Source organism: Streptomyces sp. NPDC094034, assembly GCF_040303865.1.
Lineage (GTDB): Bacteria > Actinomycetota > Actinomycetes > Streptomycetales > Streptomycetaceae > Streptomyces.
In genome coordinates this window covers 110,646-197,040 of the sequence record NZ_JBEOUD010000010.1, presented here as the reverse complement: position 1 = coordinate 197,040, position 86,395 = coordinate 110,646, and the positions used below count along the sequence as shown (strand labels likewise).

The window sequence follows — 86,395 nt, the reverse complement described above, 5'->3', positions numbered from 1 at the left end:
TTGCGGGTTGGGCGTCAAGGGCGCTCCTTCGTCGCGTCGGCTGCGCCGATTCCGCTTCGCTCCACCCTTGACACCCAACCCTCCACCGCAAGTGCTGCTTTGAGGGGGGCGGCCCGGGGGAGGGGTCCCCGGGGAAGCTCCCATGTTCCGGGGGCCGGATCCCGGCCTCGGGTCGGTGGGCCCTGCGGGGCTGCGCGGCAGTGGAGTGGGGCGGCCCGGCACCGGCTCAGCGAGTGGATGTGGGTGGGTTGTTGGGACTCATGCCCCGCTGGGGACAGTCCATTGACGGGTGCACCTGTAAGCAGGGGCGGACGAGCCTGCCACCTGCCCTCAATGTCCCATTTTGGAAGGGGCTTTGGGGGGTGCTCCGGCGGGTCATGCGTCCTGGCTTTATCGAGCAGTAGTGACGTCACTTGTCGATGAGTTTGGGAGGCGCCCCGGACCACGGTCGGGTGCTGTTGATGACTTTGGGAGGCATCGCGGTTCTTGTCAGGGCAGCATCGGGATGCTCTTGGTGAAAGCTGCTGGTCATGCCGCCTCGCCAGTACTCGCGCACGAGCCGAGGAGCCCGCCACGACCCGCGAACGTCGCTCAACGAATTCCAGCAACGGGGCAGGGGCAGGTTCCCCCTCCTCACCTTGCCTGAGGGGAAGGCCGAGTCCCGCCCGTGTTGCCGATAAGAGCAGCCACGTATTCGGGGTCTTCGTCAACCAGGAGATGGCCGTTGCCCGCGGCCACGTCAAGGTCGATACCGAGCCTCTTGCGCACGGCCGGACCGAGGCGCCGAGGCGGCAGGAAGGTGTCGTGCTCACCGCCGACGGCGCAGCGGCGTACAGTCGTTGGGGAGAGATCGGCGATCCCTGGGGATCCGCTTGAGCGGACGTGTCGCGCGATGAGCGTCATCCACTCAACGAGCTCAGCGCGAGGTTGGTGGCCGGGCGCGTGCATGGCTCGCAGGAGCCGGGCACTGCGTTTCGGTGTCGGACGCACGTACCAGGCGGCAGAGGCGGCCATCACGCTGGCGCTGACCCGCAGCCTCGCCAGCCCGCCTGGGCACACGAGGACTTGTCGCTCGATGCACGGCGAAGCGCACGAGACGGCGACAGCAGCGCCGAAAGAATGGCCCATGACGGTCACGGGCCCGGCCGACAATTCCTTCAGCGTCTCGCCCAGCCAAGCGCCATACCAGGACAGCCTGCCGCGAGAGGGCCCACGTTCTGCGGCACTGAGGCCAGGCTGCCCCGGGACGTCCACGAGTAAGACCCGATGGCCAGCGGTGACCAGAGCCGTCGCCAGCGGCAAGGAGGAAGCGGCATTGAAATTGGTGCCCGGGACGAACACCACCGTCGTCGGGCCGGAGCCCGCGGCCACTACGTGGGTGGGCACCTCCTTGACGGTCACCTTCATGCGTTCATGCGAAACCGTCCACCGATCAAGCTGATCAGTACACCAGCCTTGGATGGACTGCCGGCCCCTGGCACTGCGATAAATCGAACCCATCGAGTGAGTATGCCCCCTGTCAGAAGCAGCGCCACCGCTGCGCGCGGTGCCGTCATTTCTGCTCGACATCCGTGAGCCAGTTGATCACCAACTGCCTCCGGAACCTGTCGACAAACGCTGTTCCTAGAGATACACAAAGCCATGCGTCCTGAGTTCGGTTAACCGGGCCCCATGGCGCATCACCCCCTCCGACCGGCCCACTGGTCGCCTCACCGGTCACATCCGCCCCATTCCTCACGGTCCGGGGTGGGGGAGTGGCCGGGGTTGGTGCCCGGCTGTTGGGGTGTGTGGGTGGTGGGGTGGGTGTGACTCATGGGGCGATAGTGGGCCTGTCGGGGGTGGGGGTGTGCCGTGGAGACGACTTAGCCGAACCCAGGACGCATGACCCGCCCGGGGGCCCCGGAATGGCCCGCCAAACTGGGACATAGGGGGCGGGTGGCGAGTCCGTCCGCCTCAGGCAACAGGTGCACCCGTCAAGGGACTGTCACCAGCGGGGCATGAGTCCCGACCACTCCCCGACGGTCAGTCGCTTTGCCGGTGCCGGGCCGCCCCACTCCACTCCCGCGCAGCCCCGCAGGGTCCACCGGGCCGCAGGCCGGGAAAGAACCCGTCCCACGATCCCAGCCCCTCCGGGGACCCCTCCCCCCGGGCCGCCCCCCTCAAAGCTGCACTTGCGGTGGAGGGTTGGGGGTCAAGGGTGGGCGCAGCCCATCGGCTTGCCGACGCGACGAAGGAGCGCCCTTGATGCCCGGCCCGGAGCCGCGAAACTGAAACCTGAGGGGCGGCCCCCACCCGCCATCGAACGCACCGGGTGCCCCCGACTACCCCTCGGCACGTATTCACGAATCCAGCGCAGTTCGCTTACATCGCGCTGATCGACCGCGCGTAGCCGATCTGGCCCATCACCATCTGGAACGTGCCCGCGTTGTTGGCCGGGATCATCGTCGAGTGGTGCTTGCCGCCGCTGGTCACCGTGACCTGGATGAAGCCCGTCGTCGTCTTCTCCTTCATCAGGAGGAAGAGCAGCCCGAGCAGACAGAAGATGAAGAAGACGATGGCCAGGATGATGGCGTGCGTCGGGATCTTCTCCTCCGTGCGGGACATGTCCGTCGCGTTCCAGACCGCGCCCCTCAGGGGGAGCGTGCCCGACGGGGTGATGATCGAGTCGCCCACGACCGTGATGTCACCGATCGACACCAGCGGCGTTCCGGTGGCGCCCGCCGGCACCGGGGACGCCGCGCCGGACTGCGGATAGCCGTAGCCCGGGGCGGGGGTGGCGCCGGGATAGCCGTAGCCGGCGGTGGGGGCACCCGCCACTCCGTCGGCGAGCGTCGGGTTGGGGAAGTCGTACTCCGGTACGCCCGGCGCGCCGGTCGGCGGATTGCCCGGAGGAGTGCCCGGAGGAGTGCCCGGCGTCGGCCCCCACTTGTACTCGCCGTCCGCGTACGGATTGGGCTCAGTCATCTGTCATCTCCCCGTTCCCCTGGGCTTGTCGGCAGCCTCGATCCTGACACAGGAAGGGCTCGTTTCTGTATGACGTACCCACAGAAACGAGCCCCTCGGGCCCCAGCCGGGACCCAGCGCCGATCCGGCGCTCAGACCCGGCGCTCAGAAACGCCGCGTGATCAGCGCGCGCTTGACTTCCTGGATCGCCTTCGTGACCTCGATACCGCGCGGGCAGGCGTCCGTGCAGTTGAACGTCGTACGGCAACGCCACACGCCGTCCTTGTCGTTGAGGATCTCCAGGCGCTGCTCCCCGGCCTCGTCACGCGAGTCGAAGATGAAGCGGTGCGCGTTCACGATCGCGGCGGGGCCGAAGTACTGCCCGTCGTTCCAGAAGACCGGGCAGGACGATGTGCACGCCGCGCACAGGATGCACTTGGTGGTGTCGTCGAAGCGCTCGCGGTCCTCGGCGGACTGGAGCCGCTCACGCGTCGGCTCGTTGCCGCTGGTGACGAGGAAGGGCATCACATCGCGGTACGCCTGGAAGAACGGGTCCATGTCCACGATCAGGTCCTTGAGGACCGTGAGGCCCTTTATGGCCTCGATCGTGACCGGCTTGCTGACGGCCCCGGTCTTGTCCGTGGAGATGATGTCCTTGATCAGCGTCTTGCACGCCAGCCGGTTACGGCCGTTGATCCGCATCGCGTCGGAGCCGCAGATGCCGTGCGCGCAGGAGCGCCGGAAGGTGAGCGTGCCGTCGATGTCCCACTTGATCTTGTGGAGGGCGTCGAGTACCCGCTCCTTCGGATCGATGTCGATCCGGAAGTCTTCCCACTCGGCGTCGGCGGAGACCTCCGGGTTGAAGCGGCGGATCCGGAAGGTGACCGCGATGAGATGCGAGGAGGCGGAGTCCGCCTCCAGCGCCTCCAGCTTGTCCATGGTCGGGGTAGCCATCAGTACTTACGCTCCATCGGCTGGTAGCGGGTCTGGACGACCGGCTTGTAGTCGAGCCGGATCGACTCGGTGCCGTCGTCGCCCACCTCGCGGTACGCCATGGTGTGGCGCATGAAGTTGACGTCGTCGCGGTTCGGGTAGTCCTCGCGGTAGTGACCACCGCGCGATTCCTTGCGCGCCAGGGCCGAGGTCGCCATCACCTCGGCCAGGTCGAGCAGGTTGCCCAGCTCGATGGCCTCCAGCAGGTCCGTGTTGAACCGCTTGCCCTTGTCCTGGACGGACACGTTCAGATAGCGCTCGCGCAGCTCGGCGATCTTCGCGACCGCCGTCTTGATCGTCTGCTCGGTGCGGAACACCATTACATTGGCGTCCATGCACTCCTGGAGCTCCAGGCGCAGCGCGGCGACCCGCTCCTTGCCCGTGGAGTTCCGCAGCCGCTCGACCTGGGCCTCGACCAGCGACGCCGGGTTCTCGGGAAGCTCGACGTAGTCGTTCTTCGCCGCGTACTCGGCGGCGGCGATGCCCGAACGGCGTCCGAAGACATTGATGTCCAGCAGCGAGTTGGTGCCCAGCCGGTTGGCGCCGTGCACCGAGACGCAGGCGACCTCGCCGGCCGCGTACAGCCCGGGAACGACCGTCGTGTTGTCCGCGAGGACCTCGCCCTGGACGTTGGTGGGGATGCCGCCCATGGCGTAGTGCGCGGTCGGCTGGATCGGGATCGGGTCCGTGTACGGCTCGATGCCCAGGTACGTACGGGCGAACTCGGTGATGTCGGGCAGCTTGGCGTCCAGCTGCTCCGGCGGGAGGTGCGTCAGGTCCAGATAGACATGGTCGCCCTCGGGACCGCAGCCGCGGCCCTCGCGGATCTCCGTGTAGATGGAGCGCGAGACGACATCGCGCGAGGCGAGGTCCTTCATGACGGGCGCGTACTTCTCCATGAAGCGCTCGCCGTCCTTGTTGCGCAGGATGCCGCCCTCACCGCGGGCGCCCTCCGTGAGCAGGATGCCCATGCGCCAGATGCCCGTCGGGTGGAACTGGAAGAACTCCATGTCCTCCAGCGGCAGTCCGCGCCGGTAGCAGGCGGCCTGGCCGTCACCGGTCAGGGTGTGCGCGTTGGAGGTCACCTTGAAGAACTTGCCGGTGCCGCCGGACGCGTAGATGACCGACTTCGCCTGGAAGACATGGATCTCGCCGGTGGCCAGCTCGTACGCCACGACCCCGGCGGACACCTTGACGCCGTCGACCTCGGTCAGCAGCTGGTCCAGGACGTAGAACTCGTTGAAGAACTCCACGCCCTCCTTGACGCAGTTCTGGTACAGCGTCTGGAGGATCATGTGGCCCGTACGGTCCGCGGCGTAGCAGGACCGGCGGACCGGCGCCTCGCCGTGGTTACGGGAGTGACCGCCGAAGCGGCGCTGGTCGATGGTGCCGTCCGGGGTCCGGTTGAACGGCAGGCCCATCTTCTCCAGGTCGAGGACGGCGTCGATGGCCTCCTTCGCCAGGATCTCGGCGGCGTCCTGGTCGACCAGGTAGTCGCCGCCCTTGATCGTGTCGAAGGTGTGCCACTCCCAGTTGTCCTCCTCCACATTGGCGAGCGCGGCGGCCATGCCGCCCTGCGCGGCGCCCGTGTGGGACCGGGTCGGGTACAGCTTCGTCAGCACGGCGGTACGGCTGCGCTTGGTCGACTCGATGGCCGCGCGCATACCGGCGCCACCGGCGCCGACGATGACGGTGTCGTACTTATGGATCTTCATTGTCTCGTCAGCCCCGGCTTTAGCGGATGTTCGGGTCGAAGGTGAAGATCACCAGCGAGCCCAGAAGGATGGTGAACACCGTGGCGGTGTACAGCAGGCCCTTGAGCCACAGGCGCGTGTTGGCGCGCTCCGCGTAGTCGTTGATGATCGTACGGAGGCCATTCGCCCCGTGAAGCATCGCCAGCCACAGCATCAGCAGGTCCCAGGCCTGCCAGAACGGGGAGGCCCAGCGGCCGGCCACAAAGGCGAAGCCGATCTTGGACACGCCGCCGTCGAGCACCAGCTGGATCAGCAGATGACCGATGACCAGCACGACCAGCACGACGCCGGACAGCCGCATGAAGAGCCACGCGGCCATCTCGAAGTTGCCGCGGGTCGCCTTCGGGGTCTTGTTGGTCCGCTGGCGCGGCGCCTCGATGAGGGGCGCCGGGTGGTCGACGTCGTACGGGCTCTCGCTCTCGACGAAACCGATCGCGGAAGAGGTGTTGGTGACTGCGTTGTTGGAAGACATCGGCGGACTCTCAGCTCCCGAAGACTTCGCGCACGGCGTGGCCGAGCACGGGGTAGAGGGCGCCGACCATCAGGATGAACCAGATGCCCACGGCGGTCCACAGCATCTGCTTCTGGTAGCGCGGGCCCTTGGACCAGAAGTCCACGGCGATGACGCGCAGGCCGTTGAGTGCGTGGAAGAGGACGGCGGCCACAAGGCCGTACTCAAGCAGCGCCACGACCGGCGTCTTGTAGATGGCGACGGTGTCGTCGTACGCCTCGGGTGAGACACGGACGAGAGCGGTGTCCAGCACGTGTACGAACAGGAAGAAGAAGATGAGCACGCCGGTGACTCGATGAGCCACCCACGACCACATTCCTTCCCGGCCGCGGTACAGCGTTCCAGCCGGCACGGAAAAACCCTCCGGGAGCGGGGATCGGGGCCGGCCGCCATCTTCTACTCAATCAAGCACAGTGGTGTCGGTCGCGCCCGGCCGGGTACGGTCCACCGGCCCCGGCCATCGTAGCGACGACTTGTCGGTTCGTTCGCCCGGGGGCCCATAGGTGTGATCAAACAGGCAATCAAACAGCCACGGACGGGCTATCCATCAGCCAGAATGCCCGCTTCCGGCTATACAGTCCGCCGCGACCGGGGTAGTGGCGGCCGCTTCCGCTTCCGTGCGGAGGCCGGAAGCGAGCAGGCGGGTCAGCCGGCCGCGGGCGAGTCTGCGCAGCTCCTCGGCGGAGACGGATCTCTCGTGGTCCGGGTCGTGGGAGAGCCGGGCGCGGATCCCCGCCAGCACCTGGTCGAGGTACTCCTCCGGGCGGTGACCGTCGAGGCTGATCACGAAGGCGTGGCCGAAGCTGCTCTCGTACGCGGCGTGCGCGGCGCGCAGCGCGGTCCTGGCCGCGGCGGGCGCGCTGTGGGGCGGGCCCGAGGACGCCTCGGCGGCGAGCGCTTCGGCGAGGTCGGCGGGGGCGAGGTCGTAGCCGGCCTCGTCGGCGCCCGCGAGCAGTGAGTCGGCATCGTGGTACGGGCGGTGCGCGGCCATCCGCCGAGCCCAGCGGCGGCTGCCGCAGCAGGCGAGCAGCGCGGCCTCGGCGTCGCCCGGCGGGAGGGCGTTGAAACGGCGGAGGCCGAGGGCGAGGTCGGCGTCGGCGGGCCCGTTGGTGTGGTGGGTCGGGTGGCCGGTGTGGGACGCGCGGGACAGCGTGGGCTCCTCGAACGCGGCGGGACGGCTGCGGTGTGACAGAAGTAGTGCGGCATGCGCTGTGCGTGAGGTAACGCGAAGGGCGGACGCGGTGGGCGGACGCCCTGGGCGGATGAGAGGACATGCGTAAGGACATGCGTACGGAAAGACGAGATCGCGTGTGATCCGGTTGAGCTCGGAGTGGGAATTGCTTCGTAAACGTTATCGACGCCCCGCTGGAGACATCCGATGGATGCGCGATTTTCACCCGGATGGGAGAGTTTCGGCGCGCGGGATGGACGCCGCCGTGCGACCTTCGCCGTAATCGTGTCGCACTTTCGCTGGATAGCCGCATATAGGAGGTTTACGAGTGATATCGCCATCGAAGGGTGCCCGAGCCGCCGGGGCGGTCCTCGCGCTGGCCGCCGCTGTCTCGGTGTCGGCCTGTGGCTCCTCGGGCACGGGATCCGGTTCACCGGGGGACGCGCGGTCGCGGGAGGGGTCCACCTCCGGCCAGGGGGACCGTTCCGCCGTGACCCCCGCCACCTCGCCGTCACCCACACGGTCGTATCCGCTCTCGACGCCTCCGCGCGGCATACCCTCCGTACGGAAGCACGAGGCGGCTCGCGGTCCCGGCTGGAAACCCGCCTCGAACAGCGGTGTCGTCATAGCCAAGGGCAGTGACGGCCTCGCCGACGAGGGGAAGCTGCTCGCCAAGGAGTTGAAGATCGCCTACCGGGGCGCGGTCGCGGCCCGCGCCGGCGATGTCGAGCTGGCGCTGAAGAGCGGCAGCGGCTCCGCCGAGTCGTACACGCTCACCACGAGCGGCGGCCGGGTCCGGATCACCGGACCCGACCAGGCCGGGGTCTTCTACGGCACCCGCACGCTCAAGCAGTCCATACGCGCCGACGGTGTGCTGCCCGAGGGCGTCGTACAGGACAGTCCCGCACGCCCGCAGCGCGGGCTGAACCTCGACATCGCCCGCAAGTACTACACGCCGGGCTGGATCGAGGCCCGGATGCGCGAGATGGCCGACCTCAAGCTCAACCAGCTCGGTCTGCACTTCTCGGACGACCAGGGCTTCCGCATAGAGTCCACGACCCACCCGGAGATCGTCTCCCCGCAGCATCTCTCCAAGGCGGAGGTCAGGAAGATCCTGGCGCTCGCCGATCAGCTGCACATCACCGTCGTCCCGGAGATCGACTCCCCGGGACACCTGGGAGCGGTCCTGCGTGCCCACCCCTCGCTCCAGCTGCGCAATGTGAACGGGGTGGCCACGAAGGGTGCGATCGACATCTCGCAGCCCGCGGCGGCGAAGCTCATCGACGAACTGGACCGCGAGTTCGCCCAGCTGTTCAAGGGGCCGTACTGGAACCTGGGCGCCGACGAGTACCAGGCGCTGGTGGTGTCCGACCCCGAGGCGTCGTACCCGAAGCTGGCGAAGCTCGCGGTCCAGAAGTACGGGCCGAACGGCACGGTCCAGGATCTGACGACCGCCTGGACGAACGACCGCGCCGCGGCCCTCGCCCCGTACAAGAAGAAGTTCAAGGTCTGGAACGACGGCCTCTTCAGGGGCGGTGTCGTGAAGGCCGATCCGGACTTCGAGGTCCAGTACTGGACGGGCAGGGAGATCGGGGCCCGGCCCCCCGTGGAGTATCTGAACGAGGGGCGCAAGGTCGTGAACTTCAACGACGAGTACCTGTACTACGTGCTCGGCCAGCCCAACAACTTCATCTACCCGACCGGGAAGCGCATCTACGAGCAGTGGACCCCGCTGGTCCTGCGCGGTACGACACCGGTGCCCGAGCGGTACTCGAAGCAGATCCAGGGCGGTCTGTTCGCGATCTGGGGCGACTTCCCGAACGCGCAGACCCAGGACCAGGTGGCGAACGGGATCAGGCTGCCGCTGGCGGCCCTCTCCCAGAAGGTGTGGAACCCGGCCGAACCGACCCTGAGCTGGGGCGCGTTCCAGTCGCTGGCGGCGAAGGTGACCAGCGCCGGGTGACCGGTCGGTACGGGGCGGCGGGCGGGGTGGGCGCGGCGGGCGCCGGGGTGGCGGCGCCCGCCGCGCCCGCGCGGTTGTGGACGCGGGGTGACGGCCTTGTGGTGGATCCGTGCCGTCCGGGTCGTGGTCTTACGGGCCGGGTGAGGCTGTAGCCCACATATGCGTGGGTACGGGGGAGCGGGATATGGGTTTCTGGGGCTATTTCGTCGTGGGCAGGAGCGAGCGTCCGCTCGCCGAGCAGCCGGCGCTCGCGGCCGTACGCCACGATCTGACGCTCCATCAGAAACGGCCCGACGGCTGGCAGGTGTGGTGGCATCCGAGCGATCCCGACATCGGTGACATGGGCGCGCTGGCCAGGGCCATGGGATCGCCGGTGCTCTTCGGCTTCGTGATGGGCAGCGAATGCGTGGCGGTGGAGGCGGCGGCCCCGGAGAGCGGGTCCTGGTACGCCTGTCTGGCGCGGGAGCCGATGGCCCGCCATCTCGCCGCGAACGACATGGTGCTCGAAGAGCTCTTCCTGTCGGCGGAGGACGCGACACGACGGGCCGTCGCCTGGGCCACCGAGGCGGGCAGCGCGGTGAGCGCCGCCGTGGAGCCCGGGACGCTCCTCGAAGTGCTGCGCCTGAAGCGGCCGGAATCTTTCGGCGAGGAGTTGTTCTTCCGGCTTCTGGATGGACTCGGAATCCCGGGCGTATCGGAAAAACCCGGCGTATAGCCACGTTGAGCGAGTCGAGGGCGCGCTCCGGACGATCAATGAGTGACGTATTCCAGCCGTTCGACGCAGTAGGGGGAAAGGGGGCAGTACTGCGTCCGTGACGGGAGACGTCAATGAGCCTGGTGAAGCTGATCACAGAAGCGGATGAGCGCGGACTCGCCGCGAGCGGGCTCGCCTGCCTCGACCGCTGTCTGCCGCTGCTCGCCGAGGAGACCGAGGTCCTGCGACCGCTGTGGGCGGGGGTCGTGAGCGGCGAACGGGACTGGTCGGCGCGGTTGTCGGCGTCGAGGGACGCCCTGGACGCCATCGCCGGCCCCGCGCCCGATGTCACCACCGCGCTCGTCCGGACCATGCTCGGTGCCGCGCCCTCGGAATGGGCGGCCGACTCGCTGCGGACCTGGGCCGACACCTGCTCCGTCGTCGCGCTGGAGATCCACCAGCAGTTCGACGCCGCGGCCGAGGACGGACCCGCCGCCGCGGCGGAACGGCTCGCGCGGTGCCGGGAGGACAGCGGCGCGGTGGCGGACGCGGCGGACGGCGCGCAGAGCACGGACGGGATCGGGCCGCTGGCCGCCGGCGAACTGCGGCGCCAGATCGCGATCCTGGAGGTCCTCGCCGAGACGGCGGGGGCCGCCGGGGTGCGCCGGGCCCTGGACCTGTCGAGCGAGGGACAGCGGGTGCTGCGCGCGGTGGTCTCGCGTCGCGCGCGGGCGGGCGGCTGACCGGAGGGGAAGCGCCTGAGGGACGCTCGGCCGGGAAACCCCGGCCGAGCGTCTCGCTGAGCTCCTGGCCTCGGCCAGTTGATCCTCATCTGAAGCGACGACCCTTGGAATTCGCCATCGTGCGGAGCATCCGCATGCGTCGGGCTCCGCGCGGCCGTGCCCGACTCGGTCAGCCCGCGAGCTGCTTCCTCAGGGCCTCGGCGTCGTGGACGTTCGACATCTGCACGAACTTCCCGTCGCGGATCCGGTAGAGGGCGAACTCGTCGATCTCGATCGGAGCGCCCGTGGGAGCCACCCCGAGCCATTCCTTGGTGGGGGTGCCGTGGTTGACGGAGTGGCAGGCCAGAGTGTCACCGTGGATCGCCACCTCCTTGATCTCCCAGCGGATGTCGGGAACCGCGTCGGCGATGTTCTTGAGCGCCGCGACGACGTCCGCCCGCGTGGCCGGCGCGCCGTGCGAGAGGATGGACTCGTTGACGAACTCGTCCATGCGGTCGAACTCATGCGCGTTGAGCGCCTCGCAGTAGCGGTCGTAGAACTCGCGCGTGTCGAAGTCGGACATGACGGCCTTTCTCGCCCGGTGTCCGGGCTGTACTCGTGTGCTCTTGGTTCTCTTGCGGGACCGGTCACGATCTCGCTGGGGCGGCACCGTGTGGTGCCTGTTCAGATCTGGTTCTCGCCGCCGTCGACGTAGATGTTCGAGCCGACGACGTAGCTGCTCTGTTCCGAGGCCAGGAACGCCACGACCGCGGCGGCTTCCTCGGGCTGCCCCATGCGGCCCTTGGGCACGGTCGCGGCGACCTTCTCCTTGACGGCCCGGGCGGTCTCCTCGTCACCGAAGGCGGCGGTGCCCCCGGGAGTCTCGATCCAGGCCGGCGAGACCACGTTGACCCGGATACCCCGGTCCTTGAGTTCGGTGGACCACGTCCGCGCGAAGGACCGGACGGCCGCCTTCGACGCCGAGTACGCGCCGAACGCCTCCACCCCGCGGTCGCCGGCCGTCGAACCGACCAGGACGACCGAGGCTCCGTCGTTGAGCAGCGGCAACGCCTTCTTCACGGTGAACAGCGTGCCTCGGACGTTGACCGCGAAGGTCTGGTCGAAGTGCTCCTCGGTGGTCTGTTCCAGGGTCACGAACGCGCCGATCGCCGCGTTCGCCACGAGCACGTCCAAACCCTGGCCCCGCGCCCGGACCGCCTCGTAGAGCCGGTCCAGGTCCGCCGGCTTCGCGATGTCGCCGACGACCGCGGTGGCCCGGTCCGCTCCGATGGTCTTGACGGCGGCGTCCAGTTCGGACTGGCGTCGGCCGGTGACGAACACGTACGCGCCCTCGTCCGCCAGCCGTACGGCGCTGGCCAGACCGATACCGGTACTGCCCCCGGTGACCACCGCCGTCTTGCCTTCCAGCTGTCCCATGTGGGTGTCTCCATCACTCTCTCGCTGCCAATCCGTGCGACATCGATCCTGCGGGAGAGCTGGGATACTATCCATGATGCAGAGTCCGGCATTCTTTACGCATCGTCCAGGAGGTGTCGTCGGTGCTCGGATTCCGGGATCCAGTGGCGGACGCGATCGGCCTGCTCCGGCCCCGCACGGTGATCGGGCCCAGCCTCCTGGCCGCCGGGGAGTGGGCCCTGAGCTTCGAACCGTTCCCGCACGTGCGGATCGGTGGCCTCGTGCGCGGCACGTGCTGGTTGATCCTCGAAGGGCACGAGCCGGTGCTCCTGCGGGAGGGGGACACCTTCATGCTGGGCAACCCGCCGCCCTACGTGCTGGCCGGCACGCTCGACGCGAGCCCGCGCCCCGCGGAGCCCGTGTGGGCGAGTGCCGAGGACGGGTTCGTGCGGATCGGCCCGGAGTCCGAGGAGGACCTCTACCTCTGCGTCGGGCACATCGCGTTCGACGACCGGAACGCGCCCCTCCTGACGGATCTTCTGCCGCCGCTGGTGATCGTCCGCGCCGGTGATCCTCATGGCGGGCGGCTCGCGCAACTGATCGATCTCCTGGCCACCGAGGTCGGGATCGCCGCCGCCGGCGGACCGCTGGTGCAGAACCACCTCGCACAGATCCTGCTCGTGCACATGCTGCGTGCTCACGCCGGTCAGACAGACCGGCCCACCGGCTGGCTGGGCGCCCTGAACGAGGACGGCATCGGTGCCGCCCTGCGGGCCGTGCACGCGGATGTGGCCCACTCCTGGAGCCTCAAAGAGCTCGCCGAGATCAGCCACATGTCGCGTTCCGCCTTCGCCCAGGCCTTCAAGAGCCACGTCGGGGTCCCGCCGTTGGAGTACCTGATCCAATGGCGCATGAGCCTCGCGCGCGACGCCCTCGCCCGCGACACCTTGTCGATCTCCGAGCTCGCACGGGCCACGGGCTACCTGTCCGAGAGCGCGTTCAGCACCGCGTTCCGCCGCGTGGTCGGCTCATCGCCCGCACAGTTCCGAAGCCGGGCACGGCAGCCGTCGCGCTCGGCCGCGAACGAGAACTCGTCGTCGCGAGTACCCGGTTGACCGTTCGTGAGTCGGCGGCGTCATGCCCTCCGGCGCCTCTTCGCCGGGGCGTCGTTCGGGGACGCCGAGCGCGGACTCGGCGCGGTGGCGCCTGATTCGTTCCGGGCGATCCGTTCGCTCCGCCGCGGCTGGACGGCCCCGGCCTCGCCGGGCAGCTCCCACGCGTATGCCGGGTTGGCCGGGTTGGCCGGGTTGGCCGGGTTGACCGGGTTGACCGGGTTGGCAGGGTTGGGCTGGTCGGCCGGGTTGGCCTTTGCGGCGGGCGCGGCGCCGGCCGCGGTCGTCCCCAGCGTCTTCAGCTGTTCGTAGCCCACCTCCGTACCCAGGACCGTCGTGAAGACCGCGGCGGCCCGTTCCAGCCACTGCTTCACCTCGGCCTCCGGCAGGTCCGGCCGGACCTTTTCGCTCATGTACCGTCCCGACTTGTCGTTGATCACCCACTGCCTTTTTTCCGGGGAGAAGCGAAATTCACCGCTGAGCGAGGCCTTTCCGGGCCGGAGCGAACCGTCCTCGTTGAACTCGACCGCGATGGTGGGGTGTCCCAGGTGGTCCATGGCGCGGCGCACATCACGCTGCATGGTGATGTTGAGATCCATGAACTCCCCGCGGGAAACCACCGTTCCCATCTCTTCGCTGCCCATGAATATGCGCCCCTGCACCACGGAGTAGTGCCAGACGGCCGCGGGGTTCCTGGTGATCAGTTTCTTCGGGTCCTCCATCTCGTCGAGCGGCTGCCACAGCGGGTTGAGCCGCACCCGGTCGTCGCGGCCCAGGTCGGCCCGCCTGCCGGGGACTCCCTTCTCGTGCGCCTTCACCCTCTTGGCGTCGACCGGGGGTCCGTAGGGATGCTCGGGGCCGAAGGAACTCCCCTCCGGTTCACCTGTCGCTTTCTGCATGTCCACTCCTTCAGTAGGCACTTCCATCGCGTTCGCCCGGGGGGAAACCCGCCGGATCGGCACGGGCGTCCCGGAATCCGGAGGATGGCGACTCATGCCGGTTTTCCGTGTGCGACGGCCACCACGGGTCGGCGCCACCGGGAGTTCACGACTCGGGAGACATTCGCCGATATTCCGGCTGTGCTTCATTTCGGACCACCGGAAATTCACCGAGAGTTTCCGTGTGCGGCCGGCTGCCGCTCGAAGCCGCGCCCCGGCCCTCGGAGGCCGCGTACACGGCGGTGGGTACGACGGTCGCGGCATCCCCCCGGCGGGCGCGTCGGCCCCGCGAGGTTCGTCACTCCGGGTTCGGTTGACTAGTCAACAACACTGGTGGTTGTCTTGCCGCGGAAGCCGCCTCCTCGTGCGGAGGAACGACGGCGCAGCGACCATCCCGAGGAGGAGCGATGGAATCCCGCGTGGCGGACAACCCCGGCCGATCGCGTTTCGAGGTCTTCGACGGCGACGAACTCGCCGGCTTTGCCGAATACCACCGGTACCGGGACGAGATCGCCTTCATCCATACGGAAATCGATCGGCGGTTCGCGGGCCGGGGCCTCGGCGGCGTACTCGCCCAGGCGGCCCTCGACGCGGTCAGGGAGGAAGGGCTCGGAGTGCTTCCCTTCTGCCCCTTCATCCGGGGCTGGATCGGCAAGCACAAGGAGTACGCCGACCTGGTGCCGCAGGGGCAGCGGGACCGGTTCGGGCTGTGAGGCGGGACGTGTCGCGGCCGGAGCGGACCGAGACGGCCGATGGGGTCCAGCCCGAGTACGTACGAGCCGCAGCCGTGGTCGCCACCAGTTCCGGATCGGACTACCGGGTGGACATACGCGCGGGTCGCCACCCGCTGGCCGCCGATGAGCCGGAGTCGGTCGGCGGGGCCGACACGGCGCCCACGCCCGTCGGCCTGCTGTTGTCGGCGCTGGGGTCCTGTACGGCGATCACCCTGCGCATGTACGCCCAGCGCAAGCAGTGGCCCCTGCCCGAAGTCCGGGTGCACCTGGCATACGAGAAGGGGCCGGACAAGACGTTCCGCATCACCAGGCGCATCGAGTTGACGGGTGACCTCGACGACGAGCGGCGCGCCCGGCTCCTGGAGATCGCCGACCGGACCCCCGTCACGCGGGCGGTACGGGGTGACGTGCCCATCGTGCCCGCGCCCGAACGCCCGGGACGGCGCAACTCCGTACCGCGGCCCGCCGCGACAGAAGGGACCCAGTCGTCATGAGTGATCTCGACCTCCAGCCCGGTCTCCGTGAGTGCGGAGGCCGGGCCGACGTGCCGGGACGGCCCGTCAGGGAGCTGCTGAACCCGCGGGAGGCGAGCCTGGGCGCCACGGTCGTGCGCAGGCTGCTGCCGAATCTGGGACGGCGCATGGTGGGCGCCTGGTGCTTCGTCGACCACTACGGGCCCGACGACATCGCCGACGAGCCCGGCATGCAGGTGCCGCCCCACCCGCACATGGGCCTGCAGACGGTGAGCTGGCTGCACGAGGGTGAGGTCCTGCACCGCGACAGCGTCGGCAGCGTGCAGGTCCTGCGTCCTCGTCAGCTCGGTCTGATGACGTCGGGGCGGGCCATCGCGCACGCCGAGCAGAGCAACGTGCCACATCCCCGGCTGCTTCACGGCGCCCAGTTGTGGGTCGCGCTGCCCGACGCCCACCGGCACACCGCGCCCGCCTTCGAGCACCACGCCGACCTGCCGGCCGTCACGGGTCCGGGGCTGACGGCCACCGTCATCCTGGGCGCACTGGACGGCGCCGTCTCGCCGGGCACGACGTATTCGCCCCTGGTCGGCGCGGACCTCGCGCTCGCCGAAGGCGCGGACGTACGGCTGCCGGTGGAGCCGGACTTCGAGTACGCCGTGCTGACGATGTCCGGAGCCACCGAGGTCGACGGCGTGCGCCTCGATCCCGGCTCCATGCTCTATCTGGGGTCGGGACGTACCGAACTGCCGCTGCGCGCCCTCAGCGACTCGGGGCTGCTGCTGATCGGGGGAGAGCCGTTCGAGGAGAAGATCATCATGTGGTGGAACCTCATCGGGCGAACTCAGGAGGAGATCGCCGAGGGGCGTGCGGCCTGGATGACGGGTGACCGTTTCGGAACGGTCCATGGCTACGACGGCGCACCGTTGCCCGCCCCCGAACTGCCGGCCACCCCGCTCAAGCCACGCGGCCGTACCCGCTGACCGCGCACGGCGGGGCGTTCGTTCCGTAGGGGGTAGGGGGCGCGACGTCGGCGGAGGCCAATCCCCTGTCGTCATCCCTGTCGCCGGTCGGCTCTCGCCTCCAAGCCGTGGCTCTGTCGGCGGCGCGGTACGAAACCGTCCTGGAGCGAATCCCTTTCCAGCTGCTCCAGAAGGCGCTTCGCGAGTGCGCTGAACATGTTCAGCTCTTGTGGTGTGAACGGGCCGACGAACAGGCGGCGCACGGCTCTGGCGTGGCGTGGGGCCGCTGCCGCGATGGCCGCCCGGCCTGCCGGGGTGGCGGCCACGAACGCGCCGCGGCCGTCCTCGGGGCACGGCTCACGCGTGACCAGCCCACGTTTCGTCATCCGGGCCACGTGGTGGGACATGCGGCTCTTCTCCCATTCCACCGCTCCGGCCAGGTCCAGGAAGCGGAGCCGGCCCCCGGGCGCCTCGGTGAGATTGACGAGGACCGCGTAGTCGGCGGTGGACAGATCGCACTCGGTCTTCAGATCGTGGGAGAGCCTGCCGATGAGCTTGCTCTGTAACCGGACGAAGGTGCGCCAGGCGTCCTGTTCCGCCGGGGAGAGCCCTCTTGGTTCCTCAGTCATACATGCAAGCGTAGAGCTGATTGTTGACGTGTCACCCATTCATGTAGATTGAGCCTCGGTAACAGTTGATGCTTCATCTAATCCGCCTCGAAAGGGGATTGACGCGATGTCGGACACACCCCCCACGCCCGGGGCGGACCGCTGGACGAACCCGCTGCGCACCGCCTCCGACCGCCGTCTGCCGCGTATCGCGGGCCCGTCGGGCCTGGTCATCTTCGGTGTCACCGGTGACCTGTCGCGCAAGAAGCTGATGCCGGCCGTGTACGACCTCGCCCACCGCGGGCTGCTGCCACCGGGCTTCTCGCTCATCGGCTTCGCCCGGCGGGACCGGGAGGACGAGGACTTCGCGCGGACAGTCCACGACTCGGTGCGCGAGCACGCCCGTACGGAGTTCCGGGAGGAAGTCTGGCGGCAACTCGCCGAGGGCATCCGTTTCATCGTGGGCGACTTCGGTGATGACGAGGCGTTCAAAGAGCTCCGGGAGACCGTCGACGACCTTGACGCGTCCCGGGGCACCAGCGGCAACTTCGCCTTCTACCTGTCCGTGCCGCCGAAATTCTTTCCCAAGGTCGTCCGGCAGCTGAAGAAGCACGGCCTGGCCGACGCGCCTGAGGGCTCCTGGCGGCGGGCGGTGATCGAGAAGCCCTTCGGGCACGACCTGAGGAGCGCCCGTGAGCTGAACGCGCTCGTGCACGACGTGTTCGAGCCGGACCAGGTCTTCCGCATCGACCACTACCTGGGCAAGGAGACCGTCCAGAACATCCTGGCGCTGCGCTTCGCCAACCAGATGTACGAGCCGATCTGGAACCGCTCGTACGTCGACCACGTGCAGATCACGATGGCGGAGGACATCGGCATCGGCGGCCGGGCCGGCTACTACGACGGCATCGGCTCCGCTCGCGACGTCATCCAGAACCACCTGCTCCAGCTCATGGCCCTGACCGCCATGGAGGAGCCCATCGCCTTCGACGCCGATTCGCTGCTCACCGAGAAGCTCAAGGTCCTGAAGTCGGTGCGGCTGCCGGAGGAACTGGGCGAGCACACCGTGTTCGCCCAGTACACCGCCGGCTGGCAGGGCGGCGAGAAGACCGTCGGCTATCTCCAGGAAGACGGCATCGATCCCGCGTCGAAGACCGACACATACGCGGCCGTCAAGCTGGAGGTGGACAACCGCCGCTGGGCGGGTGTCCCGTTCTACCTGCGCACCGGCAAGCGACTGGGCCGCCGGGTCACGGAGATCGCGGTGGTCTTCCAGCGTGCTCCGCACTCGCCGTTCGACTCGACCGCCACCGCGGAACTCGGCACGAACGTCCTGGTCATTCGGGTGCAGCCGGACGAGGGCATGACGACCCGGTTCGGTTCGAAGGTGCCCGGCACCTCGATGGAGATCCGAGACGTGACCATGGACTTCGCCTACGGCGAGTCCTTCACCGAGGAGAGCCCCGAGGCGTACGAGCGCCTGATCCTCGACGTCCTGCTCGGCGACGCCAACCTCTTCCCGCGTACCGAGGAGGTCGAGGAGTCCTGGCGGATCCTCGACCCGATCGAGGAGTACTGGGAGACGCACGGCGGTCCCGCCCAGTACACCTCGGGCGGCTGGGGCCCCACCGAGGCCGACGAGATGCTCGCACGAGACGGACGGAAGTGGCGCAGGCCATGATCACCGACCTCACGCACACGACGGCCGCCCGGATCAACAAGGCGCTGACCGAGGGCAGGGCCAACGGCAGCGCCGCTGTCGGCATGGTGCTCACTCTCGTCATCGTCACCGACGAGGAGAACGCACACGACGCGGTGAAGGCCGCGACCGAGGCCTCGCGTGAACATCCCTCCCGGATCCTGGCCGTCATCAAGCGGCCGACCCGTGGCTTCAAGCACCGCGGCGGGCCCCGCGTGGACGCCGAGGTCCGTATCGGCGGCGACGTCGGCAGTGGTGAGACCGTGCTGCTCCGGTTGTACGACGAGGCGGTCGACCACGCCGACTCGGTGATCCTGCCGCTGCTGCTGCCGGACGCCCCCGTCGTCATCTGGTGGCCGACCGACGCGCCGGCGGCGCCCGCCGAAGACCCGCTGGGCGCGCTCGCCCAGCGCCGGATCACCGACATGTACGCCGCCGAGGAGCCGCTGCGGGCACTGGCCGCCCGTACGGCCGCCTACGCTCCCGGCGACACGGATCTGGCCTGGACGCGCCTCACCCCATGGCGTTCCATGCTGGCCGCGGCCCTCGACCAGGTCCGCGCCACCGTCACCTCGGCGGTGGTGGAGAGCGAACCCGGCAACCCCAGCGCCGAGTTGCTGGCCCGCTGGCTCACCGACCGCCTCCGCGTACCGGTCGAGCAGCGGGACACCGACGGCCCCGTGGTGACAGGGGTCCGGCTGTACACCGGGTCGGGCGAGATCCATATCGATCGCCCGGTCGGCGCGGTGGCGACCCTTTCCATCACCGGCCGGCCCACCCGCACCCTCGCCCTGCGTGTGCGGAGCACGGCCGAGCTGCTTGCCGAGGAACTGCGCCGTCTCGACCCGGACGACGCGTACGCGGCGGCGCTGCCCACCGCTGTGACACCACCGTCGCGGCCGGGCGCGTTCGGCGGCCACGCCGTCGCCGCGGTGGGCGACAACGAGTAGTCGTGCGGTACGGCGGCCTCATGTCCGGTGCCGGGCCTGGTGGCACGAAGCCGAGCCTCGGCCGAGTGGGCTGCCACCACCGGACCCCTTCCGATCAGTCAGCAACCCATCCAGGAATGTGGAAGTGACATGAACCAGACGCTGTCACGACTCCTGCACCCACTCAGTCGCGATGCGGACACAGGCGAATCCACTGGTCAATACCGTGGCATGCTGATGCGCGCCTTGGCGCCGACCCTGACCGCCCCGGCCATCCGCCGGTTGCCCACCACTCTCGAACAGACCCTGCAGACCCTGCAGACCCTGACCTCGCCGAGCGGCCGGGCGGCGTTCTCCCCGGCGTGATCTTTTGACATGCTCCTGCCCCCTCGCGCTGGAGGGGCGCACTGGCCTGACGTTCCACCCGGCCTGTCACTTGCCGTACCGCCACAGCCGGCGGGCGCGCCTCCGAGCACTCACCATCCCGGGCTCGGCCGGCATGACAAACCCAGGCCCTTGCCGGATCGAAAGATCTCCGCCACCGTCCGGCGTCCCCCGGCTGCTTCGGCCCACCCCGAGTCCCTGGCTGTTGAACCGGGTGCCCTACAGGAGCGTTGTGTGTGTACGCCGCGTCCGATACGACCCCCATGCGGAAAGGGGAGGCAGAGGCAGTATGCCCAGCGTGGATGAGCACATCGAATCGGGCTCAACCGCAGGTCAGGATGGAAGGAAGGTGCCATAAATGACGGACTCGCCCGAGGGATACTCCGACGAGCATTACAGGCACGTGCAGCAGAGCCAATCAGAGACGCCGTACCAAGAGTCAGAAGCATCGCTCGACGATTATCCGAACAGGCAGCACGCCTGGGAGATGGGCAACGATCCCGTAGTGGACAGGATTGCGGCCAGGCAGATGATGGAGAATCCGGACCTGACTCACGACTACCATCCAAGTAACTGGAACGACTCGCAGCCATCAATCGTCACGGGAAACGACTTCCAGGCCCGAGCTATTTCATACACGCCGACATGGAATCCATCGCTCGGTTATCTGGCTCAGGCGTCACTCAACAGCGACGAGCAGTTCCCGCTCGCGACCCCGTTGGAGCGTGATGGATACATGCTGTCCGCAGGCCAATTGGTAGATTCCAAGGCCCGGCAGGACTATGCACGTGAGGCATACGGAACTCTTGACGAAATCGGCGCCAGATACAATCCGAATGACCCTGGGAATCAGCACGAGCTCGACGTCTCCGTCGATGCCGCCTTCGGCGTTATGACGACGGCGGCAAGCTTCAACGCAGAACGACAAGCTCTGTTGAGAATGCAATCCCAAAGGGAAGCGAACATACGAGCAGAAGAAGCGCGCCGGACGGCTGGAGGTGCCGGCGGTTCCGCGGAAGGGAAGCGACACCGCGAGGGAGGTTCGTCTCCCGACGGGCAGCCTTCCAAGCGGCGTCCCCCCGGGGACAACGCTCGAAGTCGTCGCAGCAGGTAACCCAAAGTGCCCTTCGCGCTGCGCCCTTCGGCTGATGAACTTGACTGAGCATTTCCAGGCCGGAGGTGCCGGCCGCGCTCTTTGCGGGTTCTTTCAACCTCGGGTTGAGGTGTGGTGAAGGACTCAACCCGAGGTTGGAGGTCAGCGCTTTTGGCCCCTTGTTTTGCGTTCGCCCTGGTTGTGTGCGGTGGGTGCGTGTGGCTGGTAGCCGGTGGACGGGCCGGACGTTTGGTGCTCGTTGGTCACCCAGGCGTTGTACTGGCCGGCTTCCGCGGCGTAAGGGCTGACCGGCGGGTACGTGGATACGGCCACACCCTGCTGCCACCCTCCCTGACCACTGGACTGACTGGTGCCGTAGGGATCGGGCGCGGCGGACGCGGCATACGTCGCGTAGGGATTCGTGGGGGCCGCGAATGTCGGTTCCATTCCCTGTGGCATGGCATACGTTCCGCCGGCGGCGTAGGAGGAGTCCTGTCCGTACTCCTGCCCGTACTCCTGTCCGTAGTAGGACGGGTATGCGTAGTCCGGAGGGGGGTTGATGGACGAGGTGTCGGCGGCGAGCTCTGATTCGAGCTGTGAAGAGACAATGTCATACAGGTCGGCCATATCGGATGGAAGCGGATAGGCCACCGCCTGGTCGTACGGTTTCTTACCGTTAGTAGAGTGCCGGCTGCCGCAGGCGTGGCGGGCCCGAAATTTCTTCAAGGCTTCCTGCGTGCCGCTTTCCAGTCCGGGGAACTTTTCCGGATTCTCCGCCGCTGCTTTCACCCACTTGCTGAGAGTTGGCTCGGTGATTTGTTTTTTGGGGTTTCCCCGCACCCCGGTCCTCTTATTGTAATCGTCTATGAAATCAGCCCAAGTCCTGCCGGATTCCTGCCACTTCACCAACTCGTTCAAGGCGGATCCCTTTTCCTCCTTCGAGAGATTACTGTGGTTCTTCTTGGGGGCTTCCGGCAGGTCGCTTTTCAGGTCGGGGAACTTTTTCGGATTCTCCCTCGCCGCTGCCAACCAATCGCTGATAAGCCACTTCGTGATTTGTTTTCTGGGGTTTTCCCGTACCCCGGTCCTCTTGTTGTAATCGTCCACAAAGCCTTGCTGATTTCCGCCGCCTTCGTGCCACTTGATCCACTCTTTCAACACGGCCGTTTTCTGCTCAGGCGAGAAGACGCGTTTTTTCTCCGAGGGGGATTTTGGCATTTTTTTCTCCGACAAGTTGTTTTGGGTGGTCCCAGGGGTCGGGTGATAGAGGCTTCCAAAGGGAGCGGCCCCGCACAGGTACAGGTCTCTACGGCTTCCCTGTCCGTTCGGTTCACATCGAGGCCTTACCGGCCCGGGCGGCGGGCCGGCACCGTTGAGGCGGGCTGCCGCCAGGTGCTTCGCGTGCTTGCCTGTCCGTCGCCGGTCGGTTGCCCGCGAGCCGGACCACCCGGGCGAGAGGAACCGGTTGAGGGGCCGTCAAGGCTCTGGTCCGGTTTGCGCCAGAACAGCCTGACATCCGGCCGGTCATGGCCGGCATGAAATCAACGGGAGCTGCTGAACTGTTGCGGTGTGCGGCCCGTAGTACGTGGACGGCCTCCCCCACCGTGGGGGAAATACGCAGGCCCTGGATGTGAACCACGAGTGCCGTTTGCTCGTTGCCCTCGGTGACTCACCGTGCCTCTAGGAGAGAATGTGACCCATCCCGATCCCACGGCTCCCGACTCCGGCAGCGATTTTGACCCTCTGTGGCGAACTGGCGAGGGGCGTCGCCGTGTTATCGACGCGGAGACCGGGCCATTGGAGAGGCTGCACATACACGTAGCCCACTTCAGAGACACCGCGGCCGAGGTGGTAACCCACTCCGGTAGCTCTCTGTCCCGCTCCGCAAGCAGACTGAGCGAGGAGGCCCGCAGCAGGGCGACGGCCGCGCTCACCAGTGCGGAACGAATAGGCGGGCGGGCTCGGCGAGCCGCGCGACTCAGCGGTGGTTCCGAGTTCGCCGGGGAGCCGGGGTTCGAAGTGACCAGGCGTTCCCCCGTCGACGCGTCGCCCCCTTCTCTTGAGCGCGCGGACTCGGCAATCGCGGAAGCACGCTACTCATCATTGAGCCCGAGCACCCCGCTGCGAGTCGTCAATGGTCCGTCGGGATCATCCTCATCAGTCGAATCTGTCGCGGCCGCCGCGAAGACATACGCACCACAGGGCGGGCCGACGTCGAGTAGTTCTGATCAACGCGGTGGGGATGCGATTCCCCCCGCCTTGAGTGACGTCCGCCGTTCAGGATCGAGGCGAGCACCTCGATGAGCCCACCCTGCGCGCCATGGTCCGCCGGGCCGTCCGCGTACCGGATCCGGGGGACTGAGGCCCGAGGTCGCCCGGCCGGTGTTTTCGCTCCGCTGTGCGTCGCGATCGGTGAGAGCCGCGAGAACGGTTTCGCCAGGCGCACCGCTACGTACGGCCGCGCACGGCATCACCCCGCGCGGACGCGCCGAGCCGGTTACCGGTGGTCACAACCAGTCGTGCTCGCGGGCGTACCGCGCCGCTTCGTGCCGGGTCTGGGTCTGGGTCTTCCGCATCGCGTTGGACAGGTAGTTGCGGACAGTGCCCTCGGCGAGGTGGAGCTGACCGGCGATGTCGACGGCGGAGTAGCCGTCGGCCGTGGCGCGCAGGACGTCGATCTCGCGGTCGGTGAGGGGGCAGTCGTCGATGAGGGCGAGCGCGGAGACGTCCGGGTCGATCCAGCGCCGTCCCTCGTGCAGGGTCGCGATGACGGACGCGATGTGCGCCGGTTCCGCGGACTTGCTGACGAATCCCTGGACACCGAGCTTGAGTGCCCGGCGCAGTACTCCGGGCCGGGCGTGCCTGGTCAGCATGAGGATCACCTGCTCCGGCCGGACGCCGCGGATCGCCGAGACGGCGCTGAGCCCGTCGACGCCGGGCATCTCCAGGTCGATGACGAGCACGTCCGGCTGGTACCGCAGGGTGGCGCGGACCGCCTCCTCGCCGTCCTCGGCCTCGGCGCGGACAGTGATGTCGCCCTCAAGCGGCAGCAGCGCGGCGAGCGCCTTGCGCAAGAGCGCCTCGTCGTCGGCGATGACGATGGTGGTCATCGGGCCTCCTGTGTCTCGGGACCGGGCGACGGGAAGTCGGCGGCGGTCACGAAATACCCGTTCTTCTGGTCCACCGTGAGTTTTCCCCCGTTGTCGGCCACGCGTTGTTCGAGAACGGCGAGACCGCTGAGTTCAGGGAGCGGCTTGTCCGGTACGCCGTCGTTGACGATGGTGATGCCCGACTCGGACAGCGTGATCCGCACTTCCCCGGCCTCGGCGTGCCGCAGGATGTTGGTCGTTGTCTCGCGCAGGACCTGGCCGAGCAGCTCGCCCGCGCGACCGTCCGCGTCCGCGTCGCGGCGGATGTGCACCGTGATGCCGGCGGCCTCGAACAGGTTCTTCGCGTTCTCCAGCTCAGCGGGGAGGTTGAGTCGACGCTGTGCGTAGACGAGCTCCTTGGTCTGAGTGATGGTGTCGCTGACGAGCGAGTGGATCTCGTGCAGTTCCTGCTCCGCCCGGCCCGGGTCGCGGTGCACCAGCTTCTGTGCGAGGGCGGCCTTGAGCTTCACCACGTGCAGGGTGTGCCCCTGGATGTCGTGCAGGTCGCTGGCGAACCGCATGCGCTCACGCACCACGGCCAGCTCCGCCTCGTGCCGACGCGACTCCTCCAAGTCGTGGACGACGTCGTAGAACCGCTTGTTGGGGAACATCAGCCCGGTCACGATGGCGGTGACGCCCGCGGGGACGATCACATACGTGATCAGCACCCGGCGCGGGTCGTCGTCTGTCATCAGGAACCGTGCCGCGCCGACGAGGGCGACGTACGCGACCAGGGCGATGGCGGCGGCGCCACGATGGCGGCCCAGCCGCGGCACGACCAGCGGGCCCACGATGGACAGGCCGAAGATCGCTTTCCCACTCCCGGTCCCCAGCACACCGAAGAGCCAGACGCCCGCGGTGATGACCAGGCACGGTACGGCGACCCGGGCCAGAGTGCCTTTCGCCCAGGACACGAAGGAGACCAGTGCCGCGACCACACCCAGGCCCAGGACCACAGCGTCCGACCAGGACTCGGCGTCCAGCGCCACCAGGTACAGCCCACCGACAGCGACCACCGGGAGCAGCGTGATCAGGTTGAGCCGGCGCAGCTGTCCCTGTGCCGGCGCCTCGGGAATTTCAGACATCGTCCAGCCAGTATCCGTGCCGGGCTTTCCGTACACCAGTGACACCGTGTCATGCGTGCCTGCCAGGAATGTCATGGCGCGGACGTGATGTGGGGCCACTACCGGGAGCAGGTCAGGGCCGGTGGAATCGAGGCATGTCCACTACAGCAGTGATCGAGGTCACGAACCTCAACGTCCGTTACGGCGATTTCCATGCCGTGAAGGACCTCTCGTTTCAAGTGCGGCGTGGCGAGTTCTACGCATTGCTCGGCACGAACGGCGCAGGCAAGACCTCGACGCTTGAGGTCATCGAAGGACACCGGCCGGCCGAATCGGGCACCGTCCGAGTCCTGGGGCAAAGCCCCCGCGACCGCGCTGCCGTGCGTTCGCGGATGGGCATCATGCTCCAGGAGAGCGGCTTCTCCCCGGATCTCACGGTGAAGGAGTCGGTCCGGCTGATCGGCACGCTGACGCGGCGGCACGACGACATCGACCGCGTCCTGGGCATCGTGGGGCTGACCGGCAAAGCCGGCACCAAGGTGTCGCAACTCTCCGGCGGCGAGAAGCGACGTCTGGACTTCGCCACCGCCGTGTACGGCGGGCCCGAGCTGGTCATCCTGGACGAGCCGACGACCGGTCTGGACATCCAGTCCCGCGACGCGCTCTGGGCCGCCGTGGACAGACTGCGCGACGAAGGATCCACGGTGGTGCTCACCACTCACTACCTGGAGGAGGCGCAGCAACGGGCCGATCGCATCGGGCTCATGCACCAGGGGACCTTCCACCGTGAGGGAACCGTCGTCGAGCTGACGCACACCCTGCCGTCGGTGATCACCTTCGCTCTCCCGGCCGGTGCTCCCGAGCCGCCCATGGGAGCCGTACAGGTCGACGGGGCCTTCCGCGTGGAGACCTTCCGCCTGCAAGAGGACCTCTACCGCCTGCTGGGCTGGGCGCACGACGCCAGGGTGGACTTCCGTGAACTGGAGTCCGGTCCGACCCGCCTCGACGACGTCTTCCGCGCCATCACCGGCGGCTGAACCAACCAACGCTCTGCCCCGAAGGGACCCAACCCCATGTTCGCGGTCGCTCTCAGTGAGCTGATCCAGATTTTCCGGAACCGGCTCGTTCTGGTCACCGGTCTTATCGTGCCGGTCGCCATCAGCGCGTACTTCGTCTACCAGCACGAGATCTTCGAGGAGATGGCCGGCCTCGGCTACATCGCGGCGATCGTGATGTTCACCGTGATGGCCTTCGGGCTCTACACCACGGCCGTGACCACGCTGGCCTCGCGTCGGCAGAACCTCTTTCTCAAGCGGCTGCGCTCCACCGCCGCGGGCGACGTCCACATCCTCACCGGGCTGCTCCTGCCGGTCACTGTCATCGCGCTGGTCCAGGCGGTCGTGATCCTGATAGTGCTGGGCACGGTCGCCACCGAACCGTCCCAGGCCCCGCTCCTCGCGGCCGCCGTCCTGGCCACGCTGGCCATGATGGTCGGCCTGGCACTCGCCACGGCGGGGCTCACGAACTCGCCGGAGCACGCTCAGGTGACGACGCTACCCGTCAGCCTGTCGGTGATCGCGGTCGCCAGCTGGGTAGGCCTCACCGGCACTGAGGACCTCGCCCTGCTCAAGCGGGTGCTTCCCGGCGGCGCGGCCACCGAGCTTGTCGTCAATGCCTGGAACGGCGCCGTACCCATCGGGGACTCGCTGATCCTGCTGGTCCCCACACTGGGCTGGGTCGTCGTCGCCGTCGCCCTGGCCTCCCGTCTCTTCCGTTGGGAACCACGCCGATGAACCCTGCCGGGCGCCGCCGACCCGCGGCGCCCGGCGCCGAGCCCATCGGACAGGGCCCAGTGACAGCGTTCATCCCGAGACGAATCCGGAAGAACTGATCACCATGAAAACCACATGTGGCCAGCGGTATGACAAGCCGCCCGTCGCAGATCACCTGGCGGCCGGCACGCCACCGGTGATCCGGGCCGTGCGGACCGTGTCCATGAACGCGGAGCAGGAAGATTCCCTGCGCTTCGCCGTGCTGGGGCCGGTCAGGGCGTGGCACGGCGAACGTGAGCTGGACTTGGGCTCGCCGCAGCAGCGAGTGGTGCTGGCGGCGCTGCTGCTGCGGCGCGGACGCCCCGTCACCGTCGACGAGCTCATCCACGCCATCTGGGGCGCGGAGCCCCCGTCCGCGGCCCTCTCCGTGCTGCGCACCTATGCGTCCCGGCTGCGCAAGGTGCTCGAACCCGGACGCGACGCCGGTGAGTCTCCGCAGGTGGTGGTCTCGGCGGCGGACGGATACCTGGCCCGGGTCCCGGACCGCGCCCTGGACCTGGGTGTGTTCGAGCAGCGTGTCGCCCAGGCGGCGAAGCTGCGCGCCGCGGGCGAGGTGTCGGCCGCCGCCGAGCTGCTGCACGCCGCGCTCGACCGATGGGAGGGGGCGCCGCTGGCCGGGCTGCCCGGCCCGCTGGCCGAGGCCGAGCGCTCCCGGCTGGCCGAGGTGCGACTGGTCGCGCTGGAGGCCCGGCTGGACATCGATGTCCAGCTCGGGCGCCACAGGGAGGTGATCGCCGAGCTGACCGCACTGACCGGCGAGCACCCGTTGCGCGAACAGCTGTGCCGGCTGTTGATGCTGGCGCTGTACCGGTCGGGGCGGCAGGCCGAGGCGCTGGCGGCGTACCGCAAGACCCGCGGCACTCTGGTCGCCGAGCTGGGCATCGAGCCCGGCGCGGCGCTGCGGGAGCTGCACAACCGTATTCTGGCGGCCGACGCGGCGCTCGACCTGTCCGTCTCAGCGCCTGCGGAGTCCCAGGAGCCCCCGTGGGAGCGCAAGGACCCGATCGCATCCCCGACGGCGAGGCAACCGGTCAGCCCCGCGCAGTTGCCCGCCGACCTGGGCACCTTTACCGGCCGGGAAGCCGAGCTGGCGCAGCTCAAGGGCCTCCTGCCCGACGATGGAGAGCCGCCGGCCACACTGCTGATCAGTGCGATCGGCGGCATGGCGGGCATCGGCAAGACCACCCTTGCCGTGCACTGGGCACACCGGATCGCCCACCGCTTCCCCGACGGCCAGCTGTACATCAACCTGCACGGCCTCCATCCGACCGGCTCAGCCATGCCGCCGGCGGAGGCCATCCGCATCTTCCTCGACGCGCTCGGCGTACCCGCGCCGAACATCCCCGCCTCCCCCGAGGCACAAGCGGCGCTGTACCGCAGCCTGCTCGCCGGCCGCCGGATGCTGATCCTCCTCGACAACGCCCGCGACGCCGAGCAGATCCGTCCTCTGCTGCCGGGCTCCTTCGGGTGCCTGGTCATCGTGACCAGCCGCAGCCAGCTGACGGGCCTGGTCGCCAACGACGGGGCACACCCGCTGACGCTCAACCCGATGACGCCCGCCGAGGCGCACGGCTTCCTCGCGCGCCGCATCGGCGCCGCACGGCTGGCGGCGGAGCCCAGGGCGGCCGACGAGCTGATCACGCTCTGCGCCCGGCTGCCGCTCGCCCTCGCGATCGTCGCCGCCCGGGCGGCCACCTACCCAGGGTTCACGCTCGACGCCATCGCCCAGGAACTGCGCGACAACCAGGGCAGCCTGGACGCGTTCACCGGGTACGACCCCACCACGGACATACGCGCCGTATTCTCGTCGTCCTACGAAGCCCTGTCCGCACCGGCCGCCCGGCTGTTCAGCCTGCTGGGACTGCACTCCGGTCCCGACCTCTCCGTGCCCGCGGCGGCGGCCCTCGCCGGACTCTCCCCGCGGGAGACCCAACGCCTGCTCGGTGAGCTCACCGGCGCCCACCTGCTCAGCGCACGCGCGGCAGGTCGCTACATCCTGCACGACCTGCTGCGCGTCTACGCCGTCGAGCGGGTCCTCGCCGAAGAGACACCGCAGGAGCGGGACGGGGCTTTGGAACGGCTGTGGTCCTGGTACCTGCACACCGCGGACGCCGCCGACGCCCACCTCAACCCGGAGCGGCGCCGGGGCCCCCTCGAACCACTGCCCCCCGGCTGCCACCCCTTGACGTTCACCGCGCACGACCAGGCGCTTGAGTGGCGCGAGACCGAACGCACCAACCTCGTCGCCGCGGTGCACCAGGCCGCCGCGTCCGGCCGGGTGGGCACCGCCGGGCGGCTGGCCGCCTGCTTGTGAGGCACGCCCGCCTGTGGGCGGGCAGGCTCGACAGGCCTGTCGCGTACACCCGCTGCGCGGTGGCCCCTTTCCGGGCCGGCTCTGTTCACGTCGCAGAGCAGCGTTTATCGGGCAGTTCGGGAGGCAGTCCCGAAGTCGTCCACATCCGCTGTCGTGAGACGTCGATGAAGCCACCATGTCCGAGGGAGATCGTTTCATGGCGATTGATTGGCCTGCCTTCGTGCTGGCATCCCTGACCATCTCGGTGATCCCGGGAGCCAACCAGTTGCTGGGCCTGCGGAACGCGTACCGGCGGGGTCCTCGTGCGGCGCTCCTCGCCGTAGGCGGCAGGCTGGCCGCGTTCGCAGTGATGATAGTGCTGGTCAGCGCCGGTCTTGGCACGCTGCTTCTCCAGTCCGAACGGTTGTTCACCGCCATCAAGTGGACCGGGGTCGTCTACCTGCTGTACCTCGGGGTGCGGATCCTGCGGTCGTCGCGGCGCGTGGCACCAGGAGCCGCCGACGATGCGATGACGGGGGCGGACTCAAGGGCACCTGGCGTGTGGGCGTTGAGTCGTGAGGAGTTCGTAGTGGCCGGTACCAATCCCAAGGCCGTCGTGCTGTTCGCCGCGCTGCTGCCCCAGTTCGTGTCCGGTCCAGGACCGCTCACCGCAGGTCTCCTGACGGTCGGCGTGGCCTACCTGGCGGTCGAGTTCGCCGTCGCGATCGGCTACACGGTGGTGGGTGCGCAACTGCGGCGTGCCTCCGTGTCGGCGCGAGTCGACCGCGTCATCCAGCGCGCGACCGGTGTGTGTCTGATCGGGTTCGCCGCGTACTTCGCGACCGGCCGACAGCCCGCCTGACACTGATCCCTGTGTGCTCCTGCCCCCAACTCCTATGAGTTCTTGGCCATGTTGACGGTCGAGAAGGCTGTCGGACAGTTCCAGTGCGCGGTTGAGGGAAACCCCCGACGTCCAATGTCCTCAAGGGCACCGGTCGCCCCGTCCGCCGGGCGACATCGTCCTACTGGGTACCAACGACCGCTTCTTCGAGCCCGCCCCAGAGTTCGCCGGGTCCCAACGCCCGCATCTGGTGAACCGCCAGATCCAGCCCGCCTGGGCAGGCGGGCACCGCTCCTTGAGGGAACATCCGCGACTGGTCGGGAATCACTCGCAATGCTGAACCGCTGAGGCGCGGGGGCCGTTGTGCTTCCCGTATCGGATACCGGTCCGGTGTTCCACGGCTCAAGGTCCAGGGAGTACGCACATGCCCGAACGAGATACGGCCCGTCGTTTCGCGCCCCATGGTCTGCTCAAGCGGCGGCGGCACGAGGCGGTCGAGGCAAAGGCCCCGTCCTCGCAGGAGCCGTCGACGGACGACCGCGCACTGCGGCTTCCCGTCTCTCCGCTGCCCGCCGCTCTGCTGCCGCTGCCCGCGGGCTTCGACCTGACGCCGGAGGCCGCCGCGAGCCTGGAGGACTCCACGCGGAACTCGACGCGGCGCGCCGGCTGAGCCAAGCGCCTCCTGGTACCAGTCGAAGCGACGACTCCGCTGTGGGCCGCCGCTGCGTCCTGGTCACCGATGTTCGCGGCCGTGACCGCGACGACCAGGCGCAGACCGAGGGTGTCGGTGACGATGTGCCGCTTGCGGCACCTTCTTTCCGCCGTCGTAGCCGCGTGAGGATGCCGGCATCGTCGCGGCGGCCCGCACCGACCACGCGTCGATGATCCCCGCCGTGGGCTCGACCCTCACGGCCCTCGCGGGGGTGGTCCGGCCGAGGGTCTGCTTCGCGGAGCGGAAGGTGTGCTCCAGGTCGAAGCGGTGGAGGAACGCCTGCCGGAAACGGTCCACGTCGTCCGGGGTGGCGCCGGTCTTCGAGGACCACAACCACACCGGCGGAGCGTCCCGCTCCTTCGGCAGGTGCTCGGCCTGGAGCCGGATCAACGTTCCTTGCCGCCGGCGGCGGGGGCCACGCCGGGAGCGGATGGGCGGAATGCCGCGCACGAGCGGCTCCAGGCCCTGACTGTCGTGCATCTTGGCGCCGGATATTCCCAGCGACAGCGGAAGACCGTTCCGGTCGGTGATCAGGTGGATTTTCGAACCCGCCTTGCCACGGTCGGTCGGATTCGGTCCCGTCAACGGCCCCCTTTTGCCGCCCGGACACTGACGGAATCAATCGCGCACCGCGACCAGTCCAGCTCACCGTGGGCACCGAGTTCGTCGAGGACGACGCGGTGGAGCCGGGCCCACACCCGCGCTTCCGACCACTGCGCGAACCGCCGGTACACCGTGGGCCAGGCCGGCCCGAACACCGGCGGCAGCTGCCGCCATGTACAGCCCGACGTGGCCACGAACAAGATCGCCGCCAGCACCTCACGATCCCCCGCCCGGGCCCGGCCTCCACCCTGCGGACGTATCACCTGCGTTGGCGGCACCACCCGACGGAACAACACCCACAACTCATCCGGCACCAGCCGCTCAACAAGACTCGTCATACACGGCACAACGACCCACCGAGCCAAACGAAACGACGCCGAAGTGTGGGGGTGAACTGGCGGGTGGTGTGGCGCGTAGTGGGGGCAAGGAGTGTTCGCGGCTAGAGATGGAGAGTTTCATGGATCAGGAGATCAGGGCTTTGTACACGCTGCAGGATGACGGCCGGTCGCTCGTCCCTCGCGGTCACCTCCCCACAAGTAGAAGGGCTGGTGCGCCTGCTGAGGAGCATAAGGCCAGGCAGCGGATGCACAGGCTCCTCAACCCGAATTATGCGGCGAGTGCTGCGGAGGTTCAGGTTCTGAGTGATAACGGGATCGCGTTGAAGGAGCGTGTTCCGGGCCGTCCCGACAAGGGTTACCATATCGACCCGAACGTGCCGCGGCAGAGTGAGGAAGATTCCGCGTCGGCCAGAGCGGGCGGCGCTTTCGAGATGGCGAAACTGTACACGCTGCAGGACGACGGCCGGCCGCCCGTCCCCTACGGTCACCTCCCCACAAGTGAAAGGGCTGGTGCGCCTGCTGAGGAGCATAAGGCCAGGCAGCGGATGCACAGGCTCCTCAACCCGAATTATGCGGCGAGTGCTGCGGAGGTTCAGGTTCTGAGTGATAACGGGATCGCGTTGAAGGAGCGTGTTCCGGGCCGTCCCGACAAGGGTTACCATATCGACCCGAACGTGCCACGGCACAGTGAGGAAACTTCCGCGTCGGCCAAAGCAGACGGCGCTTTCGAGATGGCGAAACTGTACACGCTGCAGGACGACGGCCAGCCACCCGTCCCCTACGGTCACCTCCCCGCAAGTAGAAGGGATGGTGCACCTGCCGAGGAGAATAAGGCCAGGCAGCGGATGCATACCCTCCTCAAACCGAAACTTCGGGCGAGTGCTGCGGAGGTTCAGGTTCTGAGTGATAACGGGATCGCATTGAAGGAGCGTGTTCCGGGCCGTCCCGACAAGGGTTACCATATCGACCCGAACGTGCCACGGCACAGTGAGAAAACTTCCGCGTCGACCAAAGCAGACGGCGCTTTCGAGATGGCGAAACTGTACACGCTGCAGGACAACGGCCAGCCACCCGTCCCCTACGGTCACCTCCCCACAAGTAGAAGGGATGGTGCGCCTGCTGAGGAGCATAAGGCCAGGCAGCGGATGCATACCCTCCTCAACCCGAATTATGCGGCGAGTGCTGCGGAGGTTCAGGTTCTGAGTGATAACGGGATCGCATTGAAGGAGCGTGTTCCGGGCCGTCCCGACAAGGGTTACCATATCGACCCGAACGTGCCACGGCACAGTGAGGAAACTTTCGCGTCGGCCAAAGCAGACGGCGCTTTCGAGATGGCGAAACTGTACACGCTGCAGGACAACGGCCAGCCACCCGTCCCCTACGGTCACCTCCCCACAAATGAAAGGGCTGGTGCGCCTGCTGAAGAGCATAAGGCCAGGCAGCGGATGCACAAGCTCCTCAACCCGAATTATGTGGCGAGTGCTGCGGAGGTTCAGGTTCTGAGTGATAACGGGATCGCGTTGAAGGAGCGTGTTCCGGGCCGTCCCGACAAGGGTTACCATATCGACCCGAACGTGCCACGGCAGAGTGAGGAAACTTTCGCGTCGGCCAAAGCAGACGGCGCTTTCGAGATGGCGAAACTGTACACGCTGCAGGACAACGGCCAGCCACCCGTCCCCTACGGTCACCTCCCCGCAAGTAGAAGGGATGGTGCGCCTGCTGAGGAGAATAAGGCCAGGCTGCGGATGTACAAGCTCCTCAACCCGAATTATGTGGCGAGTGCTGCGGAGGTTCAGGTTCTGAGTGATAACGGGATCGCGTTGAAGGAGCGTGTTCCGGGCCGTCCCGACAAGGGTTACCATATCGACCCGAACGTGCCACGGCAGTCGCAGAATCCGGTGGGCTATTACAGTTCCCGTGTCCCGGAGGGGTATCCGTCGCAGGAGAGTGGCAACCACTCCGCTGCGTTTCCTCCATGGACGGAGGGGATGTCGGACGCTGCTTCCGCGGTTCCCTCATCGTATTCTGCCGGTTCGTCCGCCTGGGATGCTGCCGCTATGCGGGAGTCGGCCCCCCAGGTCAGTGGTCATTACGGCGGGGATGGCTATCCGGTGAATACGACGCAACCGGGACTGTACCTTCCCAGTTCCTACGGGTATCGGTATGCGGAGTCGTCGTTCGAGGCCGGGCCGGCGTCGGATACCGGACCGTCGGCACATGGTGATCAGCCGAGCAAGCGGGGGCGGCGAAGGTAGCCGGTCCGTAACAGGACTTGATCAGGTTCCGCAGGTGTCCGGATCTCTGAGCTTCTTCGAGCTTCGGCGTCGTTTCGTTTGGTTCGGTGGGTCGTTGAGCAGTGCGTGACCGGCCTGGCCCACGGTCTACCGACGTTTCGCCCGGTGGAGCCGGGAGAGAGTCTGGGCCAGGCTCCACCGGGTCGTCCTCGACGAACTCGGCGCCCGGGGAGAACTGGACTGGTCGCGCTGCGTCATCGACTCCGTCAGCGTCCGGGCCGCAGAAGGGGGCCACTGACAGGACCGAATCCGACCGACCGCGGCAAACCAGGATCCGAAAATCCACTTGATCACGGACCGGAACGGTCTACCGCTCTCGCTGGGCATTCTCCGGCGCGAACATGCACGACAGCCTCGGCCTGGAACCGCTCGTGCGAGGAACCCCACCCGTCCGATCCCGCCGCGGCCCCCGCCGACGACGACCTGCCAGGCTTCATGCGGACAAGGGCTACGACTACCACCACCTGCGCCGATGGCTCCGCGAGAGACGCATCCGCCACCGCATCGCCCGCAAAGGCATCGAATCCTCCACACGGCTGGGACGTCACCACTGGGTCGTCGAGAGGACGGTCTCCTGGCTCGCCGGATGCCGCCGCCTGCACCGCCGCTACGAACGCAAAGCCGAGCACTTCCTCGCCTTCGTCGGCATCGCCGCGGCCCTCATCGGCCACCGCCGACTCACCAAATAAAACGACGTCTAAGTGTGGGGGGGTGAACTGGCGGGTGGTGTGGCGCGTAGTGAGGGCAAGGAGTGTTCGCGGCTGGATAATGGAGAGTTTCATGGATCAGGAGATCAGGGCTTTGTACACGCTGCAGGAAGACGGCCGGTCGCTCGTCCCTCGCGGTCACCTCCCCACAAGAAAAAGGAACGGTGCGTCTGATGGGGAGAATAAGGCCAGGCTGCGGATGCACAAGCTCCTCCACCTGGAAAATGTGGCGAGTGCTGCGGAGGTTCAGGTTCTGAGTGATAACGGGATCTTGTTGAAGGAGCGTGTTCCGGGCCGTCCCGACAAGGGTTACTATATCGACCCGCAGGTGCCGCGGCAGAGTGAGGAAGATTCCGCGTCGGCCAGAGCAGGCGGCGCTTTCGAGATGGCGAAATTGTACACGCTGCAGGAAGACGGCCAGCCGCTCGTCCCCCGCGGTCACCTCCCCACAAGAAAAAGGAACGGTGCGTCTGATGGGGAGAATAAGGCCAGGCTGCGGATGCACAACCTCCTCAAACCGAAGTATGTGGCGAGTGCTGCGGAGGTTCAGGTTCTGAGTGATAACGGGATCTTGTTGAAGGAGCGTGTTCCGGGCCGTCCCGACAAGGGTTACTATATCGACCCGCAGGTGCCGCGGCAGAGTGAGGAAGATTCCGCGTCGGCCAGAGCAGGCGGCGCTTTCGAGATGGCGAAATTGTACACGCCGCAGGAAGACGGCCAGCCGCTCGTCCCCCGCGGTCACCTCCCCACATTTAGAAGGGAGGGTGCGTCTGATGGGGAGAATAAGGCCAGGCTGCGGATGCACAACCTCCTCCACCTGCAAAATGTGGCGAGTGCTGCGGAGGTTCAGGTTCTGATTGATAACGGGATCGCGTTGAAGGAGCGTGTTCCGGGCCGTCCCGACAAGGGTTACTATATCGACCCGCAGGTGCCGCGGCAGAGTGAGGAAGATTCCGCGTCGGCCAGAGCAGGCGGCGCTTTCGAGATGGCGAAATTGTACACGCTGCAGGAAGACGGCCAGCCGCTCGTCCCTCGCGGTCACCTCCCCACATTTAGAAGGGAGGGTGCGTCTGATGGGGAGAATAAGGCCAGGCTGCGGATGCACAACCTCCTCCACCTGCAAAATGTGGCGAGTGCTGCGGAGATTCAGGTTCTGATTGATAATGGGATCGCGTTGAAGGAGCGTGTTCCGGGCCGTCCCGACAAGGGGTACCATATCGACCCGCAGGTGCCGCGGCACTCGCAGAATCCGGTGGGTTATTACAGTTCCCGTGGACCCGGAGGGTATCCGTTGCAGGGGAGTGGCAGCCACTCCGCTGCGTTTCCTCCGGGGACGGAGGGGATGTCGGACGCTGCTTCCGTGGTTCCCTCATCGTATTCTGCTGGCTCGTCCGCCTGGGATGCTGCCGCTACGCGGGAGTCGGCTGCCTGGGTCAGTGGTCATTCCGGCGCGGATGGCTATCCGGCGAATACGGCGCAACCGGGACTGTACCTTCCCAGTCTCTACGGGTATCCGTATGCGGAGTCGTCGTTCGAGGCCGGGCCGGCGTCGGATACCGGACCGTCGGCACATGGTGATCAGCCGAGCAAGCGGGGGCGGCGAAGGTAGCCGGTCCGTAACAGGACTTGATCAGGTTCCGCAGGTGTCCGGATCTCTGAGCTTCTTCGAGCTTCGGCGTCGTTTCGTTTGGCTCGGTGGGTCGTGGTGCTGTGTATGACGAGTGTTGTTGAGCGGTTAGTGCCGGATGAGTTGTGGGTGCAACAACGCACAGCGACCTCACCGACCTCAACCAGCCAGGACGGCGCGAGAAACCCGCGTGGGTTCGCCTCATGGCCATGCGACGGCGGAAGACTTTGGTGATCTGCCGTCAATGCCATGAAGACATTCATGCCGGACGGCCCACCGCGCCCAAACGGATGTGATCACTGGAGAGCGGAATGCGGGGAACGCGGCCGACCCAACTTCCTGGCTCGCCGGATGCCGCCGCCCGCATCGCCGCTACGAACGCAAGGCGGAGCACTTCCTCGCCTTCGTCGGCGTCGCCGCGGCCCTCATCGGATACCGCCAACTCACCAAGTGGAACGGCGCCTTGGAGCGCCTGCGCTCAGCTCGGGGGCAGGCTGTTCAGCTGTTCCAGCCTCTTCTGGATGGCGTCGAGGGCGGCGCGTTGTCGTCCGGGAATCCGGCGGCGCTGGGCGACGAGCTGGGGGGCCAGGCGGCGGGCGTGGGCGGCGTCGCGGATCCTGTCCCACTGGTGATGGGCTCGGTCGACGGCGGTCTCGACGTCGTGCGCGTCGGGGGCCTGCCGCAGTGTGTCGAGGCGGATCTGGGCGGTATGGAGCCACAACGCGCAGGACTGGTCCGGGTCGTTGGCGACGGAGGCAAGGTGGGCGCGGACCTCGACCCAGTGGACGGCGGCGTACGTGTCGGCGCCGAAGCTCTGCACGGCACGCTGCTCGGCGGCGAGCGCCAGGGCGACGGCTTCCCGGTGGCGGCCGGCCTGTGACAGCGCGGCGATCCGCTCGTGCGGGTCGTCCGGGGCGGGCACCGTGGCGACGCTGGGCACGTGGACCGGTGAGACGGTGCGCTGTGCCCGCTGCGGCGGAGGGAGCTGTACGGGCGGGACTTGAGCGGCGGGTGGCTGAGCCTGGGCCGAGGAAAGGGGCGACGGTGGGAGCTGGACCGGTGCGGCGCCGATGGGCGGCGCGAGTGTCCGCGCCGCCGGGGCCGGGGCCCGCGGCGGCGCGTGGGGCGCCTGGGCAGGGGGCGTTGGACGCGTGGACGGCAGCTGCGTGCTCACGCCGGCTGCGGGCCGCTCGGGGCCGAGGATCAGCGCGTCCTCGACGGTGGCCGCGCGTCGGAGGGCCTCGTGGTGCAGTTGGTCCGGTGCGGAGCGCCGGCCGGTGCGCAGGATCTGGGCCAGGGCGTGGGTGTAGGCGGGGTGGGTGGTCCGCCGGCGGCCGGGCGGTGGGGCGATGACGCCGTATGTACGGGCGCCGTTGGGGAGTTCGAGTGGCTCCTTGTCGAGCAGCTGCCAGACCTCGGCGTCGGCGACCAGGTCCACGTACAGGGTGGTGGCGTCCGGTCTGCGCTGCTGGAGCTCGTTGACGAGCCAGGCCCACGGGAGCGCGGTGTATCGGAGGGTCGAGGGCGTGGTGCGGGCGAGCGCCAGGTGCACGGCCTGTTGTCGGCGGTCGAGCTGCAGCTGGCCGACGAGCACGACGGTGAGCGGGCCCTCGGCGGCGGCGGCGCCCCGGATCCGGGTGAGGACTGCCTGCGGGTCGACGGGATCGGCCAGTTCGATGAGTGTGGCGGTCGGTGTGTCCGTGAGCGCAGTCGGCGGTACGGCGGCGAGCACGGGTATCACGCCGCCCGCGTCGGTGAGTTTGCCCTTGCCGACGGGGGCGGCCACCAGTAGCAGCGCGGTCCCCGGCTCATCCTGCGCATCCGCGTTGATCTGCATCCATGCACCGTATCCGCTGACCTGCGGACGGTCTGCCGACCTTCGGCGCCGGCGGCGGCCGACTACCGGAGAACGTCACGCTCCCGGGCCACGACGAGACCTGAGTCGTAGCGGTACACGGCCAATCCGGCCGCCACCACGTCGCGGCAGCAGTTGCTCCCTCTCTCGCGTGGATGATGCACGCACGGCGCCATGCCCGGGACTACGAACGAATCGTCCAGCACTCCGAGACGCTCATCACCTGGGCCGCTGTTACCCTCATGACCCGCCGCCTCACCCGCAAAAGCCCCCGCACCGACAGCCCTTTCCGGCGAGCATCGGCCCGCCCGTGATCATGGGGCAGAGTGGGGTGTTCTCTCGCCGTGCACGGCTGCGTGCTCACTCCCTCACGTCCTGCCATGTCGCCCAGACTTCGGCAGGGCTTCGCACTGCTGCACCGGTTCCGCCGACTGCGCATCCGCTGGGAGATCCGCGACGACATCCACGGAGCCTTCCTCAGTCTGGCCTGCGGCATCATCTGCTGGCGACGGCTGGTCAACGTCTCACTTTGTCAGGAGTTCCAAGAAGGCTGTCGACGGCAGTGAACAGCGTTGCGGTCTCGGATGCGAGCAGGGATTCCGAGCTCGGAAGTGCCCTCTCGACCGAGAGCCCGTTGACGACGGTGAGCAGGAACTTCGCGCGTTGTGCGTTGTCGCCTTCAGTGATGTGTCCTTCGCCGGCGAGGACGGACAGCCAGTGCTCCACGCGGTACCGCGTGTGCCGCTCGATGGCGAGGTAGGCCGACCGGGACTCCTCAGTCGGCTCGGAGGCGATGAACGTTTCGTAGGTCGTGGCCCATAGCTCTCGCGCCTGTTGTCCGGTCCCGGCGGACACGAGCATCTGCCGAAGGCATCCGACCAGCCGGTCCCGCGCGGAAAGAGTCGTGTCGTGGATGGGGTCGTCCGGAAACACGAACTCGTAGATGCCTGCGAGCACGGCGTCCTGCAGGGCGCGCTGCGTCGGGAAGTGATGCCGTAGCGAGCCCGTGCTCACGCCGGCTCTGGCGGCGACCGCTCGCACGCTCAATTGCGCAGCCGGGTTCTCACCCAGCATCGCGGCGGCCGCCGCGAGGATCCGATCGCGGGAACGCGGCTTCGAGCTGGTTGCTTCTGTTCTGGGTACATCCACGGCCGCATCCTACCAACACGCCGTACTAGTACAGTGTGCTAGCGTCTGGCGTCGATGCCGGCACAGCGTGCTGGTGGCCGGTCTGTGGAGGACGGGAGCGGGGCATGTTCGACCAGATGCGCCAGCGGCGAGCTGCCGCGCGGCTGAAGCCCGGAGACAGCCGCGAGTTGCGCAGTTTTCGCTGGTGGCAGCTCTTCAGCAGGGCTCTCTTCCACCTCCGTGACTGGCGTGGGCAGCTGACCCTCCGCCGACAGGACACTGTGGTGATCTTCGCTGGAGGCTCCCGGCCAGGCGCAACCCGGCTGCTGCTCGACAGGCCCGTCTCGGTGCCGCACAGCGGGACGCGCACCAGCTCGGACCTCCGCCCCTTTACTCCCGCTGACCTCAGCTCCGACAAACAGGAGAGTGGCGTATGCCCCACCACAAGAAAACGACCGTCGTCATCGGCGCAGCGGCTCTGAGCCTGCTTACGCTGCTGGGCTGCCGGCAAGTCGACGCCTCCGACAACACGGTCGCCGCCTCCGACGCCGACCTGGCACGCTTCTACCAACAGAAGCCGGCTTTCAAGCCGTGCGACCCGAAGCTGCCGCCCGGTGTCCCGGCGGTCAAGGCCGAGTGCGCGAAGCTCAAGGTGCCGCTCGACTACAACGACGCGGAGGGAAGGCAGGTGGAGATCCCGCTGCTGCGGGTGTCCGCGCGTGGTCAGGACCCCATCGGCTCACTCGTGCTGAACCCCGGCGGTCCCGGCTTCCCCGGCACCGATCACGCGGCTCTGACCGCCGTCGTATGGGGCAAGTCTCTGATCACCGAGCGCTTCGATCTGGTCGGGTTCGACCCGCGCGGAGTCGGCGCCTCCAAGCCGGCGCTCGATTGCTTCACCGATGCCGAGCGCGATCGCGACGCGAAGCTCTACTCCATCCCCGCCGGCCTGGACGACTGGAACCGGCAGGAGACCCGCCGGCTCGCTGAGCAGTGCGGCAAGCGCTCAGGCGGGACTGAGGTACTCGAGCACGTCGGCACCCGCGACGCCGCGCGGGACATGGACGTGCTGCGTCAGGCCCTGGGGGATGACAGGCTCTCCTACGCCGGCAGCAGCTACGGAACCCGGCTCGGCGCCGTATATGCGGAGATGTTCCCGAAGAAGGTTCGCGCACTGGTCCTCGACGCGGCGCTGGACCCGACGGCCGGCACGCGCGAGCGGCGCATCCAGCAGGCCACCGGCTTGCAGGCATCGTTCGAGCGCTTGGCGGCCGCCTGCGCGGCCCAGCAGGACTGCCCGCTCGGAACTGACCCCGAGCGCGCCACCGAGGAGTTCCAGAAGCTCGTCCGGCCGCTGATCGACAAGCCGGCGCAGACCTCCGACGGACGGGACCTCACCTTCAGCGGCGCGGTCGAGGGCGTGGAGACCGCGATGTACTCCGAGGCCAGCTGGCCCACCGCGATCAAGGGCATCACCGAGCTGAGCTCGGGCAAGGGTGACACGTTGCAGAAGCTGCGCGACGACTTCCACGGGCGTACTCCCGACGGCACCTATTCCAGCTCGTCGGAGGCCAATCTGGCGATCAACTGCATGGACGAGGAGCGCCATACGCCCGCGCAGGAGACCGCGCTGGCCCGGGCGTGGTACAAGGCCGCGCCGTACTCCGACCACGGTCGTCCGGTCAAGAAGGTACGGGACGGCTGCGAGCAGTGGCCCGCCGAGCCGACCCTTGGCTTCCCGCACGCCACCGACATCAAGGGCCTGCCCGACACCCTCACCGTGTCCGTCACGGGCGACCCCGTCACTCCGCACGAGGGCAGCATCAACACGGCCAAGGCGCTGGGTGGCAGCCTCCTCACCGTCGAGGGTGAACAGCACGGCGCCCTGCTAGCCGGGAACGTCTGCGTGAACGACGCCGTGGCCTCCTACCTCGTCGACCTTGAGCCTCCTGCCGACGGGGCGCGATGCAAGCTCTGACGGCCGGTCTCCAGCGCGGCCACGATCGAGTCTTCAGAACAGCATCTGCGGACCCTCAAGCACGCACCAGTCGGCCGAAATTGCCCCCTGCCCGGTGCACGGCCCCAGTCGAAAGTTTTCCTCACTGCTTCCGCCACGTGCCGGCCGCCGACCTCCGCCGGCCCTGGGAGAAGCCGACCAGGCCCGAACGCCTCACTCCGGCCCGGGCCCGCCGGGGGGTTCAGGAACATCCGAGCCCACCTGCTCTGTCCGGCCCGTGTTCCCCAACCTCGGGGCGCTGGTCCCGGACGACCGCCCGGGACCAAGAACCGCCATTCCGCACCCCGCTACGACGTCGGCAAAACCGTCAAACGCCCCGCGGCGCAGCCCATGCCGGAGTGCCCCGACGGAACAGTCATCGCGACTGCCCTCCCGCAGCGGCGGGTTGGCGAGGCGGTACGCGTACTGGACCTGACCCCCTGAACAGCGGCACGGCATCACGGCCCTGCCGAATCAGTTGATCCGGCGGGACCGGTGTGTGGTCTTTCAGTGCGCCCGGAACATGCGGTGTTGGGGTTCTCGTCAGTGGCAGGGAGCCGGTGAACCCTGGCGCTGCCGGGTGCGGCGCCGGGGTCTTGAACCGTGGCCGGGGATATCGCGTTGTGCGTGCATGGAGCCCAATCCAGGATCAACCAACAGTGCGGAAGCGCGGCGACGGCGGGAGGAATGGCAGGCGGGCGTTTCAGAGGATCTGCGGACCAACGTGTACAACGGGCGGACGCCGACGCGCTATCTGACGGAAGCGCAGCAGCAGTGGCAGGCAGGCGTTTCACCCGATCTGCGGGCCAACGACATCTATCCGCCGCAGCAGCCACCCCAGGGCTACACCCAGGGGGGATCCGCGCGGCCGTCTCGCGGGTACCCGGAGCAGCAGCAGTCGGGGCCGACGTACCAGGAACCCGAGTCGGCTCATTCAACGGCCGCGTGGGCGTCGGTGGGGCAGGATGTCACGTCGCCGTTTGCGATGGGATTCCAACAGGCCGCGCCGTCTCGCGGGTACCCGGAGCAGCAGCAGCAGTCGGGGCCGACGTACCAGGAACCCGAGTCGGCTCATTCAACGGCCGCGTGGGCGTCGGTGGGGCAGGATGTCACGACGCCGTTTGCGATGGGATTCCAACGCGCCGCGCCGTCTCGCGGGTATCCACAGCCCGCCGCTTCCGACGAGCAGACACCCGCCGAGTTTTTGCGGACTCAACAGCAGCTGGCGCCGCTGAGGCGGCCCTACACCATTCCATCGTCGGACCGCGAGCCCCGGATGCGCGCGAGCGCGCACAACCCCAGGCTCCGCATTGACACCACTGCGCCCCCTCAGCGCAAGGGCAAGGGCAAGGGGCGATAGACCGGCCCGCGACGTTCTCGTCGAGTACGACGTCGCAGGCATGCCCGTCCGACCCCGTGCCGATACGCGAGCCTGCCCGGACCAACTGGTCCGGGCAGGAGTTCGGGGCGCGGCTGGGCCGGTGAGGCCCATCATCCCGTCCGGCGCCTGGGCTTGGAGAAGTTTTGCACCGACGACACGGACCGGCCCGAGGAGAGGGACCCTTGCCCCTGGCCAGACGGTGACCGGCCTGGCGAATAATCGCGTGCCGCTCTCGCCGTCCATTCATTTCCGGAGATGGTTCCGTAGTCCTCGGACCCGTTGACTGACGGTGATGGCGGTCGGTGCTCTTGGTAGCCCCTCTGCTCTTGGTAGCCCCATTCGTCCGATTGCTCGGATCCAGGGGTTCCCGGGCGGAAATGCGCTGCTTGCCCGATCGCCGCCAGGGGCCAATCGGTAGCGGGAGCCGCGGCCAGGGGCTGATTGGGCTGGGATTGTCGGTGGTAATCCTGTACGGGGCGCGTTTGGTTATGGCCGGCCGCTTCGGCTATGGCCTTGAACGCCTCCAGCATCGCGCTCCGGTCCGCACTGCCCGTTGTCGCTTGCTGTTCCCGTTTCTGTTCCCGTGCTTGGTGGCGTTCGCGCATCCTCCTGTTCTCTGACAGCCGACTGCCGAACGCACCCACTCCGAGGGCCGCTCCACCAGCGATCATCAAACCCACCACGGCAGCAGACACCCCCGGAGCGAGAGTCAGCAGAAGTCCCCCGATGACCAGGCCCGCTGCGAGGGTCATGGCCTTATTCGAAGCCAAGACTTTCCGGGCTGCTCCCCCCACGGGCCTGAGCGCGGTTGCCGCTTTCCCCAGCCAGGCGCTCCACCCCTTTTCCTGCTCTTCCTCGCGGTTGTCAACTCTGTCCGTATCGGGCATGCCGTCCTCCTGCCATTCGGGAATGTGGGCGTATCGACGGGGCCGTCGAAGGCGTCTCCTGAACGACCGATCTGTGACCTTCACGGCAAAGTGGTCAGGGGTAGTGCATGTTCAGCGACAACGGTTGGAGACCGTAGTCGGTTCAAGCCGATGGGCTTCCGTGACCTCACCCGCGTGTTGCGGACGGTGCCTGGGAGTTGAACTGTTTCGCTCCGGTGTCCGTTGCGGTGTGCGCAGAGCTGGCGTGGGGCGTGGGCGGTGCCCGTGCGAGTCCGCGCGCCGACACCGTAAGGAAGGAATGGACATGAACAGAGGTGACGAAGCCGCCGGCCCGGGGCCCGAGCCGCCCGCCCACTTCTCGGTGGTCATCTTCGGCGACGGTTCCGCCGCCATCGACGGCGATCCGGTGGCCGTGATGCCGGGCGAGCCGGTCGATGTCGCGATCCTCGACATGCTGCACGGATACGCGCGCGGCCTGAACGCTCCTGTGACGGGAGCCATCTCCGACCCGTCGGCGGGTTATGTGGCGATCGTGGAGGTCGCGCCGGACGGGTCCAGCAAGCTGCTGGAGCAGCGTGCGAAGGACGCGGACGAGGCGGCGGAGAAGGGGCCGGACGCGGCCGACGGTCCCGGCGAGCGTGCCCGGCGGCAACAGGAGCCTGTCGAGCCGTTCGGGTCCGGTAGGCCGCGGGCCGAGACCGGGACCGGGACCGGGACCGGGACCGAGGCCCCGGACACCGGTCACGAGACGAGGACGAACGCACTGCCGGAGCCGCCCGCGGGGCCGCGCTCCACGCCGCCTCCCGCTCTTCGCGCGGTGCCGGACAAGAAGGCCGCCCGGTCAAGTGCGCAGCCCCAGTCGGACGAGGAGTACGAGCGGCCGGGGCTGTTCCAGCGGCCTCTGTTCATCGGCGGTGTGGCGGCCGCCGTCGCGGTACTGGTCGTCGGCTCGCTGGTGGCGCTGGGCAGTGGCGCGGGATCGGGAGGTGCCGAGGGAAAGAATCAGGCCGCCGGTTCGGGCCAGGAGGCGAGCAGTTCCCCGATGCTGTTCCGGCCACCGAGCTACTCGCCCCCCAGCACCCCGTGGCCTACGGTTTCGCCGTCGCCTTCGGTCACGAAGTCGCCGTCGCCTACGCCGTCGTCCTCCAAGACAAAGCCCGCCCCTCCCAAGCCGAAACCGAAGCCGAAGCCCGTACAGCCGGAGCCCGAGCCGAAGCCGACGAAGCCCAGGGCGACCGGCCCCAAGTTTCCCACCGGTCCGGTCCTGATCAAGAACGAGAAGTTCGGCTCCTGCGTCGATCTTCCCGGCCGGGGCGAGGGCAAGCAGCACGGCAGGGTCCAGGACGCTCGCCCGTGCGACTCGACGAGCGCCGACAACCAGCTATGGACCCTGAAGCTGACCCACAAGGGCCGCGGCACCGGCGGCGCCGACTTGTACTTGATCCGTAACGTCAAGGACGGGCGCTGTCTGGATCTGTACGACGACGATCCCGCTCCGGTCTCGATGCGGGTGACCGAGTTCACCTGCAAGCCGATCCTTGAGGACAACATGCTCTGGTGGTTCCACAAGCGCCCCAACGGCACGTACTGGATCCGCAACCAGATGAGCGGCGACATGTGTCTCGACATAGCGCGGGGGGAGAGGGAGAAGCCCGCGAACGCCACGCTCACCATCTACCCCTGCAATGACCGCGACGACCACCAGTGGCGGTTCGTGAAGAGCTGACGCTCCTCCCGGCGTACTGGGCAGGGCCTGGGCCTGATCCAAACGAAAAACCCTAGCTCGGGCCCCTGCCCCGGTCGGGGCCGAATGGGTCGACGGCATCGACGGGGGGCTTCTCCTTCGGCCGGTGGTTGCCGGGTTTGCAGCCGGCGAAGGGACCCGACGGATCTCGCAGCGACTGCATGACCGGCCCCAGGTAGTCCCGGTGCCAGTTGGCGGGTCCGGCCATTCCGGAGCCGGGGCCGGTCAAATCCGCCCAGGCGAGCCACAGGCCGTGGAGCTGGGCCACCGCTTCCTGGTGCTCCCACCAACGGGAGCACCAGGGGGCGGCGGAGGTGATCTCCCTGCCGTAGACCGGCAGCAGCACATGGTGGGTCCACAGCGTCAGCTGGCGCAGATTCTTCGCGTACTCAGGTCCCTCCAGATAGAGGATGAACCGGGGTGCGGAAGGTGGCGGTTCCTCGGAGGAACCCTCCGAGGGTGATGGATCATTCTTCTCGATGTCAGCGGTGTCGACCGTCATCGTGTTCCTTTCCCATCGCGCGTCAGGGGAATTGTCGGCGGGCTTCTGGAATGTGCGGGTCGTGCCTGCTCGGTGAGCACAACGCACACGGGACGTCCGAGGTTCACTGAGTTTCGCGGCTCCGGAACGCACGCCTTACCCCGCTTCCGGCAACACCGCGAGGTGATCCTCCGCCTTGAACCATCCGCACTACGGGGCCGTTGAGAGGCAAAGGGGACCTCGGCCGCCGGCTGGTCGGTGAGGTGCGTCCGGAAATGTCTCCCTTCGCCGGTCTCGTGACACCGTCCACCAGGCTGTTCTTCACGTCCAGGCCCCTGCCCCCACGCGACCTCAGCTGCTGCCCGTCGAGCTCGCCGGAAGCGCACCAAGCCATCAAACCTGAAGAGCACATCGCATGAAAGGGAAATTCGGCGTGTCGAAATTCGATGAAGCGAAATTCTACGAATGTAAAGCCACGCTCTCCGCCCGTGTGCAGAATCTGAATTTGCATCACGATGCCAAATTTATGGAGAGTTTGAATGCTTATGTGGATCAGTTGCACAGTGAGGGAATGTCGATACATCGAGACAGGACGGCTGATGAGATTGCGGCCGGCCAACAGCGAGCGGACAGGCTGGTAGAGGAATTCAGGCATCGGCATGGCTTCCAAGTCTCATATGACTGGTGGCGCGCCCACAACGAGGACGACGACTTTCGGGACAAACGAATCCATGAGGCCGAGTCCAACTCGGCGCACGGCTACCTCTGGTCCAAGTCGGAAGTGGAGCCGGCCGCGAAAGTGGCAGCCAAGGATGGCGGGTTACCTCTGGAGAAAACGGTTGCCGGCGCTCTCATGGACAAGCTTTCCTGGGGCTTTGACGACTGGGCTGCCTCGCCAACCATGGGGCGTCTGTGGGAACAGCTGTCAGTTGCATTTGTGGAAGGTTTCCAGGGGTGGGCAAACGCAGTCGTACTCGGGGGAGTGGTGGAGAGCAGCGTGCTGACTCGGCTCGAATGGCCGCATCTGCGAAAAAAGATTGAGGATGGCAGCGTGCTCGGCATACGTGTCAGGGTGATGAGACTGGCGGGGGATCCGAGGGATTCCAGGACCTGGAGCCTTGAAACAACGGCCGGCTTTGATGTCAAGTCGCAAGAAGAATTCGATTCCCTGCCCCGCCCGTCAGGGCCGGAGTTCTGGGGTCGGCAAAAACGCTGGCACGATCGCCAAATGGCGAACGCGGGTAAGAGCTATGACCGTGTCGGCGCCAATGTGTCGCAGTACTCCCTTCGTAACTTTCATGAAGTATTCGATGATCCGACATTGACTGTGACGCTGTCAGGTCTTGAGGGAGATCGATGGGATTCCGGAGTGTTGACGGAAAGTCCGAAACAGCTCTCAAGGGCTGCGACCTATGGCTCGCTAAAAAGAGCAACGACCATGTCTTCGGTGGAAACGTCAGGGACTTCTGATTCCCTGGAGAGCAGCTCCGAGGGAGATCTTTCCCTCTCCACTTTGAACCTAAAACTGGCCGTCATTCAAGAAGAAGAGGCAGCTGAGTCTCATGAAACCGAGCGCCTGCCGGTCGAACCCCGCTCGCACATCGAGCGCAGCGACTCACTGACCGAAGCCTATGTCAGTTCATTGGTGAGTGGCGTACAGGAATACGCTCCTCCGTCCGGTGCCGGAGTGCAACCGGCCCCCGGTCAAAGCGCTCAGCCTCACCACGGAAGTCTCCCTCTCAAGGAGAATCAACAGAAATTCAATGCCGGTGATCAGAATCGTCGGTCCCGGTGAGTGTGAACCGGTGGTCGGGGCTGGTGGCCCGCTGGTCGTGCGGTGTCGCCGGGGTACTCGGTTCCGCTCTTCATCGGGCGTTCCTTATGGTGGATGCATCAACTACGTTGGGGCTGTCGAGAGTCACCTGAGACAGGTGCGCGGCCCGAGGGGAGAAGTCCGGCGATGCGGAATCTGACCGTGGCCCAGCAGATGGTGGACATCCTTCGCCAGGCGGGCGTGGAGCGGATCTACGGTGTGGTGGGTGACAGCCTGAACTCGGTGGTCGACGCGGTGCGCCGTACCGACGGTATCGAGTGGGTGCATGTACGGAACGAGGAGGCCGCCGCCTTCGCCGCGGCGGCGGAGGCACAGCTGACCGGCAAGCTCGCGGTGTGTGCTGGGAGCTGTGGCCCCGGAAACACGCATCTGATCCAGGGACTGTACGACGCGCACCGCTCCGGTGCGCCGGTGCTGGCACTCGCCTCGCACATCCCGTCCCACCAGATCGGCACCGGCTTCTTCCAGGAGACCCACCCGGAAAGGCTGTTCACGGAGTGCAGCGACTACTGCGAGATGATCAGCACCTCCGGGCAGATGCCCCGGGTTCTTCGGATCGCCATGCAGCGGGCTCTTGGCAACAGCGCGGTGTCGGTCCTGGTGATACCGGGTGATGTCGCGCACGAGGAGGCGACTCATCCGACGGGGAGCGGCGACCTGGTTACCGAGCGCGGCCGGGTTGTGGCGCCGGACACACAGGTTCGGGGGCTGGCCGAGAGGCTGAACGCGGCACGGAAGGTGATGCTGTTCTGCGGTGCGGGGGTGCGGGACGCGCACGCCGAGGTCATGGCGCTGGCCGAGAAGACCGCCGCCCCCGTCGGGCACACCCTGCGGGGCAAGGAATGGATTCAGTTCGACAACCCCTACGACGTGGGCATGAGTGGTCTGCTGGGCTACGGTGCCTGCTTCGACGCGATGCACGAGGCCGACCTGGTCGTCCTGCTCGGCACCGACTTCCCGTACAACGACTTCCTGCCGCAGGCACGGACCGTGCAGATCGACCACGACGCGGGCCGTCTCGGCCGTCGCACACTTCTGGAACTCGGGGTGCACGGCGATGTCCGGGAGACGCTGCGGGCCGTGCTGCCGCTGGTCGGGGCGGAGCGGGACCGTACCTATCTGGACCGGATGCTGCGCAAGCATGCCAAGTCGCTGGAGACGGTGATCTCCGCCTACACCCGTGACGTCGAGCGGCACACCCCGATCCATCCCGAGTACGCGGCATCGGTTCTGGACGAACTCGCGGCCGACGACGCGGTGTTCACCGTGGACACCGGCATGTCCAACGTGTGGGCGGCGCGTTATCTGACCCCCAATGGGCGACGCCGGGTGATCGGTTCCTTCCTGCACGGCACGATGGCCAACGCGCTGCCGCATGCCATCGGCGCGCAGTTCGCTCACGCCGGCCGCCAGGTGATCTCGATGTCGGGTGACGGCGGACTGGGCATGCTGATGGGCGAGTTGCTCACCGTGAAGCTGCACGATCTGCCGGTGAAGACGATCGTCTTCAACAACTCCTCGCTGGGCATGGTGAAGCTGGAGATGCTGGTCGAGGGGCTGCCCGAGCACGAGACCGACCACGAGCCGGTGGACTACGCGGCGATCGCCCGCGGCGCGGGCATCGAGGCGATCCGCGTCGAGCGCCCCGGGGATGTCGTTCAGGGACTCAAGCGGGCGCTCGCCCACGACGGACCGTTCCTGGTCGATCTGGTGACCGACCCCAACGCGCTGTCGATCCCGCCGCACATCTCGGCCGCCCAGGTCAAGGGATTCGCCTTCGCCGCGGGCCGGACAGTCCTCGACGGCGGCGTCGGCAAGATGCTCGACCTGGCCCGCGCCAACCTGCGAAACATCCCCCGCCCCTGAGACAGCCATCGTCCTCATGCGGTTCTTCGGCGCCCACGCCGGCACCGAACGGCTCGCTGCCCAACTCAGAGAAAGGTGTGGAAAATCATGGGGAACGACCCCGAAAATTCTGTAAAGCGTCCTGATTCGGACGTTCTTGGATCGGACCAGCCCACTATCGTGCGCTCCGATTCACCGACGCTCGGACATGACCCCGGTATAAATGTCGGTGACATGCGGGACTCGAATGACCATTCTGGGCCCCCCGAGGTCAGAAGTGGTGAAGTCCCGAATTTCTCGCGAACTTTTACGCGCGTGGCCGACTCTTTGCCGGTGCCCGTCGCGGAAAACCCCATAGCCGCCAATCTGCGGGGGGACCTCAGGGGCCCCGATGCACTTCGGCAATTGATGGAAGGTGATGGATTCACAAGAACGCGGCAAGCCCCCAATCCGCCTGGCGCGTCCAGCGGGCAGAGTCGGCCGGGCGGCTCGGCCCCGAACGCAAAGGATTCGAAAAAGAAAAAGCTGGGATAGCCTCCACCGTCGTCGACACGGTCATGGACGAGCCGAGGGTGCCCCCGGGCCGGTGCCGGGGGGCCCTGGTGCCGGGGGGCCCTGGTGCCGGGGGTCCTGCCTCGGGCCCGACGCGGTCATCGTGGACAAGGCGTTCGCAGCCGGTCTTTGTATAGTCGATGTGTGGACACAGGCTACGAAGTCTCTCTACGTTTCGCCGTGTTGGGGCCGGTCCGGGTATGGCGTGGGGACGAGGAGTTGCCGCTCGGTTCGCCTCAGCAGCGAGTGGTACTGGCGGTGCTGTTGTTACGACGTGGGCGTCTGGTCACCACCGCCGAGATCGTCCACGCCGTCTGGGGTGAGAATCCGCCGGTGACGGCCGTACCCGTTCTGCGAACCTATGTGTCCCGGCTGCGCAAGATCCTGGAGCCCGATCGAGTTTCCGAGTCCCGGGCTGTGATCGTCTCGGCCACTGACGGATATCTGGCTCGTGTCCCCGAAGAGGCCCTGGATCTGGGCGTGTTTGAGCGGCGAGTCGCCCGGGCGACGAAGCTGCGCGCCGCGGGCGAGTTGTCCGCCGCGTCAACGCTGTTGTACGCCGCACTCGACGGGTGGCACGAAACTCCCCTGGCCGGGCTGGCGGGCCCGCTCGCCGAGGCCGAACGCTCCAGGCTGAACGAACTCCGGCTGAGCACTCTTGAGGCGCGCTTCGATATCGATATCCAGCTCGGGCGACACGAGACCATTGTTCGCGAGCTGGCCGCTCTGACCAGCCAGCATCCGCTGCGGGAGCGACTGTCCCAACTGCTTATGCTCGCCCTGTACCGATCGGGGCGTCAGGCGGAGGCGCTGGCGAGCTATCGCACGACACGAAGCACGCTGGTGGCCGAGTTGGGCATCGAACCCGGCGCCGCACTGAGGGAACTGCACCACAGCATTCTGACGGGCGACGCGTCACTTGAGTATGCTCCGCCCCCGCGACACGAGGTCGATCAAGCACCTGCCCCCGGCGTGCCGATCTGCCGTCCTGCCCAGCTCCCCGCCGACCTGGCCACTTTCACCGGTCGCCGCGCCGAACTCGACCGGGCACGCGCGCTGGTGCCGAAGGACGGCGGCCACTCGGAGGCCATGACCATCGGTGTCGTGAGCGGCATGGCGGGAATCGGCAAAACAACTCTGGCCGTCCATCTGGCTCATGAGATCGCCGACGGTTTTCCCGACGGACAGCTCTTCATCAACCTGCGCGGTTTTGACGCGACCGGTTCGATCGTGACGCCGGAGGAGGCCATCCGGATCTTTCTCGACGCGCTCGGCGTCCCCTCACGGCGCATCCCCACGCAACCCGAGGCCCAGGCCTCGCTGTACCGCACTCTGATGGCGGACCGGCGCATGCTGATCCTGCTCGACAACGCCCGCGACGTTGAACACGTCCGGCCACTGTTGCCCGGTTCGCCCAGCTGCCTCGTCATCGTCACCAGCCGCAACCAACTCACCAGCCTGATAGCCAATGAGGGAGCGCAGCCGCTCACTCTGCATCAGCTGACCCCCGCGGACGCACACGAGTTCCTGCGGCTCCGACTCGGTGACGAGCGAGTGAGCGCACAGTCGGCCGCGGTGGACGAAATCGTCACACTCGGCGCTCGGCTGCCTCTGGCACTCTCCGTTGTCGCCGCCCGGGCCGCGATCAACCCCGGCTTCCCGCTCAGCGCCATCGCCGACGAGCTGCACGACACCCAGGGAAGTCTCGACGCCTTCGTGAGCGGTGATCTCAGCACCGATGTACGAGCCGTCTTCTCCTGGTCGTACGACGCCCTGTCCGCCCCGGCCTCGCGACTGTTCCGTCTGCTGGGCCTTCACACCGGCCCGGACATCTCCGCACCCGCCGCGGCCGCCCTGGCGGGCCTCACCCTGCGGGAGACCCGCGGCCTGCTCGCCGAACTCTCCCACGCGCACCTGCTCATCGAGCACCTGCCCGGCCGCTACACCGTGCACGACCTCCTGCGCGTCTACTCCCGCGAACGAGTCGACACCGACGAGTCACCGGAGGAGCGGGACCGGGCGGTGGAGCGGCTCCTCAGCTGGTACCTGCACACCGTGGACGCGGCATATCCCCTCCTCGCCCCGCACCGCCGACGCATTCCCCTGGAACCGGCGCCCGTCGGCTGCCGCCCCCTGTGGTTCACGGCTCACGACCAGGCTCTGCACTGGTGCGAGACCGAACGCGGCAACCTCGTCGCCGCTGTGCACCAGGCCGCCGCGTCCGGCAGATCGGCCATCGCCTGGAAACTCGCGGCCAGTCTGTGGGGATTCTTCTATCTCCGGAGCCATCTCCATGACTGGCTCGACACCTCCCTGACAGCTCTCGCGGCCGCCCGCGCGGCCCACGATCGCGGGGGCGAGGCCCAGTCCCTCGGGGACGCGGCCGGCGCTCTGACGCAGTTCCGCCGTTTCGACGAAAGCATCGACTACTACCAGCAGGAGATGGTCCTCCGCCGGGAGCTGGGGGACAGGTACGGCAGGATGCATGCCGTCGCGAACCTGGGCAACGTCTACCTGAACAGCGGCAGACTCGACAAGGCCATCGAGTACAGCCGGCGAGGGCTCGTCATGTTCCAACTCGTCGGCTACACCTGGGGGCAGGCGATCGCCTTGGCCAATCTGGGCGACGCCTACCAGCAGCTCGGCCGGTTCGACGAGGCCAGGGACTGCCTGGAGCAGTCGTTGACCGTCCTGCGGACCATCGACAATCGCTGGGTCGAGGGTGTGGTGCTCGACATCCTCGGTACGATCGATCACCAACTCCATCACTACGACGATGCCGTCGAGCACTACGGCCGGGCGCTCGACGCACATCGCGACGTCGCCAACGAGACGGGCGAGGGCTACACCCTGAGCAATCTCGGCGATGTCCAACTGGCCACGGGCCGGGCCGAGGCGGCTCGCGCCAGCTGGCTGAAGGCACTGGCCATCTGGGAGAATTTCGATCACCCGGGCGCCAAGGCGATGAGGGACAGGCTCTGCCGCCTGAACGACCGCACTCGCGCCGCGTGACCGCGGGCGCCCTTCCGCCCTCTCCTGTCCCGACCTTCGCGCCGACCGGGCGCTGACCCGCGCATTCCCAGCGATGCGGGCTGCCGCTCCGAACAGGACGAGAGCCGCGCGTAGCGGGTGGTGAGCGGACCCTATGACCAGGCCCGCCTACCTGGGCCCAGGTCGTTGGGGCCGATCGGACACCGAATGTCTACGCGGAGCCGCGGGCCGAGCCACGGCTGTCGGCCCCGCGGCGGCGCTGCTGTGCGACCGTGCCCGGGACGGAGATCCTGAGGCAGCGGGAAGCGTCGCGTGGACGGCCGCGGCGACCGGCGCCGGAACAGCGGTAGCCGGGGTGATCGGCGCTGTCCGGTTCGGTTCCCACATCAGAAGCGGCGGGGCCTCCAATCCGAGCGCGCCGTAGGCAAGTTCCCTGGCTTGCGCGAAGATCGCCCAGTCCACCTCAAGCGCCTCCTGAGCCTCGGGTGCGCGCCAGGAGGGGTCGTCCCGCATGGTTTCCCATATGAGTCGATAGACGGTCGACCCGAACTCCGCCGTTTCCCGAGCGGCTTCCCTCGTGTTCGTGGCCTGGCCGTCTTGCCCCATCAGGGTCCACACGTCGACGATCTCGCTGCGAAGCCCGCCGAGTCTCTCCTCCACCTCTGTGGCGGCCGAACTTTCGACAGTTGGAAACCAATGGTCGGCTTGCATGTCTCCTCCTCGTGATCGCGCGCAAACACCGGCAGGAGTCACTGGCTGTGGTCTTCGGCAGGTTCACTGAAGGTCACCGCACCACCCAACTCCAAAGGCACTGTCACCTCTTCAACGCTCATAGTCCGGATGCGGTTCACTAAGGGCTGGGAGTGGGGCGAGAGCGGCCGACGCGAGAAGCCCGGCAACCTGCCTCGGGACACCCACAGCAGGGGTGAACTCCTTCCCCTCTGATTTCGTATAGAGGGATGCGGGGCGCTCCGAAGAAGCGGGCCACCCATGCACCCGGCCACCGCTGTTCAGTTCATGCGGGCTCCGTGCGCGATCCATGGGAGGGTAAATGCCATCAATGGAACATATAGCAACGGCAGCCAGACTGGCTATCGCTTCGGACACGAGCGTGACGGAATACGTGAGTTCCCAGCTGCTGGAGGCCCACGCCCCGCTACACACGGCGCAGGAACGGTTGGAAGCGCGGCTGAACCAGATCTACGGGGATCGAACGGGCATGAATCGGCAGCAGTGGGCTGAGTACGCTCCTGAGAATGTGCCCATGTTGCGCTCGGAATTGGAGGAGGTGCGAAACGCGGAGCTGGCGTACGTGACGAAGTACTACGAGAAGAGCCAACCGTGGGCGCGGAATCCGCGCGTCATGAATGAGTTCAAGAGGCAGAAGAGGGAGTCCGATAGGCGTCAGGTGCCTATGGTACGGGCCGCGGATCAGTGGGTGGCGACGATGGAGGAATCAGTGCGCGCGGTGCCCGCCCCCGCCCCGGCCTACTCACCTGAGTCCGCTGAGCAAGGGCACAACCTCGCCACGGCCGTTCGGAACACGTTTCCACAGGATCCCGCCCCGGCGTACTCACGTGAGCCCGCGGGGCAGGAGCACCCCGTGAGCCAACCACTTCCGTACGAGGGCCCGAGCCACCTTTCACCGCAAGCGCGCCCGGGACAGCCCGCGAGGCGACCGCCGAGTCGATGAGCCGGTGTCCCGCAGGTGATCGCGGTGTCATTCGTCCGCGTCGCGGACCAGGAGTGCGATCTGTACGCGGTTCTGGAGTGCCAGCTTGGCGAACAGCTTGCTGGTGTGTGCTTTGACGGTCGCGACGCTGATGCGCAGCCTGTGGGCGATCTCCGGGTTGTCCAGCCCGTCCGCGATGGCCCGGGCGGTTTCGAGTTCTCGTGCGGTCAGTACGGAGAGCCGCTTCCGGGCGGCTTCGCGGGATGAGTCGCGGGTGTGAGGGGACTGCGGAGCGGTGGCCGCGGCGATCACTCGTGCGGTGGCCGCCGGGGACAGCACGGGGTGGCCGTTCGCGACGGTCCGCACCGCTTCGAGGATGTGCGAGGGCTGGGTGTCCTTGAGGACGAACCCGAGTGCTCCGGCGCGCAGTGCGCCGAGCAGCAGGTCGTCGGTGTCGAATGTGGTGAGCATGAGCACCCGGGGTGGCGATGGTCGGGTGAGAAGTTCCCGGGTCGCGCTGAGTCCGTCGCGGCCGGGCATCCGGATGTCCATCAGCACGACGTCCGGCCGCTGCTCGTCCACAACCGCGATCGCGGCGTGTCCGTCGGACGCCTCGGCGACGACGGTCAGGTCGGGTTCGCCGTCGATGACGAGTCGCAGCGCCATGCGCATCAGCTCTTCGTCGTCGACGATGACGACGCGCACCGACTCTCGCTCTCGATCCACTCATGCGCTCTTTTCGTGCGTGGGGTACGGCCAGGGCAGCTGTGCGGCGAGGATGTATCCGTTGTCGGGTGTGGGGTGATGGCTGAGGTGTCCGCCGGCGAGGTCGACTCGTTCGGTGAGGCCGAGCAGGCCGAATCCGGATGCCGGCGGTCGTGTGGTGTGCGCGCCCGCTGAGGAATTGTGGACGCTGACGCTGAGTGCGTCGCCCGCCGCTCCTTCGAGGGTTATCCGGATGCGTGCGCCTGGAGCATGTTTGGCGGCGTTGGTCAGTCCTTCCTGGACGACCCGGTAGCAGGTTCGGCCGACGACGTCGGAGGGTGTTCCTGTCACCGTGGTGGTGAGAGTGACGTCCAGTCCGGAGGTACGGGCGTCGGCCACCAGGGCGGGGATTCTCTCAAGAGAGGGCTGCGGTGATTCCGGCCGGCCCGGGTCGGCCCTGAGCACACCGAGGACATCCCTCAGTTCTTCCAGGGCCTGGCGGGAACCCTCGGCGATGCCGCGGACCAGTACGCGGCTCTCCTCGGCTCTGAGATCGTCGCGGTGGTCCAGCACTCCTGCCTGCATGGCGACCAGGGAGATCCGGTGCGCCAGTACGTCGTGCATCTCGCGGGCGATCCGGTTGCGTTCCAGGGCCCGTGCCTGCGCCGCGCGTGCGGTCTGTTCCCGTTCCGCGATCTCCGCCCGGTCTCGCAAGGACCGCACCTCGACGCGCCGCGCGCCGATGGCCAGGCCCACGGCCGCCGCGGTGCCCGCGGTCAGTGCCGACGCCGCGAGCCCCCACCACAACGAGTCGGGCGAGGTCTGGGTCGGGTAGAGCCCGCCGGTGAACTGTGACCCGGTCACATAGGCCAGCGCGACGACCCCGATCTCCAGCGGACGGCGACGGGTGGAGATCGAGCACAGCGCCACCAGCGCGGCGCCGGTCGCCATGACCGACGCGGTCGAGGCGATCGCGACCGTCATGGCGACGGTGAGCGGGAACCGCCGCCGCCACACAAGCGCCGTCAGGCAGCCGAGAGCCACCAGCGGGTCCCCGGTGAGGAACCAGGAACCCGTCTCGCCCTCCGTCCCCTTCAGCAGCACACCGGCACTGGCCCAGGCGAAGACGCCCGCCGCCGCTGCCGCCGTCAGCCGCCAGATCTGCTGCCAGCATTTGAGCCGTGGCGTGTCGTCCATGTTCACCTGGTCATTGTCGCTGAACTGTGCGGCCGTGAATCAGACCACGGGCGGATACGTATGGGACCGAAGTCGAATCACCGCCTCGCTCAAGGTCGAGGCCGTTTCGGGCCGCCGGTCTGATGTGCCGCCCGCTTCGCACGGACAGACTCTCTCACGTGCCGAGAAAGCCGGATACGGGCCGGAGAAACGCGATGCGCCGGGGCGGCCTCGGGGCCCTTGAGGCGGTGGGGATGGTCATCACCGCCCTGGCCGCCCAAACGGTGATCCGCGGTCTGCTCGACCAGGACTCGGAACTGCTGTGGGGCGTCTTCAACTGGGTCCCCGGCGGCCCTGTCGGCCGGCTGATCCTCCTCGGAGTCATCGCGCTCGTCGCGATGGTGTCCGGTGGCTGGGCACACACCCGCCGGGCACGGGACGCCGAGCGCGCCAGTGATCCCGGGGCATTCCGCGGCTGAGAACCGGCCTGACAACCGCGGCACGTAGTTGGTGGCGGGCGTTTTGCCCGCCGTGTTCCCTTCAGGAGGACAGCAGATGCGCAGAACCCTGTCTCTCGCCCTCGCCGCCACGGCGGTGGCGGCGACCGCGATACCCGGAGCGTCGGCGGCGGCGACGCCGGATACCGTGCGTGCGGCGACGCCGGACACCGTCCGGTGGGGCCCGTGCCCGGAGGATGTCGCCGCACCCCGTCTTGAGTGCTCGACGCTCGAAGTCCCGCTCGACTACCGGCATCCGGACGGCCGGCAGATCGAGATCGCGATCTCCCGGCTGGCGAGCGAGAAACCGGCGAAGCGCCGCGGCGTGCTGCTGACCAATCCGGGCGGCCCCGGCGCCGGGGGGCTCTTGTACCCGGCCCTTCTCGCCGCCTTCGGGATGCCGCAGGAGGTGCTGGACTCCTACGACGTGATCGGCTTCGACCCGCGCGGAGTCGGCCGCAGCACGCCGGTGACCTGCGATCTGACGCCGGAGCAGCAGGCACGCCGCAACTTCCCTTCGTACGCGCACACCGCGGCCGATGTCGCGCGGGAGGCGGGGTACGCGCGGACCATCGCCAAGCAGTGCGCCACCTCGCCAACAGCGTGGATGCTGCCGCACACCACCACCGCGAACACCGCACGCGACATGGACCGGATCCGGGCGGCGCTGGGCGAGCCGAAGCTCTCGTACCTCGGTTCCTCCTACGGGACGTACCTCGGTGCGGTCTACGCGACGAAGTTCCCCAAGCGCAGCGACCGGATCGTGCTCGACAGCAACCTGGGCCCCGGCGGCTATGACGTCACGGCCATGCGGTTGTTCGCCCGGGGAATGGAGGACCGGTTCCCGGACTTCGCGGCGTTCGCGGCCGCGCACCCCGAGTACGGTCTGGGCACCACACCGCAGCAGGTGACCGCGAAGTTCTTCGAACTCGCGAAACGGCTGGAGGCGGCACCGGTCCAGGGCATCGACGGGACGCTGTTCCGCGGGATCACGTTCGACAACCTCTACAGCGATGCGCTCATGCCCCAGCTGGCCAAGACCTGGCAGGCGCTCGACACGGACCGGCCGCTGCCGCCCAACCCGCCGCCGGCGAACATTGAGAACTCCATGGCCAGCCGCTTCGCGGTGATATGCGGCGACACGCGCTGGCCGGAGACGGTCCGCGAGTATCAGCGCAATGTCGCGGTCGACCGGCTGAAGTACCCCATGCTGGGAGGGTCCGCGGCCAGCATCGGACCGTGCGCGTTCTGGCCGGACAAGCGAGTCGAGCCGCCGGTGCGCATCGGTGACCGGGGCCCGTCGAACGTGCTCATGGTGCAGAACGAGCGGGACCCGGGGACGCCGCTGGCGGGCGCCCAGAAGCTGCGGCGGGCCTTCGGGGAACGGGCCACGATGGTGACGGCCGACCAGGGCGGACACGGCGTCTATCCGTTCGGCGGCAACACATGCGCGAATGAAGCGGTGACGGCGTTCCTGGCCACCGGGCAGCGCCCGTCGCGGGACCTCGCCTGCGCGGCGGAGCCGGGCAAGTAGGAGGAGAGGAGACAGGCTCAACAACCAACGGCGCGGAGGCACGAAGACCTCCGATGCGGTGTCGTCCGGGACAGTCCACCGCATCGGAGGTCTTCGCCGTGCTCAAGGCCCGCATGCGCCGGCGACGTTCCTGATCGACGCACCCGCGGGCCGGTGTGGATCAGTCCGCGTCGCGGAAGGTGTTGCCGCTCGCGTTCGACGCGGGGCCGTTGTAGAGGCCGGTCGGGCTCGTCTGGGTGGTGAGGGCGAACCAGGCGAAGCGATCGACGTAGTCCAGCCGTTGGAGCGCGTCCGTCGATATCTTGATGAAGGCGGTCTGTTCCTGCTCGCTGGGGTAGCGGGGGGCACCTTGGGTGAAGTCGATGAGGGCGTACTCCGTCAGCCAGACCGGCTTGTTGTAGCGCTTGTGCACGCGCTCCAGATAGGCGGCCAGTTGGTAGGTGGCCCGGGAGCTGAAGTCGGAGCCGTACCAGTGCACCGGGATGAAGTCGACGCGCAGGCCTCGCTCCTCGGCTCCCTTCATGAAGCGGTCCAGCCAGCCGCCGGGCTTGTCGGCGTCGGTGGAGACCGCCGGGGCACCCAGGTTCAGGCCGGTCTTCTCCAACTGGGGCCAGAGGTCGAGCGCTTGCTCGGGCGTCAGGTTGGCCTGGTCGGCCCGGTCGGGTTCGTTGAAGCCGAGGAGGTTCTTCCCCTCCCGGGCGGCGTTGCCCAGCTCTGTCTCGTTGACCGAGCCGGGTCCCCAGATCGACGGGACGTACTCGACGCCCTCAGGCCTGGCGACGTCGCCGGTGGAGGAGGTCCAGTTGTGGTACCAAGTCGCGCCGGAGTCGGCCAGTGCCTGGGCGACCCCGTCACCGGGGTTGAGCGCCACACCCTTGCCGGCCGCGTCCGCACTGTTGGCCTGGGGCTTGGACTTGGGTACGGGCCTGGGCTTGGGCTTGAGGTGGGTGGGCCGGTCGGGGGCACCCGTGCCGTGGAAGGTGACGGTCAGTCCGCTGCATTCGCCGCACTGGCGTACGACCTGGTTGCCCGGTTCGGTGTCGTGCTTGGACCATGAGTAGGCGGAGGGCACCTTCGCGGCGATCGCGTCGCTGTAGGCGGTCTTCGCGTCGCGGTTCGGGTTGACGCATACCAGTGGCCTGCCCGTTGCCGCGTCCTTGGTCAGGTTCTCGGGCGGGCAGACGGAGAGCAGATCGGTGGGGCAGCCCACCGAGGCGCACGGTCCGCCGTTCTCGGGCGGCGGCACTCCGTCGGGGGTGATGGTGATCGGCACCGAGACGGCGTTGACGTAGCTGACGTTGTACCAAGGTGCCAGCGGGTCGGCCGAGTCGAAGTTGAACTCGGCCAGACTGGCGGGCTGTTCACCGGTCGAACAGCGGTCGGCGAAGGGTCCGCAGTCGGCCACCGCGCAGTGGAAGGTGCTGCCCGACTCTCCGGTGCAGCCCTGGCGAGCGAAGAACTTGCCGCGCCAGTGCCCGGGGCCCGAGTGCTCGGGCATGGTGATGGTCGCGGACTGGCCGGGATCCAGTGTCGGAAGTCCCGTCGGCGTGGGCGAGCCGTCGGCGTTGACCGCGGCGCCGACCCAGATACGACTGTCTGTCTCGTTCCGCAGAGTGACGGTGCGTTCGGCGTTGGCCGCCGCTTCGGACACCCGGTCCTGCCGGTCGCCCGGCGAGCCCTGGTAAGCCGCCGAGGTCACGGCCGACACGGCGACGACCAGCAGGAGAGCGAACAGAAGTGGTCGGAATTTTCGAAATGATCTCACGCGCATGGAGCATGCCCTTCGACTGGGGAATCGACTGCGCTCACATGACGGATGCCCGCGGCTATCGGTTCACCCTGCGGACGCTCGCCGCCGCCCGCTGTGCCGGCTTGCTCAGCAGTACACGTTGTCTCCTGGTGTCGTTCCGAGGATCTGGACAAATCGCTGGTAGTTGGCCACGCGGTCCTGTACCTGTGCGGGGTTCTTGCCGTCGCATTCCAGGGCGCCGTTGATGGAGCGGATCGTCTGCCCGAAGCCGGAGTTGTTGGTCATGGCGTCGTGCGGTGTCATGGTGCCGGGGCCGCTTTGGGTGTTCCAGTACCACAGGGCGGTCTTCCAGGCGACGGAGGAGTCACTCTCCACGAGTCCGGGGTTGTTCAGCAGGTCGATCCCGAGGGCGTCGCCCGCGGCCTTGTAGTTGAAGTTCCAGCTGAGCTGGGTGGGTCCGCGGCCGTAGTAGGCGCTCTGGCCGGCCGGGCAGCCGTAGGGCCGGCCGGGGTCGCAGTAGTGGGAGTGGTTGGCCGTGTTCTGCTCGGTGACATGGGCGAGGCCGCCGGTCTCGTGGCCGACGTTCGCCAGGAAGGCGGCGGCTTCCCGCTTCTTGGTGGTGTCGTCGCCGGAGGCCGTGAAGCCGGGGTAGGCGCCCAGCGCCGCGGTCAGTCCTTGGTAGGTGTAGAAAGGGTTCCGGGCCGGGAACATCGCGTTGAACTGACCTTCACTGACGATGAAACCCACGGGGGCGTCACCGCCGTCGCCGCCGCCGACACCGTCGACGACGCCGCCGTCATCGTTCGCCGGTGGGTTCGCCGCCTTGGAGTCGAACCACTTCTGGTTCGCGGCGCCCGTGCAGGGCCAGATCTGGAGGGGTGTTCTGTTGGTGTTGTCGTAGCCGCGTACGTCCAGGCACCTGTCCGTGGCGGGGTTGACGATGTCGTGGGCTTCGGTGACCACCCACTGCTGGTTCGCTTCGCCGTGGCAGTCCCACAGCCACACGGATGTCCCGTCCGCGGTGCCGGCCCCCTGTATGTCCAGACACTTGCCGAACGCCCGCAGGGTGCCGTCCCCGGGGCTGGACCAGCGCTGGGCCCCGGTGCCGTTGCAGTCGTAGAGCTGAACAGCCGTACCGTTGGCGGTGTTCGCGTCCGCCACATCGACGCATTTCCCGGTGAAACCGGTGATCGAGGTGTCCGTGGCATCGGCCGCGAGCCGCATCGTCGGGGAACCGGCCGCCAAGACGGCGCCGCCCGTGGCGGCCAGCACGGCTGCGGCCACGAGGCCGACGCGGACGGGGTGGCCGAGTCCGGTGCGCCTGTGGCGAAAGATGATGGGCATTTCCGGATGTCGCTCCTTGAGTCTGCCTCGGGGTGATGAGGACCTTGCGCGTGTCACACACTGTGTCGGCGGACGGGAGCCGGTCTCCCGTGCTGAGAGGGCGCGGACGTCACACCGCCAACGTCCGTACCGGAAGGGGACGTGGGCGCCGTAAACCGATTCGCTGCCCGCGCGACCGGGTTTCCTTCGACCGGATCCCCCTGCGGATACGGGGATCCGGCCGTGTGCGCGGAGTTGTCGGAAGGGAGGAATTGTTCGATGTGGGGCTGATGGGGGGCCGCTTCCGGGAGCGGCGTCTGCGGAACTTTCGGTTGGAACTGGTGCCAAAGTCTCAAGAGTTCTGAAGTCGAAATCACCGCGGCCCCGAGGCTTTTCACGGAATTCATTTTCATGGCCCACCCCGTAGCCACGGAGCCCGCGCCCACCGCATGCCCCAGGAATCCCTTGTCACCCTTGCTCTCGATAAGAAACCCAGCGGCTCCCAACCCCCATCCCAAGGACATCGCCACAGGGTGACTCGTGTAGCCGCCACCAAACGAGAACGACGCCATCTCGGCCGCCTCGACCACCTTCGCACGCCAGCCCTCTTTTCCTTGCAGGAATATGATTCCCGCGGAAGTGAGGTGTGTGATGGAGTTGAGGGCGGGACCCGCGGCATTGAGGATCTGGCTGTCGGCCGCCATCCCACCCGACCGCAGACCAGTGCCTATGGCAGTCAGCGCATGCACCGTAGCCTCATGGTAATTTCCTTCTTTATACTCCTTCAGTGATTTTTCCATGCTGTGGACGGCGAGCAGACCGAAGGCGGCGCTCTTCGCGTGTGAATTTTCCGCCCCGAGCCCAGCTGACATCGAAGCCATGCCGAATGCCATGGTGGCTTTTATCACTGCTTCTTCCAGGGGATTCTCCTTCTTCCCTGGATTCTCGGCATCCGGTATGTCATCACTGGCGGTTGGCATCACAGATCACCTTGTTTCGAATCGGGCGCGATGATTAATACGCTCCGCAGGCCGGGTTGGACGGGCGTATACGTACCTTCTCAACGTCGGATCCCGAGAATCGGTTCACTCCGGCACGGTGGCGGTGGGGCGGGCCGTGGCCGAGTGAACCGTTCGCGCGGGTTCCCCGTGGTGGTCCCCGGGCGGCGACGAAGCAGGTGTGGTGATGGCCGGCGCGGCCTCGACGTTCGTATCGCCCCGCATCGGTCCCGGAGGCCCTTCTTGCGTTCCTCGCGCCGTACCCAGGTCTCTCGCGCCACCGAGGCGCTACCGAGGAGCGGACGGAGCGAACGGAGCGGACGGAGCGAACGGATACGAGAGATCGATCTGCTGCGCGGATTCGCCCTGTTGGGCATCCTCCTGGTCAATGTCCAGGCCATGGCCGGACCTCATACGGGTCCGGGGGGTGAGTTGTCCGTGTGGTGGGTGGACGAGGTGGCCGAGTGGCTTGTCACCGCCCTGGTCAGTGCCAAGTTCTACCTGCTCTTCTCCTTCCTGTTCGGGTACAGCTTCACGTTGCAGCGGGCCTCGGCCGAGCGCGCGGGGGCGCCGTTCGCCCCTCGGCATCTGCGCCGGTTGAGCTGCCTGTTCCTCCTGGGGCTCGGGCACGGAGTCTTCCTCTTCCCCGGCGATGTCCTGCTGGTCTACGCGGTACTGAGCCTCGTCCTCTTCGCGGTCAGGGACATCGAACCCCGGACCGCCGTACGGGCGGCGGCCTGTCTGGTCATCGGTGTCGCGGTATGCCTGCTGGTCTGGGGCCTGTCGACGGTCGCCTACACGGAGCCGATGAACCCGCGGGACCTCATGGCCGCGATCCAGGAGATGGCGGCTGCCCACAAGGGAGACTTCGGCTCCGTCGTCCGGGCCAATCTGGGCGCGTTGCGCGACTCCCTGGGCTGGAACATCCTGTACGGCGCCGACATGCTGGCGGCCTTTCTGGTGGGACTCGCCGCCGGCAAGCGCGAGCTGCTCGCCGACACCGGCCGGCACCGTGCCCGGATGGTGCGGATCGTCGTACGCGCCCTGCCCGTCGGCCTGGCGGGGAGCGTCTTCATGGCCCTGTGCCGCAACGGGCCGCTGGACGCCCGGTGGTACGACGTCGGCTCGGCCGTCGGCGTGCTCACCGCCCCGGCGATGACTGCCGCGTACGTCTGCGGACTGCTGCTTCTGCTGCGCTCCCGGCCCGGCGGCCGGGCCGCCGCCGCCCTGGCCGGGGCCGGCCGGCTGGCCCTGACCCACTACCTCACCCAGTCCGTGGTGATGGCGCTGGTCTTCACCGGTTACGGACTGGCCTGGTACGGCCGCCACGGCACCGCGGTGCTGCTGGCGGGATGCTTCGCCCTGTACGCGGCGCAACTCGCGTACGGCGGGCGGCTGTTGCGCCATGTCCGGTACGGACCGGCCGAATGGTTGCTGCGCGCGGCGACGCTGGCTCGCAGGCCATGAGATCTGCTCGGACTACGGCTTGTCCAGGGACACCGCGTCCCTCTCCCATCTGTTCATGGTGGCGGCGGGAGCGTCGGCACCGCCGGACCAGGAGCGGGCCGCCCGCTCGGTGATGGCGGCCGTCTCGGCCTTGGCCGCCGCCGAGATGACACCGGCGTTGGGCTCCTTGTACCAGGGGCGCAGCCGGATCAGGGCCGGCCGTACACCGGTGGCCAGCAGCAGGGCGGTGCCCTTGGGCAGCGCTCGTATGCTGTCCGCCGGCAGCACCGGGTCCAGTCGGTAGGAGTACGAGCGGGAGCCGCCGTCCTTGCTCTTGGAGTAGGACGCGGTGCGCACGTCCTGGTTGCCGACGAGCTTGGAGATCTTCTCGACGAAGTCGGCGTCGTCCAGCCCGGCGCCGAGCAGCTTGATGGTGGCCGCGCTCCACAGGGCGTCCATGCCCGCCTCGCCCCACACGCGGCTTCCCTGCCGGTAACTCTGAAGCAGGGTCACGACGTTGATGCCGCGTGAGCCGAAGTGGCTGTAAAGGTCGGGGAGATCGGAGATACGGCAGACGTTGGCCGCCTCATCGAGGACGGCGGTCATCGGAGGGTCGAGCCGACCGCCCATGCGCTCGGCGGCCACCACGCCCGCGCGCATCGTCGCGTCGGCGAGCCCCGCGATCACCCCCGCCGCCGAGCCGCCGCCGTCCTTCGACAGCAGATAGAGGGTGTCGGTGGCCAGCACGTGCTCGTGCGGGTTGAACTGCGGCAGTGTGGGATCGGGCGTCACCCAGGCCACGATCTCCGGGTCGAGCAGGCAGGCCACGCACTGCCGGGCGGTCTCGTAGATGCCGTCGCGGGTCTCCACCGCGCCCCGGACCGTGCCCTGCAACTGCTCGGCCATGGCGATCATGTCGACATCGCGCAGCAGGTCGATCGGCGTCCGGTCGGCGGGGTCCGCGAGCCATGCCAGCAGGTCGAGGACGGATGCCTTGCCGCGCGCGGCGGCGAGGAACAGGGAGGTGAGGGTGTTCTGGGCCGCGGAGATCCAGAAGTCCTTCTTCGACTGGTCGTCGTTGACGGAGGCGACGAAGTGCCCGGCCAGTCGGCGGGCGCCCTCGATGGTGTGGCAGTCGGCGAGGATGTCCCACCACATCTCGCGCGGGGTGTGGGCGATGCCCTGCGGGTCGAACGTCCAGACCCGGCCCGCCTTTTCGCGTGCGGCGCGGGTGACGGCGTAGACGTCGGACTTGTTGGAGGTCAGCAGCACCGCGCCCTGGGCGCGCAGCACCCGTGGGACGGCGATGCCGGTGGACTTGCCGGCACGTGGGGCCATCAGGTCCAGCTCCACGTCCTCGTAGGACGAGCGTAGTTCGGGGCCGCTGGGATCGAGGTCGCCGAGGAGGTTGCCCGTCTCGTCGGGGTGCAGGTGCTGGCGGCCCTTGAGCGAAGGGCGCAGGTCGCGGGCGCGTTCCGCGATGCCGGCCGGGGCAAGGGCGGCCAGTTCCCGGCCGCCTGCCAGCCCCTTGGGCCGGGCGGCGCGCCGCAACACCCGCCGCACGACCAGCACACCGGCGGCGACGGCCGAGCCGAAGACCAGGACGATACCGGCGACCACACCGGCCGGGGAGGCGTCCGGCCAGAGTCCCGCGGGCCCGTCGGTGAACAGGGTGCCGAACGTCGCCAGGGCGAACGGCGGAGGATGCCAGCCGGCGCCGGTCAGCGCGGCACCCAGCGTGCCGCCGAGCCACACGCCCGCGAACACCACCAGGCTCACGGCCGCCACCAGGACGATCGCCCAGGGCGCCAGCTCGCTGCCGTAGCTTCTGCCCTTGGCCGCGGTCCCGCTCATGTGGTCCCATTCCCTTCTGTCTCCGACAACGTGGAGAGGTCGGGAACATGCGCGGCCGCCTGCTCGATGACGGGATCGTTCGACGCCCAGCGTTTGTTGGTGTCGTGCAGGCGCCGTTCGGTGTCGGTGATGGCGACCTGGATCGGGATGCCGGGCCGGCCACCGACCTTGATCAGGAAACGGCCGCGGCCGGGTGGCTCCTCGCGGTCCCCGTGCGCCGCCCAGCCCGGTGGCGAGGACCACGAGGAGACCAGATCGATCTCCCGCTGGGACAGGCCGACGATCTGGCCCAGCTCCTCCATCTCCTGGCGCGGCAGCCCCGCGCACACCACCATGCCGGCGCGTTCGACGAAACCACGTGCCTTGACCCGGTCGGAGTCGGTGCCCAGCGCCTCGGCGTCCTTGAGCGTGTGGGTGATCTTGGCGTCACCCAGGCCGAGGCTTCGGTTGAGCCGGGTCAGTGCGTCGATACGGTCCACGATGCCCGAGGCCGCGCGCAGCGGTCGCCACAACTCGTCGAGCACCGTGAAGAACCAGCGCCGGGGCCGCAGTCCGGCGTCCGCCAGAGCGTGCGAGGCGGCCACGGTGCCCAGCCCGTCGGACCAGGCGGCCAGCATCGCCGCCGCGGTGAGCTGAGTGTCCGCCTCGCCGATCCGGGAGATGTCCACGCACACGGCCGGTGAGTCCAGGTCGATGCGGGTGGACGTCTCGGAGGCGAACGTGTCGCCGAGCGGTCCGTCGAGGATGCCCAGCAGCGAGCGGTGCAGGGGGTCGACGGCGGCGCGGTAGCGGGTCTCGTCGCCGCGGTCCAGGGTCACCGCCCGTACCCGGTCCGGCCCCTCGGTGATGATCTGGAGCAGATCGGGCAGCAGCGGCTGGCGGCCGGACGGTGTGCGCTCGCGCAGATGGTGCAGCGCCGCGGAGAGCACCGACTGCTCGTGGTCGTCGACGGGACGATCGCGCACGATGGTGACGAGCGCGGCGACCATGTTGAGCACCCGGCCGTGGGTCTCGGCCATCAGCACCCGGCCGGCCTCGCCGCCGATGCGCCGGGCGGCGGCGCCCATGGCCCCAGGGTCGAGGACGTTGATGCCGCCCACTCCGCGCCCGATGGAGATGACCTGTCCGCCCAGGGCGCGCACGGTGTCGGCGTAGTCGGGCTTGAGGTCGCCCAGCACCAGCGGCACCACACCGGTGGCGGCCAGCCCGATGAGCATCCGGTTGATCAGGGTGGACTTGCCCAGGCCGGGCATTCCGAGCATGAACAGTGAGGGGTTGGAGATGTACTGGGCGCGGGTGAACCAGGACAGCGGGTCGCCGCAGACGGTGGCCCCGGTGAACAGGTGCTGGCCGAGCGGCACGCCGCTCATCGGCGCGCCGGAGCCCGCCGCGAACGGCCACAGACCGCAGGCCTGCACGGTCGTCGCCCGCCACATGGTCGGCGGGTCCACGTTGGCCACCTGGCCGCCGCCCGGGCCGGGCCAGCCGCGCGGTGGTACCAGCGGGACCCTGGGGCGGGGGGGAGACTTCTTGCTCTTGGTCCGGGACGTGTTCCTCATGCTCACAAGGCCTCCTTCAACTCGCGCGGGACCAGGGTGTACTCCCACGGCAGGATTCCGACCGGCAGCGTGCAGCTGAACGCCGCCGCCTGCATCCGGTCGGCCGGCCGCATCATCAGCCGCGCTCCGGCCAGCTGGTTGCGTACCGAGGTGTTCGCGTCGTCGAGGTCCTCGACGCCGTCGACCGTGACCGTGACCATCAGTGAGAACTCCACCAGGCCGGCACCGCCGGCCTCCTCCACCGCCGTCTGCTCGGTTGCCCGTACCTCGTTGGCGGCACGGGCCTGCACCATGCCGCGCCTGGAGGTCGCCATGAACTGCGCCGCCCGCCGGTCGGCCTCGACGATCCGGGCCGAGGTCGCCGGGTCGATGGGGCGGTAGAGGAGGGCCACGCGCTTGCGGCGGGTGCCCGGAGTGGCCTCCAGCAGTCCCCGCAGTATTTGGGCACGTACCGTGCCACGGGGTGCGAGGGTGAGCAGCCAGGTCCGGGACACTCCTGAGTCGTGCTGATAGGAGTTGGCCGTTTCCACGGTCGCCGTTGGACCGGCGTCGTCCCAGTCCAGACCGGTTCCGCCGTACTGCGCGCGGGCGTCGAGGACGTCGCCGGCCACGGCCGGGTCGTAGGCCACCCGTACGACTTCCGCGACGCGCTCGGCCGACAGCGGGGCCGCGGGGCCGCCGCCCGCGGCCATCAGTCCCGACAGCAGGCCGGGAATGCGGATGGCGAGATCGGTGATGATGTCGTCGCCCTTGCGCTTCTGGCCGTTGGGATTCCCGTAGGTCAACGCGATGTAGGTGTGCATCTCCGAGGACGCGGTCGGATACCGCCGCACCACTTCCTCCATCACCGCACGCGCCGCCTCCGGGGCGTCGGGACGAATGCGCGGCAGGAGCTCGTTGGCCAGTCGGTTTCCGGTGTCCGGGGCGGTCTCGACCACCACCGCGGCCCCGCGCAGGCCCGGCTCGGCGGACAGCCGGGCCAGCCAGTGGCCCCATGACGCCACCCAGGTGTCCACCTGGTCGGCGTCGACCAGGGAACCGCCGTCGGGTTCACACTCAAGCACGATGGTGTAGAGGTTCCGGCTGCGGTGGTGGAGTACACCGAACGGCTGGTCATAGGCGTCCCTGCCCTCCTTGAGCGTGACCCGGCTCAGCAGTCCCGGCGGACGGAACCGGCCCCCCGGCCGCGGGGACAGCGGACCGGAGACATAGGTGGTCGATCCCTTGGCCTTGCGACGGAACCAGCTGATGCGCAGAGCGAAGAGCTGATAGACGTTGCGCCCGTCCTGCGTGCGCGCGGCCAGCGGCAGCAGCAGCAGGACCTGCAAGATGACCAGGACCAGGGTGACTTGCAACGAGACCAGCGACGCGATGAGGTCGAGGATGATCCCGCCGAACACTCCGATGGTGCCGACGAGGCCGAGCGGCCCCAGGCCGGGCCGCCTGGGCCTGCGCCAGTTCCCGTACGTGGGATGGACGACGGGAGCTTCGGTGGACATGGGGAATACCTGCTTCGCTTACGGTGAGTGGATCGTGGGACCGTCCTGGAACGACGTGCTCACTCGCGGGGAGGATTGCCCGTAGGTGCGGGACGATCCATAGGTTGGTCGGCGGGCGGCAGTTGACCGGGTTGGCGTTGCGGGGGTGCGCTTGAGCTGTCCGATGATGTGCTGTCCCTGCCTCCGCCCCCGCCGCCCGGGGATTCGCCGCCGCCGCTTCCTCCCGCGCCCGACGGCGAGCTGTCTTCGCGCCCGTCGCCCGCGGGGCTGCTACTGCCCGACGACGAACTTCGTTCGCTTCCCTCGCTTCCTTCGCTCCCCGACGGTGAGCTGTCCGTGCCTCCGTCGCCCGAGGATTCGCTTCCGCCGCCTCCGCCCGACGATGAGCTGCCTCTCCCTCTGCCCCCGCCGCCCAACGAGCCGCCACCGCTCGCTCCCGTGGGCCTGAGCGCTCCGGCGGCACCGCCGGCGAGAGAGGCCGCCCCTCCGCCGATCGCCTTCGCGCCGGTGGCGATGCCGCCGACGATGCTGCTGGCCGCCTTGTCGGCCCCGTCGCCACCGAGCGACTCCATCGCCGGAACGATCACTCTCATCAGCGCGGGCAGAGCGATGGCCGAAAGCAGAAGCACTCCCATTCCCGCGACTTGGACATTGACTTCGGAAGCCCCTTTGCCGGGGACCGAGGTCGCTTGTGAGTTCACCATGACGGACCCTGAGAAGAACACGAGGCTGACCATGGGCTTGTACAGCAGCCACGCGATCAGCCACCCCATGTGCTTCCTCCACCAGGTGCCGCCCCACTCGGTCATGGAGGCGGCGGCGGCCAGGGGGAGCGTGCCCATCAGGATGATCATGACGCCGAGCCGGATCCACATCAGAAGCGCGTGGATGATGCCGGCGACGATGAGGAGGCAGCCGATGATCAGCAGCAACATGGCGGGGATGGCGTCACTACAGCCGATGCCCTCCATCAGGTTCTGAAGGGCGCCCGTGAACAGATGGGCGGAGTATCTGTCCATGAGGGCGGTGAACGTGATGAGCAGGCTGCTCGCGAGCGTGTTGACCAAAGTGATCCGCAGGACGCCCTTCAGCGCGGTCTGGCCGCTGTCGGCCCTCCTGTCCAGGGCCATTTTGACCGCGGCGAAGAGGATCGAGCCGACTGCCAGATACATGACGATCCACTGTGTCTGACGGTTGATCACACCCGACGATTCCTCGTCGTACGAACCGATGCTTCCCACGGCGTCGAAGATGCTGAAGGCGCCGCGTATCGCGATCCTGGCCACCGTCCTCATCATCTCGCCGATCGGGTCGCCGAAGATCAATTTGCCGATGTCGATGCCGTCGTCGCAGTCCGCGGCCAAGTACATGTCATTCTCCCCACGCGGAGAAGCCGCTGGGCTTCGCCTGCCGTACTCGTGTGTAGAGCGACCCGTCGTCCAGAGGGGCCGCCTTCCAGTCGCCGTCCCGCCAGCGCAGGGACACCGATGTGCTCAGGTAGCCGCCTACGGGATTGGTGAGGAGCAGTCGTACGGTGGCGGATTCGCCCGAGTAGGACGCCACCGAGAAGCCCACGAACCGCCCACTGAGGTCCGCCTCTGGATCCGTCGTCCCGGCCTCGGCCTTGGCGGTGACGAATATGTCGCGCGGCCTCCCGGGCACGATCTGCTGCTCCGCGGCGGCGCGCCACGCGGTGCCGCTCAACTGGACGGGGATGACGTGCGCCGCCAGTACCGCGCCCGTGGGCGTGTGGGCGAAACACCACCACACGGAGCTGTCGGTGTGCAGCGGACCGGCCGACGCCGACGTGGGAACCATGACGGTGACGAGCTTTCGCCAGCGCAGATCCCTCGGTGTGGTGGTCGGCCGCGAGGTGTCCTGGTCGTCGGTACGGCAGTTCTCCGGACGGTCCTGTGGACCGCCCCTGACCTGTTGCGGATCGCCGGGGGACAGCGGGCCGCTCAGCCCGGACAGCAACTCCCGGCTGTCGGCCACGATCTCCGTTTCCTTGGCGGGGATGCCGTTGGTGGTGCCGGTCGAGAGCGCCACCAACGACATGACCACGAGAAAACCGAGGAACCCGGCCGCGGTGATCCAGCCTCGTTGCTTGTAGAAAGGCCCGTCGACGGGCTTCCGTTTCCGTAGCGAGCGGAACATGTCGATGCTCTCTCCCGCGGGATTACGCGGTGAAGAAGAAGGAGACGACGGGGCCCGCGGTGGAGACGAGGACGCAGCCTCCCAGCACCATGCCCAGGCGGCTCATGTGCTCGGAACCCTCTCCGCGCTTCACGGACGCGGCCATCATGACTCCGGTGATGATGATCCCCGCCACACCGGCGGCGGTGCCCGCCCAACCAGCGATCCCCAGAACGGTGTCGACGGCATCGGCCAGTTCTTGAGGCGCCTTTCGCTCGGGGTTGGGGACCTCGTTGGTGGCCAGATAGTCCCAGGTACTGGCGGAGAGAGCGCGCAAGGTGTCCTTCATCAATGTCTCCGGTTCATCACAAGTCGAATATTCACGTGCGGTCAGCCGTCCCGTGCCGTCAGCGCAGGAGATACGGCCAGATCACGAAGTTGACCAGCGGCCCCGCGGTGGAGACGAGGACGCAGGAACCCAGGACGAAGACGATCCCTCGGAAGTAGGTCGCCCCTTCGCCCATCTCTCCGGCCCGCAGACGCATGGCCATCTGCACGCCGATGATGATCACGCCCGCCACGGCGGCGGCCGTCACGAGCCAGGCGAGATTGCCCAGCAGCAGACCCGCCTCGGGGGCCGGATCGAAGTTTCCGCTGGGCCCGTACTCGGCTTCCCCGGGCTCGTACACGGTGCGGGGGTCATCGGCGAGGTTCATCGGTGTCCCGCCGTACGTCCGGTCGGACCGGAGGCGAGCTCCGCCAGCGCGCGTACCTCTTTCGGCAGCGGATCCACCTCCTCGCCGAGGCGCCACGCCGGGACCCACGGAACGCGGTGGACCTCGGCCGCCGAACGCAGTACGCGTACGCGTCGGCCGAGTTGGCGCGGCAGGCGCCCCGGCGCGTCGGCGACGAGCACGAGGGCGATGAGGTGCACTCCGGCGGGGTGTTCCCCCGTGCGCAGTGCGTTCAGTGCCTGGGACGCCGCCCGCATGCCCCCGGCATGGGTACGGGCCACCAACAGCACTCCGCCTGGTTCGCCCCGGTCCGGTTCGGGCCACCGAAGGCGCAGGTCCGCCCCGCCCAGCACCCGCGCGAGCGTGCTCGCCCCGCCACCGCCGTGCGCGTTGACCCAGGCGACCGGCTGCCCCCGGTGCGGTGAGGGCGCGGGTGAGGCGGGCGCGGGTGCGTCGAGGCGCGTGGTCCTCGCCGCTGAGCGTGGTGACACGGCTGTCGCCGGGGCGTCCTGCTGGGTTGCCGGCCCACGAACCCACATCTGTGGGCCGGCGAATGCCGACGGTGGAAGATCCATGAGCGTTCGCCCTCCTCTCGGTTCCGAACTACGACGGCGGATCGCGCATTGAACTGATCGGCCGCTTCGTCCGTTGCGCCGGTGCGGGCCCGCGGTGATCCGTCGGGCAGCCACTACGGGAAAACCCACGACCTGGTTCAGCGCTGTGCGAAACCGGGACGTGGGCCCGATCACGAGAGGAGCGACTGGACGTGGGTGCGGATACCAGCGGGCAAGCCACCAAAGGTACGAACGCCGTGCTCCTGGCCGCCGGCGCGGGTACGGCTCTCACTGGATGCGCGCTTTTCCCGCTGATCATCCTGATCATCCTGATCGGGGCGATCGTCATATTCGTGATCTATGTCTTTTTCCTCCCTCTGGTCATCATTTGCGACATCTTTGGCTGTGGGGGAGGCGACGGCAGTGCGACAGGGGACAGCGACCAGGTCGCCGAGGCGTTCGGCGGCGACGGGCGGGGCGAGTTGTACGAACCGAGCGTGCCCGCGGAGTTCCGTGAGCACATCAAGAACGCCGGGGCCGAATGCACACAGATCGGCCCGATCGTCATCGCCTCGCAGATCCAGTACGAGTCCATGTTCAACGAGAAACTCGTCGGGCCCGACGGGGCCGAGGGCATCTCCCAGTTGCCCCCGGACAAGTTCGAGGAGTTCGGCGAGGACGAGGACGACAACGACAAGACCTCGGCCCTGGACGCGGCGGACTCGATCATGGCGCAGGGCAGATACCTGTGCTCACTGGCCGAGGACATCGACGAACTCGTCGCCAACAACGAAGTCAAGGGAGATCTCCTCGACCTGACCCTGGCGGCGTACCACGTGGGCCTGGACGCGGTCATACAGGCGAAGGGCGTACCGGACCACTCCGGCGCGCAGAGCTACATCTACGGCGTCAGGAGTTCGTTCGCCGTGTACTCGGGTGCCGTCAAGGTTCCCGAAGGATCCGCGTACCCCAGCATCAGCCCACTGCCGTTCGACAGCATCAACCCGTCGCCCACCGGTGGGCAGTGACCAGAACAGCGAAGGAGTCATCGGGTGCTCAGACAACACAGTGGGCAGGGCCGTGACGGACAGGAAGACGCGGAGCGGGGGGCGGTCGTCTCCGTGGAGGTGTTTATCGACCCCGACGGCCGTGTGACGGTCGACGGTATGCCCTTCCCCATGCCGGACGGCGAACCGGTCAACGTGGCCGTGCTCGACACGATGCAGCGCCGGGCGCGGGCCGGGGGCGGACCCGTCGAGGCGACGATCGTCGACCGGCAGGCGGGGTACGCCACCCGCGTCGAGGTCACCGCCGACGGGTCGAGCCGCATCGTGCGACATGAGGGATACCGGGAGTTGACCGAGACGGACCCGTCGGCGGCGGGTCCGGAGTCGGCGGATTCCGGGCCGGGCGACCGGCGACCGGCCGAACCGCCTTCCGTCGGGCTGTCGTTGGTCCCCCGCCCCTCGCCCGACGCACCGCCCGGCGAAGGCACACCATCGACCGACGCGGGTACACCGGTGCTCGTCCCGGACGAACTCGCCGAACTCGTCGCGCGTATCGGCCAGGCCATCGACACCGGAGCGCGGGAGCGGGCGGCGGCGCTCGCCTTCCGGCTGCGCGAGCACACCGCACGCACCTTCGGCGCCGAACACCCGTACACGCTGGAGGCGCGGGCCCTGGAGGCGTACGCCGTGCACAAGGGCGGCAACCACGCCGCCGCGACGCTCACCTGCCTCGAACTCGCCGCGACCCGGCATCAGCAGGGCGACCCGCGCGCCCATGAGGATCTGCTGCGCGCGGTCGCCGTGTGGCGGCTGATCGACGACCTGCCGTCCGCCGTCGAACACGGCCGGACCCTGCTCACCACGTGGTCCCGGCTCGCGGCGGAAGGCCGTGCGGCCGCGGGAGACGCCGAGTTGGTGAGGGGCGTGGATCGTCGTATACGCGCTCTCGCCACCGAGGCCGCCATATCCGAGACCGGCCTGGCCTGAAGAGGAATGCGCAGGTCGACGCGGGGGAGCGGCCAAGGAGAGGTGCGCCCCCGCGCGGTATCAGCCCCTCCGGTTACCGCTGAGTTTGGCTGAATCAGAGGTTTAAGCGTCAATCAAACGTCAACGCGACGTGGAGTCCCACGCGTAACACTCCCCCCGAATCGAGACCGCCGGGCGCGGCCTTGAGACCTGACCTTCCCCCGAGGTCATGCAGTGAGGAGTAAGTACGTGAGCGGCATGGTTATGGGCTCCTTGGGCGCGGCGAGCGCCGGCGAACGCGCGATGCGCACGCTCCACGACGAACAGGCGGGCGCGCTCTACGCCTACGTGGTAAGGCTGTTGAACGGTGACCGGTACAAGGCCGAGGACGTGGTGCAGGAGACCCTGCTGCGCTGCTGGCGGACACAGGACCTGACTGACGGCCGCCAGCTGCGGCCGTGGTTGTTCAGAGTCGCGCGCAACCTCGTCGTCGACGAGTTCCGGATGCGCAAGACCCGCCCCCAGGAGGTCAACGGCAACATCTGGCTGGACGACTTGCTGGCCAGTTCCGACGACGTGGACTGGCTGCTCTCCTCCCTCCTGCTCAGGGAGGCGTTCAAAAAGCTGTCTCCCAACCATCGCGAGGCGCTGTACGAGACGTACTTCTCCGGCAGGTCGATGCGTGAGACGGGCCTGTTGCTCGGTATACCGGCGGGCACCGTCAAGTCGCGTGTGCATCACGCGTTGCGTGCCCTGCGGCTGGCCATGGAGGTTGCCGAACGCCCCGACGGCCAGGCCGTCAAGAAGCCCGAGGAGCACTTGGCCGCCGCTTGACGCGACCAGGGCGTCTGATGCGGTGGACAAGGCCGCGGGCGGCGAAGTAGCCGGACCGGTCGCGGAGGTGATCGACTCCTCCCATGTCCGGGCGGCTCGCCGGGACCGTTGGGCGGGCCCCGGCGAGAGGCCCGGACATGCTGTTCGGGACTTCGGCCATGACACGTACCGCGCCGGCCGCGCCGACGCGGCAGGCGCGGCCGGCAAGCCTTCCTCGCCGCGCCACGGAGCCGACCGGGTCCGTGATCGCCGCCCGGAGCGTCAGGACCTCCCCCAACGTCCCCGCCCGCGAACAGGGATGACTACCTGCGGCCCTGCTTCTGGCGCTTTCTGCTGTCGCCGCCCTGTGAGTGGGCGCTACGTGATGCCTGCGTCGGCTGTTCCCGTGAGGTGCTCCGAGAGCCGGACGGCAGGGTCCCGCGAGCCGCCTGGGCTACGTTCGCGTTACCTTGCGCGGCTTCCCGGACTGGGTCGTAACCTTGGCGGGTCGATTCGGCTTGTCGGCCAAGATTATTCAACCTATCTTCGAGGATTTGCTGCCCTTGATATTGAAGGGCAACATAGACGGTACCGTCCTGCAGCATCCGATTGTAATTTTCGTGGCTTTCGGATTCCACATAAGCGGCGTGCGAAGCCCGGTAACTTTCCAGAGCCTGATCGGTTGCGCGGGAAAACGCCTCTTCTGTTTCGGAGTATGTAGTTACATTCAATTCGGCAGCATGGGTGCGGACGTGAGTCTCCCGCTGCCTGTTCACGGCGAGCGCCTGCTCCAGCTGCTCCGATGTGGAGTAGACGGCGGCTGGGTTCGCTGCCAGCTCGGCACGCATGTCGTTTACCATGCCCGTTGCCGTGCGTTCTTGCTGTTCTTGCGCCGCTTGTTGCGCCGCTTGTTGCGCCGCACGTTCCATGGCTGCGTGGCGCGGATCAGTTCGGTCGAGCTCTCTTGGCATTTTTCCTACTTCCCTTCTCGTGTGGTCACTGGCGGCTTCGAACGCACTTCCCGACCGCTTTCAGGGCAGCATCAACTCACCCTTGTGCGCGGGCTTGCCGATGGCCTTGAGGGTCTCGGGGCGACGGCGAGGCCGGTACGCCGACAGTCCCGGTTACCGAGTGGCACCGCGGCGGGTGTTGCCTTGGGGAGCCTGTCCCCGGGGCGGCTGGGGGCGACCGGCGGCTTCACCCACAGGCTGCTCGGGCAGGTGTCCACGAGCCCTCGCCCCCTGCGTGTCGAAAGGTAGGAAGCTCTCGACCGTCTGTGTCTCGATGGGCCACGACGCTCCGCCCATCCCGTGAGCCTGGGACTGCAACGTTCCCTGGGCAGGCAGGAGTCCGAGGGGATGGGACGCTACGGGATTGACCGCGGTAGTCCAAGAGTCGGAATACAGATAACCGAACTGGTCAGGCTCTTGGGCAGGACCCGCGTCGGCGTACCCCTGAGTCGAGTCGGTGAAGGAGTCGGTATCAAGCGCCGCGTCCGCTCCGAACTCGTCGACAGTGGTCCAAGAGTCGGAATACAGATAACCGAACTGGTCAGGCTCTTGGGCAGGACCCGCGTCGGCGTAACCCTGAGTCGAGTCGGCGAACGAGCCGGTATCAAGCGCCGCGTCCGCTCCGAACTCGTCGATAAGCATGCTGTCCTGTAGTGCTGTCTGCCAATCCTGCGCCGTCTTATACGCCTGATCATCTACTCCCTGCTTCTTGATCGTGTCCTGGACCTTGGAATCGTTCAAATCGAGTGAAGGATCAGCGAGGAAAGGCGGCACCAACGACCCCGACGGCCCGGCCTCCTGCTGCGCTGCATTCAACGACACCAGCCGCGGAGCCTTAATGATTTTCAACCCGGCCGACTCCGCCGCCACCGCAATTTTCAGACCCGGCGGCGGCACCTCCGGCCAGCCCGGCTGATGCCGCCGATAATCCTCATACGTCCACCTCGCCACGTGCTCCGGCACAGCAGACCGCCTATCCGCGTTTAGCAGACTTTTCTTTTCGCGAGATGGTTTCTTATCCTTCTTCTTCCTCCGCTCATTCTCCGCCGCGCGGTACGCCGGATCTTCCCGCTTCTTCGCCAACCGTTTCCTCTCATCGTCGTTGTGCTTTTGGCGAATCTTTGGGTCCGCCCGCAGTGCGGCTGCTCGCTCCCGCTCCCGATCCCGCTTCTCCTGCGCGGGGGATTTTTCATCAGGCATAAGGCTTGCATCCAATCAATCGGAAGAAGATCCACCACCCACCACTACGCTTCGTACTCGCTATCGGTTCAACGGCTTTACGGCCGATGTCCAGGCCGAGGCAGGAGTCCTCACAAGGTGCTGGTGGATGACGTCGGTGATGACCATGCCTAGTTCGGCCCCGCCGTCTGTTGGAAACTCCCGTCAGGGGCGACGCGCTTTCTTGGACTGCCTGTCCGGCGCCACGTACTTCTTGTCGGCGGCGGCTGGACCGGACTCCGGACGGGAAGCGGCGTGCTCGCTCCCGTCGGGCTGAGCCTTGGGCATGTTGGCTCGTAGGAAGTCGGCGAGGTGATGGCCGGGGCCGGTGCCGGGGGTGCGAGTTTCCGCGTCCTCGCTCCCGTCGGGCTGGGCCTTGGGCATGTTGGCTCGTAGGTAGGCGGCGAGGTGATGGCCGGGGTCGGTGCCGGGGGTGCGAGTTTCCGCGTCCTCGCTCCCGTCGGGCTGGGCCTTGGGCATGTTGGCTCGTAGGAAGTCGGCGAAGTGATGGCCGGGGCCGGTACCGAGGGTGCGAGTTTCCGCGTCCTCGCTCCCGTCGGGCTGGGCCTTGGGCATGTTGGCTCGTAGAAAGTCGGCGAGGTGATGGCCGTGGCCGGTGCCGGGGGTGCGAGTTTCCGCGTGCTCGATCTCGTCGGGCTGGGCCTCGGGCATGTTGGCTCGTACCATGCCGGCCGACTGATAGCCGGGGCCGGTTCTCGCAGCAGCCGGCTGAGCATCTGTCAGGGGCTCCTGAAATCCAACCCTGCCGACCCGACGCATGGCCGGATCCAACCCCACCCTGCCCTTCGCGTCAGTCGCAAGAGCAAAGCCCCTTTCGGTCAAAGCCGCCTGTGCCTGCGGCTGCAAGGCAGTGTGCAGATTCCCGGCTTTATTGACCAGCGAGTCTTGCAGGCGCCTCCCCAGTTCACTCCCCTTCGGTGGCAGGGCGGGTTTCCCGTCGGGCCCCCGCGTGAACGGCGCATTTCGGATCTCATTTGCCAGCTGCTCATCCGTATAAGCCATAAAAACCTCCCATGTGATAAGTCGCGGCCATCGTCTCTACCTCTACAACGCACAGAAAGGCCATCGGGATCACCTTGGGCAAGCCGCGCTCGGCACCTGTGGACGCGATCACCATCGTGACCAGCTCCAGAACGCGGTGCTTGGTGCCATGACCGATGGCCCTTGAGGCGCACTCGTCGGACGGGCCGGACTCAGCCCGCCTTCCGGGTGTCCACCGCCGGCCGCTCCCAGGTCGGAGCGGGACGGGGGGCTCGTGGGGCGGGTGTGTCCGCCACGACTCGCGGGGCGGGTGTGTCCGCCACGGGCTGCTCGCGCGCGCCCGGTTCGCCCGCGTCCCGGGCCTTCAGCAGCCACGTGTGGTGTTCCAGGGCCGCGGCGAGTGCCTCGCCGGCCCGGCCCGGTATCTGGTTGCGCATACGGATCACGTCGACGCCGGCGGCCAGCGCCTGGCCCACGTGCGTCATCCGCATCCACAGCATGTCGGCGTGGCTCGCCACCGTCTCGGCCTGCTCGGCGTCCCCCCGGTAGTGCCAGCGCTCGGCCACGTCGCGGTACAACTGGACGCCCCCGACCATGTCTCCGGCCAGGGCGGTGGCCCGTGCGTGGACCTCGCGGACACGCAGGGCCTCGGGGTGGGAGACCCCGAGGACGCCGGCGGCCTGTGTGTCGAGCCGGGCGGCGAGCTCGCTCGCCTGGTCGGTACGGCCCGCGTCGAGATGGTCCCGCACCTGGGCCAGGGACTCCGCGTACGTCTCGGTCCCCTTCGGCGCGCCGGGCCGGGGCCCGGAAGCGGCGGGGACGGCAGCCGCTTTCGCCGAGCGTCTGCCCGGGCGCCTCGCCCTGCGCTTCTTCGGTGCCGCGGTGCGCGCGCCGCCGCCCGGCACCTCGCTCACTTCTCCTTCCGGCGAGATGATCAACCGCCATACGACACCGCCCGGTTCGGTGGCCGTGGCCCGCACGGCACGGCCGAGCCGTGCGGCGGCGTCGGCCACGACCTCTATGGCGGCGGCGCGTGTGGCGTGCCCGGACGTGGGAATCAGGGGGCCCGAGGCCAGGACCCGGCCGTCGTCGTGCACGGTGAGGTCGTAGACCGGCCAGGCGGGTACATCCGTGGAGTCGCGCATCGTCGACGTGACCTTTCTTCCGTGCGGTTGGACACCCGGCCTGATCCGGGGGAATGCCTCTAACGGACGGTGACCTCGGCGACCCGCCACGGCCTGTCGGCCGTCGTCCGGGTGAGCTGTACGTAGACCGAGGCGACGACGGGCTCGCCCGTCCACCGTCCGCGCCCCTTCGGGGTGGCGGTGATGGTCCACTGCCGCCACGCCTTGGTGCCGGTGTCCGGGGGCTTGGCGGCGTCCTCGGTCTTCTTCAACGCGACGGTGGTACGGGCGCGGTGTCCGGCCCACTCCCGCCACTGGGCGCCGGGGACCGACGAGGGCCGGTGGGCGCGTAGTTGGTCCGCGTACGCCCCGGTCAGCCACCCCGCTTCGGCGGCGCGCAGCTCGGCGTCGCGGGGCCCGCTGTCGGTGGTGGTGTCGTAGGTCCACAGGGCCCTGAGCGCGCCCTCGCCGACCGCGTCGGCGTCGGTTTGGTCGACGTCGTGGGGCCGCGTCGTGTCTCCCCGGGGCGCGTCGTCGCCCGTGGGCTCCGGGAGCGCCGGTGTGTCCGTGCGTGGGGCGGACGGTGTCGGGTACGGGCCGGTGCCGGTCGCCGAGGGGGCCGACGGCGCCGTGCGCGCGCGTTCCTCACCGCCACCGCCGAATCCGCACCCACCGGCGAGCAGACCGATCGCGAGCACCGTCGCCGCCGAGGCGATGGTGGTCCGTGTACGGGGGTAAGTCATCCGAACCGCCTGGCTGTCTGGGGCTTGCTCGCGTAGTAGGGCTCGTCGAGGTTGCTGATCTTGACCACGTCACCGGTCTTCGGCGAGTGGATGAACTGCCCCTGGCCGATGTAGATGCCGATGTGGTCGTAGCTGCCGTTCAGCTGGAACCCGATCACGTCACCCGGCCGCAGGTCGTCGCGGGGCACCGCCTTGCCCGCGGTGACCTGGAGCTGGCTGACGCGGGGGAGGAGAAGGGCGCCGCCGGCGGCGTGGTAGACCGCGTTCTGCACGAGGCTGGAGCAGTCGAACCCGACCGTGTTCGCGCCCTGCGCGAATCCGCGGCCGGGGCCCTCCGGACCGCCACCGCCCCACGAGTAGGGCGTGCCGAGCCATTTCCTGGCGTTGGCCACCACCCGGTCGCCGAACGCGCCGCCGGTCTCCGCCGGTTCGCCGCCGCTGTACTTCGGCATCGACGCGATGATCCTGGTGACATAGCCCTGGGTCTCCGGGAAGGGCGGCACGCCCCCGTACCCCTCGACGGCTCCCGGGCCCGCGTTGTAGGCGGCGAGCATCAGACGGGTGGGATCGCCCCCGATGTTCATCTCTTTGACCGTGTCCGCGAGCCAGCAGTCGTAGCGGGCCTGGGTCATGATCGCGTCTCCCGGGGTGAACGGGTCGGCCACACCGTCCGGTTCGGGACTGCCGTCCTTGCCGGCCGCGTCCACGCCCCAGGTCGCCCAGGTACTGGGGATGAACTGGCTCAGCCCTTGGGCGTCGGCCGGGCTCACGGCAGTGGGGTCCCAGCCCGACTCCGCCTCGATCTGCGCGGCCACCAGCGAGGCGCCGACCTCCGGGCAGAGATCGCCGGCACGTTCGATCCACCGCACGTACTCGGGCGGTACGCGGTCGGTGGTGAGCCCGGTGACCAGTCCCACCGGCTCGACGTCCCGCTCCGAGCCGACGGCGCCCAGCACCGACAGACCGACCAGGGAGCCGACCAGTCCCAGGACGACGAATCCGGTGGCCAGAACGGCCGATCCGGCCCGGCCGGGGAGGCTGCTCATCGGCGATCTCCCACATGGTGCGCAATCATCCGAAAAGCCATGCGGTCCTGCATGGGGGAAAAGTTCCTTATCTGTCCTAGGCGCAAGAAAAGTAGTTTCTTGTGAATTGGCAACTCATGTGTATTATCGGCGCGTTGCGTTGACGGCCGAAGGAGATGTCTTGGCAGGGGGTGAGCCGGTGGTCAATCCCTGGCTGCGTGCGAATCCCTCGGGGGCCACCAACGGGAAACCGGGGCGAACGGTTCAAGGCACGGACACCGGGCTCTCCGGACCACGAGAACCTCAGGGGTCCGGAGTCCCCCGACCCGAGCGGGGGCTGCCCGTCGCGCATCCGCTGCTGAGCCGCGGGCAGTCCTGGTGGTGGCTCGGCGCACACGGCGGCGCGGGCGTCAGCACTCTGGAAGAGGCGGTGCCCGGTGGCCGGGACGCCGGCCGCGCCTGGCCGGTGACCACCGGATTCCAGGCGGTGGTACTGGTGGCCCGCTCCAGCGCGCGCGGCCTCGGCGCGGCGCGGAACGCTGCCCAGCAGTGGGCCTCGGGCATGGTCACCGGCATCGACCTGCTGGGTCTGGTCGTTGTCGCCGACGCCCCGGGCCGGCGCCCCCGAGTCCTGCGGGACCAGGTGCTGTTGGTGTCCGGCGCCGTACCGCGGCTGTGGGAGATCCCGTGGGTGGAGCCCTGGCGGCTCGGCGAACCTCATGTCCCCAAGGAGTGCGCGTCCCTCGCCCGCGACCTCACCCGACTCACCCAACCCGCTTAGAAGGGAACCGAGTTGTCCAGCCTGATGGCGGCCCTCATGGACGCCTCACCGTATGTGGACCACCTCGTCGCCGCGTCCCCACAGCCCTCGGGCGTGCCCGACGTCGGCGGGGGAGAAGCACCGCCCGGAGCCGCGGACCTGCTCAAGGTCCTCAGGTGGGTGGCCTGGAGCGTGACCGTCCTCTGTGTCGCGGGCATCTTCGCCGTCGCCGCCCGGATGGCGGTCGACCACTCCCGCGGAGGCGGCCGCGAGCACGCCCGAGGACTCGGCTTCGTCCTCGGGGCGTGCCTGCTCGTCGGCTCCGCCTCGGGAATCGTCGGCGCGATCGTCTAGGTCCTGTCCGTCCGGCCACCCACTCACCCGACCAGCCACCAGGATGGGAGGAACCATGGCAGACCCCCGCTCGTACACGGGGGCCGGCGAGCCGCGAAGTCCGTGGCTGCGCCCCGGCTTCGTCCTCGCCGCCGCGTTCATCGGCTTCGTCGCCGTCGTCGCGGGGGCGGTCGTCCTCACCGCGGACCCCGCCGGCCGGGACGACACGCTCCCCGCTTCACGGCCGTCCGCGAACGGCGCCACCGCCCCGGCGGCGTCCGCGCCCGCCGGTGACGAGGGATGTCCCGAACTGCCGGACAGGCGCCAGGAGTTGCCCACAGCCGCTCCCCGGGGGGTGACCTGGGCCCTGTTCGGCACCGTCGCACTCCCCACCTCCGAGGAGTCGGGTCCGGCAGTGGTCGGCGACGACGTGGCGCGCTGCTACGCGCGTACTCCCGTGGGCGCACTGCTGGCCACCAGCCAGATCAGCGTGCGCCATCTGGCGGCGGACGACTGGCGGAAGGTGACCCGCCTCCAGACCGTCGGTGCCGGCCGCGACGCGTATGTGGCCGGGCGGACCGAGGCCGAGAAGACTTCGCGCACGGATCCGGACGGCGGTGTCCACGGACAGATCGCCGGGTTCCGGTTCGTCACCTACGACGACAGCACCGCGGTCGTCCAGACCGTGTGGCGGTTCCCGGACGGCGCGCTCCGGGCCGCGATCACGACGGTGCTCTGGCTGGACGGCGACTGGCGGCTGGAGTACCCGGCCGACCCGGCCGCGCCCGTCCCGGTCGGTTCGCTCGCGGGCTTCACGGAGTGGGGAGGCGTCTGATGTCGGGCTGCGACTTCGGCTGGGTGACCCCCTCGGTCGGCGGCTACTGCGTGGGCGACGGCGCCGGTACGGTCCCGGCGGATCTCGGCGACAGCGCGTTCGACGACATCGCCGAGAGCGCCGCCGAAGCGGCGAGTACGACTGTCGAGGCGCTCGGCGGCGCGTGGATGAACCTGGGCACTCCCGACCTGACCGACAGCGCCGGGCCGGTGGCGTTCCTCCAGGGCTCCACGCTGTGGTTCACCTCGTTCACGGCCGTCCTGTGCCTGCTGGTCGCGGCCGGGCAGCTCGCCTGGCAGCGCCGCGGCGACTCGGCCCGGCAGGCCCTGCAAGGGATGCTCAACCTGGTGATGGTCTCCTCGGTCGGGGTCGCCACGGTCTCTCTGCTGACCTCGGCGGGGGACAGGTTCAGCGTCTGGATCATCGACAGGTCCACGGGCTGCCGGCAGATCAGCGCCACCGGGGAACCCGTCGCGCAGTGTGTGGGCGAGTTCGAGAAACGCACGTCGGCGATGCTGGCGCTGGGCGGCGCGGACTCCTCGTTCCTCGTCCTGATCATGACCGTGCTGGTGATCACCGGCACCGTCGCGCAGATCGCCCTGATGATCGTACGGATGGCCGTGCTGGTGATCCTCACCGGAACGCTGCCCCTGGCGGCGGCGGCCAGCTCCACTCCGACCGGCCGCGTCTGGTTCCGGAAATCCGTGGGCTGGCTCCTCGCGTTCGTGCTGTACAAACCGGCGGCGGCCGTCGTGTACGCGGCGGCGTTCTCGCTCAGTGGCCAGAAGCAGGACAACGAAGTCGTCTCGATGGTCTCCGGGGTCGTGCTGATCGTCCTGGCCTGCTTCACGCTCCCCGCGCTGATGCGCTTCGCCGCCCCCGTCGTCCAGGCGGCGGTCTCCGGTAGGGGGCGCATGGCCGGGACGTCCGCCACGGCGGAAGGACCGGCCGTGGCGGCGACCGGGGCGCTGCCCGTTCCGCATCTGCGCAGCCTGGCCACCGGCCGCTCGGTGGCCGGGGCCGCGGTGAGTCCGGGGACCACCGGCGCACGGGCGGGTTCGGTGACCGCCCGGGGCGCCGCGGGTGCACAGGGAGCCGCGGGCGCACGGGGGGTGCCGGACGGCGACCGTGCCCCGGGTGCACCGTCGGAGCCGGAGAGTTCCGCCGAGGAGCGGTCCGAGGAGCGGTCGGAGGACCGGCAGGAGTTCGCCGCACGGGTGCCCGTCCTGGTCCGGCGGCATCCCGACGACCATCAGGAGAAGGCCCATGACAACTGACGAGCTCACCACACGTACCTACGGCAACTTCCGTAAACCTCGCACCTCCGGACTGCGCGGGTTGTCCCTGGGGACGACGCTGCTGCTGTTCGCCGGACTGATCGCCGTGGTGCTGACCACGCTGGTCTCCCTCCTGGCCGCGCTGAGCCTCGCGCTGTCGCTGGCGATACTCACGGCCGCGCTGGGTTTCCGGGACCGGCACGACCGGACGCTGATGAAGCGCGGCGCGGTCCGGCTGGCCTGGTGGCGCACCACCTCTTCCGGCGGCCACCTCTACCGGTCGGGTCCGCTGGGCCGGGCCGGCTACGGCACCTGCCGACTGCCCGGCCTGGCGGCCGAGTCGACGCTGACGGAGGCGCAGGACGGATACGGCCGCCCGTTCGCCGTGATCACGATCCCGGCCACCGGCCATCACACCGCGGTCATCTCCTGCGACGCCGACGGATCCGCCCTCGTCGACGATCGGCAGGTCGACACCTGGGTCGCCCACTGGGGCCAATGGCTGTCCGCCCTGGGCTCAGAGCCGGACCTCGTCGCCGCGAGTGTCACCGTGGAGACCGCCCCCGACTCCGGCGTGCGGCTCCAGCAGGAGATCGCCACCAACACCGCTTCCGACGCTCCTCAGTTGGCGACGGAGATGCTCCAAGAGGTGCTGTCCGCCTATCCCGCGGGCTCGGCGCGGATCACCACACGCATCGCGCTGACCTACTCCGGCGCCGCCCGTCCCGGCACCCCCCGCCGCAGCGCCGAGGACATGGCGCTCCACATCGGCACCCGTCTGCCGGGTCTGACCGCCGGGCTGTCGCTGACCAGCGCCGGCACGGCCGTACCCATGACCGCGACCGAAATCGCCGAGGCGGTGCGCGTCGCCTACGACCCGACCGTGGCGACGCTGGTGGAGGAGGCACAGGCCACCGGCGGTACCGGGCTGACCTGGCGGGACGCCGGGCCCACGGCGGCCCAGGAGGCCTGGGACCACTACCGGCACGACGGAGCGTTCAGCGTCACCTGGGCCATGACGGAGGCGCCGCAGGGCGAAGTGTTCTCCAACGTCCTGACCAGGCTGGTGCAGCCCAACCGCGACATCGCCCGCAAGCGGGTCACGCTTCTGTACCGCCCGCACACTCCGGCCGACGGCGCCCGCGTCGTCCAACAGGACTACAAGAACGCGCTGTTCAGCGCCCAGCAGTCACAGATCGGCAAGGCGCGTGAGGACGCGGAGGTGGTGGCGGCGCGCAGGACCACCGAGGAACAGGCCCAGGGACACGGCGTGATCCGCTTCGGTCTGCTGATCACGGCGACCGTCAACTCCGCTCCGGAACTGGCGAAGGCCGCCGCGGCGGTCGACAACCTCGCCCCCGCGGCCCGGATCGCGGTGCGGCCCGTCTACGGCTCCCAGGCGGCGGCGTTCGCGGCGTCCCTGCCCCTGGGACTGGTGCTCCCGCTGCACACCGCCCTGCCGCAGACCGTGCGCGACGCGATGTGACGTGCGTCATGGGCGACGTGACGCACTGTCGGCGCGATGACGCCGTGTCCGCGTCATGACGGACGGCGGCGAACGATGAGGAGAGACTCGATGGCACGCATGACCAGGC

At 68.2% G+C, this 86,395-nt stretch carries 73 protein-coding genes and 6 pseudogenes (1 of these 79 running past the window's edge); 41 read left to right on the top strand and 38 right to left on the bottom strand.

All coding sequences use genetic code 11. The features are described 5' to 3' along the window. Window positions 1–633: 633 nt before the first annotated feature. The 7 genes from ABTZ59_RS12720 to ABTZ59_RS12690 form a co-directional block, all read right to left on the bottom strand. Entirely contained in the window at window positions 634–1,500 is an 867-nt protein-coding gene (locus ABTZ59_RS12720) for an alpha/beta fold hydrolase (protein ID WP_351395027.1), read from the bottom strand. Window positions 1,501–2,361: 861 nt separating this feature from the next. Further along, entirely contained in the window at window positions 2,362–2,964 is a 603-nt protein-coding gene (locus ABTZ59_RS12715; protein ID WP_351395024.1) for a hypothetical protein, read from the bottom strand. Window positions 2,965–3,108: 144 nt separating this feature from the next. Next, entirely contained in the window at window positions 3,109–3,897 is a 789-nt protein-coding gene (locus tag ABTZ59_RS12710; protein ID WP_351395022.1) for a succinate dehydrogenase iron-sulfur subunit, read from the bottom strand. Further along, the gene (gene sdhA / locus ABTZ59_RS12705; RefSeq protein ID WP_351395019.1) at window positions 3,897–5,651 is read right to left on the bottom strand and encodes a succinate dehydrogenase flavoprotein subunit; all 1,755 of its coding nucleotides are present in this window, start codon (window positions 5,649–5,651) and stop codon (window positions 3,897–3,899) included. Before sdhA ends, ABTZ59_RS12710 begins: the two co-directional genes overlap by 1 nt. A gap of 19 nt (window positions 5,652–5,670) precedes the next feature. After that, window positions 5,671–6,162, bottom strand: a complete 492-nt coding sequence (locus ABTZ59_RS12700; RefSeq protein ID WP_351395016.1) for a succinate dehydrogenase hydrophobic membrane anchor subunit — start codon at window positions 6,160–6,162, stop codon at window positions 5,671–5,673. A 10-nt stretch (window positions 6,163–6,172) separates the two neighbouring features. After that, window positions 6,173–6,553 (bottom strand): succinate dehydrogenase, cytochrome b556 subunit, encoded by a 381-nt coding sequence (gene sdhC, locus ABTZ59_RS12695; protein ID WP_308404834.1) that lies wholly within the window; start codon window positions 6,551–6,553, stop codon window positions 6,173–6,175. Window positions 6,554–6,748: 195 nt separating this feature from the next. Further along, window positions 6,749–7,231 carry a 2-oxo-4-hydroxy-4-carboxy-5-ureidoimidazoline decarboxylase gene (locus ABTZ59_RS12690; RefSeq protein WP_503002693.1) on the bottom strand — a complete coding sequence of 161 codons (483 nt, stop codon included), beginning with the start codon at window positions 7,229–7,231 and terminating at the stop codon, window positions 6,749–6,751. A 472-nt stretch (window positions 7,232–7,703) separates the two neighbouring features. Between ABTZ59_RS12690 and ABTZ59_RS12685 the strand changes: the two genes are divergently transcribed. The 3 genes from ABTZ59_RS12685 (at window position 7,704) to ABTZ59_RS12675 (ending at window position 10,772) form a co-directional block, all read left to right on the top strand. Then, window positions 7,704–9,335: a beta-N-acetylhexosaminidase gene (locus tag ABTZ59_RS12685; protein WP_351395061.1), complete on the top strand. Its 1,632-nt coding sequence runs from the start codon at window positions 7,704–7,706 to the stop codon at window positions 9,333–9,335. A 184-nt stretch (window positions 9,336–9,519) separates the two neighbouring features. Then, a complete protein-coding gene (locus ABTZ59_RS12680) occupies window positions 9,520–10,050 on the top strand; it encodes a hypothetical protein (RefSeq protein ID WP_351395014.1) in 531 nt (176 codons plus the stop codon). Between the two features lie 113 nt (window positions 10,051–10,163). Next, window positions 10,164–10,772, top strand: a complete 609-nt coding sequence (locus ABTZ59_RS12675; RefSeq protein WP_351395012.1) for a hypothetical protein — start codon at window positions 10,164–10,166, stop codon at window positions 10,770–10,772. 169 nt (window positions 10,773–10,941) lie between these two features. On the opposite strand, the gene ABTZ59_RS12670 is transcribed toward ABTZ59_RS12675, so the two are convergent. Further along, on the bottom strand, window positions 10,942–11,334 hold the full coding sequence (locus tag ABTZ59_RS12670; RefSeq protein WP_351395010.1) for an ester cyclase: 393 nt from the start codon (window positions 11,332–11,334) through the stop codon (window positions 10,942–10,944). A gap of 101 nt (window positions 11,335–11,435) precedes the next feature. Continuing rightward, entirely contained in the window at window positions 11,436–12,188 is a 753-nt protein-coding gene (locus ABTZ59_RS12665; protein WP_351395007.1) for an SDR family NAD(P)-dependent oxidoreductase, read from the bottom strand. A gap of 143 nt (window positions 12,189–12,331) precedes the next feature. Between ABTZ59_RS12665 and ABTZ59_RS12660 the strand changes: the two genes are divergently transcribed. Further along, window positions 12,332–13,282: an AraC family transcriptional regulator gene (locus ABTZ59_RS12660; protein ID WP_351395004.1), complete on the top strand. Its 951-nt coding sequence runs from the start codon at window positions 12,332–12,334 to the stop codon at window positions 13,280–13,282. A 20-nt stretch (window positions 13,283–13,302) separates the two neighbouring features. Here the strand turns inward: ABTZ59_RS12660 and ABTZ59_RS12655 are convergent, their stop codons facing one another. Then, window positions 13,303–14,178, bottom strand: a complete 876-nt coding sequence (locus ABTZ59_RS12655; protein WP_351395001.1) for a hypothetical protein — start codon at window positions 14,176–14,178, stop codon at window positions 13,303–13,305. A 446-nt stretch (window positions 14,179–14,624) separates the two neighbouring features. Between ABTZ59_RS12655 and ABTZ59_RS12650 the strand changes: the two genes are divergently transcribed. Genes ABTZ59_RS12650 through ABTZ59_RS12640 form a run of 3 tightly spaced genes read left to right on the top strand, consistent with a single transcriptional unit; the run spans window position 14,625 to window position 16,404 of the window. Next, window positions 14,625–14,930, top strand: a complete 306-nt coding sequence (locus ABTZ59_RS12650) for a GNAT family N-acetyltransferase (protein WP_351394999.1) — start codon at window positions 14,625–14,627, stop codon at window positions 14,928–14,930. Between the two features lie 8 nt (window positions 14,931–14,938). Next, window positions 14,939–15,445: an OsmC family protein gene (locus tag ABTZ59_RS12645; protein WP_351394996.1), complete on the top strand. Its 507-nt coding sequence runs from the start codon at window positions 14,939–14,941 to the stop codon at window positions 15,443–15,445. Continuing rightward, the gene (locus ABTZ59_RS12640; RefSeq protein ID WP_351394993.1) at window positions 15,442–16,404 is read left to right on the top strand and encodes a pirin family protein; all 963 of its coding nucleotides are present in this window, start codon (window positions 15,442–15,444) and stop codon (window positions 16,402–16,404) included. The genes ABTZ59_RS12645 and ABTZ59_RS12640 overlap by 4 nt, the downstream gene beginning before the upstream one ends. A gap of 71 nt (window positions 16,405–16,475) precedes the next feature. Here ABTZ59_RS12640 and ABTZ59_RS12635 read toward each other — a convergent pair whose 3' ends face one another. Next, window positions 16,476–17,012, bottom strand: coding sequence for a MarR family winged helix-turn-helix transcriptional regulator (locus tag ABTZ59_RS12635; RefSeq protein WP_351394991.1), 537 nt, complete (start codon window positions 17,010–17,012; stop codon window positions 16,476–16,478). Between the two features lie 106 nt (window positions 17,013–17,118). On the opposite strand from ABTZ59_RS12635, the gene zwf reads away from it, so the two are divergent. The 4 genes from zwf (at window position 17,119) to ABTZ59_RS12615 (ending at window position 21,117) form a co-directional block, all read left to right on the top strand. Further along, window positions 17,119–18,672 (top strand): glucose-6-phosphate dehydrogenase, encoded by a 1,554-nt coding sequence (gene zwf, locus ABTZ59_RS12630; RefSeq protein ID WP_351394988.1) that lies wholly within the window; start codon window positions 17,119–17,121, stop codon window positions 18,670–18,672. Next, complete coding sequence (gene opcA, locus ABTZ59_RS12625; RefSeq protein ID WP_351394986.1) at window positions 18,669–19,640, top strand: glucose-6-phosphate dehydrogenase assembly protein OpcA; 972 nt, start codon at window positions 18,669–18,671, stop codon at window positions 19,638–19,640. Before zwf ends, opcA begins: the two co-directional genes overlap by 4 nt. A gap of 129 nt (window positions 19,641–19,769) precedes the next feature. Beyond that, the gene (locus ABTZ59_RS12620; RefSeq protein ID WP_351394983.1) at window positions 19,770–19,985 is read left to right on the top strand and encodes a hypothetical protein; all 216 of its coding nucleotides are present in this window, start codon (window positions 19,770–19,772) and stop codon (window positions 19,983–19,985) included. Between the two features lie 376 nt (window positions 19,986–20,361). Next, window positions 20,362–21,117 (top strand): hypothetical protein, encoded by a 756-nt coding sequence (locus ABTZ59_RS12615; RefSeq protein WP_351394980.1) that lies wholly within the window; start codon window positions 20,362–20,364, stop codon window positions 21,115–21,117. A gap of 141 nt (window positions 21,118–21,258) precedes the next feature. Here ABTZ59_RS12615 and ABTZ59_RS12610 read toward each other — a convergent pair whose 3' ends face one another. The 3 genes from ABTZ59_RS12610 to ABTZ59_RS12600 form a co-directional block, all read right to left on the bottom strand. Further along, the gene (locus ABTZ59_RS12610) at window positions 21,259–22,329 is read right to left on the bottom strand and encodes a hypothetical protein (RefSeq protein ID WP_351394977.1); all 1,071 of its coding nucleotides are present in this window, start codon (window positions 22,327–22,329) and stop codon (window positions 21,259–21,261) included. A 1,274-nt stretch (window positions 22,330–23,603) separates the two neighbouring features. Then, complete coding sequence (locus ABTZ59_RS12605) at window positions 23,604–24,206, bottom strand: response regulator transcription factor (RefSeq protein ID WP_351394974.1); 603 nt, start codon at window positions 24,204–24,206, stop codon at window positions 23,604–23,606. Continuing rightward, window positions 24,203–25,330 carry a sensor histidine kinase gene (locus ABTZ59_RS12600; RefSeq protein WP_351394971.1) on the bottom strand — a complete coding sequence of 376 codons (1,128 nt, stop codon included), beginning with the start codon at window positions 25,328–25,330 and terminating at the stop codon, window positions 24,203–24,205. The genes ABTZ59_RS12605 and ABTZ59_RS12600 overlap by 4 nt, the downstream gene beginning before the upstream one ends. A gap of 134 nt (window positions 25,331–25,464) precedes the next feature. On the opposite strand from ABTZ59_RS12600, the gene ABTZ59_RS12595 reads away from it, so the two are divergent. The 5 genes from ABTZ59_RS12595 (at window position 25,465) to ABTZ59_RS12575 (ending at window position 30,945) form a co-directional block, all read left to right on the top strand. Then, window positions 25,465–26,346: an ABC transporter ATP-binding protein gene (locus ABTZ59_RS12595; RefSeq protein WP_351394968.1), complete on the top strand. Its 882-nt coding sequence runs from the start codon at window positions 25,465–25,467 to the stop codon at window positions 26,344–26,346. 36 nt (window positions 26,347–26,382) lie between these two features. Next, a complete protein-coding gene (locus ABTZ59_RS12590) occupies window positions 26,383–27,102 on the top strand; it encodes an ABC transporter permease (RefSeq protein WP_351394966.1) in 720 nt (239 codons plus the stop codon). Between the two features lie 103 nt (window positions 27,103–27,205). After that, window positions 27,206–29,455, top strand: a complete 2,250-nt coding sequence (locus tag ABTZ59_RS12585; RefSeq protein WP_351394964.1) for an AfsR/SARP family transcriptional regulator — start codon at window positions 27,206–27,208, stop codon at window positions 29,453–29,455. Window positions 29,456–29,651: 196 nt separating this feature from the next. After that, window positions 29,652–30,296: a LysE family translocator gene (locus tag ABTZ59_RS12580; RefSeq protein ID WP_351394962.1), complete on the top strand. Its 645-nt coding sequence runs from the start codon at window positions 29,652–29,654 to the stop codon at window positions 30,294–30,296. A gap of 403 nt (window positions 30,297–30,699) precedes the next feature. Further along, window positions 30,700–30,945 (top strand): hypothetical protein, encoded by a 246-nt coding sequence (locus ABTZ59_RS12575; protein WP_351395066.1) that lies wholly within the window; start codon window positions 30,700–30,702, stop codon window positions 30,943–30,945. 249 nt (window positions 30,946–31,194) lie between these two features. Here the strand turns inward: ABTZ59_RS12575 and ABTZ59_RS12565 are convergent. Both ABTZ59_RS12565 and ABTZ59_RS12560 read right to left on the bottom strand, forming a co-directional pair. Then, window positions 31,195–31,386 (bottom strand): annotated as a pseudogene (locus tag ABTZ59_RS12565) (NF041680 family putative transposase); the annotation flags it as partial. After that, window positions 31,375–31,928, bottom strand: a pseudogene (locus tag ABTZ59_RS12560) (IS5 family transposase); the annotation flags it as partial. The pseudogenes ABTZ59_RS12565 and ABTZ59_RS12560, both read right to left, overlap by 12 nt. A gap of 119 nt (window positions 31,929–32,047) precedes the next feature. On the opposite strand from ABTZ59_RS12560, the gene ABTZ59_RS12555 reads away from it, so the two are divergent. The 5 genes and pseudogenes from ABTZ59_RS12555 to ABTZ59_RS12535 all read left to right on the top strand — a co-directional run. Beyond that, the gene (locus ABTZ59_RS12555) at window positions 32,048–34,183 is read left to right on the top strand and encodes a hypothetical protein (RefSeq protein WP_351394959.1); all 2,136 of its coding nucleotides are present in this window, start codon (window positions 32,048–32,050) and stop codon (window positions 34,181–34,183) included. A gap of 121 nt (window positions 34,184–34,304) precedes the next feature. Next, window positions 34,305–34,911, top strand: a pseudogene (locus tag ABTZ59_RS12550) (IS5 family transposase); the annotation flags it as partial. 91 nt (window positions 34,912–35,002) lie between these two features. Beyond that, window positions 35,003–36,538 carry a hypothetical protein gene (locus ABTZ59_RS12545; protein ID WP_351394956.1) on the top strand — a complete coding sequence of 512 codons (1,536 nt, stop codon included), beginning with the start codon at window positions 35,003–35,005 and terminating at the stop codon, window positions 36,536–36,538. 143 nt (window positions 36,539–36,681) lie between these two features. Continuing rightward, window positions 36,682–36,852, top strand: coding sequence for an HNH endonuclease (locus ABTZ59_RS12540; RefSeq protein WP_351394954.1), 171 nt, complete (start codon window positions 36,682–36,684; stop codon window positions 36,850–36,852). A gap of 38 nt (window positions 36,853–36,890) precedes the next feature. Next, a pseudogene (locus tag ABTZ59_RS12535) lies at window positions 36,891–37,004 on the top strand (IS5/IS1182 family transposase); the annotation flags it as partial. A gap of 30 nt (window positions 37,005–37,034) precedes the next feature. Here ABTZ59_RS12535 and ABTZ59_RS12530 read toward each other — a convergent pair. Continuing rightward, complete coding sequence (locus ABTZ59_RS12530; RefSeq protein WP_351394951.1) at window positions 37,035–38,393, bottom strand: hypothetical protein; 1,359 nt, start codon at window positions 38,391–38,393, stop codon at window positions 37,035–37,037. A gap of 152 nt (window positions 38,394–38,545) precedes the next feature. On the opposite strand from ABTZ59_RS12530, the pseudogene ABTZ59_RS12525 reads away from it, so the two are divergent. Beyond that, a pseudogene (locus ABTZ59_RS12525) lies at window positions 38,546–38,716 on the top strand (IS5-like element IS4811 family transposase); the annotation flags it as partial. A 211-nt stretch (window positions 38,717–38,927) separates the two neighbouring features. Here the strand turns inward: ABTZ59_RS12525 and ABTZ59_RS12520 are convergent. Further along, window positions 38,928–39,560 carry a TetR/AcrR family transcriptional regulator gene (locus tag ABTZ59_RS12520; protein ID WP_351394948.1) on the bottom strand — a complete coding sequence of 211 codons (633 nt, stop codon included), beginning with the start codon at window positions 39,558–39,560 and terminating at the stop codon, window positions 38,928–38,930. 412 nt (window positions 39,561–39,972) lie between these two features. Here ABTZ59_RS12520 and ABTZ59_RS12515 point away from each other — a divergent pair, with 412 nt between their 5' ends. From ABTZ59_RS12515 to ABTZ59_RS12500, 4 genes and pseudogenes are all read left to right on the top strand, one after another. Further along, window positions 39,973–41,517: an alpha/beta hydrolase gene (locus ABTZ59_RS12515; protein ID WP_351394946.1), complete on the top strand. Its 1,545-nt coding sequence runs from the start codon at window positions 39,973–39,975 to the stop codon at window positions 41,515–41,517. A 143-nt stretch (window positions 41,518–41,660) separates the two neighbouring features. Then, window positions 41,661–41,874, top strand: a pseudogene (locus tag ABTZ59_RS12510) (NF041680 family putative transposase); the annotation flags it as partial. Between the two features lie 292 nt (window positions 41,875–42,166). Then, window positions 42,167–42,895 (top strand): hypothetical protein, encoded by a 729-nt coding sequence (locus tag ABTZ59_RS12505; RefSeq protein WP_351394943.1) that lies wholly within the window; start codon window positions 42,167–42,169, stop codon window positions 42,893–42,895. 1,212 nt (window positions 42,896–44,107) lie between these two features. Next, a complete protein-coding gene (locus ABTZ59_RS12500; protein ID WP_351394940.1) occupies window positions 44,108–45,529 on the top strand; it encodes an RICIN domain-containing protein in 1,422 nt (473 codons plus the stop codon). Window positions 45,530–45,581: 52 nt separating this feature from the next. Here ABTZ59_RS12500 and ABTZ59_RS12495 read toward each other — a convergent pair whose 3' ends face one another. Further along, on the bottom strand, window positions 45,582–46,049 hold the full coding sequence (locus ABTZ59_RS12495) for a DUF4913 domain-containing protein (protein WP_351394937.1): 468 nt from the start codon (window positions 46,047–46,049) through the stop codon (window positions 45,582–45,584). Between the two features lie 394 nt (window positions 46,050–46,443). On the opposite strand from ABTZ59_RS12495, the gene ABTZ59_RS12490 reads away from it, so the two are divergent. From ABTZ59_RS12490 to ABTZ59_RS12480, 3 genes are all read left to right on the top strand, one after another. Then, window positions 46,444–47,823: a hypothetical protein gene (locus tag ABTZ59_RS12490; RefSeq protein WP_351394935.1), complete on the top strand. Its 1,380-nt coding sequence runs from the start codon at window positions 46,444–46,446 to the stop codon at window positions 47,821–47,823. A gap of 165 nt (window positions 47,824–47,988) precedes the next feature. Beyond that, on the top strand, window positions 47,989–49,728 hold the full coding sequence (locus ABTZ59_RS12485; RefSeq protein WP_351394932.1) for a pyruvate dehydrogenase: 1,740 nt from the start codon (window positions 47,989–47,991) through the stop codon (window positions 49,726–49,728). Between the two features lie 675 nt (window positions 49,729–50,403). Beyond that, window positions 50,404–53,271 (top strand): AfsR/SARP family transcriptional regulator, encoded by a 2,868-nt coding sequence (locus ABTZ59_RS12480; RefSeq protein WP_351394929.1) that lies wholly within the window; start codon window positions 50,404–50,406, stop codon window positions 53,269–53,271. Between the two features lie 1,699 nt (window positions 53,272–54,970). On the opposite strand, the gene ABTZ59_RS12475 is transcribed toward ABTZ59_RS12480, so the two are convergent. After that, on the bottom strand, window positions 54,971–55,648 hold the full coding sequence (locus tag ABTZ59_RS12475) for a response regulator transcription factor (protein WP_351394926.1): 678 nt from the start codon (window positions 55,646–55,648) through the stop codon (window positions 54,971–54,973). Next, the gene (locus ABTZ59_RS12470) at window positions 55,649–56,824 is read right to left on the bottom strand and encodes a sensor histidine kinase (RefSeq protein ID WP_351395058.1); all 1,176 of its coding nucleotides are present in this window, start codon (window positions 56,822–56,824) and stop codon (window positions 55,649–55,651) included. It abuts the gene before it with no gap. Between the two features lie 158 nt (window positions 56,825–56,982). On the opposite strand from ABTZ59_RS12470, the gene ABTZ59_RS12465 reads away from it, so the two are divergent. Together ABTZ59_RS12465 and ABTZ59_RS12460 are read left to right on the top strand one after the other, a co-directional pair. After that, entirely contained in the window at window positions 56,983–57,282 is a 300-nt protein-coding gene (locus ABTZ59_RS12465) for a hypothetical protein (protein WP_351394923.1), read from the top strand. 76 nt (window positions 57,283–57,358) lie between these two features. Next, the gene (locus ABTZ59_RS12460; protein ID WP_351394920.1) at window positions 57,359–58,834 is read left to right on the top strand and encodes an alpha/beta hydrolase; all 1,476 of its coding nucleotides are present in this window, start codon (window positions 57,359–57,361) and stop codon (window positions 58,832–58,834) included. Between the two features lie 160 nt (window positions 58,835–58,994). Here ABTZ59_RS12460 and ABTZ59_RS12455 read toward each other — a convergent pair whose 3' ends face one another. From ABTZ59_RS12455 to ABTZ59_RS12445, 3 genes are all read right to left on the bottom strand, one after another. After that, window positions 58,995–60,599, bottom strand: coding sequence for a glycosyl hydrolase (locus tag ABTZ59_RS12455; RefSeq protein ID WP_351394917.1), 1,605 nt, complete (start codon window positions 60,597–60,599; stop codon window positions 58,995–58,997). 111 nt (window positions 60,600–60,710) lie between these two features. Then, entirely contained in the window at window positions 60,711–61,928 is a 1,218-nt protein-coding gene (locus ABTZ59_RS12450; protein WP_351394914.1) for a glycoside hydrolase family 19 protein, read from the bottom strand. Window positions 61,929–61,981: 53 nt separating this feature from the next. Further along, window positions 61,982–62,887, bottom strand: a complete 906-nt coding sequence (locus ABTZ59_RS12445) for a hypothetical protein (RefSeq protein WP_351394911.1) — start codon at window positions 62,885–62,887, stop codon at window positions 61,982–61,984. 261 nt (window positions 62,888–63,148) lie between these two features. Between ABTZ59_RS12445 and ABTZ59_RS12440 the strand changes: the two genes are divergently transcribed. Continuing rightward, window positions 63,149–64,372 (top strand): DUF418 domain-containing protein, encoded by a 1,224-nt coding sequence (locus ABTZ59_RS12440; protein WP_351394908.1) that lies wholly within the window; start codon window positions 63,149–63,151, stop codon window positions 64,370–64,372. A 12-nt stretch (window positions 64,373–64,384) separates the two neighbouring features. Here ABTZ59_RS12440 and ABTZ59_RS12435 read toward each other — a convergent pair whose 3' ends face one another. From ABTZ59_RS12435 to ABTZ59_RS12400, 8 genes are read right to left on the bottom strand one after another with little or no spacing between them, the layout of a single operon-like run. Beyond that, a complete protein-coding gene (locus tag ABTZ59_RS12435) occupies window positions 64,385–66,205 on the bottom strand; it encodes a type IV secretory system conjugative DNA transfer family protein (RefSeq protein ID WP_351394905.1) in 1,821 nt (606 codons plus the stop codon). Beyond that, window positions 66,202–67,764, bottom strand: coding sequence for a putative type IV secretion/conjugal transfer ATPase (locus ABTZ59_RS12430; RefSeq protein WP_351394902.1), 1,563 nt, complete (start codon window positions 67,762–67,764; stop codon window positions 66,202–66,204). The genes ABTZ59_RS12435 and ABTZ59_RS12430 overlap by 4 nt, the downstream gene beginning before the upstream one ends. Window positions 67,765–67,766: 2 nt before the next feature. Continuing rightward, window positions 67,767–69,263, bottom strand: coding sequence for an SCO6880 family protein (locus tag ABTZ59_RS12425; RefSeq protein ID WP_351394900.1), 1,497 nt, complete (start codon window positions 69,261–69,263; stop codon window positions 67,767–67,769). Window positions 69,264–69,322: 59 nt separating this feature from the next. After that, on the bottom strand, window positions 69,323–70,633 hold the full coding sequence (locus ABTZ59_RS12420) for a hypothetical protein (RefSeq protein WP_351394898.1): 1,311 nt from the start codon (window positions 70,631–70,633) through the stop codon (window positions 69,323–69,325). 1 nt (window position 70,634) lies between these two features. Next, window positions 70,635–71,420, bottom strand: a complete 786-nt coding sequence (locus tag ABTZ59_RS12415; RefSeq protein WP_351394895.1) for a DUF8175 domain-containg protein — start codon at window positions 71,418–71,420, stop codon at window positions 70,635–70,637. A gap of 22 nt (window positions 71,421–71,442) precedes the next feature. Next, window positions 71,443–71,748, bottom strand: coding sequence for a hypothetical protein (locus ABTZ59_RS12410; RefSeq protein ID WP_351394892.1), 306 nt, complete (start codon window positions 71,746–71,748; stop codon window positions 71,443–71,445). Between the two features lie 58 nt (window positions 71,749–71,806). Then, the gene (locus ABTZ59_RS12405; RefSeq protein WP_351394889.1) at window positions 71,807–72,115 is read right to left on the bottom strand and encodes a hypothetical protein; all 309 of its coding nucleotides are present in this window, start codon (window positions 72,113–72,115) and stop codon (window positions 71,807–71,809) included. Further along, entirely contained in the window at window positions 72,112–72,624 is a 513-nt protein-coding gene (locus ABTZ59_RS12400) for a DUF6668 family protein (RefSeq protein WP_351394886.1), read from the bottom strand. Before ABTZ59_RS12400 ends, ABTZ59_RS12405 begins: the two co-directional genes overlap by 4 nt. A gap of 275 nt (window positions 72,625–72,899) precedes the next feature. Here ABTZ59_RS12400 and ABTZ59_RS12395 point away from each other — a divergent pair, with 275 nt between their 5' ends. The 3 genes from ABTZ59_RS12395 (at window position 72,900) to ABTZ59_RS12385 (ending at window position 75,494) form a co-directional block, all read left to right on the top strand. Further along, complete coding sequence (locus ABTZ59_RS12395) at window positions 72,900–73,715, top strand: transglycosylase SLT domain-containing protein (RefSeq protein WP_351394884.1); 816 nt, start codon at window positions 72,900–72,902, stop codon at window positions 73,713–73,715. A gap of 24 nt (window positions 73,716–73,739) precedes the next feature. Then, window positions 73,740–74,681: a hypothetical protein gene (locus tag ABTZ59_RS12390; RefSeq protein WP_351394881.1), complete on the top strand. Its 942-nt coding sequence runs from the start codon at window positions 73,740–73,742 to the stop codon at window positions 74,679–74,681. A 237-nt stretch (window positions 74,682–74,918) separates the two neighbouring features. Next, entirely contained in the window at window positions 74,919–75,494 is a 576-nt protein-coding gene (locus tag ABTZ59_RS12385) for a sigma-70 family RNA polymerase sigma factor (protein WP_351395055.1), read from the top strand. 302 nt (window positions 75,495–75,796) lie between these two features. Here the strand turns inward: ABTZ59_RS12385 and ABTZ59_RS12380 are convergent, their stop codons facing one another. From ABTZ59_RS12380 to ABTZ59_RS12355, 6 genes are all read right to left on the bottom strand, one after another. After that, window positions 75,797–76,444: a hypothetical protein gene (locus ABTZ59_RS12380; protein ID WP_351394878.1), complete on the bottom strand. Its 648-nt coding sequence runs from the start codon at window positions 76,442–76,444 to the stop codon at window positions 75,797–75,799. Window positions 76,445–76,597: 153 nt separating this feature from the next. Continuing rightward, window positions 76,598–77,683 carry a hypothetical protein gene (locus ABTZ59_RS12375; protein ID WP_351394876.1) on the bottom strand — a complete coding sequence of 362 codons (1,086 nt, stop codon included), beginning with the start codon at window positions 77,681–77,683 and terminating at the stop codon, window positions 76,598–76,600. Between the two features lie 183 nt (window positions 77,684–77,866). Further along, complete coding sequence (locus ABTZ59_RS12370; RefSeq protein WP_351394873.1) at window positions 77,867–78,373, bottom strand: hypothetical protein; 507 nt, start codon at window positions 78,371–78,373, stop codon at window positions 77,867–77,869. A 542-nt stretch (window positions 78,374–78,915) separates the two neighbouring features. Continuing rightward, the gene (locus ABTZ59_RS12365; protein ID WP_351394871.1) at window positions 78,916–79,848 is read right to left on the bottom strand and encodes a hypothetical protein; all 933 of its coding nucleotides are present in this window, start codon (window positions 79,846–79,848) and stop codon (window positions 78,916–78,918) included. A 59-nt stretch (window positions 79,849–79,907) separates the two neighbouring features. Continuing rightward, the gene (locus ABTZ59_RS12360) at window positions 79,908–80,570 is read right to left on the bottom strand and encodes a hypothetical protein (protein ID WP_351394869.1); all 663 of its coding nucleotides are present in this window, start codon (window positions 80,568–80,570) and stop codon (window positions 79,908–79,910) included. Further along, window positions 80,567–81,616, bottom strand: coding sequence for a C40 family peptidase (locus tag ABTZ59_RS12355; protein WP_351394866.1), 1,050 nt, complete (start codon window positions 81,614–81,616; stop codon window positions 80,567–80,569). Before ABTZ59_RS12355 ends, ABTZ59_RS12360 begins: the two co-directional genes overlap by 4 nt. Window positions 81,617–81,776: 160 nt before the next feature. Between ABTZ59_RS12355 and ABTZ59_RS12350 the strand changes: the two genes are divergently transcribed. From ABTZ59_RS12350 to ABTZ59_RS12325, 6 genes are all read left to right on the top strand, one after another. Beyond that, on the top strand, window positions 81,777–82,376 hold the full coding sequence (locus ABTZ59_RS12350) for a DUF6668 family protein (protein WP_351394864.1): 600 nt from the start codon (window positions 81,777–81,779) through the stop codon (window positions 82,374–82,376). 12 nt (window positions 82,377–82,388) lie between these two features. Further along, window positions 82,389–82,709, top strand: a complete 321-nt coding sequence (locus tag ABTZ59_RS12345; RefSeq protein WP_351394861.1) for a hypothetical protein — start codon at window positions 82,389–82,391, stop codon at window positions 82,707–82,709. Between the two features lie 55 nt (window positions 82,710–82,764). After that, the gene (locus ABTZ59_RS12340; RefSeq protein ID WP_351394859.1) at window positions 82,765–83,523 is read left to right on the top strand and encodes a DUF8175 domain-containg protein; all 759 of its coding nucleotides are present in this window, start codon (window positions 82,765–82,767) and stop codon (window positions 83,521–83,523) included. Next, window positions 83,523–84,800, top strand: a complete 1,278-nt coding sequence (locus ABTZ59_RS12335) for a hypothetical protein (RefSeq protein WP_351394856.1) — start codon at window positions 83,523–83,525, stop codon at window positions 84,798–84,800. The genes ABTZ59_RS12340 and ABTZ59_RS12335 overlap by 1 nt, the downstream gene beginning before the upstream one ends. After that, on the top strand, window positions 84,790–86,286 hold the full coding sequence (locus tag ABTZ59_RS12330; RefSeq protein WP_351394854.1) for an SCO6880 family protein: 1,497 nt from the start codon (window positions 84,790–84,792) through the stop codon (window positions 86,284–86,286). The genes ABTZ59_RS12335 and ABTZ59_RS12330 overlap by 11 nt, the downstream gene beginning before the upstream one ends. 99 nt (window positions 86,287–86,385) lie before the next feature. Beyond that, on the top strand, window positions 86,386–86,395 hold the beginning of the coding sequence (locus ABTZ59_RS12325) for a putative type IV secretion/conjugal transfer ATPase (RefSeq protein ID WP_351394851.1). Its footprint extends 1,448 nt past the window's final position; only the first 10 of its 1,458 coding nucleotides appear in the window; its start codon is at window positions 86,386–86,388; the stop codon falls past the right edge of the window.

Excerpts from the sequence above, each read along its gene's own strand:
- ABTZ59_RS12720 (WP_351395027.1), bottom strand. The coding sequence starts at position 1,500 with ATGGGTTCGATTTATCGCAGTGCCAGGGGCCGGCAGTCCATCCAAGGC.
- ABTZ59_RS12715 (WP_351395024.1), bottom strand. The coding sequence starts at position 2,964 with ATGACTGAGCCCAATCCGTACGCGGACGGCGAGTACAAGTGGGGGCCG.
- ABTZ59_RS12710 (WP_351395022.1), bottom strand. The coding sequence starts at position 3,897 with ATGGCTACCCCGACCATGGACAAGCTGGAGGCGCTGGAGGCGGACTCC.
- sdhA (WP_351395019.1), bottom strand. The coding sequence starts at position 5,651 with ATGAAGATCCATAAGTACGACACCGTCATCGTCGGCGCCGGTGGCGCC.
- ABTZ59_RS12700 (WP_351395016.1), bottom strand. The coding sequence starts at position 6,162 with ATGTCTTCCAACAACGCAGTCACCAACACCTCTTCCGCGATCGGTTTC.
- ABTZ59_RS12680 (WP_351395014.1), top strand. The coding sequence starts at position 9,520 with ATGGGTTTCTGGGGCTATTTCGTCGTGGGCAGGAGCGAGCGTCCGCTC.
- ABTZ59_RS12675 (WP_351395012.1), top strand. The coding sequence starts at position 10,164 with ATGAGCCTGGTGAAGCTGATCACAGAAGCGGATGAGCGCGGACTCGCC.
- ABTZ59_RS12670 (WP_351395010.1), bottom strand. The coding sequence starts at position 11,334 with ATGTCCGACTTCGACACGCGCGAGTTCTACGACCGCTACTGCGAGGCG.
- ABTZ59_RS12665 (WP_351395007.1), bottom strand. The coding sequence starts at position 12,188 with ATGGGACAGCTGGAAGGCAAGACGGCGGTGGTCACCGGGGGCAGTACC.
- ABTZ59_RS12655 (WP_351395001.1), bottom strand. The coding sequence starts at position 14,178 with ATGCAGAAAGCGACAGGTGAACCGGAGGGGAGTTCCTTCGGCCCCGAG.
- ABTZ59_RS12650 (WP_351394999.1), top strand. The coding sequence starts at position 14,625 with ATGGAATCCCGCGTGGCGGACAACCCCGGCCGATCGCGTTTCGAGGTC.
- ABTZ59_RS12640 (WP_351394993.1), top strand. The coding sequence starts at position 15,442 with ATGAGTGATCTCGACCTCCAGCCCGGTCTCCGTGAGTGCGGAGGCCGG.
- ABTZ59_RS12635 (WP_351394991.1), bottom strand. The coding sequence starts at position 17,012 with ATGACTGAGGAACCAAGAGGGCTCTCCCCGGCGGAACAGGACGCCTGG.
- zwf (WP_351394988.1), top strand. The coding sequence starts at position 17,119 with ATGTCGGACACACCCCCCACGCCCGGGGCGGACCGCTGGACGAACCCG.
- opcA (WP_351394986.1), top strand. The coding sequence starts at position 18,669 with ATGATCACCGACCTCACGCACACGACGGCCGCCCGGATCAACAAGGCG.
- ABTZ59_RS12620 (WP_351394983.1), top strand. The coding sequence starts at position 19,770 with ATGAACCAGACGCTGTCACGACTCCTGCACCCACTCAGTCGCGATGCG.
- ABTZ59_RS12615 (WP_351394980.1), top strand. The coding sequence starts at position 20,362 with ATGACGGACTCGCCCGAGGGATACTCCGACGAGCATTACAGGCACGTG.
- ABTZ59_RS12605 (WP_351394974.1), bottom strand. The coding sequence starts at position 24,206 with ATGACCACCATCGTCATCGCCGACGACGAGGCGCTCTTGCGCAAGGCG.
- ABTZ59_RS12600 (WP_351394971.1), bottom strand. The coding sequence starts at position 25,330 with ATGTCTGAAATTCCCGAGGCGCCGGCACAGGGACAGCTGCGCCGGCTC.
- ABTZ59_RS12595 (WP_351394968.1), top strand. The coding sequence starts at position 25,465 with ATGTCCACTACAGCAGTGATCGAGGTCACGAACCTCAACGTCCGTTAC.
- ABTZ59_RS12590 (WP_351394966.1), top strand. The coding sequence starts at position 26,383 with ATGTTCGCGGTCGCTCTCAGTGAGCTGATCCAGATTTTCCGGAACCGG.
- ABTZ59_RS12585 (WP_351394964.1), top strand. The coding sequence starts at position 27,206 with ATGAAAACCACATGTGGCCAGCGGTATGACAAGCCGCCCGTCGCAGAT.
- ABTZ59_RS12580 (WP_351394962.1), top strand. The coding sequence starts at position 29,652 with ATGGCGATTGATTGGCCTGCCTTCGTGCTGGCATCCCTGACCATCTCG.
- ABTZ59_RS12575 (WP_351395066.1), top strand. The coding sequence starts at position 30,700 with ATGCCCGAACGAGATACGGCCCGTCGTTTCGCGCCCCATGGTCTGCTC.
- ABTZ59_RS12555 (WP_351394959.1), top strand. The coding sequence starts at position 32,048 with ATGGATCAGGAGATCAGGGCTTTGTACACGCTGCAGGATGACGGCCGG.
- ABTZ59_RS12545 (WP_351394956.1), top strand. The coding sequence starts at position 35,003 with ATGGATCAGGAGATCAGGGCTTTGTACACGCTGCAGGAAGACGGCCGG.
- ABTZ59_RS12530 (WP_351394951.1), bottom strand. The coding sequence starts at position 38,393 with ATGCAGATCAACGCGGATGCGCAGGATGAGCCGGGGACCGCGCTGCTA.
- ABTZ59_RS12515 (WP_351394946.1), top strand. The coding sequence starts at position 39,973 with ATGCCCCACCACAAGAAAACGACCGTCGTCATCGGCGCAGCGGCTCTG.
- ABTZ59_RS12505 (WP_351394943.1), top strand. The coding sequence starts at position 42,167 with ATGGAGCCCAATCCAGGATCAACCAACAGTGCGGAAGCGCGGCGACGG.
- ABTZ59_RS12500 (WP_351394940.1), top strand. The coding sequence starts at position 44,108 with ATGAACAGAGGTGACGAAGCCGCCGGCCCGGGGCCCGAGCCGCCCGCC.
- ABTZ59_RS12495 (WP_351394937.1), bottom strand. The coding sequence starts at position 46,049 with ATGACGGTCGACACCGCTGACATCGAGAAGAATGATCCATCACCCTCG.
- ABTZ59_RS12490 (WP_351394935.1), top strand. The coding sequence starts at position 46,444 with ATGAAAGGGAAATTCGGCGTGTCGAAATTCGATGAAGCGAAATTCTAC.
- ABTZ59_RS12485 (WP_351394932.1), top strand. The coding sequence starts at position 47,989 with ATGCGGAATCTGACCGTGGCCCAGCAGATGGTGGACATCCTTCGCCAG.
- ABTZ59_RS12470 (WP_351395058.1), bottom strand. The coding sequence starts at position 56,824 with ATGGACGACACGCCACGGCTCAAATGCTGGCAGCAGATCTGGCGGCTG.
- ABTZ59_RS12460 (WP_351394920.1), top strand. The coding sequence starts at position 57,359 with ATGCGCAGAACCCTGTCTCTCGCCCTCGCCGCCACGGCGGTGGCGGCG.
- ABTZ59_RS12450 (WP_351394914.1), bottom strand. The coding sequence starts at position 61,928 with ATGCCCATCATCTTTCGCCACAGGCGCACCGGACTCGGCCACCCCGTC.
- ABTZ59_RS12445 (WP_351394911.1), bottom strand. The coding sequence starts at position 62,887 with ATGCCAACCGCCAGTGATGACATACCGGATGCCGAGAATCCAGGGAAG.
- ABTZ59_RS12435 (WP_351394905.1), bottom strand. The coding sequence starts at position 66,205 with ATGAGCGGGACCGCGGCCAAGGGCAGAAGCTACGGCAGCGAGCTGGCG.
- ABTZ59_RS12430 (WP_351394902.1), bottom strand. The coding sequence starts at position 67,764 with ATGAGGAACACGTCCCGGACCAAGAGCAAGAAGTCTCCCCCCCGCCCC.
- ABTZ59_RS12425 (WP_351394900.1), bottom strand. The coding sequence starts at position 69,263 with ATGTCCACCGAAGCTCCCGTCGTCCATCCCACGTACGGGAACTGGCGC.
- ABTZ59_RS12420 (WP_351394898.1), bottom strand. The coding sequence starts at position 70,633 with ATGTACTTGGCCGCGGACTGCGACGACGGCATCGACATCGGCAAATTG.
- ABTZ59_RS12415 (WP_351394895.1), bottom strand. The coding sequence starts at position 71,420 with ATGTTCCGCTCGCTACGGAAACGGAAGCCCGTCGACGGGCCTTTCTAC.
- ABTZ59_RS12410 (WP_351394892.1), bottom strand. The coding sequence starts at position 71,748 with ATGAAGGACACCTTGCGCGCTCTCTCCGCCAGTACCTGGGACTATCTG.
- ABTZ59_RS12405 (WP_351394889.1), bottom strand. The coding sequence starts at position 72,115 with ATGAACCTCGCCGATGACCCCCGCACCGTGTACGAGCCCGGGGAAGCC.
- ABTZ59_RS12385 (WP_351395055.1), top strand. The coding sequence starts at position 74,919 with ATGGTTATGGGCTCCTTGGGCGCGGCGAGCGCCGGCGAACGCGCGATG.
- ABTZ59_RS12380 (WP_351394878.1), bottom strand. The coding sequence starts at position 76,444 with ATGCCAAGAGAGCTCGACCGAACTGATCCGCGCCACGCAGCCATGGAA.
- ABTZ59_RS12375 (WP_351394876.1), bottom strand. The coding sequence starts at position 77,683 with ATGCCTGATGAAAAATCCCCCGCGCAGGAGAAGCGGGATCGGGAGCGG.
- ABTZ59_RS12370 (WP_351394873.1), bottom strand. The coding sequence starts at position 78,373 with ATGCCCGAGGCCCAGCCCGACGAGATCGAGCACGCGGAAACTCGCACC.
- ABTZ59_RS12365 (WP_351394871.1), bottom strand. The coding sequence starts at position 79,848 with ATGCGCGACTCCACGGATGTACCCGCCTGGCCGGTCTACGACCTCACC.
- ABTZ59_RS12360 (WP_351394869.1), bottom strand. The coding sequence starts at position 80,570 with ATGACTTACCCCCGTACACGGACCACCATCGCCTCGGCGGCGACGGTG.
- ABTZ59_RS12355 (WP_351394866.1), bottom strand. The coding sequence starts at position 81,616 with ATGAGCAGCCTCCCCGGCCGGGCCGGATCGGCCGTTCTGGCCACCGGA.
- ABTZ59_RS12340 (WP_351394859.1), top strand. The coding sequence starts at position 82,765 with ATGGCAGACCCCCGCTCGTACACGGGGGCCGGCGAGCCGCGAAGTCCG.
- ABTZ59_RS12335 (WP_351394856.1), top strand. The coding sequence starts at position 83,523 with ATGTCGGGCTGCGACTTCGGCTGGGTGACCCCCTCGGTCGGCGGCTAC.
- ABTZ59_RS12330 (WP_351394854.1), top strand. The coding sequence starts at position 84,790 with ATGACAACTGACGAGCTCACCACACGTACCTACGGCAACTTCCGTAAA.